Here is a 115,343-nt window from a genome sequence, read left to right on the forward strand (position 1 = left end):
GCAACATGATTTGCTGTATGGCCCATTCCCGGACTGGCTCCGGATGTCGTTTCTTCATTGCTCACTCGCTATCGCCCTCCAGGTTGTTGGATATCAGTGGATGCGACAACTAGCCTGACATAGAGGGCGAAGCAAAAAAAGTGACCCGGCCGCCGGGACGGACTCCCGGCTTGTCTCCACGGCAGTGCAAGCGTGTTGCGTCACCCGGCAACGCTCGGGCAGCACTGTCGTCGTTGCCGTTGACGTTTCTACGGTTGAAAAGTCAACGACAAGTTCAAAAGCAACTGCTGCTTCGCAGTGACGCCTTACCCCTGGTGACCCAACGCGATAGCCCTATCGTCATGACCAGGCCGGGTGTTCGCCCCGGCAGGCGAGTCACTTTTTTTGCTTCGCCAAAAAAAGTAACCAAAAAAAGGCGACCCCGACTGTGCCGCCCCGCTGCGCGGGGTTCCCGTGCCGTCGATGCCCGGAGCGGGGCGCGGCTAAACTCGCTACGCTGCGCTGCGCTCAAACAGACGCCGCACCTTTTCCCGCTCCGGGCATCGCCGACACGGCGGTACACAGACGGGGACCATAACTGCAACGGCCACTTCAAAAGCAACGGCAACTGCAACGGCCACGGCCACGGCCACTTCAACTGCAACGGCCACTTCAACGGCAGGGCCCGCGCCCCATCAATACCCCCCGCAAATATGCAACTCTTTTTTGAATCCTTTTCCAGGAACACGATCAAACCCCTGATCAGGTGACTGGAGACAACATTGGAGCAAGACCAACATCAACCACCCCCGCCCACCCCCGCCAGCCCGCAATACACGCTGGACCTGACCAAGCCGGATGGCCGCGCCATGACACTGTATGGCTGCGGCGGTCCGGTGCGGCTCGATGGCCCGGTGCCCAGCCCCTTTCCCGATCCGCTGCATGCCAATCCCCACCTGCGCTGGCATCCGATGCGCGGCGAGTGGATTACCTATGCAGCCTACCGGCAGGGCCGGACCTTCCTGCCGCCGCCGGAATACAACCCGCTTGCGGTCTGTGTCGATCCGGCCAATCCGACCGAGCTGCCGGCCGGCGACTATGCGATCGCGGTGTTTGAAAACCGCTTCCCGTCGCTGTCGCCGGAAGCCCATGACCCGCCCTCCGCGCTGGTCGAGACCGCGCCCGGCAATGGCCTGTGCGAGGTGGTGGTGTTCACCACCGACCCCAAGGCCTCGCTCGGCGCGCTGCCGCTGCCGCAGATCGAGCTGCTGCTGCAGGTCTGGGGCGACCGCACCAGCCGGGCCGCGGCGCGTGGCGATATCCAGTATGTGCTGCCATTCGAGAACCGCGGCGCGGAAGTGGGGGTGACGCTGCATCATCCGCATGGACAGATCTATGCCTACCCCTTCGTGCCGCCGGTGCCGGCGCGGATGCAGGCGATGCAGGAACAATTCCATGCCAGGCATGGCCGGGCGCTGCTGGCCGACATGGTGCAAAAGCACATGGCCGCCGGCGACAGCATGGTCTACCAGGGCCAGCATGCGGTGGCCTTCGTGCCGGCCTGCGCCCGCTATCCGTATGAAGTCTGGGTCAGCACCATTGAACCGGTGGCTTACTTCAGCGATCTGTCGGAGGCGCAGCGGGCCGATCTCGCGCGGGCGCTCAAGACCGTGCTGCTGAAATACGACGGCCTGTGGCAGCGGCCCTTTCCTTACCTGATGGCCTGGTACCAGGCGCCGACCGACGGCAAGCCGCATCCGGAAAGCATGCTGCATGCGACGTTCTCGCCGCCCTATCGCACCCGCGACCGCCTGAAGTACCTGGCCGGCACCGAACTCGGCGCCGGCATGTTCGCCATGGACGTGCTGCCGGAGGAGAAGGCGCGCGAGCTGCAGCAGGTCCGGGTTTCGCTAGATTGACGCAGGGAGCATCGATGCAAGAACGCAGTAAGGAAATACAGGAAAAACTGGCCGCCATGCGCGGCTGGCTGCAGCAAAGCGGCGCGGCCATGCTGCGCCTGCGCGGCACCGACTGGTTCGCCTGGGCCACCGCCGGCGGCTCCAACACGGTGCTGCTGGCGGCCGAAACCGGCGTGGCCGAGATCGCGGTCACGCCAGGCCATGCCTATGTGCTGACCGACGAGATCGAGGCGCAGCGGCTGCAGGACGAGGAAGTGCCGGCCGGCTGCTATGAGTGGCATGTCGCGCCCTGGGCTGAGCCGCAGGCCAGGCGCGCCTTCTGCGCCGAACTGGCCGCCGGCGGCACGGTGCTGTCGGACCGGCCCGCGGCCGGGGAACAGTCGCTGGAGCAGGACATGCTGCGCCAGCGCTATTGCCTGCTTGACAGCGAGATCGTGCGCTACCGGGAAGTCGGCTTGCTGGCGGCCCAGGCAATGACGGAAGTGATGCAGGCGGCGCGGCCCGGCTGGACCGAGTTTGCGCTCGCCGGCGCCGGCGCCGAGGCGATGTGGGCGCGCGGCCTGCACCCGACGCTGACGCTGGTGGCCAATGAACGCCGGCTGCCCATCTATCGCCATGCCACGCCCACCCGCGAAAAGCTGGGGCGGCGGGCGATGCTGGTGTTCTGCGCCCGGGGCTACGGGCTGTATGCCAACCTGACCCGCTTCGTGCATTTCGCCGGCGCGCCGGACCAGCCCGACTTCCCTGCGCTGCTGGAGATCGAAGCGGCGGGGCTTGCGGCCTGCCGGCCCGGCGTGCCGCTGTCGGATGTGTATGCGACGCTGGAGCAGGCCTATTGCCGGCACGGCTTTTCCGACGGCATCCGGCGCCATCACCAGGGCGGCATCTGCGGCTACCTGTCGCGCGAGCTGGTGGCAACGCCCGCCACCGATGCGCCGCTGGCGGCGAAGATGGCGGTGGCCTTCAATCCCAGCCTGCCCGGCATCAAGCTGGAAGACACCTTCCTGATCCACGACGACGGCCTGGAGAACCTGACCATGGACCCCGACTGGCCCACCGTGGAGCATGCCGGCCGCCAGCGCGCCCTACCCCTGCAGACGGAGGCATCATGAGCGAGACATCGACATTCTTCGCCGAAGGCGGCGTCCAGGTCTCGGCGCCGGGACGGGTCAACCTGCTGGGCGAGCACACCGACTACAACGACGGCTTCGTGCTGCCGGTGGCGATACCGCAGCGCACCCATGTGCAGGCCGCGCCCAGCCCCGACAGCCGCTTCCACGTCTATTCGAGCAACCTCGACGAGCATGCCGAATTCGAGGTCGACGGCGAGCTGCCCGACGGCTACGCCCGCTATGTCGCCGGCTGCGTGCACATCCTGCGCGACCATGGCGTGAAGGTGCCGCCGCTGTCGATGAAGGTGCATTCAGACGTGCCGATGGGCTCGGGCCTGTCGTCATCGGCCGCGCTCGAAGTGGCGGTGCTGCGAGCGCTGCGGCGCATCCTGGGCCTGGAACTGGACGACGTGCAGATCGCCCAGTATGCCCAGGCCGCCGAGATCCGCTATGCCGGCGTGCAGTGCGGCATCATGGACCAGATGGCCTCCAGCCTGGCCGACACCGGCCACATGCTGTTCCTGGATACCCGCACGCTGGACCGCAAGATCCTGCCGATGCCGGCCGACACCGAGCTGATCGTGATCGATTCCGGCGTGGCGCGCACCCTGGCCGGCTCCAAGTACAACGAGCGCTTCGCCGAATGCCGCGAGGCGGCGCGCCTCTTGGGCGTGCCGATGCTGCGCGACGTCACCGACGTGGATGCGCTGAGCCAGCTGCCGTCGACGCTGCAGAAGCGCGCCCGCCATGTGGTCACGGAAAACGCGCGGGTGCTGGCGGCGGTCGCCGAAGGCGTCGATGGCCCGACCTTTGGCCGCCTGATGAATGCCTCCCATGCCAGCCTGCGCGACGACTACGAGGTGTCGGTGCCGGCGCTCGATACGCTGTGCGACATGCTGCGCGCCGAGGAGGGCGTTCATGGCGCCCGCCTGACCGGCGCCGGCTTCGGCGGCGCCTGCGTGGCGCTGTGCAAACGCGGCCAGGCTGCCGGCATCGCCGAAGCCGTCACCACCCGCTACAACCAGGACCGCCTGCTGCAACTGGCAGGCGTGCTGCTGCCGGCCCCGGCCAGCCAGAATGGCGACAGCCAGCCGCAGCCCTTATTCGACTGATGGAAAGGAAAGACATGGCTGATGCATATCCGCGACCGCAACTGGTGCGGCCAGACTGGACCTCGCTGAACGGCAAGTGGCAATTCACCTTCGACAACGAGCAGCGCTACGACCTGCCGATGCGCCCGGTGCAGTGGACCAGCGAAATCCTGGTGCCCTACCCGCCCGAGTCGCAGGCCAGCGGCATAGGCGACCGCGGCTTCCACCTGGCCTGCTGGTACCAGCGCGAGTTCGACTGCATGCCGGGCGACGACCGGGTGCTGCTGCATTTCGGCGCGGTCGACTACAAGGCCACGGTCTGGGTCAATGGCCACCGGGTCGCGATCCATGAAGGCGGCCACTCGCCGTTTTCCGCCGACATCACCAGCGCGCTGAACGGGTCCGGCAAGCAGACCGTCACCGTCCATGCCGAGGATGATCCGCATGACCTCGCCAAGCCTCGCGGCAAGCAGGACTGGCAGCTCGAGGCCCATTCGATCTGGTATCCGCGCACCACCGGCATCTGGCAGACGGTGTGGATAGAGCGGGTGCCCAAGACCTATATCCAGAAGCTGCAGTGGACGCCGCATTTCGAAGGCTTCGAGATCGGCTGCGCGGTGTTCGTGCATGGCGACCCGGAGGACAACCTGTCGGTGGAAGTCGAGATCCGGCACGGCGAGAAGGTGCTGGCCTATGACCTCTACAAGGTGATCGGCAACGAGGCGCACCGCAAGATCGGCCTGTCCGACCCCGGCATCGACGATTCCCGCAACGAGCTGCTGTGGAGCCCCGAGCGCCCCACCCTGCTCGATGCCCGCATCACGCTGCGCCGCGACGGCCAGGTGCTGGATGAAGTGACCTCCTACACCGCGATGCGCTCGGTGGCGATCTCGCGCGACCGCTTCATGCTCAATGGCCGCCCCTACCACCTGCGGCTGGTGCTGGACCAGGGCTACTGGGACGACACCCTGATGACCGCGCCCGATGACGATGCCCTGAAGCGCGATGTCGAGCTGGCCAAGGAAATGGGCTTCAACGGCGTGCGCAAGCACCAGAAGATCGAAGACCCGCGCTACCTGTACTGGGCCGACAAGCTGGGCCTGATGGTGTGGGAGGAAATGCCCTCGGCCTACCGCTTCACTTCCAAGGCCATCACCCGCATGGTGCATGAATGGACCGAGGTGATCGAGCGCGACTACAGCCATCCCTGCATCGTGGTCTGGGTGCCGTTCAATGAATCGTGGGGCGTGCCCAACCTGATGTCGACCCAGTCGCATCGCAATGCGGTGGAGGCGCTGTATCACCTGACCCGCACGCTCGACACCACCCGGCCCGTGATCGGCAACGACGGCTGGGAAGCGGCGGCCACCGACATCATCGGCATCCATGATTACGATGCCGACCCGGAAAAGATCAAGGCCAGATATTCCGACAAGACCCAGGAACTGTTCGACCGCAGGCGTCCGGGCGGGCGCATCCTGACGCTGGACGGCTATCCGCACCGCGGCCAGCCCATCATGCTGACCGAGTTCGGCGGCATCGCCTTCGTCAAGCCGCAGCAGAACGAGGGCAACACCTGGGGCTATTCGGTCGCCAACGAGCAGAAGCAGTTCGCCACCAAGTACCGCAAGCTGCTGGAGGTGGTCAACACCACGGTGATGTTCTCGGGCTTCTGCTATACCCAGTTCACCGACACCTTCCAGGAAGCCAACGGCCTGCTGTATGCCGACCGCACGCCGAAGTTTCCGATCGAGCAGATCCATGCGGCCACCAAGTCGGCGCGCTATGGCTTCGACGGCCATCCGGTGCCGGCGGAGAAGGATGCCGACCAGGCCGAACTGGCCGGCAACTCGGAGTAAGGGGAAGGAAATCAGCAGGCCGGGAAGGCGGGCATGCCTTCCCGGAAACGCCCGGACGGCGCAGGCCGCCAGGCGTTTTTACGTTCCCACGTTTTCAGGCCAGCGTGGCCATGTCGATCACGAAGCGGTACTTCACGTCGCTCTTGAGCATGCGCTCATAGGCTTCGTTGATCTGGTCCATCCGTATCATCTCGATGTCCGACACGATGCCGTGCTCGGCGCAGAAGTCCAGCATTTCCTGCGTTTCGGCGATGCCGCCGATCAGCGAGCCAGCCAGGTGGCGGCGCTTCATGATCAGGTTGAACACCTGCGGCGACGGATGCGGCGTGGCCGGCGCGCCGACCAGGGTCATGGTGCCCTCGCGCTTGAGCAGCACCAGGAAGGCATCCAGGCTGTGCGGCGCCGCCACCGTGTTCAGGATGAAGTCGAAGCTGTTCTGGTGCCGGGCCATCGCTTCCGCATCCTTCGACACCACCACTTCATCGGCGCCGAGGCGCAGGCCATCCTCGCGCTTGTTGGGCGAGGTGGTGAACAGCACCACCTGCGCGCCCATCGCATGCGCCAGCTTGATGCCCATGTGGCCCAGGCCGCCCAAGCCAACCACGCCCACCTTCTGACCAGGCCCCACCTTCCAGTGGCGCAGCGGCGAATAGGTGGTGATGCCGGCGCACAGCAGCGGCGCGGCGGCCGCCGGGTCGAGCTTGTCGGGCACCCGCAGCACGAATTTTTCATGGACCACGATGCTGTCGGAATAGCCGCCATAGGTCATGCCGCCGGTGTGCATTTCCTCGCCGTTGTAGGTGCCGACGAATCCATTCTCGCAATACTGTTCCAGCCCGATGCCGCAGGCGTCGCAGCGCTGGCAGGAATCGACCATGCAGCCGACGCCGACGATGTCGTCGATTTTGTGGCGCGTCACATGGTTGCCGACCGCGACCACGCGGCCGACGATTTCATGGCCCGGCACCACCGGGTAGACGGTGTTGCCCCATTCATTGCGCACGGTATGCAGGTCGGAATGGCAGACGCCGCAGTACCGGATCTGGATCTGCACATCATGCGGACCGGGGTCGCGCCGCTGGAAGTCGAGGTGATGCAGCGCATCGTCGGCGCTGGTGGCGCCGTAGCCTTTGGATTGGAGCATGGTATGCCTTTCTGGGAAAAATCAGGATGGTGTCGTTCAATGCGACCGGCAGCAGGGAGGGAACCTCGCGTCTGAACCATCAATGGTTTGTAGATGCGTAAATTCAGCCAGCCACGCATATGCTGCCATGACGCCGTGGCTGATGTGACGGCTTGCCGCTCAAGCGACTTTTACACTGGAGTGAATCATGGACAAAACAATATTTCTATTAGCGACGGAGCGCTTGAGGCAATCTCGGGCGGAAACTTATCAAGCTTTGACGAGTACGTGAAACAAGAGAGACAGAAGAATAAGAAGGAAGTGTCTGATGCCCGCATAGACGATGATGAATTTGCTGCTGACTGCACAAGATCTTTTAAAGATTACCTAAAGGGTCGTTATCCAGACTTCATTTCTCTACCGGACGCGCAAGACCGGTGCGGGTGCCAGGGCTTGGGAGGATTCGTGAGTTGCCATTTCCGGCAAGATGCCAAGCCCGGCGAGGAACACTCCTCATTAACAAAGGAAATTGCAACGCCGTCGGAAACTGGTTATAGCGAATCCCAGGCCGTTTCTGATGTCAATAAGGACGCTGAACGCCACGGTCGCCCGGATGGCTTCCGGAAAGCGGCTGGAAAGCCGCTTTCCGGGTACGGCTCACAGCCATTGACAAACCCTCCCCGTCCTATCCTTTCAACCGTCCCAGCAGTTCCCGCGCAGCCTCTTCCGATGACGCCGGATTCTGCCCCGTGATCAGGTTTCCGTCGCTCACCACGTAGGACTGCCAGTCAGGCCCGCGGCTGTAGTTCGCGCCGCTTTCCTTCATCGCATCTTCCACCAGGAAGGGCACGATCTTGGTCAGCTGCACCGCCTCTTCCTCGCTATTGGTGAAGCCGGTCACCTTCTTGCCAGCCACCAGCGGCTTGCCGTCCGCGCCGCGCACGTTGCGCAGCGCCCCGGGCGCATGGCATACCAGCGCCACCTGCTTGCCGGCCTTGTGCATGGTTTCGATCACGCGGATGGAATCGGCATCCTGCGCCAGGTCCCACAGCGGCCCGTGGCCGCCGGGATAGAACACCGCGTCAAAGTCTTCCACTTTCACGCCGGACAGCGGCACAGTCGAGGCCAGCGCGCGCTGCGACTGCTCGTCGCCCTTGAAGCGGCGGGTAGCGTCGGTCTGGGCGTCGGGTTCGTCGCTCTTCGGGTCCAGCGGCGGCTGGCCGCCCTTGGGCGAGGCCAGCGTGATGTCGGCGCCGGCATCCTTGAACACGTAATACGGCGCGGCAAACTCCTCCAGCCAGAAGCCGGTTTTCTTGCCCGTGTCGCCGAGCTGGTCATGCGAGGTAAGCACCATCAGTATCTTCATGAAAACTCCGAAGTCGGCAGTATTGTGGGATTGTTTGGATTGCAATTGGGCCCGATGGTTCCATCCGCCCGTGCAAGCGCATGACGTCACTCGGGTATCATCGCCGTTTTCGCGCGTAGCGCCACCGAACCACGCAGGGAGCAATTCTTGGAACACCACACACCAGCCGCGAAGCGGATGGAAGCCGCACGGCGGATGGAAGCCGCACGGCGGCTGGCGCGCCGCATCGCCGGCTATTTCACTGACACGATCGCGCCCGGCGTCAGCCGCGCCGGGCGCGCGAAGTCCGCGGTTAAGGCGCTGGGTGCATCGGCCGCGATCGTTATCGTGCTGCTGTTTCTCTATACCCTGCTGCTGATCCCCTTCACGCCCGGCATCAGCGACATCCGCAAGGCCAAGGCCGACCAGCCCAGCGTGCTGATGTCGATCGACGGCAAGCGCATCGCCACCTTCCGCCGCAGCAACCGGGAATGGGTGCCGCTGGCGAAGATCTCGCCCAACGTGGTCAAGGCGCTGATCGCCACCGAGGACCGCCGCTTCTATGAACACCATGGCATCGACTTCAGGCGCACCGCGGCCAGCATGGCGCATACCCTCACCGGCGATACCCAGGGCGGGTCGACGCTGACCCAGCAGCTGGCGCGCAATCTGTATCCGGAAGAGATAGGCCGCAGCCGCTCGATCACGCGCAAGATCAAGGAAGTGATCACGGCGCTGAAGATCGAGCATGCCTATACCAAGGACGAGATCCTGGAAACCTATCTCAACACCGTGCCCTTCCTCTACAACGCCTTTGGCATCGAGATGGCGGCGCGCACCTATTTCGACAAATCCGCCGCCAAGCTCAATGTGCTGGAAAGCGCCACCCTGATCGGCATGTTGAAGGGCACCAGCTATTACAACCCGGTGACCAATCCGGAGCGGGCGCAGAAGCGCCGCAATGTGGTGCTGGCGCAGATGCACAAGGCCGGCCACCTGAGCGAGGCCAGCCTTGCCAGCATGAAGAAGCGGCCGATACGGCTGGACTTCGAGCGCCAGGACGAAGAGATGGGCCCGGCGCCGCATTTCGCCGAATACGTGCGGCGCTGGCTCATCGAATGGGCCGACAACAACGACTACAACATCTACCTCGACGGCCTGGTGGTGAGCACCACCATCGACAGCCGCCTGCAGGCGGCCGCCAACCAGGCGGTGGCGCGCCAGTTGTCCGGCCTGCAGGCGGTGGCCGACGTGGAATGGGGCGTGGCCTCGCCGCGCCTGCTGTCGTCGTCGATGTCGGCCTATGCCGGCATGCGGTCGCGGGTCGCGCCGTTCGGCTATTTCTGGAGCAGCCGCGACGAGGTGGTGAACGCCTTCGTGCGCGAGTCCGGCGCCTACCGCAATGCGGTCGAAGGCGGCGAGGCTGAAGCCGATGCGATGGCCAGGCTGCGCGCCGACAAGGCCTTCATGAACAAGCTGCGCGAGGACAAGACCCGGCTGCAGGCTGGCTTCATCGCGATGGACCCGGCCAGCGGCGAAGTGAGGGCCTGGGTCGGGAGCCGCGACTTCCAGACCGACCAGTACGACCATGTGGCGCGCGCCCAGCGCCAGCCGGGGTCGACCTTCAAGCCCTTCGTCTACGGCGCGGCGCTGGCGCAGGGCCTGACGCCGGAGACCGAGTTCATCGACCGCGCGGTGGAGATTCCGCTGGGCGGCAGCGCGGTGTGGCGGCCCAGCGACCTCAACCCGCCCAGCAACCAGCCGATGACGCTGCGCCAGGGCCTGATGTACTCGAAGAACACCATCACGGCACAGGTGATGCAGGAGGTGGGGCCGAAGCGGGTGGTGGACCTGGCGACCCGCATGGGCATCAACCAGAGCCGGCTGGAAGCGGTGCCGGCATTGGCGCTGGGCAGCAGCCCGGTCACCATGCTGGAAATGGCCACCGCCTATGGCGCCATCGCCAACGGCGGCGATTATCGTCAGCCGGTGGTGGTGACCCGCATCGCCGACCGCCGCGGCAAGGTGCTGGCCGAGTTCGAAGGCACGCAGCAGCGCGCGCTGCCGGCGCGGGTGGCGCATGAACTGGTGGACATGTTGCGCGCCGCAGTGAACCAGGGCACCGGCACGGCGATCCGCTCGCAGTTCGGCATCACCGCCGACGTGGCAGGCAAGACCGGCACCACGCAGAACAATACGGATGGCTGGTTCATGCTGATGCATCCGGCACTGGTGTCGGGCGCATGGGTGGGCTTCAACGATGCCCGCGTCACCATGCGCAGCAGCTACTGGGGCCAGGGTGCGCACAATGCGCTGTACCTGGTGGGCGACTTTTTCCGGCAGGCGCAGAACGGCCGGCTGGTGGACGTCAATGCGCGCTTCGCCGGCTTGTCGGCGCAAATGGCGCAGCCGGCTCCGGAGCAGGCACAGGGCCAGGAGAGAAACCCATTGGCCGTGCCGGAGGCGGAACCGTCCACGGAGACGCCAACGCCGGCGGAACCCGGCCAGGATGAACTGGAACGCATCATCGAGCAGGCGCGGGAAGCCGTGCGCGAGCCGGCACAGGCAACGCGCTGATAATCCGGCGCAGTCCGGCTTGGCGTGCAGCGCCCTGGCAGCGGCCTGTGCGTGCCACGCGCCCCTGCCCCGCACCGCCCGGCAATGATGCAGCCGCTCTTCAGGAGGCGGCCAAGCCGGCTCGTTCCAGCAGGCGCACGCAGCGCGCCCAGTTCATTCCCAGTTCCGGATCGTGCAGGCTGGTATTGAACAGCATGCTGCCTCGTTCAAGCCACTGCCTGGCATATGCCAGCGCATTCATGCCATCGATATCGGTCGCATCGGCGGCGGCGCCATGGGCAAGCAGGATGTCGACCACCCTGTCATGGCCTTCCCTGGCCGCGATGATCAGCGGCGTGCGCCGGCTTTCCGGACTGCGGCTTTCCAGCGGCACGCCCAGCGCGCACAAGTCCTTGACCGCATTCGCATGGCCCATCTGGGCGGCGAAACACAGCGCGTTGTTGCCGTGATGCCAATTCATGCCGGCATTGCATGCATACATGAGCAATTGCTCCTTCTTCATGGCCCGTGCCGCGCCATACATCGCCGGCAGTGCATGCCTGACATCGCGGGCAACCACATTCCTTACCACGATCGCTGCCCGCATGATGGTGTCGGCGTCGGTCTCGCCGCGATCGAAGGCCTCCAGCAGGTCGTCCACATATTTCCCGATCAGCTGCGCATTCGGCCGGGTCCGCATGCCATCGGCCATGCCGAGCAGACTGCCGGCCTGCGCCGGTGCGGCGCGCAATGCCGGCTGCGCCACGATGCCATTGTCCGTCACGGCGGCGGTGACCGTGGTGGTAGTGGTCGTCGTGACCGTGCTGGTCGTCGGAAAGCCGCCGGGAACGACATCGGGTTGAACACGATGGGCGGGAATGGTGGAATCCATGCATGACATCCTTGATGCGGGTTGGTCGAGGCCTATAAGGCTGCGGCGCGGCTTGATGAAACCGCCCGCAGTCTGTAACAGGCGCAAGAAGACGTTGCCTGAGGCAGACCGCCATCCCCGCATTGATTGCTGCAGCACAAACAGTAAGACAGGGCGAACACACGCAACGCAACCTCATGCAGCGCCGGGAAATCATGATGCGGCCCCTGCATCGGCCAACTGCGGCAACATGGTCACGCAGGCGGAAAAACCAGTAGCGCCGCGTCGCCACTTGCCCTTATAGTTGCACGCTGCTGATTTTTGACTGCAACATTTGTGTTTTTTGAAACTGAACGACGCCACTTTTTCCGCCCCCTGTCCGGCAAGCACCGTGAAGTCATCGTCGCCTGCGTACGTGCCCTGTACGAGCGGCTGCATGGCCCGAGTGCCGACTACGCACAGAACCTGAGCCGCGACGGCTTGCGCGACCTGCTGCTGCCGGTCGTGCGCGAGGCGCGCCGGCTGCCGGCGCCCGAGGAGGACAACGACGCCGAGCCTGCGCTGATTCCCGAGCATGCGGACGATGTCCAGGGCGCGGCCGCGGTGGTGCGCGCGCTGCAGCGCGATGGCTGGGTGGAAGCCTTCCCCGACCGCGCCGGCCTCGTCACCGCCTATCGCCTCACTCGTGCCGGCAAGCTGTTCGCCGAGGCCTTCTGGTCGGTCGAGCGGCGCAGCAGCCGCACCCGGCAGCGCAACGTGCGCAGCTGCCGCAATGCGCTGGACGCCACCCTGCGCAACCTCGATGCGCACGACCTCGTCGATGCCTGGGACTATGCCGAGAAGGTCATCAGCGACCTGTCAGAGGGCGTGGATTATTTCCAGGAGCTGGTGCGCCGGCTGATGCTGGAAGCGTCGCAGACGCCATGGGAAGGCTTCATGGACTTTCTCGACCGCTTCGAGAAGGAGTTCAAGAAGCAGCTCACCGCCGACAGCGTGGAACGGCACCGCCAGGCGATACGGGAAGCGATCGTGCAGCTGCATGCGCTGGAGCCGGCGCGCCGCGACATGCTGGAAAACCGGCTCAACGATGTGGCTCGTTGGGCCATGCAGGAGCGCAGCGGCGGCTCGACGCTGGACTGGATGCTGTTTCGCATCGAGGACATGGTGGAAGCGGCCTGCAACAGCCGGCATCCGGAGCTGATCAAGGCGATGAGCGTGTACATGCAGCGCGCCGCCGCCATCGTGCAGCAGGCCTTGCTGCTCAACGGCGGCCGCGGCCGCCGTGCCTGGAGCGACGCCATCAGCCGCGTGGCCGATGCCGGCGAAGGGCAGCAGGCGCTGCTGCTGCGGCTGGGCCAGGCCATGGCGCCGGCCGAGGTGCGCCTGCTGGACCCGTCGGCCTTCCGGCTGCGCGGCCCGTCGCAGCGGCGGCGCGCGCTGGCCGTCACCGCCCAGCCCAGGGTCAGCCGCGATGCCCGGCTGGCGGCCGCAATGCAGCGCGCCGAGGCAGACGCCTTCGCCCTGCCCAACGAAGACGTGTTGCGCCAGGTCGCTGCGGCGCTGGCCGCGCGGCGCGAGCCGATCAGGCTGTCGCAGCTGCCTGCCGCCAGCGCGGCCGACCTGCTGGCCAACATGCAGCTGGTCGAAGCCATCCGCAGCGGCCGCGGCCACGGCATGACGGCGACCCGGCTGGCGGCGCGCATGGAAAACGATTACTACAGCGGCGCGGATTACCGCATCGGACTGGATGAACCACATCGACTGAACGAACCGGGGAAGCAGCCATGAGCCTGACCGACGCGCTGATGGCGCAACTGGAGCCGCACAATGTGCCGCTGGAGCGTTTCCGCGACATCGTCGGGCGCATGTATGCCGCCGGCATCATGGTGCGCGACGAGGATGGCGTCGAGCAGCGGCTGTACGACGACATGCGCCGCATCGAGGCGCCGCTGGCCGAGTATTTCGGCCTGGCCGGCTTCACCCTGGTGCATGATGCGCAGAGCGCCTTCTTCCGGCTGTATGCGCCCGGCGCCGACATCCCGGGCATCGCCGATGGCAGCGATGCCGATGCGATGCCAGGCCTGCGCGCCCGGCTCTCGCCGGACTTCGTGGCGGCCGCGCTGGCGCTGCGCTTCCTGTACCAGCAGGGCCTGGCCGACGCCGGCGGCCGCCTGACCGACGACGGCGAAGTGCTGGCCCGCTTCGAGGAACTGGCCGCTACCCTGCAGACCCAGCTCAAGCGCCCTCTGCCGGCAGGCGCGGTGGAGCGTCAGCGCCTGCTGGGCGAACTGAAGCGGCACCGGCTGATCCGCCTGGCGCCGCTGTTCGTGATGGAAGACGAGGAAGCGCTGATCGCGATCCGCCCCACCATACTGGGCATCATCAGCGACGACATGCTGGCGCGCGCGCTGGAATCGGAAGAGCCGATTCCCGAAGCCGCCGAGGAAGAAGGAAACCCGCAATGAAACTGGACCGGCTGATCCTGGTGAACTGGGGCGCGCTGCGCAGCCAGGAATATGCGATGGGCGACATGACCCTGCTGACCGGCCCGACCGGCTCTGGCAAGTCGACCATGCTGGACGCGCTGCAGACCGTGATGACCGCGGTCTACCAGAACATCTTCAACTACAACCCGGGCCAGGATGAAACCACCCAGTCGGCGCGCAACGGCAAGACCAAGCGCACGCTGTGGTCGTATATCGTCGGCGCCGAGGACAACCTGTTTGCCCGTCCCGATGGCGCCCATGGCTATGTCGGCGCGGTGTTCCGTCCGAGCGAGGGCGAGGAAGGCCGCGAGTTCACAGCGCTGGTGGCGGCCTCGGCCCGGGTCGATGGCAGCGGCGGCAGGCGCCAGGCGGTGGCCGAGCGGCTGGCGCTTTTGATCATCGACGATGCGGCGCTGCGGCTGGAAGATCTGACCGCACGCGATGAAGGCGCGGAGGACGGCGATGGCGCGCTGCTGGTGGTGCCGGCCGAGCGCATCGAGGCGCACCTGTCTTCGCGCTTTCGCGGCGTGACGAGTTTTCGCGACAGCAAGCGCGAGTACCTGTGCCAGCTGTACGGCCGCTTTCGTGGCCAGAAGGCGGTGTCCTTTGCCGAAGCCGAAAGCGCGGCCCGCGCCTGGAGCCAGTCGATTGCGCACAAGCCCATCGGCAGCGTCGATGAACTGGTGCGGCGCCAGATCCTGGAGCTCGACGCCGGCCTGCTGGCGCAGCGCATCGCCCAGACCAGCCGCCTGATGCGCCAGGTCAACGAGCTGCGGCGCGAGGGCGAGCGGCTGTCCGCCAACGTGGAGCGCCTGGAACGGCTGGGCACGGCCGCGTCCGCGGCCGCCGGCGCGCATGAGGCGGCGGCCGCGGCCCAGCTGCTGGCGTCGTCGCTGGCGCTGCGCGACGACCAGCGCCAGATCGAACGCGCCAACGCTGCCATCGCCGGCCTGGAAGCCTCGATCGCGCAGGACAATGAAACCCTCTCCAGGCTGGAGCAGGAGCGCAGCGCGCGCGGCCGCAGCCTGACCCAGGTGCATGCGCAGATGATGGGCATACCGGCAGTGGAGCAGCAGCGCCGCATCCAGGGCCAGATCGATGAACTGAATGGCCGGGTGCGCACTGCCCTGTCGGCGCTGCGCCAGAACGCCGATGCCGCGCGCCGCCTGGAAACGGCGGCGCGGACCGTGGCCGGGATGCGTATACCGGCGCAGCAGGCTGAGCTGTCGCGCGCGGCGCAGGCAGTGAGCGAGGCGCTGGCCACGGCCGATGCGCGCGGCCTGGCCGCGCCACTGGAGGCCGTGAACCGCCTGGCCGCGCTGCCCGAGGCAGACGTGCTGCAGTCGCTGCTGCTGGCGCAGGAGCTCGATGGCATCGAGGCGGCGCTGGAACAGCTGTTCGCGGCGCTGGCCGGCGCCGACCACAGCTTCGTGGCGGGATTGCATGCCCAGATGGCGCAGCTGCGCGGCAGCGAGGCCGAAGCGCTGCGGCGCGAGCGCGATGCGCAGGCGCGCCGCGCCAACCTGGCCGAAGGCGGCGCCGACTATCCGGCCCATGTGCGCCATGCATTGAAGGAATTGCGCAGCGAACTGCCGGCCGCGCGGGCCCAGGTACTGTGCGACCTGGTCGAACCGCTTTCGCCGGAATGGCAGCCGGCCATCGAGGGCTATCTCGGCGGCGCCCGCTTCAACCTGGTCGTGGACCAGGAATGGGAAGCGCGCGCGATCACCTTCGTGCGCCAGAAAAAGCTGCGGCTGTCGGTGATCCAGGGCAGCCTGTGCCTGAAGAACCTGAAGACCGAGCGCACCCCGGCCGACTCCATCGTGCACGAGCTGCGCGCCGAGCATCCGGTCGCGCATGCCTATCTGCACGAGCAGTACGGCCCGGTGCTCAAGGTGGCCGATGTCGAAGCGCTGCGCCATGCGCCGCGCGGCCTGACACGCGACGGCAAGGGCAGCGGCGCGCGCACCATGTTCGTCTCCGACGCCGAGCAGCTGGTGCTGGGCCAGGAATCGCGGCGCCAGGCCAGGGCGCGGGCCGAAGAGGAGCATGCGGCCGCCGAGGAGGAGCTGCAGGCGCTGCGGGCCATGCTGCGCGAGCTGCAGGGCGCGCTGGCCTTGCTGGCGCAACTGCAGCGGCCCTCCTTCGCCGCCCGCGCGGATCTCGAGCATGCGGTGCGCGAGCTCGATGCGGCGCGCGCCGACCTCGGCCGGCTCGACCTGGCCGCGGCCGGCAAGCTGCAGGACGAGGCCGATGCGCTGGGCGAGGAAATCGCGCTGATCGAGCAGAAGAAGGCGGCCTGCAACAAGCAGATCGGCGGCCATGAACGGGCATTGCAGCAGCAGCAGGCAACGCTGGCGCGGATTGCCGCCGGCAGCGCCGAACGTGAACAGGCGGTGGAAGCCGACCGCGGCCGGCTGCGCGCGCTGTGCGCGGTCAATGCCAGCCTGTCGCTGGTGGCGCTGGAAGACCAGGTCGCGGCGCAGGTCGAGCGCGGCCGCCAGGGCCAGGCCGACGCGCAGGAAGACGTGGCGCGCCAGCGGGAACGGGCCTGGCAGCTCTACAGCGACGTGCGCGCCGCGCTCGGCGCCTATCATGCCCATGCCCGCGCCGACGAGCAGTTCGAGGTCCATTCAGGGCTGGACAGCCGCGACGGCGACTTCGGCCCGCTCTATGCGCAGATGATCGCGCTGCGCGACCAGACCCGCGCCCAGCTGCTGCGCCAGAAGGACATCGGCCTGGTGCGCAACCTGGAACAGCTGCGCACCGCCGAGCTGTCGTTCAACGATGTCTTCACCAAGCAGTTCTGCTACGAGATCAGGAATGGCGTCGATGCCGGCGTGCACACGCTGCGCACGCTGAACATGGAGCTGGAAAAGCTGCGCTTCGGCACCGACCGCTTCCGCATCGACTGGTCGGAATGGGTGCCCGAATACAAGGCCTACTACGACTTCTTCCGCGCCACCGCGGCGCTGTCGGACGGCGAGGAAACCGCCAGCCTGTTCGGCGATCCGCAGCTCACCGGCGAACAGCGCGAGGTGCGCGACCGGCTGCTGGGCCTGCTGCTGTCGGACGATGAAGAGCATGCGCTGCGCGAGCTGCAGCGGGTAGCCGACTTCCGCAATTACCGCCGCTATGAAATCTACAAGGAGTCAGACACAGGCTCCCGGGTCAGGCTGTCCGAATGGGGCACCGGCTCCGGCGGCCAGCTGGAGACGCCGGCCTACATCATCCATGCGGCGGTGGTCACCAACAAGCTGAAGCATTTCGAGAAAGGCCCCAGCCTGCGCCTCCTGGTCAATGACGAGTCCTTCTCCAAGATGGACGAGGTGCGGGCCCGCGACGTGCTGAAGTTCCTGCGCGAGAACCTCGGGATGCAATTGCTGTGCGCGATGCCGACCAAGCATGCCGGCGCGATCAAGCCGGAATTCTGCCGCGAGTGGAGCTTTTCCCGCACCGAGGCCGTGGGCAATGGCGAGGTTGGCTTCGTGTCGGAGGCGGACGAACGTCTGCTGCGCCCGGACCGGCTGCGTGAGCTGTGGGAATTGCGGCGCAGGCAGGTGCGCGAGCAGGCGAAGATTGCCTTCGAAGATGGGGAACGCGAGGCGGCTTGAGGCAGCCTGGCAATGGTGCCGGCACCGCTTGCATCGGCATGTCCCTCCCGCCCGACGTATCCGCCACCGGCGCTGATGCGCCCAACTTCTGATGTGCATCAGAAGTGCGGTACTGACTGGTTTCCTGTTCTTCTCCGCTCTACTAATTTGATCGATACACCACTGCGTAAAAGGCGCTCGCCATCGCTGCAAAGTGTCTCGAGCGCCCTACCCATGACGGTGCATCCCTTGCGAGCCTGCGCGGCAGGCGCCTGCAGAACTTCACGATGCAGAAACAGGAGAAGCAGTCATGGCATCCGCAATCATTTCGCGGCGCAGCTTTATCAAGGACGCGGCCCCTCTCGCCGCGGTCATTACCGTACCGCGTCTGGGGCTGGCGCACACCATAGGCATGCGGCTGGAATGGCAGGAATTCAAGCAATCGGAGCACTACGGCAATTTCATCAATGGAATACGCGCCATGCGAGCCAATAGCAAGCAGACCAACGCCGCGTCTTGGCGCTACTGGGTCAACGTGCATGTGAATTATTGTCCTCATGGCATCGCCTATTTCCTGGCCTGGCACCGGGGTTACCTCTTTCATTTCGAGCGCCAATTGCGCCTTGCCTCCGGCGACCCGCAGATGGTCTTACCATACTGGAATTACTACAAAGATCCACGCATACCGCCTGAATTTCTCGACTCGGCAGGCAACAATCCGCTGTACGTGCAGCGTGCTGGCACCAGTGTCTACAATGCGCTCGACCTGTCGCCGTTTGCCTCGACTGTTTACAACTTCCAGCGCGGCACCAGCAACGCTTTCGAGACCAGGATAGAGAGTGCGCCGCATAACCCGGTTCACAACCTTATTGGCAACCAGATGGCAACCATGCAGTCGCCGCTGGACCCGACCTTCTACCTGCACCATGCCAACATTGACAGGCTCTGGCATGCCTGGTCGCTGCCCAGCGGCAAAGGCACGCCCTACACCACCAATCCCTACTCTTCTAGCAGTAGCAACCCTTACTGGTCCGGCTCGTTCACCTATGCGCCCGGCTTGAGCCTGCCGCGCTATCAAGCCTATACGCCGAGCTGGCTTGGCACCAGCTCTTCCAACAACACCATGCCGAGTTCGCTGCCGCCGCAGGCGCAGGCGCAGGCCACGCCGTTGAAGCTTGTACAAGCGCAGATGGACAACATTCTGAACCGGCCGCCGGCGACACCGTTCGCCGCCACCGCAGGCCGCTAAATTGCCAACGGTCGCCTGTCGCTCGGTGGTGCCAGCGCAGTCGCCCTGGCCGAGACTTCGCTCAGTGCTCGCTTGCCCCTGCTCCAGGCCCAGCTGCAGCAACTGCGACAGGTCCTGGCCTCGGTGCAGACGCCTTCCGGGGACTATCGTTCGGTCATGGTTGTAGCCGACAATATCGTGCTGGCTGGGGCTGGCCAAGCTGGCGGTTACTACTACAACGTGTACCTGAACCTGCCCCAAAGCGGCGACGCAAGCGCCATCAGGCAACGCTTTTTCCTCGGCACGCTGGGCGCATTCGAACTGTCCGCGGCGGTTCACCATGGATCGGCAACGCTGTCGTATCCGGCCACCGCCGTGATGGCTGGCCTGGAGCCCGCCAAACTTGAAAATCTTACAGTTTCCCTGATACGGATGAATGGAGAGAATCCGCCCAAGGGGCCGGTGGGAACCATAGGCGAACTGCGAGTCGAACTGTCGTCGGATGCGCCGGTCAACTGAGGCGCTGCGCATGGCCCGCATGCTGATGGCGGCTGCCATCCTTGCATGCGGGCCGTGTGGCCCATGAAAGCCTTCCTGCATCCTGCACGGTCAAAGACAAACCACGATTGCCGGCCAGGATCCAGTCATGGCAATGACGTCGACACTTCCGTTTAGAGCCGCATCGGCCGGGTTTCGGGTTGCAGGTCAGGGCGAAGCGCCAGTGCGAACCGAACACAGTTGCATGGCGCTCAACGCATCGGAACATCCAGCGGACGCCGCAGCAATCCCCGCCTTATCGACCGGGCTCGTCGGCGCCGGCCCTTCGGGGCTCGGTACGGCTGATGTCTGGGCAGGCGCTGGACGGGGCGGGTCAGTCTCGGCAGGGGCCGCAGCGGCCGCTGTTGCGGCGTGAGGCGAAGGAGGCGGAAGAGCGAGGGGCGGGATTGGTGGCAATGGATCATCGAACGCATCCGTGGAAGGCATGGCCGCCGTCAAGGGCGATGGCAGCGGCGCAGGCGTTGCGTTCACCCGGCCTGCCTGCTGGTTGGCAGAAACGGCGGGCGCAGTCTCTTCGATGAATCGCATGCTCAACGCCAGGACGCCAAGGATTACCAGCGCCCACAGGCCCAGCAATGCCGCCCGCTCGTGCCAGCCTGTTCGGGTCGAGTGGCCCACTGGCGATGCGGCGTACCGGAAATTCTGCTGCGCGCTGGCTTCTTGTGAGAACCAAGGCGGGCCTTGATGATGCGGGGCTGGCTGAGGCGTCACCTTCAGGGGAATCCGGTAAGCCTCGGCCCCTGTCGGCGCTGCAGGCTGATCGATGCCTAACGCCTCGAACATTTTGCGCCTGTCGGCACTGTCGTCTGCAGGTCTTTTGATCATGGGAGCTTTAGAAAGGATTGAGGAGCAGCTGCTGTTATACGGCAAGCAGGCTTGGCGCCCGTTCCCTCCATATGTAATCCCACGACCGCGCTGCGCTCTTGACGCTTCTCAAACTACGACTTTGGGATCTGGTTTGGCAGGCTCGAAGCAATGCCGGAGGACAGCACCGCTTTGGCGCTGTCCTCCGGCGGGAGGCCACAGTGGTCCCTTGCGACTACAGGACGAAAGGCTGCCCGGCTTTACGGGATGCCGACGATTTCCTTGAACCGCTTGGCTGCGTACTGCCCTTTCAGCGTGTAAGTAGCCTGGGTTGGATGCACGCCGTCATTGGTAATCTGATAGATGCCCAGATTATTGGTAGTCATGTACTGCTTCAGGTAGTAGTACTGATCAATGACGGGGACGCCCTTTTCGGCGGCAACCTGCTTCATTGCATCGGCAAAACTGGCAGTCAGGGCGCCATCATGCGTAGGGTTGGGCGTTTCGAGAATGATGATTTTTCCTGCTGCCCGCGCGATATCGATCGCCTTCGCATAGTTCGCCTTGTACGAGGTGGTGGTCGTGGCGCGTTCGTAGGAATCGTTAATCCCGTAGTTCATGATGATGTACTTTGCGGTGGTCTGCGTGACGGCAGTCGCCCATGTCGGATGGACGCCGTCCCGGCCCTCAAGCAGTTCGATAATGGAGGCGCCGCCGACACCTTCGTTCTTGACCGCATAGTTGGCCGGCAGATTGGCATCGAGCACCATGGGCGGCGTCTGTGCCACCTGATACGACGTTCCGCCTATACCGCCCCAGACCGTCGAATCACCGAAGTAGTCGACTCGCACCGTGGTGGTCACGGGGCTGGTTGTCGTAGTTGTCGTGGTTGGCGCGGTCGTCGTCGTGGTCGTCGTCGTGGTTGGCGCCGTCGTTGTCGTTGTCGGCGTCGTGGTCGTCGTTGTCGGCGTCGTCGTTGTGGTGGTTGGTGTCGAGCTGGTGCTCGCGAATGAGGTGCTTATCTTCGACGAAATCTTCAGCGGCGGATCGGTCTCCGTGACAGAGTCGAGCGCAGTGGCAGATCCAAGATCGGCGCGCGGTGCCGTTACAGTCGCGTAAGTTGTGCCGCGATTAAATCCCACCGTCTTTACCCAGGTCCATGCCCAGGAACCGCCGCTGCCGGAATAGCGGTAAAGCTGTCCATTTTCGATCAGGTAGTTTGCACCTACGCCATTTTTCGGAAATCCAGTGCCGGCATTGCTATCGCTGTCAACATATACCCGGACCCAGCTCGGTGCGCTGGCATAAGGAACACTGTAGTAGACGTTGGTGGCGTCGAAGGTCACTTGTGTCATTGTCGACGGGTCGGATACCACGGCAGTGGTGGTAGCCATGGTCTTCGTGGCCAATGACCCGCTTGCCGCGGTAGTTCCTTCCGCATCGACTCCCGTCGAAGCTTGAACTGTACCGGCCGTAGTAGCCAAACCGCTTTGGCGAGCGGAATTAGCGGTGGCCGAATCGCCGGTCTGTCCACCACAGGAGATGAGAAAGATAGTCGAACAAGCCGCAAGGGAATTAATAATTTTCATATATAGAAAAGTGATCGAAGTCGCAATTAACATTAAGAAGAATGAATTGGCTCGACCACAAATCAGCAGAAAAGAATGCGACTGAATAACAATATTTTCAGCAGCAGTATTTCCTCGCGCCATTAATAGCGAGCCGCTGCTTTGGTCTGTATCTCTACAGTAAGTTCCCCAAATTCCTTTCCAACAGGAAAATATTTTTTTGAGCAATGACATCATGGCATCGTTAAAATGCAAAACAAGAATCGTTCTACTTATTGGCCAAACGGATTTTCTTTTCCTTATTTTTCCAAGGAGCGGAAAAACGTTTCCTTCATGAATCGATAAATCCATAAGTTTTGCCAAAAATCATTTTTAATAGGAAATACTATTTTGGTATCGGGGAAGCTCTCAGGCCAGCAAAAAAAAATTTTTGTTTTTGCTGGGCTTTTTTTAGCGAGGACCTTCCATCGGTTGGATCGATCCGTTCATCGCTACCGCATTGGCGCTAACTAATGTGGTTTAGCCAGCGAATTTGAGGATACTGATTTCGCTAATGCCGACGTAGTCGATTCACCAAGGCAGGGAAACATAGCGCTATTGAAATGCGCCGGCTGTTTTCATACCGTGCTTTTCCTGCACGATTTGATTGATCAATTGTGCAAATAAAGGGGTAAGGAGTTTGACACCGGCTGGAGACAGATGATGCGGGTCAAAATAATTGGGCCGGCCGGCGCTTTCAAACTGGCATTCAAGGTGGGGGCAAATGAGCAGCGACGGGTCGAGGATTCTAACGCCGGGACTCGACTTTGCAATCCTGTGCAAGGCGGATATCTGTTTGCCGTTGTCGGCCCGGTAGTTATTAATTGTATAAACGTCGGGTTTATTTTTATTGTTTTCTATCGCAGATATATACTCTTTTGGATCAAAGTATGCATTATTCGGAACAACCTGCATGATAAATACATCTTTAATCGAAGCGGGATGATGGACGACCTTGTCCACCGCGGCCTGGAGTCCTTGTTCGTTATCGAAATCCTTTTTCAGAAACGAAACTGAAATAATGCTGGTGATTTTGCGCTCGGCGCTTTGTTCCAGCATTCTGTTCAAGACCTTGTCGCTGCAAAACGCAGAAGTGCCGAAGTCGTGAAGATTGCAATTTCTGGTTGCAAGAAAGACACCAACATTGCGCGACTTGCCTATGGATGCAACCAGCTCATCCAGTTGGTCTGCATGCGAGTCGCCGACAATCAGCACATTTGTGTCGGAAACTACATCGTTGCGGGGACACATTTCCTGGCCGGGCCTCATCAGGCGCTGAAGTATGGGGCAACGGTAAGGCGAGCGCTGCAACTGTGCGCTGTACAGGGCCGCGAGCTTGGCCGGATAACGGTAGGCGGCTCCCTCGGTCAAACTGAATAAGAGCGCAACGCCTACGGTAAGCAGGCCGGAGACCGCCACCGAGCCCACCAGCTTCCGGTTGACCGGAAACAGCATGCTTTTACGGAAAGGCACCTCGATATAGCGATAGGAAAGAGACGCAAGGATAAAGGTCGCCGCCAGCGCCACCATGCCCTGCATGACGGACAATTGATGCCCCACCCAGATGCCCGCAAGGGAAATGACCGGCCAGTGCCACAGGTAAAGCGAATAGGACGTTTGCCCTATATAGCTTGCCAGGGGCTGATCGAGCATCACGTCCCTGCGCTGCCGCGCAGACAGCGCGGCCAGCACCCCGACCGTACCGCCGCATGCGAGGATTGCCTGCAAGCCGGGGAAGACGCTCCTTTGGTCGAACATGGCAATCGCGGCTGCAATGGCGAGCAGCCCGGCCAGCCGCAGCAACATGGCCGCCTTTTCCGACAGGGGGATATAAGCCATGCCCAGCAGCACTCCGGCGGCCAGCTCCCACACGCGGCTCGGCAGCCAATAGAACGCTGTCTTGGGCGACATTCCGGAGACCAGCAAGCCCCCAGCCAGCGAAGCGATGGCGCACAGCAGAAGTACCGGCAGAACCGCAGCCCTCTTCGCCCGGGCCAGCAGGATCAGAAGTCCATACAGGAGGTAGAACTGCTCTTCGATTGCAAGGCTCCACGTGTGCAGCAGGGGCTTGGTATGCGCATCGTCGAAGTAATCCCCCTGCAGCCAGAATACGATGTTCTGCAGGTAGAGCGGCTGGGCTGCGAGGCTTTCGCCATAGTTTTTCAGATACACCGGGTTCAGCACGAAGTAGGCGGCAACCGTGCTGGCAGCCAGCACCACAACATAGGCAGGCGCCAATCTCCTTATGCGCCTGATGTAAAACTGTCGAAGCGATATTTGGCCGGCCTGGAGGCGGAAGAAGTACATCCGGGTAATGATGAAGCCCGATATGACAAAAAATATATCCACCCCGATGAAGCCGCCGGGAACGGCATCGGGAAAGGCATGGAACAAGAGCACGGCGATCACCGCAATGGCCCTGAGTCCATCAACACCGTGCAGATGGTCCCGTGCAGCCTGTGACATATTGTGAGTCGGTCCGCTTAGCATCCTGATGTCTGAGTGCCGCAAGGTTTATGTGGGTTGAGCGGAAGCCGGTCTGGTTGTCCAGCACAGGTGCGCTCCGAATGGGTCGCAGTGCTACGGAAACTGGCAGCGGCGGCAATCCGAGTTCAAAGGTACGATGTTTGCCGGAAGCGAACTTAAGGTATATCAAACAACATTTCGCCCGGTGCCGGCGAGGCATACCGAACCATTTGAACCATTGCGCGGTCGCGCCGCCGCTCTCCCTGCCTGCAAGGGCAATACAGCAAGGAGATCATTGAGAGAACGCAATCGGCCGGTGTGTTGCCATGCTATTGGTGTGCACAAGCGCTGGCCGAGCGCCGACAGCCCGCCTTCAATAGGGAGACTGCATGCCTGCAAGCTTTTACGCATTCTTGACCCGCCGCTGCCTGCTAACAGCCGTTCTGGCTTCAGCCAACGCGATTGCAATGGCGCCGCGCCCGGCGCCGCCAATGGAGACTGGCTCCGACCAGGACAGGGTGGCTTACCGCCCATCGGCGGCCGACTTTCCCAATCCGGAGCGCGGTTTCTACCATCAGGTGGACTGCAATACATGGCCGCTAAGGCCCGCGCTTCTGCGCTCGTACCGGGAGGTACACAAAGACAGCCTGATCATGTGCGCCTTTTCGCTGGAGGACGCGCTCGATGCGCCGATCAGCCAAAAGAAGCTTGACCTCTTCTCCCAGCAAATGGATTTGGTGCGAGCTGCCGGATCGAAGGTGATACTGCGCTTTGTCTATAATTACAGCGACAACGCCCGCGATGCGCCGAAGCCGCGCATATTCCAGCACATGGAACAGCTCCAGCCTTATCTGGAACGTCACAGCGACGTGATAGCGGCAGTGCAGGCCGGGTTCATAGGAAGCTGGGGCGAATGGGGAAACAGCACCCATTACGGCAGCGACAAATTGACGACCGAGAACTGGAGTGACCGCAAGGACATCCTCTACAAGCTGCTTGAAGTACTGCCGGAAAACCGGATGGTGCAGGTTCGTACGCCTGAGTTCAAATACCGTATAGCCGGACAGAGGGACGCCGCGTTGCAGGAAACCGGCCGTTTGCAAGGATCCGGCGCGCGCATCGGCCATCATAACGACTGCTTCCTCGCCACGCCGGACGACGCGGGTACGTTCAAGCTGTTATCGCCAGCCAGCCGCTCTTATCTGCAGGAGGACACAGCAGCCGTGCCCATGGGCGGGGAAACCTGCAGGTACAACCCGCCACGCAGCGACTGCATAACCGCCATCGACGAAATGGCGCGTTTTCACTGGTCCTATCTCAATGCTGACTTCCATGAAGGCGTTCTTGCGAGCTGGAAGAGCCAAGGATGCCACCCACAGGTCAGGCAAAGGCTGGGATACCGTTTTGCCATGCTGAACGCGGTTTTCCAGCGTACAGGTTCGCCGGGAAGCATGCTGCGGCTTTTCATCACGCTGGAAAACACCGGCTGGGCAGCGCCTTTCAACCCGCGTGCGGCAGAGCTTGTGCTGCGTCCCGCAAGCGGCGGGCAGGAGCATCGCATTCCGCTGAACGTCGACCTGCGCTCATGGCTGCCGGGGCGCAGACTGGTGCTGCGCCAGGATGCCTCCCTGCCGGCCGACATGGCGCCAGGCGAGTATGCAATGCTGCTGCACTTTCCCGATCCGATGCCCTCGCTGCGGAGCCGGCCCGAGTATGCGATCCGGCTCGCCAATGAGGACACGTGGGAAGCCCATACCGGCTATAACCGCCTGGGCTACTCGGTGAAGATCGTCTCCGCTCCAGCCCGCCATTGAACGTTAAACCACCCGTCGCACGGGACGTTACGCATCAGGCTTTTTGTCCTATCGCCTGCTTGCCGCTGTACTGCACATTCCAGTAGTGGCCGTAACGGTAGCCGTAACCGTATTGCCGGTTACGCAGCGGCACACCGTTGAACAAAAATCCGTTGGCCGAAAGCCCGGCCTGGTTCAAGTGTTTCAACGACTCCGACACGTCGACTGCGGTGGTAATCCCGGCGCGGGTGAGCAGATAGATCGCAGACGCATGCATGCCCAGGATGACCGAATCCGACACCGCCAGTACCGGCGCGCTGTCGACCAGAATCACATCGTATTGCGTCTCGAGGGCGCTAAGCAGCGCTCCAAGTGCCGGCCGCATCAGCAACTCCGATGAGTCTTCCGGGAGGTTGCCTGTCGACAGGAAGTCCATATTGGGCAAAACGTCACGGTGCAGGACACTCTCTATGCGCTTGGCGCCGACAAGGACATCGGAAAGCCCAAGCTGGCGGCCAACCCCGAAGTAGCTGTGCAGATGGCCGTTACGCAGATCGCCGTCGATCAGAAGCACCCGCTTGCCCCCGGAGCCCATCAGGGAGGCCAGGTTAGCCGACACGAAGGATTTGCCGGTGCTGGCTGTGGGGCCGGTAATCAGCACGACCTTGCCCTGGGATTGGGACAGGGTGTATTGGAGCACCGTGCGGAAGCTGCGCAGGCTTTCGATGGCGACATCGGTTGGCGCGCTCCTTGCCAACAGCGGCATGCTCATGCTTCTCGGGTCGGCATTTGCCAGCAGTTCTGCCTGCGCCTTGCTGTGCGGGATGGCCGCGAACACGGGCACTCCCAGCATCTGCTCGATTTCCGCCGGATCGTCGATGGCCTTCTGCAACGACTTGCGCACGAATGCACCAAAGGTTCCCAGCAGCAGGCCCGCCATGATTGATATGCCGATGATGCGCACGCGATTTGGCGCCACTGGTTTTTCCGGCAGCAGCGGCATGTCCACCAGCCGCACGTTGCTGGTCTTGGCCACCGTTGTCAGCCGCAGCTGGCGCACGGTGTTCAGCAGGGCGGTATAGAGTTCGGTGTTGACCTTGACGTCGCGTGACAGCCGCACCAGTTCCTGCTCCACCTGGGGCAGCGTGCGAATGTGGCCAGCCAGCTTGCGGATCTCGCCGTTGACGTCGGCCAGCTGCGCATCCACGCCCTTGACAAACGGGTGCTCGGGCATGAAACGGGTCAGCAGCTCGATGCGCTTCTGCTCCAGTTCGATCTTGCGGGTCTTCAGCGCGGAAGACTGCTGCAGGCCGATCCTGGCTTCCTCGCCGAGGTCGATGGTGCTGTTCTGGTTGCGGAACTGGGAATAGCGCGCCTCGGCCAGGTCGAGCTGCTTCTTCATCTCGGGCAGCTGCTTTTCCAGAAACGCCAGCGCACTGTCGGCCTCCTGCGTCTTGCGCGCCGCGTTCTGAGCGATATAGGCGCGGGCGATCTCGCCAAGCAGGTTGCTTACGTCGGCCGGATCATTGCCTTCCAGCGAGGCGCGGATGATGCCGGACTGCTTGCCCTGTTCGGTGACGGACATGCGTTTCAGGATGCTGTCGATCAGCACCTGGCGCGACGCATGCTTGAGGATAAAGCGGGTGCCCGGCCAGGCGTTGACGCTCTCTACCAGAAGCTCGAAGCGGCCGTTCGGCAGCGTAATGGACAGCGGCTCGCCGATATATCCAGATGCGGCGAAGTTGCTCAAAGGCTCGTTGATCCGGAATTTCCCTTTCTGTTCCAGCGTCAGGCTGAACTCGCGATTGAGCAGGTCGTCCGGCACCGTCATCACCGCAACCTTGATCTTCTCCTTGGCCCATGCATAGCCATGGTCCCGCACCCAGCCGGGCGGCGGCACCATCTCGCCGTAGTTCGACAACCACCTGCCTATTACCGGCAGGTAGTCCGGCTCGCCACTAATGTCGAGGTGCAGCTTGTCGACCGCGCGCGATATCACCAGCCGGGACTGGAACAGCTCGATCTCCGCGCTGGCGCTCGTCTTCATGCTGAACATCGAGCCGCTCTCGCTCAGGAAGTTGCGCGACTCCTTGGGGTTTTCCTCTTCGACGTGGATGAGCACATTTGCTTCGTAGACCGGCTGCGTCAGCAGCGCGTAGCCAGTGCCGAGCAATATCACCACGACGGCAATGATGGCAATCAGCCAGCGCTGCTCGTACACGATATTGAGGTAGCTTGAGAGTTCAGACTCATCATTGCTCTTGGGAGGCGGCATGATGAATTGCTGCACCGGCAATGCGCCGGCCTGCTGCGTGGGTAGGAAATTTGCCATAGCTGCTCTTCAGGTCGTATTCAATGAAGCGCCGGGGTTGATATCCGGCGCATTTTCAAACAGGGAAGCACTGCAAGACAGGCCGCTCGCTACCGCACCGGCGTCATCGCGGTAACGGCCGAAGAAAGCGCGCCGGGGAAGATCTGGCTGATGGTGCGATGCCAGTTCGTCAGCGGCGTCGCGGCCACATAAACCAGGTCCTTCGGATCGAGCTCGAAGCTCTCGGCCATGGCCAGCGCGCCAGGCGCCTGGGCGTCGAGGCGATACACGACAGGTTCCGAGGCTGAGCGCCGCACCACATAAACCTGGCTGGCGTCGCCGGAAAGCGGATTGATGCCGCCTGCCTCGCCCAGGGCCTCGTTGAGGGAAAGCCTGCCGTTGTGCATGATCAGCGCACGCGGCGCCACCACTTCGCCGGAAACAAACACCTTGCTTTCATCGCGCGAACGGATTCGCAGCACGTCGCCGTTATGAAGCACGATGCTGGACGGATTGACGCCGCGCTGCACCAGTTGCGGCAAATCGATCGGGTAGCTTACGCCGTCGCGGACCAGGGTGATGCGGCTCTGGTCCGCGCTGGGCAGCATGCCTCCGGCGCGGTTGATGGCTTCCATAAGCGTCATCGTGATGTCATTGATCGGTTGCACGCCGGGCTGCTTGACCTCGCCGTCTATATAGACGCGCTTGCTGCGGAATGACTGGACCCGGATAGTGATGTTCGGGTCTCTTATATAGCGAGCCAGCCGCGAGGCCAGCATGGCGCGCGCGCCCTCTTCCGTCAGGCCGGTGACCTTAACCTTGCCGGCATAAGGGAACTGGATCAGGCCCTCATGATCGACGGTAAAACCGGCCGACGGCATTGCCATGGAAGGATTGGTGGGAGAACTCGCCGGCGGCGCCAGGCCATTGTTGAGCTCGGGATGGTCCCAGACCACGATGGAGAGGACATCGCCGCTTTCGATCGCATAGGGCGTCACCGGTTCGGTCAGACGGCTGATGTCCTGGTTATCCCGACTGCTGCGCGCGGCGCGTTCGGCCTGCAGAAGCTGCGGCGTGATTTCCTTGAATGCCGTCGTCGCCGCATCGGCTCCCGCTGACGTCGCCGCGGACGGCATGGCGCTGCCCGTGGACAGGCCCAGAGTTGGCACCATGGGTGAGCCGCAGGCGCCAACAACCAAGCCTATTCCTGCAATCGAGCAAATTTTGCAAGTCCAACCAAAAATTATTTTCATATCCCAGCCTCGGACAGGTTTGTCATTCATGCATGAATAAATCTAGGCTAGTGGACTGCCAGCACATTGACACAGGTCAGCAATCCAAACATCTTGTTTGGTATTCGCCCTTTTTCACTGCCTATGCAGGCACAAATATTGCATTCCATAAATCTGGTTGAAATACTTAAATTTTTAAACTAATCCCAGGGAACTCAACAATAAGGCGCAATATCCATGCACTTAATATTGATTCGTTTCATTAAAGATAGAAAAGTTCTTAACTTACAGTAATGCAACTTTCGGCGGAATATCGACTATGTCACGGTTTTATAAGGATATTTATTTTTAAAAGTTATCGAAAGTTACCGGAAAAGTTCCGTGTTTCCCAAAAAAAATAATCCCAAATTTTTTTGGTTAAAGGGTTGCATCGTTCGATTACCACACGTACTATTGCCCCCGGTTCAGTAAGAAAGTTTCTCCAAGTAAATAAGACCGCAGTGATACAGCATTTACTGCAGCCGCCTTAATCCAAAGCCTAGCGGCCTGTCCCATCCGGGTACGGTGATGTTTAACCGTGGAGGGGAGCCTTACGCCTTAATTTTGCCCGGTGGCATATCTGCAACGGACTTGCTCCGTCGCCGGATTGTCACGTCCCATGATTTTGGCGCGCCGTGAAAGCAATTGATAACGCCAGTTCAGCCTATGAAAACTGACACGCCTGCCCAGATTGTGCAACCGCCTGGTATCCAGGGCGGAGCCAGCACGTTCCGCTTGGCAGGCGCGACATCGTCACGGTCGCGCGGCCTGCCGGTGGGAAGCATGCATTACCTTGCGCGCATGGCGAGGCGACGCTAGCTCCGATCGCCCGCTTAATTAACGAAGGTCCGAAACGCCTTGTGCGCAAGGTGGGGGACTCCTGCATCCTTAAAACTTAATCAGCACTTTTAATCAATGAAAAAATTATCCAAGTCCAAGCTACGCCCTGCCCAAGTTTTCATACTGTCCGCCGGATGCTGCATGGTTTCCATGGCCATGGCGCAAATCGCCACGCCTACCGTCACCAGCGACGCCAGCAACGTCTATTACAAGATCCCGTATTCCGGCACTCCCAGCTTTGTCCGGGTGTTCGTCGACAATGACCACACGGCCTCGACCGGCTATCCGACCGGGGGCGCCGGATCGGGCTTCCTGATCGAGAACGGCAATCTGTACCGCTATGCGGGAAGCAACGGCAGCTGGGCTTGGACTTGGGTCAAAAAGGTGCCCTACACCGTGTCCAGCGGCAGCGCCACCATCAGCGTGCCGCGCGCCGACCTGAATCCTGCGGCCACCATCGATTCCGTGGCGCAAATCGCATCGCCTACCTACTCCTCGGCCAAAGTGTCGACCACTCTGTACGTGGCTGGCACCACGACGACCACCACGCCGACCACGACCACCACCCCTACCGCGCCAACGACCACCACGACAGCGCCGACAACTACCACTACTGCGCCGACAACCACCACCACCGCGCCGACAACCACCACCACCGCGCCGACGACAACCACCACCGCGCCGGTCTCTACCGCCGCCACCACCAATGTCAGTTACAGCTCCACCAGCGCGACCATCGCCAACCCGGAGCGCGGTTTCTATAACCAGGTCAACTGCACCGACACCGTGATGAGCCAGTCGCAGCTGACGAATTACCGCACTTCCAATAACCAGTCGCTGGTGATGTGCGCATTCCTGATGGCCGACTCGGTGAACTCGCCGCTGACCCAGTCAAAGCTCGACCTACTGCAGCGCCAGTTCGACACCGCGCGCGCCGCCGGCGTGAAGATGGTGCTGCGCTTCGCCTACAACTACAGCGACAACGCTACCGACGCGCCGCTGTCGATGATGATGACGCACATGGACCAGCTCAAGCCGGTTCTGGCGCGCAACAGCGACGTGCTGGCAGTGGTGCAGGCCGGCTTCATCGGAAGCTGGGGCGAGTGGGGCAACAGCCGCAACTACGGCACCGGCACGCTGACCAGCCAGCAACTGGCCGATCGCAAGACCATCCTGACCAAGCTGCTGGACATGGTTCCTGCCAATCGCTTCGTGCAGATCCGCACGCCGGACTTCAAGTACAAGCTGATCGGCACTAGCGCGCTCACCGCATCGGAAGCGTTCAACGGTAGCGCCAAGGCGCGTGTGGGACACCACAACGACTGCTTCCTGGCATCGGCCAACGACTGGGGCACCTACAACAACACGTCGGTCGATTATCCCTACCTGGCCGCTGAAACCACTTACCTGCCGATGGGCGGCGAGACTTGCAACTACAGCCCGCCACGCAGCGACTGCCCGACCGCAACCAGCGAGATGAGCCGTTTCCACTGGTCCTACCTGAACGCCGGCTTCAACGCCACGGTGCTCAACAACTGGCGCAGCCAGGGCTGCTACGAGCAGATCAACCAGAAGATGGGCTATCGCTTCGTGCTGAAGAACGCCAGCTTCTCCAACAGCGCCAAGCCGGGCGGCGGATTTGCCGTCAACCTGAGCCTGGTCAACGAAGGCTATGCGGCGGTGTACAACAGCCGTCCGGTGGAGCTGGTGCTGCGTAACAACAGCAGCGGAACGGTACATCGCGTGGCACTCAATGCAGATCCGCGCAAGTGGCTGCCAGGCCAGGCTATCAGCATCAATGAAACCGTGACGCTGCCGTCCGGCATGGAAAGCGGCAACTACAGCGTGCTGCTGGCCCTGCCCGATGCATCGGCCTCGATCAAGAGCCGCCCGGAGTATTCGATCCAGTTGGCCAACAGCAACACCTGGGAAGCCACCACCGGCTTCAACAAACTGAACCACACGGCCAGCATCGCACCGTAAGCACGGTTTGGCGCGGGTTCGGCCTGACTGGATAGTCAAGGCCGGATTCGCTCCAACGGCCGTCGCGGCTTCAGGACTGCGCCAGCAACCTGAAGCCTGCCTGCTCCGCCACGCTGCGCGCCGCCTTATCATGGGCATGCAGCACCAGATCCACGCTGGCCGCCTCCAACCCCAGGCGGCCAGGCAGGTCCGACAGGATCTGTTCCAGATAACCGCGCAGCCTGTCGTCCAGGCTGGCGCGGGCATGCCGGTAGATGTCATACAGCGCAATCACGCCGTCCGACTCCGCCGGCATTTTTTCATTCGCACCCGGCAGCGCCAGCTCGGCGCGCTTGCCTATCCATGCGCAAAACACCAGCTTGTCTTCGTGGACGATGGTGTAGACATGCTGCCTGCTTTCCAGCCGCTTCATCGCGTCATACTGGAACTCGTGATAGGTCTTGCGCCCGCCCGCCTCGTCATAGTGCAGCAGATCGTCGATCTGGTTCGCACGCAGCGCTGGCATGGAGCAAGCCCCGCTGGCCGCCTTTGGTACGCCGCGATAAATGCAGTACTTCCCTGCCGTCAGAGGCAGCGCGCCCGAAAGGGCCATGCGTGCTGATTTCTTGGCGCGCGCCAGCGCAAGTCGCGCGGCGGTCGTGGTCACGCCCAGGCGGCCCAGCCAGGCCGAGGCCAGCTTGGCCAGCCGGGCGCGGCGCTGCAGCCGCAACGTGTGCAATGTATTCAGGGCTGACAACTCCACTACCTCGTCGGTGTCCGTGGCGAGTTGGCTCTTGTAGCCGCCGCCGGGCGTGAGGTCGAAATTGCGACAGCCCTCCTTCGCCAGTTCCATGCACAACATGTAAGTGTGCAGCCGGCCCGGCGAATAGTCAGCGTAAAGCGGCGAATGCGTGATGCCGACCTGGACGCTATCCGGCCCGCGCAGGCCGACATTGACCGATACCACCGCATCGCCCACCTGCAGCAGGCTCACATGCAGCATGCCATCGGCCAATAGCCGACGGTAGAACGCCTTCTTCGACGGATCAACCCGAAACGGGGCGCAGTCGTACATGGCGGCTTGGCGAAAGTCGTATTGCCGGATGTATTCATCCAGGGCGGCACTGAGCTCGACCGCGTCGGTGACGACGCGAAATTGCACTTCGCCCAAGCGCTTGAGGCGATTGTAAAGATTGCGGTTGGTCTTGCCGTTGAAGGACTTGACGATGCGATCGGCGTCGGTGCGCATGTAAGGGCGCGGTTCGGGCGCCGAGAGGCTGCAGCGCAGCGCAGCCGGGGCGTCACGCAGCCCTTCCAGCGGCGTACCCGGCGCAAGGTGCTTCAGATGCAGGTGGCGGCGCGGATAGGCGGCGCGCAATGCCGCGAGCGTGGCGCCGATGAAGGCAGCCGACGATTCCGGAGTGGCAAGCCATACTTGGTACGCGGCCTGGTGCGCGCCGGCGCCGACGATCAGGTCGCCCCGCTCGGCCAGCGTCAGCGTCAGCAGGCCAAGGAGAACGCCGGCGCTCTCCGCCCACAGCAAAAGCGGCTTGCAGCTGGCGGAATAGTGACGGTACCAGGCGCCGACGTAGGCGGGCGACTGATAGCCAGTCGCCCATGGACAGAGCCCGTAAAGGGACTGCCATCGCTGCATGAAGTGCGCATCATCCAGCATGGCAAGCGCTTCGCTACCGGTACACATTTTTATTTCCATGCATTTCCCCTTCCAGTTTCTTTCGGGGCTCGTGCCGCTGTCATGCCAACTCAGGCGCCGAGGTCGGTGCGGCCAGGCTGCGGCCGCGCTGGCAGCCCCCGGCTGCGGACTTCTTCCACTGCGCTGATCGCCTCCAGATATTTGGCGATGACCAGCCCCTCATCGAATTCCCGCTCCACCTTGCGCCTTCCGCCTGCGCCCATGCGCTCCCGCTCGCTGGCTGGCAGCGCGGCCATCGCGAGCATCCGGCTCGCCAGATCGGCGGGGTCGCGGACGCGGCAAAGCATGCCGTTGACCCCGTCTTCCACTACATCGACGCAGCCGGCAACGTCGCTTGCGATGATGGGGCGCGCCATCGCGGCGGCTTCGAGCAGGGTCCGCGGTACGCCTTCCCGGTAAGACGGCAGCACCACGCAGTCGGCGGCCGCGACCTGCGAGCGCACGTCATCGACCGCGCCCAGGTACTCCAACAAGCCTTCCTCTTCCCACGCTGCGATTGCCCGCGCCGGCACCTGGTTGGGGTTGGCCTCCTGCATCGGCCCCAGCAACTGGAACCGCGCTTGCGGCAGCGTGCGGCGCACGATCCGGGCAGCTTCGGCAAACTCGACCACGCCCTTGTTGATCAGCATCCGCCCCACCAGCAGGAAGCACGGCGCTCCTGGGCGCGACGGCGCAGGCTGCACCGGGTAACGGCCAGCCGCGATGCCGGACCCCGGCAGCAAGTCCGCGACTTCCGCCGGCGCCAGGCCAGCGTCCAGGAACAGGCGCCTGTCCTGCGGATTCTGGAAGAACACCCGGAACGAGCGCCGCAACGCCGTTCGGTACAGCAACCGCGCCACCTTGGTCACCATGCCCTCATCGATGAAGGCCGCGCCCAGGCCGGCGATATTGTTGATCACCGGGACACCCAGCGCCCGTGCTGCCAGCGAGCCATACACATTGGGCTTGATGGTGTAGCCGAGATAGGCGACCGGCGCCTGCGACCGCAGCAGCGCCAGGTATCGCAGCAGCAGCGCCAAGTCCCGGCCTGGATGTGTGCCATTGCTGTCCATCGGTAGGTCGACGAATTCGCAGCCTGCCGCAACCAGCCGCGCGGCATACGGATCGGCAGGCGCCGCCACCACCACTCGATAACCACGCCTGATGATGGCGTCGATCAGGCCAGCCCGGAAGTTCCAGGCATTCCACGCGGTGTTGACCGACAGGACAACCGCTGGCCGGGTCATATTGCCTCCTTCAATGCGGCTGGCATCCCGCTGCCGGACAGGCGGCGTCCGAGCGCCAGGAAAGGCTTTTCCAGATGCAGGTAAAGCAATTTGGAGAAGATGAGGGTCATCACCAGGCCCAGCGCTGCCTTGCGCCAGCCATCGGCTAGCTGGCCTGCCACATGCAGCCAGAATGGATGCGCAAGATAGAAGCTGTAGGAGATGCCGCCCAGCCAGATCATGGGCTTCCAGTTCAGCCAGCGAAACACGATCCAGGAAGGATAGCGCACGGCCAGCCAGAACAGCGGAAACAGCGCAATGCCCTGCAGCGTATAGCGCAGCGTGACCTGAAACATGGGATTACGCCAGACCAGGGTCAGGAGCAGCAGCAGCAACGCGCCTGCGAAGGCCAGCTTGCCGACCATCGACGGCTCGGTGGTGGCGGGCGGCGGCGCATCAAGCACAGGATTGCGCCACACCGCCATGACGCAGCCGAACAGCAGGCTGTCGAACCGGGTGTCGGTAGCGTAATAAACATGCTGGTTCGTGACGCTTGCGTCCAGCACCAGCAGCAGGCGCCACAACAATGCCAGCATGCACGGCACAGCCAGCACGGAGGCCATGCGGCGTATCGGCATGCGGCGCGCAAGCAGGATGAAAAACACCGGAAAGAGCAGGTAGAAATGCTCTTCCACGGCCAGCGACCACATCACCGATGTGTACGGCACCAGGGACGCGTCGGAACCGCGCCCGATGATCAGGTAATTGGTGAGGTGCATGACCTGTCCGAGCAGCGCCCCGCCGTTCACGCCGGCCCCCTCCCCCGTGGCGAGCGCATACAGCAGCATGGCGGCCAGCATGAAGTACATTGGCGGGAAGATGCGGCAGGCCCGCCGGATGTAGAAACTGCGCAGGTCGATGCGACGCCCGACCTCGTATTCCTGTCGCAGCAGGGTGGTGATCAGGTAGCCGGACAGGAAAAAGAAGACGGTCACGCCCAGGCTGCTGGGTATGGGCACGTCCATCCACGCGTGGCTTGCAAACACCAGCAGCGCCGCCGCCGCGCGGATACCATCCAGCGAGGGGATATGGCGTATGGTAATCGCTGTCATTACTGGACCTCCAGTCCTGCGGCATTGTTGCCCGACGATTCAGATTGTGTGCCGCTGATGCTCCAGCCAGTCCTGGAACACCAGGACGTTCCACAAAGCATGCTGCCAGTTGCGCTGACCGCTCAGATGCTCGCGCCAGCGGCGAACGATGGGCTGCGGCTCGAAGTACCCTTCACGCCGCAGCCGCCCTTCCTCCAGCAGCGCGGAAGCCCATTCGCGCAGCGGACCGCGCAGCCATACGCCGATCGGCGCGCCAAAACCCATCTTCGGGCGCTCTATCAATGCGCTGGGCACATGCCGGTACAACACCTGCCGCAACGCCCACTTCGTGGCGCCGCCACGCAGCTTCATCGCGCCCGGCAGGCGCATGGCGAATTCCACTACCTGATGGTCCAGCAACGGCACGCGGGTTTCCAATGAGACGCTCATTGCCGCCCGATCCACTTTTGCCAGGATGTCATCGGGCAGGTAGTGGAGCATGTCCAGCGCCATCATGCGCTGCATGTCGCCGAATCCGTCCAGCCGCGCGGCCAGGTCCATCATCGATGGTCCGGGCTCATGGCCGCGCACCACGATGGCGCCCGGATCGCGCCAATGCGAGGTAAGGCCGAGATACAGGTCGTCGATGGTGCGGCTGTCGAGCACGCCGGCGCCCTTGTGCAGCTTGTCCCCCACGTTGGCCATCTGCAGCGCTGGCGGCAGCAGAGGCATGAACATGCTTGCCATCCGGTTCCAGGTGTCCGGCGACAGGCTGGTCAGCATGCGCGCCGCGAAACGGCGCACCGCGAGGGGACGCGCGCTCAGACGGCCCCACAGGCGTTCCGTCAAGCTATAGCGGTTGTAGCCACAGAACAGTTCATCGCCGGCATCGCCCGACAGCGACACCGTCACATGGCTACGCGCCAGTTGCGACACCAGGACGGTGGGAAGCTGCGAGGAATCCGCAAATGGTTCGCTATAGATTTCAGGCAAGCGCGGTATCACCGCCATTGCCTCGGCTGCCGTTACGTATAGCTCGGTATGGTCGGTGCCGAGGTGCGCCGCCACCGCCTTGGCATGCTTGGCCTCGTCATATTGGGCCTCGTGGAAACCGATCGAAAAGGTTTTTACCGAACGCGAGGACTGCGTCTGCATCAGCGCTACCACGGTAGACGAATCCACGCCGCCCGACAGGAAGGCCCCCAGCGGCACATCGGCCATCATCTGCCGCTTCACCGCCTGCGCCAGCAAGGACTCGAGCGCATCGACCGCCTGTTCCGGACTTCCCCCGAACGGCCGTTCCAATCCTGCGCGATAACGCTCCACGGCTGACCAGTAGACCGTCTCGCGTGCGATGCAATCGCGCAGGTTAATGCCGAGCATGCTGCCGGGAGGCAGCTTGGCCATGCCTTCGTAGATCGCATGGGGCGCGGCGATGTAGTTATGTCGCAGCAACTGGGTCAGCGCGCCGCGGTCTATGGCGCCTTCGAAGCGCGGATGACGCCGCAGCGCGGCCAAATCGGAACCGAACAGGAATACCCGCTCGCGGCCCCAGCCCTGCCAACCGTAGTACAGGGGTTTTTCCCCCAGCCTGTCGCGCGCCAGCGTAAGAACGCCATTGGCGCGGTCCCAGACGGCAAAGGCAAACATGCCCACCGCTCTTTCCACCGTTTCACGCACGCCCCAGGCATCGAAGCCGGCCAGCAGCGTTTCGGTGTCGGAATGGCCGCGCCATGCGGGGGCCAGGCCGCTTGCATGAAGTTCCTGGCGCAGGTCCAGGTGGTTATAGATTTCGCCATTGAACGCAATCATCCAGCGGCCGCTGGCCGATGGCATGGGCTGGTGCCCGGCTGGGGACAGGTCGACGATGGCCAACCGCCGGTGCCCCAGCGCGACCCTCGCCTCCGGGTCCAGCCAGTAGCCCGCGTCATCGGGTCCGCGCGCATGCATTGCATCCGTCATCCGCGCCAACGTGGCGTGGCAGGCGCCGGCATCGTGCCATCCGTCGCCACCTAGAAAACCAGCGAAGCCGCACACGATTACACCCCGCCGCGAATAACAGTGCCGTACAGCGTTTCGAAGCGCTCCTGCGCATGGCGCACGGTAAATTGCTCGCGCACTCGCTCGCTGGCGCGCCATCCGAGTGCGCGCCGCTCCTGGGGCGTCATCTCCAACAACCGGCGCAGGCCGGCGGCCAGCGCCACTGGGTCTTCCTTTGGCACCACGACGCCGGTATCGCCCACCAGCAGCGCAGTGTCGCCGACATCGGTGACGACGCACGGCACGCCGACTGCCATCGCTTCCCCCACAACGTTTGGAAAGCCTTCGTTGCGCGAGGAAAGGCAGAACAGGTTCATGGCAGCCAGGCAATTCGCCGCGTCGCTTCGCTCCCGCAACAGGGCGAAGCGGCCGGCATGGCTGGTGCGGGCAATCCAGCACTCCAGTTGCGCCCGCTCGGCATCGCTGCGGTAGCCCACCATCATGAAACGCAAGTTGGGATAGTCCGGCGCCAGGATGCCTGCCGCCTTCACGAAATTTTCCAGATCCTTGTCGAGGTCGAACCGACCCAGGTTGCCCACCACGACATGGGTGTCGTCGAAGCCGCACTGCATGCGCAGGGCCGCCGCCGCATCGGCCGCGGGCATACCCGACAGGTTGAAGCCATTGTGCACCACCACCATGCGCGCCCCGTCGTAGCCCCTGTCGACATGGGCGCGACGCGACGCATCGGCAACGCACACAATGGTATGCGGCACCCAGCTCGAGAGCCAGGCGCAAACCCGGCGCACCGCCGCGGTGGCGCGCGAGCCATGCGCGATGCCGGTCGTGCGTATGCCCCAGATCACATTGCGATTGCCCGACAGCCTTGCCGCAAGTCCGCCGACCAGGTCGGCGTGGTACATCCAGGTCTGCACGATGTCGGGCCGCGACTCGCGCATCATGCGCAGCAGTTGCAAAAAGCCGGAGATGGGCTCGCGCCGCAGGTTAAGCTGTCTGACCTGAATGCCGGCCTTGAGGAACGCCGGCAGCATGGCGCCGCCGGCCGTCAGCGTCACTACCTGATGTCGGTACTGGCCATGCATCGATCCCATGATGAGGCGCAGCAATGCCGTTTCGGCGCCGCCGGTGTCAAGGCCGGTAATGATATGCAGAACAGTAGGCATTTATTTTTCTTTCGGCCGAAGGGGGGCGGCCACAGTTGTTTGCAGATCGATCATGCATGCGGAAGCGCCTGTTGATGCTGAGATTGCTCAAAGTCGCGCATGGCCATGGACTGCATCCCGAACTCTCCACGCAGTCTTGCATAGTGCTGCAGCACGCCTTCCAGAAAGCGCAGGTTCTCGGCCTGGTTGACGCCGAAGTTATGAGGATGCCACCACAGGTGGAAGATGCCGTCGCTGCGCGCAGCTTCCGTCATCGAGTTCTGCAGCCGGCGCATGCGCAGGGCTTCAAGGCCCGCCAGCGTGCGCGACCATGGCCGCAGGAACAGGCTGGCCGGCACATTGACCAGGTCATTACCGAAGCTGCCCGTCTGCACGGTGGCCGAGTGCAGCGGCAACCACGCGTCGGCCAGACGCACCGCCCGTCCGGCGATGCCGCCAGGCGCTCGGTGGCCACTGCGGTACAGCCAGTGATCGGCGTTGCCGCGAACCACGCGTATGCCTAGTCTCGGCAGGCATTCAAGATAACGCGGATGGATCTGATTGCGCGGCATTACCAGGCTGCGAAGCTTGATGCCGAGATCCGCCGCGATGTCCGTGGCGCATGCCATATCGGCGGCAAACTGGTCCGGCGATGCGCCTTCTTCATTGCACAGGTAATGGCTATAGGTATGGCTCGCCAGTTCCTGGCCCGGCGTCTCTAGAATCCGCTCTATCAACGGCCGTGCAAAGAACAGCCGCGGGTGAGCCTGCGCCATGCTGCCATAGGCGTAGGCCGACAGCCGAGAGTTGCGGTAGGCCGGCATGACGACTGGCCTCAGCGACTGCCAGTGGCGATAGTCGCGGCACATGGCCATGCCCACCGTGGCCCAGCTTGCCCGCACGCCGTAACGGCGGAACAGCGCCAATATCGCCGGTACGGCCTGCCACTCGCCTTCGACATTAGCGCCGTAACTCTTGATATCGGCAATGTCGGCGACACCCCAGAACAATTCAAAATCGAGCGATATGGTAAATGCGGACAAAATCGTTTCTTATGCAATGGAACAAGGTCAGGAAGCTGGCATGGCAAACGCTCTGCGCTTTACCTTGTCGCGCTGCGACACTAGCGCGAAGGTAAGCAGCCAATAGGGAAAGTCAAACATGTTGTGCGTGAAGAACGTCATTGCGCAAAACAGCAGGATCAGCGCAGTATGTATCGTGCGGTCGTGGAAATAGCGGCCACGCAGCAGCAGCAGCAGCAGCCATAGCCACATGATCACGCCGGCCACGCCATATTCGGCGCCCAGCGCTACCAACTGGTTATGGGTGCCAACCGCGTGCGGCCACAAACGACTTTGGCCGCCGTCGGTCACGCCGGCGCCGAGCCCTGTAAGCGGGTTGGCGGCGAACGCTTCCCACCCTGATTGCAACACGGCGGCGCGTTCCATGGCGCTGTCATCATCGAGGCGCCCCTTGGAGAAAAACATCAGCCGGTGCTCGATGTTTTCGATCGCGCTTGAAAAGTCGCCGCGCTTGCTGATGTAGCTTTCCAGCCCGCCCATGGCCAGCGGCAGCACCACCACTGCCAGCGCCGTAATCGCGCTCACGGCTGGCAGCCGTCTACGCAGCATCAGGAACACCCAAAGCGCCAGCCAGGAAATCATGGCGGCACGGGTAAAAGTCACTAGCACCGCGATGCCTGCCAGAACGACAAGCGCGGTGTGGTAGCGCTTGCGCACTATCGGATAAGACAGCAAGAAGACAAGCAATATAACTTCGCCGGCGATGGTCGGATTGATGAAGGTGCCGGATGCCCTGCCCAGCACCGTGCCCGCGGTGTCAGGCGGATACAGCTGTCCTGGATAGAAGAAGTCGGCAATTACCAGGCTGGGAACCAGCACCGCCAGCAGCACGAAACTGCGTTCCCATCCGCTTTGGCGCATGTGGGTGAAGGCAAAGCCGAGAAAAAGGACCATGCCGATTGCTTGGAGCCGGAAGCTGACCAGCATCTCGCCGCGCGCGGTAAGGCTCCCCGCGTCGGTGATCAAGTGCATCAGGTTGAGCAGCAACAGCGCAAGTGCCCACAAGCCGAACGGAGAAGCCAGGTAGGACAGGAAAGCATGCAGCCGCGCCATCAGTATTGGAAACAGCAACAGCATGAAACCGATGTAGAAAAGCTTCGGCGGCATGCTCTTGTCCAGGCTACGGACGTATACCGGCAAATTCATGAAGATGCACACCAGGATCACCGACAGCGCCACGCTGGCCCAAGCCAGCAGCGCGCGCCTGGAATCGCGTGCAGCGCGGCTGGTGCGGTAGGAGCCGTAGCCTGTACCGACTTGCGCTTCGATCTGCATCATCGCCCTTGTCCTGTCCTAGTAAGCGCTGTCGCGGGCCGAGGCGGGGGCGGAAAGCGCCGGCCTGTCGACACCGAGCGGTTCGGAAAACAGCGACTCCCACATTCCTGCCACCCGCTCCATCGAAAACCGTTCGCGCGCTTCCACCGCACGCGCCGCGAATTGGGCGCGCTGGGCCCCGTCAGCCATTACCTGATTCAGCGCCTCCTCCAGCGCGCTGGAGTCGCCGACTGGGGCCAGCAGCCCGTCCACGCCATGGCGGATGATGTCGCGCGGACCAGTGTCACAGTCGACGCTAACGGCGGGCAGGCCGTGGGCCAGCGCTTCGGCGAGTGTGTTGGGAAAGCCCTCGAAGTGCGAGCTCATCACATACAAGTCGGCGCGTTCATACCAATGCCGCAGGTTGCCCACCACGCCCGGCAGGAAAACGCGTTCGGACAGGCCCCGCTCCGCAGCCTGGGCGCGCAGTGCCTCATGGTCTGGACCAGCACCCAGTATCACCAGGTCCCAATCAGGATTGCGTGGCGCAAGACGTGCGAACACATCAATCAGCAGCGGGAAATTCTTCTGGTAGGACAGCCTGCCAACGCCCAGCAGGATGCGGCGCCCGGGCTTGCACAGCGAGTCCGGCGGCAGCACCGGCTCCTGCAAGGGCAGCGGCCAGCCAGCAGCATTGGGTATGACCGGCGCCTGTTTCGCCGATGTGTTGCGCATGATCCATTTCCTGCATTCGGGCGTCAGGGCCGCCACTGCATGCAGGTCGCGATAATGCATGCGGCGCAGCATATCCCAGACACGGCCCACTGACACTTGGGCTGGATAGATATGTTCAGAGCCGACCGCGCAGAAGCGCGGCAGGCCGCGGCAGGCCAACGCAAGAACCACGTTGGCATTGGTCATCATTGCCAGCGCCGCATCGGGCTGGATGTCCCGGATCGCGGCGCGCAGCCGGCGGATGCGTGCCACGTTGCGAATTGCCGCCTCCACGATGCCCCGGCTGTCGCCGCTCAGGCCAAAACCGATGCGAGCCACCCTAGGGTCCAGTTCGTAGAAATCGCGCTCGATGGCTTCGACCGTGGCGATCGTCACTTGCCAGCCCTTCCTGGCCCAGTGATTGGCAAGATTGGCTGCCACGCGTTCGGCGCCTCCGGATTCGAGCGAATGCAGATAAATCAGCAGCTTCATATGCAAGTCCCCTATGTTTTATAGACATGCCGTGCATACCAGTACAGCATTGCGAACGACGCCAGGTACATCACGCCGGTCGCCAGCGCGATACCCTGCATGCCCAGCGCAGGCACCAGCATCAGGCTGGCGCCTGCCTTGATCAGCAGGTTGACAGCTGCACCGATGGCGACCGCGCGGTACAAGCCGCGCGACACCAGGCTCGACACCAGCACGAGCGCGGCGAAATAGAACGGCATCTGCACCGCGCCATAGCGCAGCACGCTGGCTACCGACTCGGTGTTGGCGGCGTCAAAGGCGCCGCGCTCGAATAGCAGCGCAACCGCCAGCGGCGCGAGCCACCAGACCATCACAGTGGCCAGGGCTCCCACGCACAGCATGATGCAAACCCAGCGGCTGGCGACCATGTGGATGTGTTGTGGCGTTTCATGCTGGGCGCGCGCAAACACCGGCAGGGTGGCGCGGCTGATCGCGGTGCCCCCCAGTCCGAGCAGCAGCGCCAGAACGCGGTTTGCGTAGCTGAGCGTGGACACCGCGCCAGTGCCGAGATGCACCGCGAACATCAGGTCGACAATGTCGATCAGGCTCATCACCGCATTCCCGGCCAGCATGATGGCGAAGCTTTGCCAGAACCAGCGCCAGCCAGGCGAGGTCAAGCCGATGCGCGGCTTGACAAGTTCGCCGCGCCTGAGCAGGGGCAGCGCCAGGCAGACCATGTGCAGCATGCAGCCGGCCACCGTGCCCCACACCAAGGGCAGGATGCCGCCGTCCCCGAGCATCACCGCAGTTGCAATGGCCAGCGCCGGCACGCCTTCCAGCAAGGTGTTGGCATGCAGGCCGGCGGCCAGCATCCACGCCGAAAACAGGCTGGCCAGAACGCCCAGCGGCATGAGCAGGGTCAGTCCCCTTGCGGCTTCGGCGGCATAGGCCGCGGTGCCAGGCGTCAGGCCCGCCCAGGGTGCGCGTATCAGTGCCGGCAGTAGCAGCGCGGCAGCCAGCCAAAGCAGCAAGCCCAGGCCCAGCGCGGCACCCAGCAACTCGGCGCGAAAGCGCGGCAACTCGCCGGGGTGCTCCTGTTGCAGGCGCGCCGCCAGCGGCACCAACACCATGGTCAGCACGCCGAACCAAAGCGCCAGCGGCCAGTTAACCAGGTTGAGCACGAACAGATAGCCGTCCACCTGCGCGCCGATGCCGTAACGGTAGGCCACCGCCATTTCCTTGGCGGCCCCGGAGAGCTTGCCGAGCATGACGAACAGCGTTACCCACGCCATGCCGCGCAATATGGCCGCATGGTCCGGATGAAAGCCCCGGATGCGGCTGTTCCAGGCGACAAACACGTTCAATTAGCGCTCCCCAGCAACTGCCGTTCGCGCTGCAGATACCATTGCATCGAGATCGACAGGCCTTCGTGGATACGATAACGGGGCGCATAGCCGAGCGCCTGCGCGGCGCGGCTGATGTCGGCCAGCGAATGCTGCACATCGCCGGCCCGCGGCGGCCGGTGCACCGGCGCGCGGTTGTACTGCAGACCCTGCTCGGCCAGCGCCGAACGCAGGCCCGCATACAACTCCAGCAGCGTGGTGGTGTCGCCTACGGCCACGTTGTAGACCTGGCCGCGCGCTGCCTCCGGCGCTAGCGCCGCCAGCAGGTTAGCCTGCACCGCGTTATCGACATGGCAGAAGTCGCGGCTTGTCATGCCGTCGCCGTTGATGGCGACTTCTTCGTCCCGTATCATGGCCGCGGCCCATTTTGGGATTACCGCGGCATAGGCGCCGTTCGGATCCTGGCGCTTGCCGAAGACATTGAAATACCGCAGGCCGGTGGCGCACATGCCGTAGCAGCGCGCGAACACGTCGGCATACAGTTCATTGACGTACTTGGTGACCGCATACGGCGAGAGCGGCTTGCCTATCCGGTCCTCTACCTTGGGCAGCCCTGGATGGTCGCCGTAAGTGGAACTGGAAGCGGCGTAGGTGAAGCTCGATACACCGGCATCACGGGCGGCCACCAGCATGTTGACGAAACCTCCGACATTGACCGCATTGCTGGTGATCGGGTCATCGATGGAACGCGGCACAGAGCCCAGCGCAGCCTGGTGCAGTACATGGTCGATGCCGCGCATGGCATGCGCGCAGGCTGCCGCATCGCGGATGTCGCCTTCGATGAAACGGAAGCGCGCCCATTGCGTGGCTTCCAGCGTGGACTTCACTTCCCGCAAGTTGAACGGATGGCCAGTGGAGAAATTATCCAGGCCAACCACGTTCTGGTCATGCGCCAGTAAGGTCTCCAGCAGGTTGGAGCCGATAAAGCCGGCGCAACCCGTCACCAGCCAGGTGTGCTGCCGCAGCCGCAGCCGCTGCCGCAGCGCGTCCGGCAGCATGGCGCCCGCTTCGCCTGTCCGCCCTTTCACAGCCGCATGTCCGATTCGTTCTTGGGCAGCATGTACTTGAGGTCGTACAGTACATGCATCGGCTTGCCATAGCTGTGCAGCTTCTCGCTGCCGATCGCACGGAACTCATCGTGCGCCACTGCCAGGATGATGGCGTCGTACTTTCCTTCCTGCAGCTCGCGCACCGGAGTCACGCCGTATTCATGCTGCGCGTCTTCCGGTATCACCCATGGGTCGTACACATCAATATTGACGTTGTAGCTTTTTAACTCGTTGATGATATCGGCCACCTTGGTGTTGCGCAGGTCTGGGCAGTTTTCCTTGAATGACAAACCCATGATCAGAATGGACGCATTCACCACTGGTATCTGCGACTTGAGCATCTTCTTGACCAGCTGGCCTACGACATAGCCTCCCATGTTGTCGTTGATGCGGCGTCCCGCCAGGATCACTTGCGGGTGGTAGCCCAGCGCCGCAGCCTTGTGCGTCAGGTAGTAGGGATCCACGCCTATGCAGTGGCCGCCGACCAGGCCGGGCCGGAAGCCCAGGAAGTTCCACTTGGTGCCAGCCGCTTGGAGCACTTCCTCAGTGTCTATGCCTATCTTCTTGAAGATAATCGCAAACTCGTTCATCAGCGCAATGTTCAGGTCGCGCTGGGTGTTCTCGATCACCTTGGCCGCCTCCGCCACCTTGACCGACGACGCCTTGTGGGTTCCGGCCGGGATAATGCTGGCATACAGCGCATTAACGAATTCGGCCGCCTCCGGGGTCGAGCCGGACGTGACTTTCATAATGCTGGTGAGCCGGTGGCTGCGATCGCCCGGATTGATGCGCTCGGGGCTGTAGCCAACGGTAAAGTCCTTGTTGAATTTCAGGCCGGAGGCGCGCTCGAGTACCGGCACTGCGAATTCCTCGGTGGCGCCGGGGTAGACAGTGGATTCGTACACCACCACGTCGCCGCGCTTCAAGACATTGCCTATGGTTTCAGATGCTCGTTCAATCGGCGTCAGGTCGGGCTGCTTGTGGCGGTCTATCGGGGTCGGCACGGTCACGATGTAGACCGAGGCGCGCACCAACTCCTGCGGCCGGGTAGTGAAAGTGAGTCGGCACGCCGCCGTGAGGTCGGCCTGGTCGATTTCCAGTGTCGTGTCGACGCCCTGCATCAGTTCGCTGACCCTGCGCTGGTTGATGTCGAAACCGATGGTTGGATACTGCTTGCCGAACTCGACGGCTAGCGGTAGGCCGACATAGCCCAGGCCAACTACGGCAATGACGGTTGAAGAGGAAACATTCATAGAGGACTCTCCCTGCTGCATGTTGATCAAACCTGGCCTTGGCCCGGCCGGCCCATATTCCGCTTGCTCATGCCACCACCCTGGTGCGCTCGGCGCGCAAGCCCAGCATCACGAAAACGTTCAGGCACCAGTGCCCTCGCACCAAGCGCGCATATACCGCCATGTAAATCAACAGTTGCAACATCACCAAGTTAAAGGCCACCCAAGATTTGCCGCCGAACAGGATGGCCGCAAAACTGGCGCTGCTGAGCCAGATCACGACGATGCCAGCCACAACAGCGTTGCCCTTCCAGCGCGGCAGCGTGCCAGCCGGCAGCCAGCGGCATACCAGCCGGCGGTACAGCAGCGTGTGCAGATGCAATCGGTCTGGTACGCCGGGACTGCTCTTGCGGACGATTTTTCGGCGATAGATGCTGTACAGCACCTCGATCACTGGATATGCGCAAATAGCCAGTACCTGCCAAGGCGACATGGTCGGATGACGGATCACCAGCAGTACCGCAGTCTCGGCCACCCAAAAGCCGGCCACATAGGCGCCGCCGTCGCCCATGAACAGTCGTCCAGTTGGGTAATTTACGGCCAGGAAGCCCAGCATGGTGCCAATGCCGGCTAGGATCAGCGTTACCATGAAGACGTCGTCGAACTGCCAGGCCAGAACCCCCATGCCACACAGCATGATGGTGACCGCACTTCCAGCCAGACCGTTGAAGCCATCGATAATATTTATTGCATTGGCAACCCCTGCCACGGCCACCGCGGTAATGATCAGGGCCAGCGGTCCGTATTGCAGCAGATGGTCGACGCCGTAGATATCGAGCCGAGGCAGGTAAGCGTCCAACAGCCATGCGGCCAGCAGCCCGCTGCCGAAGGTCGCCATCAGCCGCGCACGCACCGATACCCGCTTCGTCAGGTCTTCCGTCAGACCCATCAGGAAACATGGCATGCCAGCAACGAGCAGCAGCATCACGTCGCGGCTATGGTTTTCCATGGTAGGGGGCGGACGGTAGAACCATCCGAACAGCACGACCGCCGCCACGCCGGCGATGAGAGCGATGCCGCCCACACGCGGTACCGGGCGGCGGTGCATTTTCTGCACGCCAGCCATATCGATATCGAACGTGTATTTGCCATGCCAGCGTTCGGTCCACACGATCAGCAAGCTGACAAGAAAGCTGGTAACAGTCGGCACCCCAACCATCGCCCACATGTCGGATATAGGTATCATCGCGTCCCTCCATCGCCATATCGCCCGCAGTCGGCTGCCCTGTGCTGATTCTCGGCAAGGGCGTGAGCCCCGGCGTCCCTCTGAGACAAATTCATTGTTTGCTCCTGGCACACAAGCGTCGACCTGGATTTGCGGGTGGCTTGTGTGCAGGTCAAATTCTACGGACTCGCCGTTGGCACAATAAGTATGAAAATTCGATAGAACGCGCTTCAAACGCAATGCTCCTATCCATCCATAAGATCAAATGCATGACTTGCTTGCGAAAATTGCCTTTTGTTAATTAGAGTGAACGCTGTGAGCGATGTTCGTCAATCTTGACAAATGTTAAAGGTTTGCCCTTTGAGCTCTCGTATTCTGAGTTTCATGATCGAACTCGGCACTACGCCGGCATCGGCAAAAAGGTCGATCACATCCTTTGCCCGCCGGCTTTTGGCGGTTTTGGAAAAATGACTAATAAGCGCGGTCTGCCATTGCTTGTCCATGCGCGGGTGCATGTTCGGGTCACCGTCTTATTACTATTTAGCAGGCGATACGTCTAAATATGAAACTGGTAGAAACCAACACCGACATCCTTGCAGCGCGAGAACACCAGGATGCGCCAGCGGTACGCAGTTCGCCAGCGGTACGCAGTTCCCGTGCGTACGACAGCCGGCGCGCGAGGATTACATTGAAGCAGTGGCGCATGCTGCATGCAGTAATCGATTGCAACGGCTTCAGCGCCGCAGCCGAATACCTGCATGTCAGCCAGTCTGCCATCAGCTATACATTGGCCAAGATGCAGGAGCAATTGGGCATTGCGCTCCTGAAGGTGGAAGGCCGCAAGGCGCATGTGACGGAACAGGGCCGCGCCCTGATGGAATACTCGAGGGAGGTCATTCGCAGCGCGATCGAACTCGAGGTGCTGGCGGAAAAAATGCGCATGGGCTGGGAGCCGGAGTTGCGCCTGATGGTGGACCATGATTGTCCGCAGGATTTCCTGATGGCGGCGATACGCAGCTTCACCACCGGCGCACCGCACGTAAAGGTGAGCCTGCTGGAAGACAGTGGCCTGAAAGTCGAACAAGCCATTGCGCATAACACGGTCGATCTGGCAATTTGTGCCAACGTGCCGCCGGGCCTGATCGCCGACCGGCTGCTATCCGTGCAATATGCGATGGTCACCTGTTTCGACCATCCGTTGGCACAAGCCAATGTGCCGCCTTCGGAAGTGGAGCTGGACCGGCATACACGCATCGTCCTGAATGTCGGCGGAAGCGCAAAGCCGGCTTCCGCCGGCCGCAAAATAGATGCTTCCACCTGGCATGTCGGCAGCATCGACACCGCGCTGGCGGCCCTGGAAGCCGGCATGGGTTATGCGTGGCTGCCACTGAAACGGGTGGAGCGCTATCTGCGCGATGGGCGGTTATGCTTGCTGCCAACCCCAGCGCACTATCACAGCAGCAAGCACTTTTATATCGTGCATGCGCGTCAAGCCTCGCCCGGCGTCGGCGCCAGCACGCTTTCAGGTCTGCTGCATTCACACGCGGCCATACTTGGAGAAGCGGCCGGCATGCCAAGCCGCAGCATCGGCCCAGGCTAGATCCGCACCTGGAACGATGACGCAACTTGCCGAAGGCGCGGCGACCTAGCGTGCGACTGCCACTTTGCGTAAGCGCGTACAGGCAAGCCTGTGTCATGCATGGAGTACGGCCGAGCTTTTCCACGACGGATTAGAGGATAACCAAGGGCTGGGACAGCGAAGGTCATGGATAGCAAGGACAGATTAGCGTATAGACCCGATATCGACGGCCTGCGCGGGATTGCCGTGATCTCGGTTGTGCTGTTTCATCTGGAGAAAAAACTGGTCCCGGGCGGCTTTGCGGGAGTAGATATCTTTCTTGTCATTTCCGGATACCTGATAACGTTTCTGATCTACGGTCAAATCCGGAACGGGAGCTTCGGCTTTGCCGCCTTTTACCGGCGCCGCATCAACCGTATTATCCCCGCGCTGTTTGTCATGATTGCGGTTGTACTGGCATTCGGCCTGGCACTCCTCTCGCCGGCAGATCTGATGCGTTTGTTCAAGGGCGCCGTTGCTGCGGCTGCCGCGGTGTCCAACATCTACTTCTGGCGCGAATATGGCAATTACTTCAATGGCGGCGTCGATGAGGCTGCGCTGCTTCACACGTGGTCGCTCGGCGTCGAGGAACAGTTTTACATTATCTGGCCGATCCTTCTCCTGGCGCTTGCCCGCCTGCGCGCAACCGCGCTATTTATCGCAATCGTGCTGGGCCTGCTGGCTGCCGTGGCGGCATCGGAGCTTGGCGTACGCGTTGTCGCTTCTGCTTCCTATTACCTGCTACCTACCCGGTTCTTTGAACTGATGATCGGTGGCGCACTTGCAATTCTGATGTTCCACAAGGGCGCGCCATTCAGTTACCGTAATTCCACTGCATGCGGCCTGGCCGGCTTGGCCCTGATGTTCGGGAGTCTTTTCTTCCTCACCGAGACCGTCCCTTTTCCTGGCATCAATGCGCTTTATCCATGCGTAGGCACTGCCTTGCTCATCGCGTCCGGCGCGAATCCACGGACATGGACTGCGCGGGCGCTATCAGCCAAACCCATTGTGTTTATCGGTTTGATTTCGTATTCCCTCTATCTCTGGCACTGGCCCGTGATTGCTTATGCCAATTATCTGGGTGTACCCATCACCCTGATCAGCGGGATGCTGATCTTCGCGGGATCCATCGCGCTTGCGTGCTTGTCGTGGAAATTCGTTGAAATTCCATTCCGCCGTTCCGGCGCCGGAATGACATTTGCCAGGACCGCATGGAGGCGATATGCCATGCCGCTAGCCGTGCTGGCACTGGCATCGGTTGCCGTCATTGGAACCGGCGGGCTGCCAGGCCGGTTCGACGCGCGCGTGGTGGAGTATGAAAAGATTATCGCCACGGTGCCAGAGAAATTGCACCAGCAATGCCATTCCCCAACGTTCTTCTATCAACGCCCTCCGCACCCCTCCTGCGTCCTCGGCGCATCGTCCAAGCCGGCCGAAATGATTCTCATTGGGGATTCCTATGCGAACCATTTCACCGGCATGGTTGATGTGCTGGCAAAACAGCACAATGTGGCGGTAATGCACTACACGATGGATGGTTGCATGCCGCTCAAGGAACTGGCACTGGGGCCGAAAGCTTCCTATGCTGAAAAGTGCAGATTGAGGAACAAGCTGAATTACGACCTCATTGCGTCAGGCAATTACAAGTACGTCATCCTGGCCGCTTCCTGGCCGAACGATGGGACGGCCGCTTACTTCGCGCGACTTCACCAAGGGCTGAAGGATTCGATTTCCGCCATCCTTTCCGCCGGAGCAAAACCAATCATCATCCTGAACAATCAGGGCACGACGAATGCCAATTGCCCGATTCGACGGCTGCTGTTCGGCAGTGCTGACAGCTGCGACACGTTAGCTCAACCAAATGGCAGGCAACGTCTGATGTTTCAAGCCCTGAAGCGGGAATTCCCCACAACAAGCTATATAGATCCGAACAAGGCGATTTGCGATGGCGGGTACTGCCACGCAATGATAGGCAACGTCCCGCTGTACCGGGATAGCGGGCATCTGAATGATATGGGTTCGCGACTGATCGGCAAGATGCTTCTGGAGAAGGGAATACGCCTTATACAGGGCGATGCTTCACCCAGCGTCTTTGAGCCATCCCGTGCGGTAGCTGCCGATTAGGATTGGCCGGAAATGGCCTTAAACCGGGAGTACACGGGCCGCCCCGTCTCACTTGCGCCACCAGCGATCAAACCAGATTGCTACAGCGAGCAAAACTGCTGCGGCAATCAGGTAATCGATCAGGTCCAGGGTCATGCAGCGTCCTACCTATATGAAATGCAGTACCAGGCGCACAGTCCCGAGCGGCGACGATTATGAATAATTCTCAGCGATAAGCCCAGCCTCGCGCCACTAGCGGCGCAATTTGTTTCATTATCGCAACATATAATCACCGGTAATCTCTGCCGTCACCGCTGCATCGCCTCCCATACCTTCTGCAGCCGCTTGGCCGACACCGGCATCGGCGTCTTCAGCTCCTGCGCAAACAGCGACACCCGCAGCTCTTCCAGCAGCCAGCGGTATTCCTGCATCTTCGGGTCGCGCGCACCCTGCCCTTTCTGCGCCCGCTGCCACGGCGCGGCGGCCTGCTGCCATTCCGCCGTCAGCTTGGCGTCGCGCGCCGGGTCGGCCCGCAGCTTGTCCAGCCGCACGCCGATGGCTTTCAGGTAGCGCGGGAAATGGGCCAGTTGCGCGTAGTCGGTATCGACGATGAAGCGCTTGCCGACCAGGGCCTGCACCTGCGACTGGATATCCGCCACCGCCTGCGCATGCGCACGCGCGCCCTGCAGCTTCTTGGGCAGCGCATGGAATTCCGCCAGCACCTGCGCCGCCAGCCGGGCGATCTCGTTGACCAGCAGCCCCAGCCTGCCCTTGCCCTGGTCGCGCCGGGCGCTGAATTCCTCCGCATTCTTCGGCAGTGGCTCCTGCAGGCAGGCGCGGTCCAGGCCGGCCTCGATGATCTGGTCGCGCAACTCTTCCTGCGAGCCCAGCGCCATGTATTGCATGCCCATCTGCTGCAGGCCGGGGATGTTCTTTTCCAGGAACTTGATCTGCTCCTTCAGCTGCAGGGCGAACAGGCGGCGCAGGCCATTGCGGTGGATGCGCGCCGCCTCGGCCGGGTCGTCGAAGACTTCCAGGTCGCAGTGGCTGCCGCGGTCGACCAGTGCCGGAAAGCCGATCAGCTTTTGCCTGCCTTGCTGGATTTCCAGCAGCTCGGGCAATTCGCCAAACGACCAGGTGGTGAGATTGGTGTAGGCGCCAGGCGCGGCGGCAGCCGTTCCGGCATTGCTGCCCTTGACGTTGCCGACACTGCCTCTGCCCGCCGCCGGCCCCGGCGCATCGGCGATCACGGTCTGCTCGGCGATCTTCTGGAACTGCTCGCGCGCCTGGCCGCCGAACTCGGCCTGCAGCGCCGCCAGGTTGCGGCCCATGTCGAGCTGGCGGCCATGCTCGTCGATCACCTTGAAGTTCATGAAGTGATGCGCCGGCAGGGTCTCCAGCTTGAAGTCACCAACCCTGACCATCACGCCGGTCTGCTCGCGCACATCGGCAATCAGCGCGTCGAGCAGGCTGCCGCGGCCATGTATCTTGCGCTCCTCCACCCTGGCAACGAAACCGGCTGCATAGTCCGGTAGCGGCACGCAGTGGCGGCGCAGCTTCTGCGGCAGCGACTTCAACAGCAGATGTGCCTTGTCCTTCAGCATGCCCGGCACCAGCCATTCGGCCCGCTCGGCCGACACCTGGTTCAGCGCAAACAGCGGCACCGTCAGCGTCACCCCGTCGCGGGCGGCGCCTGGCTCGAAATGATAGGACAGGCCCATCTCCACGCCGGCCACCCGCATTACCTTCGGAAACAGCTCGGTGGTGACGCCGGCGGCTTCATGCCGCATCAGGTCTTCGCGGTTCAGGAACAGCAGCTTCGGATTGTCGGCGCTGGCCTGGCGATACCACTTTTCGAAGGCGGCGCCGTTATGGATGTCCTCCGGGACCAGCTCGTCGTAGAACGCGGCGATCAGCTCGTCGTCCACCAGAACATCCAGGCGGCGTGACTTGTGTTCCAGGTTCTCGATCTCCCGCACCAGCTTCTGGTTGTGGGCCAGGAACGGCGCGCGGGTATCGAAGTCGCCACCGACCAGCGCGTCGCGGATGAAGATCTCGCGCGCTTCGGCCGGGTTGATCGCGCCATAGCTGATGCGGCGCTGGCTATAGACCACCAGGCCGTACAGCGTGGCGCGCTCGGACGCCACCACCTGGGCGCCGCGCTTTTCCCAGCGCGGCTCGCCGTATGACTTCTTCAGCAGGTGGCCGCCGATGCGTTCCAGCCATTCCGGCTGGATCTGCGCGATCGTGCGGGCATACAGCCGGGTGGTGTCGACCAGTTCGGCCGCCACCATCCAGCGCCCGGCCTTCTTCTGCAGGTATGAGCCGGGCCAGATATGGAACTTGATGCCGCGCGCGCCGAGATAGAGGTTGTCCTCTTCCGACTTGAAGCCGATATTGCCCAACAGGCCCGTCAGCAGCGCCGAATGCAGCTGCTCATAGGTGGCCGGCGCATCGTTCAGGCGCCAGCCCTGCTCGCGCACCACGGTCAGCAGCTGGGTATGCACATCGCGCCATTCGCGCAGCCGCATCTGCGACAGGAAATTGGCGCGGCAGTTGTCCTGCAGCTGGCGGTTGGTCTTCTTGTGCTCGATCGCTTCGTCGAACCATTTCCAGATCTTCAGCCAGCTCAGGAACTCTGACTTGTCGTCGGCGAACTTGCGATGCGCCTGGTCGGCCGCTGCCTGCGCTTCCAGCGGCCGGTCGCGCGGGTCCTGCACCGACAGCGCCGAGGCGATGATCAGCATTTCATTCAGGCAGTCATGGTCGCGGCTGGCCAGGATCATGCGGCCCACCCGCGGGTCCAGCGGCAGCTTGGCCAGTTGCCGGCCCAGCGGCGTCAGGGCATTCGCATCGTCCACCGCGCCCAGTTCCTGCAGCAGCTGGTAGCCGTCGGCAATGGCGCGGCCCAGCGGCGGCTCGATGAAGGGGAAGCTTTCGACGTCGGCCAGCTTCAGCGACTTCATGCGCAGGATGACCGCGGCCAGCGACGAGCGCAGGATTTCCGGCTCGGTGAATTTCGGCCGCTGCAGGAAGTCCTGCTCGTCATACAGCCGGATGCACACGCCGGCGGCGACACGGCCGCAACGGCCGGCGCGCTGGTTGGCGGCCGACTGCGCGATCGGCTCGATCTGCAGCTGCTCGACCTTGTTGCGATAGCTGTAGCGCTTCACGCGCGCGGTGCCGGCGTCGACCACATAGCGTATGCCCGGCACCGTCAGCGATGTTTCGGCGACGTTGGTGGCCAGCACGATGCGGCGCGCATTGGTCGGCTTGAACACCCGCTCCTGCTCCTGCGCCGACAGCCGGGCAAACAGCGGCAGGATCTCGACATGCGGCGGATGATGCTTGCGCAGGGTTTCGGCCACGTCGCGGATCTCGCGCTCGCCCGGCAGGAACACCAGCACGTCGCCGGAACCGACGCCGCACAGCTCATCGACGGCATCGGCCACCGCGTCCATCAGGTCGCGCTTCTCGCGGCCCTTCTGCGCTGCGGTCGGCACCGCGCCCGGCTTGGCCGCGCCCTCGCCCGGCTCCACCGGCCGGTAGCGGATTTCCACCGGGTACATGCGGCCCGACACCTCGATCACCGGCGCCGGCTTGCCGTTGCGGCCGAAATGGCGCGCGAAGCGCTCGGCATCGATGGTGGCCGAGGTGATGATGATCTTCAGGTCCGGGCGGCGCGGCAGCAGCTGCTTCAGGTAGCCCAGCAGGAAATCGATGTTCAGGCTGCGCTCATGCGCCTCGTCGATGATGATGGTGTCGTACTGCTTGAGCAACGGGTCGGTCTGGGTTTCGGCCAGCAGGATGCCGTCGGTCATCAGCTTGACCCAGGCGCCCTTGGTCAGGTTGTCGTTGAATCGCACCTTGAAGCCGACATGCTCGCCCAGCGGCGAGCCCAGTTCCTGCGCGATGCGGCGCGCGGTCGAGGAAGCGGCGATGCGGCGCGGCTGGGTGTGGCCGATCAGGCCGCGCTCGCCGCGGCCCAGGGCCAGGCAGATCTTGGGCAGCTGGGTGGTCTTGCCGGAGCCGGTTTCGCCGCTGACGATGATCACCTGATGCGCCGCCAGCGCGGCTGTTATCTCGTCGCGCCGGCCCGAGACCGGCAGTTCTTCGGGAAAATGGATCGCGGGAAGCGGATTGCGCAGGGGTGGCTGCCGACGGCCGTTATCCTGTGGCTGCGGCGGCTGCGGCGCTTGCGGCGTCTGGGCCTGGGATTCTCTATGCATGGATTCTTGGAAAGGTTCAGGTGCAGACTGAGCGGACCGAATTATAATGCCGCTCATGGAAAATCCCGTTCAGTTCGTTGCCTGGCTGCGTTCCGTCGCGCCATATATTCATGCCTTTCGCGGTAAAACATTCGTGGTTGCCTTTCCGGGCGAGCTGGTCAAGGCCGGCGCGCTGCCGGTGCTGGCCCACGACCTGTCATTGCTGCATGCGCTGGGAATTCGCATTGTGGTGGTGCATGGCTCGCGGCCGCAGGTCGAGGAGCAACTGGCCTTGCGCAATGTCGAGGCCCGCTTCCACAAGGGCATCCGCATCACCGACACGGCGGCGCTGGAATGCGCCAAGGAGGCGGCCGGCGAACTGCGGCTGGACATCGAGGCGGCATTCAGCCAGGGCCTGCCCAACACGCCGATGGCGCATGCCGCCATCCGCATCATTTCCGGCAACTTCGTGACCGCCCGGCCGATCGGCATCATCGAAGGCGTCGACCTCGAACTGACCGGCGTGTCCCGGAAGATCGCATATGAGACCATCCAGCCGATTCTCAATGCCGGCGGCCTGGTATTGCTGTCGCCGCTGGGCTTTTCGCCCACCGGCGAGATTTTCAACCTGACCATGGAAGACGTCGCGGTCGCCGCGGCGATCGCGCTGCGCGCCGACAAGCTCATCTTCATCACCGAAACCCCGATGATGACCGACCTGACCGGCGCCGAGATCCACGAACTCTCCAGCCACCAGGCGCGCGCCATCATCGACAGCGGCGCCCTGCCGCCGGATTCGGCCTTCTATCTGAAACATGCGATGCAGGCCTGCACCGGCGGTGTGCCGCGCGCCCACGTCGTGTCGTTCTCCACCGACGGCTCGGCGCTGCTGGAACTGTTCACCCACGATGGCGTCGGCACCATGATCTCGTCGCAGAACCTGGAAAGCCTGCGCGACGCCAGCATCGACGACGTCGGCGGCATCCTGAAGCTGATCGAGCCGCTGGAAGCCGACGGCACCCTGGTCAAGCGCGGCCGCGAGCTGATCGAGCGGGAAATTGATTATTTTTCGGTGATCGAGCATGACGGGGTGATCTTCGGCTGCGCGGCGCTCTATCCTTTCCCCGAGGAACAGATGGCCGAAATGGCTTGCCTGACGGTCAATCCGGAAGTACAGGCGCAGGGCGATGGCGAACGCCTACTGAAGCACATGGAAAACCGGGCGCGGGCGGCTGGCGTGAAGAAACTGTTCGTGCTCACCACCCGCACCGCCCACTGGTTCATCAAGCGCGGCTTCGTGCCGGCCACGGTGGACGACTTGCCGGAAGACCGGCAGCACATGTACAACTGGCAACGCAAGTCGCTCGTGCTGATCAAGACGCTTTAAACGCTTTTTACTACCCTTTAAACGCGCGCATCCAGCCGCACTTATCCGCATCAACCAATTGGAGAATTCTTATGGCCCGCATGGTCCACTGCATCAAACTCAACAAGGAAGCCGAAGGCCTGGATTTCCCGCCCTACCCTGGCGAACTGGGCAAGCGGCTCTGGGAAAACGTGTCCAAGGAAGCCTGGGCCGCCTGGCTCAAGCACCAGACCATGCTGGTCAATGAAAACCGCCTGAACCTGGCCGACACACGGGCACGCAAATATCTGGCGGCGCAGATGGAGAAGCATTTCTTCGGCGAAGGCGCCGATGCGGCGCAGGGTTATGTGCCGCCCGCGGATTGAAATACCGCGTCGACTCGAAGCCGCCCATGGGCGGCTTTTTTTATGCTGTCCCCCGCTACCTGCATTAAATCCTAGCGGTTCCAACTCGATTTTGCATAACTTGTCAGATCGAACATGTCGCGGCTCGACCTTTTATTATTTATTTAAAAACGCTATCAGCGTCCGCTACTGGGCAGAAATGTCGTCACATTTCATGTAAAGGTTTATTAAGAAGACATATCATTGAGGCAGTTCAATCAACTCTGAAATGCCGGACATGCAGGGAGCAATTTTCGGGAAAATTTTTTGGTCCATAGTGTGCCAGTTTTGGCCTTAAAGCCTCTATGCATCAACTCTTTCCGGCAATATAGTCTTCAAATGAAAATTGTTTTTCTTATTACTTGCTTGGAAGTAGGCGGAGCTGAAAATCAGGTAGTTGATCTTGCCGACGCTCTATTTGTACGCGGCCATGAAATCTTGCTAATTTCGATTTCCGGAGAACCGGAAGTGCTCCCCATTCATTCCGGTGTAAGGGTTGAAGCCCTGCACACAACGAAATCGCCAGCCAACCTGCTCATTACCTATTTTCACGTATGCCGCCTGCTTCGCCGTTTCCGACCGGACGTGGTGCATAGCCATATGATTCATGCAAATCTCTTTGCGAGAATGTTGCGGTTAGCCGTGCCCATACCACGTTTGATCTGCACCGCGCACAGCATTAACGAAGGCGGTTGGGTACGCATGGGGATGTACCGATGGAGCGACCGAATGGCTGAAATCACCACCAACGTCAGTCAAGCAGCGGTCGAGCGTTACATTGCTTGCGCGGCAGTGCCGCGACACAAAGCGCTCGTATCCTATAACGGGATCGATTGCGACCGTTTTCGGTTCGATCCCGTGCGGCGAGCCAAGGTTCGAAATGATCTCGGTACGATTCCGAATACCAAGGTGTTTTTAGCTGCCGGCAATTTTAGTGATGCCAAAGATTATCCCAATTTGCTTAATGCGTTTTCAGCCGTGGCCGCGCGACGCGCCGATTGTGTGTTGTGGATTGCCGGGGTTGGACCGGAGTATGACCATATCCAAGCCTTGGCAGCCACCTCAGCCTGGCACGACCGGATCAAATTCCTTGGCCTTCGGCGCGACATGGATGCGCTGATGAGTGCAGCCGATGTCTTCGTCCTGTCGTCTGCATGGGAAGGTTTTCCGCTGGTAATTGGAGAAGCAATGGCATGCGAGCGCGTCGTTGTCGCCACTGAAGCTGGCGGGGTGCCGGAATGGCTTGGCAGTTGCGGCTACATCGTGCGGACTCGGGATAGTACAGCGCTCGCAAATGCGATGCTGCAGGCCGTTGAACTGGATGACGACGAACGACGCTCACAGGGATTAGTCGCACGGAAGCGTGTGAGAAAGCATTATTCGCTCAAATCAACTGTGCGGCGATGGGAACGCATCTATTGCGGAAATGTGAATGCGGGCAAAACGACCTAGGAATTGGCATAAGCAAGCCAGTGATTGGAGCCGTATCGGAGCACACTAGCTTTACGGCGAAAATTGCTCTCGAGGGTTCAATCATGCCCGGTCATTCATGTTGGTCCATTACACATAGAGGTGTGTCGCTCCCATTATGCCAAGCTTCGATCGGTGATATCGACCAAGGCAACATTGCAGTCATAAATCCTGACTTCGAATCAAGCCGTAGCCCCTATCCCCGACAAAGTTTGCTGCTAATTTTCCAATTAATCTCCGTTCGGGATAGGGCGAGGTATCGGAGAATTAGCGCTGTGCTCGCCATGGGCAAATGCCGCTTTTTGAGCGCAAGACAGTGAGCAATCACACTGGTCAGGCAGTCGACGACGAAATTAAAGCAAAAGCGGTAACGAGTTTGTTCCACCGGGAAATACCGCGCCATGCGAAACCCAACTGACTGCGCCGAGCGCGGTATTGTTGGCCAGCGCGGCATTGAACCCGATAAAGCACCGATCACCGACCTTGACCCGGCCACCCGCGGTAACGCTGCCGCGGAGGAAGCAATGATCGGTGATGACAGTCCGCTGGCGACGGTAACCCGACCAGCGGGTAAGCTTTTTAAAACACCAGTTTTTTGACGCCTTCGCTGGTTCCCAGCAGCGCCACGTCAGCACACCGCTGCGCAAACAAGCCCACCGTCACCACACCGACGATATTGTTGACGGTCGCTTCGAACTGGGCCGGATTGCTGATCTGCAAGCCAGTCACGTCCAGGATGTAGCAGCCGTTGTCGGTGACCAGAGGCTGGCCGTCCTTCATGCGCAGGGTCGGCTGGCCACCGAGCGCCGCCAGCTTGCGGCTGACGACGCGGTGCGACATCGGGATCACCTCCACCGGCAGCGGAAACCTGCCCAGGGTGTCGACCAGCTTGGAGCCGTCGGCGATGCAGATGAACTTGTCCGCCGCCGAGGTAACGATCTTCTCCCGCGTCAATGCCGCGCCGCCGCCCTTGATCATCGCGCCCTGGGCGTTGATCTCGTCCGCGCCGTCGATATAGACCGGCAGGGAATCCACTTCATTCAAATCGAACACGCGGATGCCATGCGAGCGCAGCCGGGCCGCCGTGGCTTCCGACGAGGCGACCGCACCGCGGATGCGGTCACGCACCTTGCCCAGTTCGTCAATGAAGAAATTGGCGGTGGAGCCGGTGCCGACGCCGATGATGGCGCCGTCTTCCACGTAATCGATGGCTGCGCGGGCAACTGCCTGCTTTTGTTCGTCCTGGGTCATGATGGTGAGAGCAAAAAGGTAAAAGCGGCATTTTACGCGCTTGGCCTTCAAGCGTCCTTCAGACGCCGGTCTCTTCCTCGCTGTTTTTCCGCGGATAGATGCGCAGCAGCACGATGCGCGGCCCGTTCATTTTCTTGACCACCACGTCAAACTGGGCAAACGCGATCTTCTGTCCTTCGCGCGGAATGTCGCCCAGCTTTTCCATCACCAGGCCGCCGACCGAGTCGGCCTCTTCCAGATCGACTTCCTCATTCTCCACGTCGATACCCAGCGCCCGCTCCAGCGTGAAAATCGGCAGGCTGCCCTTGCCCATCAGGGTGCCGTCGTCCAGCCGGGTCCAGTCGTTGTCGCTCTGGCGGAATTCATCGCGGATTTCGCCCACCAGCGCGCCCAGCAGATTGTCCAGCGTCAGGAAGCCAATCGGCTTGTGGCCCTTCTTGCCTACCACGGCGAAATGCGGCGCGCCCGTGCGGAAGCGGCGCATCAGTTCCACCGCCGGCATGCGCGGCGTCACATGCGACACCGGCCGCAGGAAGGGCGTCAGGTCGGTGATCTTGCGGCCGTCCTGCTCCGCCAGGAACAAATCCTTCAAGTGGATCACGCCCAGGACTTCGATGCCATCCTCGGCAAAATAGGGATAGCGGCTGTAGCGCGTGCGATAAACAGTGGCAAGGTTTTCAGCCAGCGAGAGGCCGCGGTGCAGAGCGGCAATTTCATGGATGGGGCGCATCAGGTCGGCCACGTCCAGGTCGCCGAAGTCGAGCGTCTGCGCCAGCACATTCCATTCATCGGCGCTGAATTTGCTGCTGTTGCGGCTGCTGCGCAGGATCAGCTTCAATTCTTCCGCCGAATAATGCGTGTCGTGGCCGCCGGAGGCGTTCAGGCCAGCCAGGCGCAGCACGCCGTTCGCGCTCGCATTCAACACCCAGATAATCGGATACATCGTCCAGTAAAAGCTGTACAGCGGCGTTGCGGCCCACAGGCCGATACGCTCGGGATAACGGATTGCCATCGATTTGGGCGCCAGCTCGCCGACCACGATATGCAGGAAGGAGATCAGGAAGAATGCGAAGAAGAAGGACACGCCGTGGATGATTTCCGGTGACGTCACGCCTGCCAGCGCGAACAGCGGCTCGAGCAACCGGGCGAAGGCGGGTTCGCCAACCCAGCCCAGGCCCAGCGAAGCCAGCGTGATGCCAAGCTGGCAGGCCGAAAGATAGGCATCGAGCTGGCCGTGCACCTTGGCCAGCATGCGGCCGCGCAAGCCATGGGTCCTGGCGATGGCGCGGATGCGGGTCTGCCGCAGCTTGACCAGGCCGAATTCGGCAGCCACGAAAAATCCGTTCAGTGCGACCAGGAACAGGGCAAGAATGACCAGCAAAAAGTTGTTCATACAAAAGTTGTTGTTAGCGAACGGGCATTATCAGCGAGATTGACCACTTGTGCTAACAACACCCATGCAGGCGCCAGCATGCCAGGCGGCTTGTCACAGCGGCAGGCAGATTACCAGGGTCAGGCCGATTCCCGGCGCGCTGACGATATCGAACTTGCCTCCCAGCGCCACGACCCGCTCGCTGATGCCAGCCAGGCCGAAGCTGCCGGCACGGCAACAGTCTTCCGGCTGCGCGCCCCTGCCATTGTCGGTGATGGTCATGTTGACTGCGCGGGCGGTGCTGCCCAGCGTGATCGTGACCTCGCTGGCGTTGGCATGGCGCAGCACATTGGTCAGGGCTTCCTGGACAATGCGAAACAGCGCGGTCGCCACGCGTTCGTCCAGGTCGGTCGCGCCAGTATTCCAGGCCAGGTGACAATGTATGCCGCTGCGGCGCTGGAACTGCCCGACCTGCCATTCGATCGCCGCATCCAGCCCCAGGTCGAGCACCGGCGGACGCAGGTCATTGATGATGTTGCGCACTGCCCTGATGGTGATATCGATCTGCGAAAGCGCCAGTCCGACACGCTCGCGCAGCCGGGCATGGCTGCCGACACGAAGATGCAGGCTGGTCACATCCAGCCGCAGCGCCAGCAGCGTCTGCCCCAGTTCATCATGGATTTCCCGGGCAATACGCTTGCGCTCCTGTTCCTTGATCGACTCCCGGTGCGCCGTCAGCTGGCGCAGCGCATGCTCCGAGCGCTTGCGCTGGCTGATATCCCGCCCTGTGCCGCGGTAGCCGGCAAACTGCCTTTCCTCGTCGTACACGGGTTCGCCATTGACACTCAGCCAGACCTGTTGGCCGTGGTTCAGCGTCAGCAGGTATTCGAAATTCTGAAATGGCTGGTGCGCCTCCACCAGCGCCCGGTGCGCGGCCAGATCTTCCGGATCGGCCGACTGCGCCACATCCCAGCGCGTGCGGCCGATGACCCTGGCCAGCATGCCTGGCGCTTCCTTGACCTTGCGTCCCGCCAGCAGGCTGAAACGGTAAGCGGTGTCCTGTTCCCAGTACCAGTCGGACGAGAGGTCTACCAGGCGCCGGAAACGGTCCTCGCTGCGGCTCAGGGCCAGCGCGATGTCGCGGCGCTCGGCGATATCCCGGTTCAGCATCGCATTGGCATGCGCCAGGTCCAGCGTGCGCCGGTTCAGTTTTCTCAGGTAGGCTGCGGCCGACAGGGTCGAAGCCAAGCCCAGCAGCAGCACCAGAAGTGAACCCGCATGATGTTCGGGAAGGAATTTGCGCGCGGCCCCGGCAGTGAGGCGCCAGGCGCTGCCGGCGATCTCGATATCCTCATGCAGCAACAGAGGCCGGGCGCCGAACAGCCTGGCCACATGCTCTTCGAGCCAGAAGACATCCGACGCCAGGCCGGCACTGCGGAAAACCTCCTCCGGCATCTGACCCGCAGCCAATGAATGTACGCTCAGCGTCAATCTTGAATTGCTTGCCCCCCTGGTCGATGCCAGTATCCGCGCAAACAGTTCATCGGCGAGAAACACGGCGGCGTTGTAGCCGGCCACGCGCATCGGCGCGGCGCCCTCCCCGCTGTCTTTCCCTGCATAGACGGGCAACAGCACCAGGAAGCCTTTCTTCATTCCCTTGTATTGCGGCAGTCCAAACAGCGCCGTCGCTGCGGGCAGGCCAAGCTGCACAGCCCGTCGCGCCGCCACGCTATGCACCTCCAGGAAGCTCGAATCCATGCCAAACACCACTTCGTTTCCGGCCAGCGGCTCAATGTATTCGATGACCCGGTATGTCGAGCGGTCGCCGGCACGGACCAGACTGCCATCCGGCGCCAGTTCGGTAATTTCAAATCCAGGAAAGCTCAGACGCATGCGCGCTTCGTACGCTGCCCGCTCCTGGGCCGGGACGATGCGTTGAAAACCCAGCGCGACGAGGTAAGGATGTGCCTGCAGCAAGGGTCGGGTATAGGTTCTGAACTGTTCGGCGCTGACCGTACCCATTGCGGCAAATAGATGATTCACACCATGCAGGGCCGCCATCGCCCCTTCGGTGCCGATGCGGATTGCGGTGAAGCGACGCTGTGCAAGGTCACGAAAGTGGAGCTCTTCCTGACGCGTTTCCAGCCGGCTCACCAGAAAAAAAAGCGCTCCGGTGGCGCACAAGCCGGCCACGAACACCGACAGCAGCACCATGCGCGCCGATAGCGGCGGCAAAGCGGACGTGCGACGCGATAGCGGCATGGGCCTCCCGGCTGGCGCAAGGGTGCTTCGTACGGAATCGGGGTAATTGGGTCGCCGAGCAAGCAGACGGCGGGAGCGGCAGGCGCCGGTCGAGGGGGATTCTATTTCAGCTCGGGGGCCGCCTCAACAGAATTGTCGAGCGGATTGCCGCTTTCATCGGCCCGGCGTGAAACAGGAATTGATTGAGAATCAAAAGGACGATCACCGCCTTTACGGACAAGGCGGTGAGGCCGGCGTGGCCTGCTGCGGCCACGCCGGAAAATGATCAGCCGCGCAGCGCCGAGGCCGCCCGTGCCAGCGCGGTGATGCGGTCCCAGTCGCCCGCGACCAGCGCCTCCTTGGGCGTGAGCCAGGAGCCGCCAACGCAAGCCACATTGCGGCAGGCCAGGAATTGCGGCGCATTGTCCTGCGACACGCCGCCGGTAGGGCAGAACATCACGTCGCCCAGCGGTCCGGCCAGCGCATTGAGCATGCCGACGCCGCCCGCCTGCATGGCCGGGAACAGTTTCAGCTGGCGAAAGCCGGCCTCGCGTGCGGCCATCACCTCGGATGGCGTCATCACGCCGGGCAACAGCGGCAGGCCGCTGGCCCTGGCGGCTTCGATCAGCGCCGGCGTCAGGCCGGGCGACACGCCAAATACGGCGCCTGCGTCGCGCGCCGCCGCGAATTCACGCGGCTGGGTCAGGGTGCCGACGCCGACGATGGCGTCGGGCACCTGTTCGGCCATCGCCCTGATGGCTGGCAGGCCATGGGCGGTGCGCAGGGTCACTTCCAGCACCCGGATGCCGCCCGCCACCAGCGCGCGCGCCAGCGGCACCGCATGGTTGATGTCGTCGATGGCGATGACGGGAATCACCGCCGAGGTGCGCATGATGTCAAGCACGGACAGGTTGGCCATTAGCCGATCTCCTTCTGGGTTGTCGCGTCGCCGCTGCCGGAGCGGACCAGCGTGTCTTCATCGCTGAATTCCTTGGATTCCTTCTCGCCGCCCGGCTGGTTGATTTCCGGGTCCACCCGCTTGATCAGCGGCGGCAGGCCGAAGGTGGCGGCGCCTTCCTCGGCGGTGGTGACGGCGTTGCGGAACATCGCAAACAGTTCGCGGCCATGGCCGACCTCGTTCGAGGCCAGGTCGGCCGACTCGCGTATGCGCGCATTCCACTCGTCCTCCGGCACCAGCGCCTGCAGCACGCCCTGCTCCGCATCGAGCAGGATCATGTCGCCGGTGCGCACCTTGCCCAGCGGACCGCCGGCCAGCACTTCCGGCGACACGTGGATCGCGGCCGGCACCTTGCCCGATGCGCCCGACATGCGGCCATCGGTGACCAGCGCCACATGGCGGCCGGCGTCCTGCAGCACGCCCAGCGCCGGCGTCAGGGAATGCAGTTCCGGCATGCCGTTGGCGCGCGGGCCCTGGAAACGCACCACGGCGACGAAGTCACGATCGAGCTTGCCATCGTTGAAGTCATGCAGGAAAGCTTCCTGCGAATCGAACACGATGGCCGGCGCCTTCACCACCCGGTACTGCGGCTTGACGGCAGACACCTTGATCACCGAGCGGCCCAGGTTGCCCGACATCAGGCGCAGGCCGCCATCGGCCGAAAACGGCGCGCTGGCCGGCCGCACCACATTCTCGTCGCCGCTCTGCGCCGGCGCCTCGCGCCAGGTCAGCTTGCCGTCGATCAGGAGCGGCTCGGCCGCATGCTTGCGCAGGCCCTGGCCGAGAATGGTCTTCACGTCCTCATGCAGCAGGCCGGCGTCCAGCAGTTCGCGGATCACGAAGCCGGTGCCGCCAGCGGCATGGAAATGGTTCACATCGGCTTCGCCATTGGGATAGATGCGAGCCAGCAGCGGCACCACGCCCGACAGCTCGCTGAAGTCGTTCCAGTCGATCACGATGCCGGCCGCGCGGGCGATCGCCACCAGATGCATGGTGTGATTGGTCGAGCCGCCGGTGGTCAGCAGCGCGACGATGGCATTGACGATGGCCTTCTCGTCGACCACATGGCCGACCGGCAGATATTCGCCGGACTGGTCGGTGATCTGCACCGCCCGCTGGGCCGCGGCCGCGGTCAGCGCATCGCGCAGCGGCGTGCCGGGCGTGATGAAGGCCGCGCCCGGCAGATGCAGGCCCATCACTTCCATCAGCATCTGGTTGCTGTTGGCGGTGCCGTAGAAGGTGCAGGTGCCGGCCGAATGGTAGGAGCGCGATTCGGCTTCCAGCAGTTCATCGCGTGACAGCTTGCCCTGGGCGTACAGCTGGCGGATGCGCGCCTTTTCCGAATTGGCCATGCCGGTGGTCATCGGTCCGCCGGGGATGAACACCGCCGGCAGATGGGAATAATGCAGCGCGCCGATCAAGAGGCCCGGCACGATCTTGTCGCAGATGCCGAGATAGACGGCGGCGTCGAACATGTTGTGCGACAGCGCGACTGCGGTCGCCATGGCGATGGTGTCGCGGGAAAACAGCGACAGCTCCATGCCCGGCTGGCCCTGGGTGACGCCGTCGCACATGGCGGGCGTGCCCCCGGCGAACTGGGCCACGCCGCCGACCTGGCGCACGGCTTCCTTGATTTTGGCCGGGAAATGCTCGAAGGGCTGGTGCGCCGACAGCATGTCGTTGTAAGAGGATACGATGGCCACCGACGGCTTTTTCTGCTCCTTCAGCACCAGCTTGTCATTGGCCGGGAAGGCAGCGAAGCCGTGGGCGAGATTGGTACAGCCGAGGGCGCCGCGCTGCACGCCCTGGCGCCGTGCCAGCTCCAGCCGGGTCAGGTAGGCGCTGCGGTACGGCCGGCTGCGCTCGATGATGCGTTCGGTGACGGACGCGACGACAGGATTGAGCGTCATGAAGGTTCCTCGCTAAAAATAATCGTGAAATTATACTACAAAATAGGGTCTCGGAATTTCCCCTGCAAGCCCGCTCTGCGCTTGATCTGGCGCAATGAAAAGAGTGGCTTTTCCTGCTTGCGCTCACAAGACTCATAGCGTAAGGTATGCTCTTCTTCGAACCCTGCGTAGCCAGTGCAATAACATGTAGTGAAATTACTTAAAGTTCCTATATACTTGACTGAATTTCATCTTTCATCCGTTCCCATGTCCGCTAACGACCTGCGCTCCTCACCTGCCTGGACCGCCTTGCAGCGCCATTTCCCCGACACCCGCGACTGGCGGCTGCGCGACCTGTTTGATGCCGACAGCCACCGTTTCCAGTCCTTTTCGGAACAGGCGGCCGGCGTCTTTCTCGACTATTCCAAGAACCTGGTGTCGCGCGACACCATGGACCTGCTGTGTGCCCTGGCGCGGGAGCGCGGCGTCGAGGCGCGGCGGGAAGCGATGTTCAACGGCGAGAAGATCAACCATACCGAGCAGCGCGCCGTGCTGCACACCCTCCTGCGCGCGCCCCGTGGCGAACCGCTGGTCATCGATGGACAGGACCTGGCCGCCGAGGTTCACCAGGTACTGGATCGGCTTGGACATTTCGCCGAGCGGGTGCGTTCCGGCGCCTGGACCGGCTACACCGGCCAGCCGATCACCGATGTCGTCAATATCGGCATCGGCGGCTCCTATCTCGGCCCGAAAATGGCGTGCCAGGCGCTGCGCAGCGTCAGCCACCCGCGCATTGCGATGCATTTCGTCTCGAATGTCGACGGCCACGACCTCGATGCGCTGCTGGCGCGGGTCAAGCCCGAGACCACGCTGTTCATCGTCGCCTCCAAGACCTTCACCACCCAGGAAACCATGATGAATGCGCAGTCGGCGCGCGCCTGGTTCCTGATGCACGGCGAGGAAAAACACCTGGCGCAGCATTTCGTCGCGGTGTCCACGAACACCAAGGCGGTGACCGAATTCGGCATCGATCCGGCCAACATGTTCGGCTTCTGGGACTGGGTCGGCGGCCGCTACTCGGTCTGGTCCGCGATCGGCCTGCCGCTGGCCATCGCCATCGGCGCCGATGGCTTCCGCGAATTCCTGTCCGGCGCCCACGGCATGGACCAGCATTTCCGCAGCGCCCCGCTGGAGCGCAACCTGCCGGCCATACTGGCGCTGGTGGGCATCTGGAACCGCAATTTCCTCGGCAGCACCTCGATCTCGATCGCGCCCTATCACCAGGACCTGGCCAGCTTCCCCGGCTACCTGGAGCAGCTGGAAATGGAAAGCAACGGCAAGGGCGTGGACCTGGACGGCGCGCCGGTCGCGGCCGCCACCTGCCCGGTGATCTGGGGCGACACCGGCACCAACGGCCAGCATGCCTACTTCCAGATGCTGCACCAGGGCACCGATCCGGTGCCGGTCGACTTCATCGCGGCGCTGCAGCCCTCGCATGCGCTGCCCGGCCACCAGGAAGCGCTGCTGGCCAATTGCTTCGCCCAGAGCGAGGCGCTGATGCGCGGCAAGACCGCCGATGAAGTGCGTGCCGAACTGCAGGCGCAGGGCATGGCCGGGGAACGTATCGAAGCGCTGGTGGCGCATCGCACCTTCCCCGGCAACCGACCCAGCAATACCTTGCTGCTGGATGCGCTGACGCCGGCCAGCCTGGGCGCGCTGATCGCGCTGTACGAGCACAAGGTATTCGTGCAGGGCGTGATCTGGGGCGTCAACAGCTTCGACCAGTGGGGCGTGGAACTGGGCAAGGTGCTGGCCAAGGCGATCCAGCATGAACTGAGCGGCGCCACCAACGTCGGGGCGCACGACGCCTCCACCAACGGCCTGATCGCACGCGCCCGCCAGGCGCTGCTGGCCCAACCTTCTACGGATGCATAGTCCATGGCAATGAGCGATTTCGATTTTGTCCTGTTCGGCGGCGGCGGCGACCTCGCCATGCGCAAGCTGATCCCTGCCCTGTACGCCTTGAGCCGCGGCAAGGGCTTTCCGCCGTCGGGCCGCGTGATCGCGGTCGGCCGCCACGAATGGCGCCGCGAGCAATACATCGAGGAGATCACGCGCCAGGCCAAGCCCCATATCGAAAAGGAGCGGCTGGACGAAGCCGCCTGGAAAGCCTTCTGCGAGCGGGTCGATTACGTCTCGCTCGACGCCACAGACGCCGGCACCTACGCCCCGCTGAAGGAGGCGCTGCGCGACGACGAGAAGCTGACCCGCGTCTATTACCTGGCCACCCCGCCCAGCCTGTTCGCCGCCATCTGCGGCAACCTGGCCGACGCCGGCCTGGCCACCCCGAATGCCCGCGTGGTGCTGGAAAAGCCGCTCGGCCGCGACCTGGAGAGCGCGCGCCAGATCAATGCCGATGTCGGCCGCGTGTTCGCCGAATCGCAGATCTTCCGCATCGACCATTACCTCGGCAAGGAAGCGGTGCAGAACCTGCTGGCGCTGCGCTTCGGCAATATCCTGTTCGAGCCGCTGTGGCGGCGCGAATGGATTTCCGACGTGCAGATCACCATCGCGGAGGAACTCGGCGTGGGCAACCGCATGGGCTATTACGAAACCTCGGGCGCGCTGCGCGACATGCTGCAGAACCATCTGCTGCAGCTGCTGTGCATCGTCGCGATGGAGCCGCCGGTCGACAGCACGCCCGACGCGGTGCGCGATGAAAAACTGAAGGTGCTGCGGGCGCTGCGCCGCTTCACGCCCAACACCCTGGTGCAGAACGTGGTGCGCGGCCAGTACAAGAGCGGCCATGTGCAGGGCGAGGCAGTGCCTGGCTACCGCAAGGAGCAGGACGCCAATCCCGGCTCCCGCACCGAGACCTTCGTCGCGGTCAAGGCCGAGATCGACACCTGGCGCTGGTCCGGCGTGCCCTTCTACCTGCGCACCGGCAAGCGCATGGCCGACTCGCTGGCCGAAATCGTGGTGCGCTTCAAATCGATCCCGCATTCCATCTTCAACCAGCCCATCAGCAGCTTCCAGCCGAACTCGCTGGTGATCCGGCTCCAGCCCGACGAAGGCCTGAGCCTGAACCTGATGGCCAAGACGCCAGGCGACGGCATGCGCCTGAAGCTGGTCGACCTGGAACTGGACTTCCGCGAAACCTTCAAGAAGCCGCGCATGGAAGCCTACGAGCGGCTGCTGATGGACGTGCTGCGCGGCCAGCTCACGCTGTTCATGCGCAGCGACGAACTGGAAGCGGCCTGGGAATGGGTCGAGCCCATCCTGCATTTCTGGGACCAGGAGGACAACGACCCGGTGTTCTACAGCGCCGGCTCCTGGGGGCCGGGCGCGGCCAGCGCGCTGATTGGCCGCGACGGCCTGCAGTGGCGCGAAGAAGCGCTGCCGGAGGACTGAGCGGCCATGCTGCTGGATGCCATCCGCAACCAGATGGATGCGTTGTCGAAGTCCGAGCGCAAGGTGGCGATGGCGGTGCTGGACAATCCGCAGCTGACCATCTCGGAAAACATCACCGCGCTGGCGCGCACCGCACAGGTGTCGGAGCCGACCGTGGTGCGCTTTTGCCGCGCGGTCGGCTGCGATGGCTGGCATGAATTCAAGCTCAAGCTGGCCCAGGGCCTGGCGCTGGCGCCCAGCGGCCGCGACGAGACGCCGCTGCAGGACGACCTGGCCGAAGACCTTGTCAGCAAGATCTGCGGCCGCTCGGTCAATACCCTGCTCGACCTGCGCAACACGCTGGACCCGCAGGCGGTGCAGCGCGCGCTCGACATCCTGGCGGCGGCGGCCAAGATCGAGTTCTACGGCCAGGGCAGCTCCGGCCTGGTGGCGGCCGACGCCCAGCACAAGTTCTTCCGTTCCGGCGTGCCCACGGTCGCCTATTCCGATCCGCATATCCATGCGATCTCGGCCGCGCTGCTGGAGGCCGGCGACGCGGTGGTGGCGATCTCGCAGCGCGGCGGCAGCACCGCGCTCCTGCACAGCGTGCAGCTGGCGCGCCGCGCCGGGGCCGACGTGATCGTGATCGCGCCGTCCGGCACGCCGCTGGCGGCGCTGGCCACCGTGCTGCTGCCGGTCGACCTGCCGGTCGACACCGACCCCTACCGCCCCATCACGGCGCGCCTGGCGCACCTGGTGGTGATCGACATCCTGGCCGTGGGCCTGGCGCTGCGGCGCGGGCCGGATTTCCGGCGCCGGATGGAGGCGGCGCAAAAGGCGCTGCAGCGCATCGACATACAGTTCGACTCCTACACGGAGGCGCCGGAGCCGCCCTAGCCGCCGTGACGTCCATAGCCGCCGGTGCGGCCGGCGATTACACTATGCCCGCCGACCACCGATTACCTTCTCACCGCGAACCCAACCATGAACCAACTCGAACAGCTCAAGCAATACACCACCATCGTTGCCGACACGGGCGACTTCCAGTCCATCGAGGCCTATTCGCCGCAAGACGCCACCACCAACCCGTCGCTGATCCTGAAGGCGGTGCAGAAGGATGAATACCGTCCGCTGCTGGAGCAGGCCGCACGCGACTTCAATGGCAAGGGAGCGGGCCACATCATCGACCAGCTGCTGGTGGCGTTCGGCCGGCGCATCCTCGATATCATTCCGGGCCGCGTCTCCACCGAGGTCGACGCCCGGCTGTCGTTCGACACCGAAGCCACCATCGCTAAGGGCCGCGAGCTGATCGCGCTGTACGAAGCCGCCGGCGTTTCGCGCGAGCGGGTGCTGATCAAGATCGCCTCCACGTGGGAAGGCATCCGCGCCGCCGAGGCGCTGGAGCGCGACGGCATCCGCTGCAACATGACGCTGCTGTTCTCGCTGCCGCAGGCGGTGGCCTGCGCCGACGCCGGCGCCCAGCTGATTTCTCCCTTCGTCGGCCGCATCTACGACTGGTACAAGAAATCCACCGGCCACGAATACAGCGGCGCCGACGATCCCGGCGTGCAGTCGGTGCAGCGCATCTACAACTACTACCGCAAGTTCGGCCACAAGACCGAAGTCATGGGCGCGAGCTTCCGCAACATCTCGCAGATCGTCGAGCTGGCCGGCTGCGACCTCCTGACCATCAGCCCGGAACTGCTGCAGAAGCTGGCCGACGGCACCGCGCCGGTGACCAGGAAGCTCAGCCCGGATGCGGCCCGCGACAGCGACCTGCAAAAGCTCAACCTGGATGAGAAGTCCTTCCGCTTCCAGCTCAATGAAGACGCGATGGCAACCGAGAAGCTGGCCGAAGGCATACGCCAGTTCTGCGCCGACGCGGTGAAGCTGGAAGGCCTGATCGCGGCGCTGTAAGCAAACACGGCGCCGCGACGGCGGCGCCATGAAAAACGGGCGGCCAGAAGGCCGCCCGTTTTTCATTCTGCAACAGGCCTCATGCCCGTTCGCGCACCCAGCCGGCCACGCCTTCCAGCGCCCGCGGCAAGCCGCTCGGGTCGGTGCCGCCGGCCTGCGCCATGTCGGGCCGGCCGCCGCCCTTGCCGCCCACCTGCTGGGCCACGAAGTTCACCAGCTCGCCGGCCTTGACCTTGCCGGTGGCATCGGGCGTCACGCCCGCGATCAGGCTGACCTTGCCGTCATTGACCGCCGCCAGCACGATGGCGGCCGACTTGAGCTTGTCCTTCAACTTGTCCATCGTGCTGCGCAGCGCGGCGACGTCGGCGCCGTCCAGCGTGGCCGCCAGCACTTTCAGGCCATTGATGTCAACCGCCTGGCCCACCAGCTCGTCGCCCTTGCTGGCCGCGGCCTTGGCCTTCATCGCGTTCAGTTCGCGTTCCAGGCTGCGCACCTGGTCCTGCACCTGCTGGATGCGGGCAGCCAGTTCGTCCGGCTGCGCCTTCAGCGCGGCAGCCGCCTCGCTGACCTGCGACGACAGCTTCTGCACCAGCGCCAGCGCGTTGTCGCCGGTGACGGCTTCCACGCGGCGGATGCCCGAGGCCACGCCGCCTTCGGAGACGATCTTGAACAGGCCGATGTCGCCGGTGCGGGTGACATGGGTGCCGCCGCACAGTTCGCGCGAGGAGCCTATGCCCAGCACCCGCACCTCATCGCCATACTTCTCGCCGAACAGCGCCATCGCGCCATGGGAAATGGCGTCGTCGTAGGGCATGTGCTTCGCTTCGGTCGCGTGGTTTTCCAGGATCTCGTGGTTGACGATGGCTTCGACGCGGCGGATCTCGTCCTGCGTCAGCGGCGCATTGTGGCTGAAGTCGAAGCGGGTCTTGTCGGCGTCGACCAGCGAGCCCTTCTGCGACACATGGCCGCCCAGCACCATGCGCAGCGCCTTGTGCATCAGGTGGGTGGCCGAGTGGTTGCGCATGGTCTGCGCGCGGTGGCGCGCATCCACCCTGGCGTCGAGCACATCGCCGACCGCCAGCGTGCCCGATTCCAGCACGCCATGGTGGCCATGCACGTCCGGCTGCAGCTTCTTCGTGTCCTGCACCCGGAACGCGCCGGCTTCCGATTCCAGCGTGCCGATGTCGCCGGCCTGGCCGCCGGACTCGGCGTAGAACGGCGTGCTGTCCAGCACCACGATCGCTTCCTGGCCAGCCTCGATCTTCTCCACCGCCGCGCCATTGACGTACAGCGCCAGCACCTCGCCTTCCTGCTGCAGGGTGTCGTAGCCGACGAAGCGGGTTTTCGGGCCGCTGTACTCGACCGAGGTCGCCATCTCGAACTTGCCGGCCGCGCGCGCGGTCGACTTCTGGTGCGCCATCGCGGCCTGGAAACCTTCTTCATCCAGCGTGACGTCGCGCTCGCGGCAGATGTCGGCGGTCAGGTCCAGCGGGAAGCCGTAGGTGTCGTACAGCGTGAAGGCGGTCTTGCCGTCCAGGTGGGCCGGGTCTTTCGCCAGCGCCGCTTCCAGGATCTTCATGCCGTTTTCCAGCGTCTCGCCGAAGCGCTCTTCCTCGACCTTCAGCGCCTGCTCGACGCGGGCGGCGGCTTCCTTCAGCTCCGGATAGGCATTGCCCATCTCCTGCACAAGGTCCGGCACCAGGCGGTGGAAGAACGGCTTGGTCTGGCCCAGCTTGTGGCCATGGCGCAGCGCGCGGCGGATGATACGGCGCAGCACATAGCCGCGGCCCTCGCTGGACGGAATCACGCCGTCGACGATCAGGAAGGCGCAGGCACGGATATGGTCGGCGATCACGCGCAGCGAATTGTTGGCCAGATCCGTGGTATTGGTTTCGCGGGCGGCGGCGGCGATCAGGCGGGCGAACAGGTCGATCTCATAGTTGCTGTGCACATGCTGCAGCACCGCGGCCAGGCGCTCCAGGCCCATGCCGGTATCGACGCAGGGCGCCGGCAGCGGCGTCAGCGTGGCCACGCCGTTGGCGTCGATCTGCCGGTCGAACTGCATGAACACGTTGTTCCAGATCTCGATATAGCGGTCGCCGTCCTGCTCCGGGCTGCCCGGCGGGCCGCCCCAGACGTCCGGGCCATGGTCGTAGAAGATCTCGGAGCACGGACCGCAGGGGCCGGTGTCGGCCATCTGCCAGAAATTGTCGGACGCATACGGCGCGCCCTTGTTGTCCCCGATGCGCACCACGCGCTCGGCCGGCAGGCCGATCACATTGACCCAGATGTCGAAGGCTTCGTCGTCGGTTTCATAGACGGTGGCCCACAGCTTTTCCGGCGGCAGGCCGTAGACCGTGGTCAGCAGCTCCCAGGCCCAGACCAGCGCGTCGCGCTTGAAGTAGTCGCCGAAGGACCAGTTGCCCAGCATCTCGAAGAAGGTATGGTGGCGCGCGGTGTAGCCGACGTTTTCCAGGTCATTGTGCTTGCCGCCGGCGCGCAGGCAGCGCTGCACCGAGGCGGCCCGCACGTAGTTGCGCTTGTCGGTGCCGAGGAACACGTCCTTGAACTGCACCATGCCGGAGTTGGTGAACAACAGCGTCGGGTCGTTGCCCGGCACCAGGCTGGACGAACGGACGACGGTGTGGCCTTTGGATTCGAAAAACTTGAGGAATTTATCGCGTATATCGGACGAGTTCATGGTCTGGGCGCAGTAGGGGCATATTGCAAACGGCTGATTATACGGGATACGGGATGGGCGGGAATTGGTAAGCGCCAGAGGCGGCCGTGGCTGGTAGCAAACGCATGGCGTAAGCAAGAGCAACACCGATTTCCACGCTGGAAACACGACTGACAATTATCTCCAGTTGACCAGATCGGTGTCACTAACCGAACCCTTCATCCCAACGGTATCGCTTGCGGCAACGATTCCAGAAGCTGCTTAGCGGAAATAATTGGTCCGACGGCTTAAAACGCAATGGCAGAACGCGAATCAGAAAATGGCCATCCTGCTGATGCGGGCAATACTGATTGAGACCATTACGCAGGTGCGAATGCAACTGTAGAAGTGCCTGCACTGCATTTGAAAACAATAGATGGCATTAAAGGAGCATCTGTGGACTCAAGAGAGCCGATCAACATAAATATGATTTACCACACCTGCACATCAATGATAAGAAATCGGCACCACCCAAACCCTGGATTTCCTGTACAACATTTTTAAATGATTCCATTACACGGTGAAGCCGGACATTGGCACGTGAAGCGCATACCAGGTTTTTCATTTTGCGAAAAACGATGTCAACACAAAGCGATACGCCAACCATAGAAGCATTTCTTTTTCGGATTCAGGTTCCAGCTGTGAGCAAGCGCCTGTTTGTGCGACCGAAAAATCCGCGCACCTCTCAAGTGGATTCCAGTTCAAAAGCTCGGACAGATTTCCTGGGTCAAAAACGTTTGGTTTTCGGGGCGCTTCCGCTTCCTCATGCGATGCTTTACTTTCAAAATAAAAATTTTCCATTGCCCGGCCTGGTGAAGGTGGGGTTGAGCTATTCATGGCGTTTCCTCCGTTAAATGCTATTCATTTAATGACCAACACAACAGAACCATCCTGACTTAATAACTGCCGTGGTTGAAAAATTTCTAATTGAGTCCCGTATGCATTGCTTGCGGTGGCTCTTCGCATTCCCAAAAATGCGATGGATTGGTTAACCGAATCCACAAGACTGTTCCACAAGAGGGAGCATTAAAATTGGCATGACAAAAACGCGTTTAACAAATTGCTGGTCAGTTTCTGCTAAAAAATGCATCGCGCATCGCAAAGAAGGTAAGGGCCTTGCCCCCAGTCTGAAATTATCTGCCCTGCTGCATTTTCTTTTCCCTTGCCCTACACTGCCAACCACCTTGAAAAACCGCAGGAGACAGTAAACATGACCCCGACCCCCAACAAGACCGCGCTCGGCCATATCCGCGTGCTGGACCTGACCCGCGTGCTGGCCGGTCCGTGGTGTGCCCAGAACCTGGCCGACCTCGGCGCGGACGTCATCAAGGTCGAGCGCCCCGGCGCCGGCGACGATACCCGGTCCTGGGGACCGCCCTACCTGAAGGATCAGGAAGGCCAGGACACCACCGAAGCCGCCTATTACCTCGCCGCCAACCGCGGCAAGCGCTCGATCACGCTGGATATTTCCAGTGCGGAAGGCCAGCAGATCGTGCGCGAACTGGTGCGGCATTGCGACGTGGTGCTGGAAAACTACAAGGTCGGGCAACTGAAGAAATACGGCCTGGACTATGACTCCCTGCGCGCGGTGAAGCCCGACCTGATCTTTTGCTCCGTGACCGGCTTCGGCCAGGACGGTCCTTATTCGCACCGGCCGGGCTATGACTTCATCATCCAGGGCATGGGCGGCTTCATGTCCATCACCGGCGAGCGCGACGACCTGCCCGGCGGCGGTCCGCAAAAGGCCGGCGTGGCGATCTCCGACCTGATGACCGGGATGTACGCCACCATTGCGGTAATGGCCGCCCTTACCCACCGCGACCGCACCGGCGAAGGCCAGGCGATCGACATGGCGCTGCTGGACGTGCAGGTGGCGATGATGGCCAACATGGCGACCAATTTCCTCTCTAGCGGCAATCCTCCGGTGCGCTGGGGCAATGCCCATCCGAACATCGTGCCCTACCAGACCTTCGCCACTGCCGACGGCCACATCATCGTTGCGGTGGGCAATGACGGCCAGTACCGCAAGTTCGTCGCCGCCGGCGGCCGGCCGGATCTCGCCGAGGATACACGCTTTGCGACCAACCCCGAGCGGGTGCGCAACCGCGACCTGCTGGTGCCGCTCCTGGCCCACATGGTGAAGCAGAGGACCAAGCAGGAATGGATCGACCTGCTGGAACAGGCCGGCGTGCCGTGCGGCCCGATCAACCGGCTCGATGAAGTGTTCGACAATCCGCAGGTGCAGGCGCGCGGCATGAAGGTGGCGCTGCCGCATCCGACCGCCGGCCAGGTGAACCTGGTCAGGAGCCCGATGAAGATGTCGGCCACGCCGCCGCGGCATGACGCGCCGCCGCCGCTGCTGGGCCAGCATACCGGCGAAGTGCTGTCGGAACTGCTGGGCCATAGCGAGGAGGAGATCGCGGCGCTGCGGGCAAAGGGCGTGCTCTGAGCAGCCGTCGGTCGCCGCCTGCGGCAATTGGCGGCGCCGCTTGCGCATTTCGTCGCAATGCGCTCGTAGCGGGCGGCGGGTTTCCGGAGAATGGCTTCATCGCCACCCCTTTCCGGAGAGCCGCCATGACTGCCATGTCCTACACACCCATTATCCTGATCCACCTGGGCACCGCCTTGGCCGCAGTGGCGGTCGGCGCCGCCATGTTCCTGCAGAAAAAGGGAACGCCGCTGCACCGGCTTGCCGGCCGGCTCTGGATACTGCTGATGGCCGTGACCGCGCTGGTCTCCTTCGGCATCCGCAGCCATGGGCATTTTTCCTGGATACACCTGCTCTCCCTGCTCACGCTCTACGTCATCGGGCAGGCGGTATGGTCGATCCGCAGCCGCGACATTGCCCGCCATCGCCGCCTGGTCACCGGGGCCTATGCCGGCCTGGTGGTCGCCGGCGTGTTTACGCTGCTGCCGGGGCGCCGCCTGGGCGACCTGGTCTGGAATGCACTTCACCTGGTGTAACGCATGGACCATTCGCCAACGGCAAAAACCTGGGACACACGGCTTTCGGCACATCTGCTGATCGTCACGGCATTCAACCTGCTGTGCGCCCTCGTGATCACCCATGTGCTGCACCGCGGCGGCGGCTTTCTTGACAACCTGGTGTTTTCGCTGTGCATCGGCACCCTGGCCTGGCTGCTGATCGACGGCGGCCGCGTGCTGCTGTGGGGCGACGGCAAGCCGCCCGGCCTGCCTTTTTCCATCCTCGCCCTGCTATCGCTGCCTGCGGCGCAGATGGGCGGCAGCCTGCTGGCGGCGTGGCTGCTGGGCATGGCCGACCACCCGGTGCTGCCCACCCGCTCCGGCCACGCAGCCCAGATCCTGCTGTTTTCCGTGCTGGCCGGCCTGAGCGCCACCTGGTTTTTCTGGAACCGGGGCAAGGTCGCCTACCTGCTGGCGCAGGCCGAAGCCGAGAAGGCCCGCGCGGCCGGCATCGAGCGGCAGGCCATGCAGGCGCAGCTGCAACTGCTGCAGGCCCAGATCGAGCCGCACATGCTGTTCAACACCCTGGCCAACCTGCAGGGCCTGATAGCCATCGACCCGCCGCGCGCCCAACTCCTGCTGGACCAGCTGATCGAATACCTGCGCGCCACCCTGGGCAGTTCCCGCCTCGCCACCACCACGCTGGCCCAGGAATTCCGGCTGATGCAGGCCTACCTGGGCCTCATGTCGGTGCGCATGGGCCAGCGCCTGGCTTATGCGCTGGACCTGCCCGCCGAACTGGCCGGGGTGGAAGTCGCGCCGATGCTGCTGCAGCCGCTGGTCGAAAACGCGATACACCACGGGCTGGAGCCCCGCATGGAAGGCGGCCGGATCGATGTCGGCGCAGCCCGGCATGGGGATCTGCTGGTGCTGACCGTGCGCGATACCGGCATGGGCCTGGCAGCGCAGGCCGCGCCGGGCAACGGCCTGGCGCTACGCAATGTGCGCGAACGCCTGGCGGCGCTGTATGGCGACGCCGCCAGCCTGACCCTGACGCCGAACCTGCCACGGGGCGCGATTGCCGAAATAAGGATGCCGCTACGATGACTGCTGTGCGTGCCCTGATCGCGGAAGACGAACCCGTGCTGGCCCAGGCCCTGGCCCACACCCTGCAGAGGCTGTGGCCGGAACTGGCCATCGAAGCCATCGTGCAGAATGGGGTGCAGGCAGTGGAAAAGGCGCTGGCATTGCAGCCCGACCTGCTGTTTCTCGATATCCGGATGCCGGGCATGAGCGGCCTGCAGGCGGCCGAGGCGCTGGCCGAGGACTGGCCCGATGGCCGCGCCTTCCCGTTGGTCGTGTTCGTCACCGCCTATGACGACTATGCGCTGCAGGCCTTCGAGCAGGCGGCCGCCGACTATGTGCAGAAACCGGTATCGGACGCCCGCCTGGCCAAGACCGTGGCGCGGCTGCAGGCGCGCCTGGCCGCGCCAGCCGCGGGCGATGCGGCGCTGGAACAGGTGCTGCGGCAATTGCGCGCGCTGGCGCCGCCCACCGCCGCGCAGCCGGCCGCCCGGCTGACCGTGATCCGGGCGGCGGTGGGCAACCAGGTTCGCATGATCCCGGTGCCGGACGTAATCTATTTCGAGGCCACCGACAAGTATGTGAACGTGGTCACCGCCGACAGCCAGTCTTTAATTCGCCTGTCGCTGCGCGAGCTGCTGGACCAGCTCGACCCGGCGCAGTTTTGGCAGATCCATCGCGGCACAGTGGTCAATATCGGCCAGGTCACGGCGGCGGTGCGCGACGAGGCCGGCCGGCTGCGGCTGTCGCTGCGCGGCCGGACCGAAACCCTGGCGGTCAGCCGGGTCTTTGCGCATTTATTCCGGCAAATGTAGCGCATGGCCTGCTCTGCTATGATCGACCGCTCCTTCCTGCGCCGGAGCCAGCATGCTGAAAAACCTGGGTGTCATCGCGACCGTCTTCGTGGTCGGCCTGCCTGCGATCGTCCTGCTCGCCGGCCAGATGAACCTGCTGGCAGGCCGCCGCCCGGATGACCTGGGCGTACGCGACGGCCTGCTCAAGCCGCCGGTGGCCCGCTCCTGGAATTCCGTGTCCAGCCAGGCCGAACGCCATGAACACACCGACTACCATCTGATCGCGCCGCTGCGCTACAGCGGCGACGCCGGTGCCGCGTTCGCCCGCCTTGAACAGGTGGTCGCCGCCATGCCCGGCGCCACCGTGGTGGAGCGCCAGCCAGGCTACTTGTATGCGCAGTTCCAGACCCGGATGCTCAAATTTGTCGACGATGTCGAATTCCTGCTCGACGCGCCGGCCGGGGTGATCCACATGCGGTCCGCTTCCCGCCTGGGTCGCAAGGATTTTGGCGCCAACCGGCAGCGCCTGGAAACCGTCAGGCAGCGCTTCGACGCCGCAGCGCCACGCTGAAGCGCCCTCTTCCTGTCCGGGCTGGCACGGCCTGCTACGGTAAAATGCCGCCATCCACAATTTGCACGTCTTTCATCCGACTCCATGAGCAACGAACCAAAAAGCACTACCGCGGCCGCTGCGCCGTCGAATTTCCTGCGCGCCATCATCGAGCATGACAATGCCGCCGGCCACTATGCCGGCCGCAAGGACGTCCAGGGCCAGCCGCTGCCCGCGGTCGTCACCCGCTTTCCGCCCGAGCCGAACGGCTATCTGCACATCGGCCATGCAAAGTCGATCTGCCTGAACTTCGGCCTGGCGCGCGACTATGCCGGCCGCTGCCACCTGCGCTTCGACGACACCAACCCGGCCAAGGAAGAACAGGAATATGTCGACACCATCATCGACAGCGTGCGCTGGCTGGGCTTCGACTGGAAGCAGGAAGACGGCGAGCACCTGTACTACGCCAGCGACTACTTCCCCATGCTCTACCGGATGGCTGAATACCTGATCACCGCCGGCCATGCCTATGTCGACAGCCAGAGCGCCGGGGAAATGGCCGCCAATCGCGGCAGCTTTTCCGAGCCGGGCAAGGATTCGCCCTTCCGCAACCGGCCGGCCGAGGAATCGCTGGACCTGTTCCGCCGCATGAAGGCCGGCGAGTTCAAGGATGGCGAGCATATCCTGCGCGCCAGGATAGACATGGCCTCGCCCAACATGAACATGCGCGATCCGGCGATCTACCGCATCCGCTATGCGCATCACCACCGTACCGGCGACGCCTGGTGCATCTACCCGATGTACGACTATGCGCACCCGATTTCGGACGCGCTGGAAAACATCACCCATTCGCTGTGCACCCTGGAATTCCAGGATCACCGGCCATTCTACGACTGGGTGCTGGAGCGCCTGGCCGAAGGCGGCTTCCTGCAGCGGCCGCTGCCGCACCAGTATGAATTCGCTCGTCTGAACCTGACTTATGCGATCACCAGCAAGCGCAAGCTGCTGCAACTAGTGGAAGAAAAGATCGTCGACGGCTGGGACGATCCGCGCATGCCCACCATCGTCGGCATCCGCCGCCGCGGCTACACGCCGGAGGCGGTGCAGCTGTTCTGCGAGCGCATCGGCGTGGCCAAGGCCGACAGCTGGATCGACATGAGCATCCTGGAAGGCGCGCTGCGCGACGACCTCGATCCCAAGGCGCCGCGGGCAACGGCGGTGCTCAATCCGCTCAGGCTCGTCATCGACAACTTCCCCGAAGGCGAGACCGTGGAATGCAGCGCCCCGGTGCATCCGCACGACCCGTCGCGCGGCGTGCGCACTTTTCCGATCAGCAGGGAACTGTGGATCGAGGCCGACGACTTCATGGAAACGCCCAGCAAGGGCTTCTTCCGGCTCTACCCCGGCAACAAGGTCAGGCTGCGCTATGGCTATGTGGTCGAATGCACCGGCTGCGACAAGGACGCCGAGGGCAATGTCATCGCGGTGCATTGCAATTACTATCCGGACAGCAAGAGCGGCACCGAGGGTTCGGCCAACTACAAGGTCAAGGGCAATATCCACTGGGTCAGCGTCGAGCATGCGCTGCAGGCCGAGGTGCGGCTCTATGACCGCCTGTTCTCCGAGCCGCAGCCGGACGCCGGCGGCAGGGACTTCAAGCAGGCGCTCAATCCGCAGGCCAAGACCGTGGTCAGCGCCTATCTGGAGCCAGGCCTGGCAGGCGCGCTGCCGGAACAGCGCTTCCAGTTTGAACGCCACGGCTATTTCGTGGCCGACCGGGTGGACTCGCAGCCAGGCAAGCCGGTGTTCAACCGGATCACCACCCTGAAGGACAGCTGGGGCGGCAAGGGCGCCTGACGATGCGCCCGGGATGCTTTCCGGGCGCATGGGCAGAAGGATGCCACCATCAACGCGAGACTGGCCGCGCCATGCGGCCAGCACGCGGAATCAGCTTGTTGCCTTGGGCAAGCTGCGGTGCGCATCGATCGAATGGATCACCAGCGTCAGCAACTCTGGGAAAACGGCAGCGGCAACCGCCTGCAGGCCCTGCAGGGAATCGGCCAACAAGACATCGCGCACGGCTTTTAGCGCAATCCGGTCTTTCCTTGACATGCCGGCCGCCAGCACCAGGCTGGAGAAGATGGTCTTGTCGAGCTTCTGCAGGTCCACGCCTTTCCAGTAGGGCAGCATCTTGTTCACTACTGCCCGGCCCTCGGCGGGCAACGGGCTGCCCAGCTTGCCTTGCAACGCATCCCATTTGCCGGGAATGGCATTGTCCCCTCGCGCGGCAAAGAAGGCGTCCAGCGTCGCATTGATGTCATTGTGTTTTTTCATCTGGTTCTTCAAGGCTGAAACCGGTTGCTGTTGCAATGCTTTCAGTTCCATGCCCTCGGGTTGCGACCGACGCTGCGCCTTCTGCGCTTTTCTTTTTTCCTTGTATGCACGGTCAGGTTTCTCCGTGCCTTCCCTGGATCTTTCTTTCTCCGCATGCCTGTGCTTGCGGCCATGGTTCGCGTCCTCAAGCGGCGGCGCCTCATACTGCATGCTGTGACGCAGCCTGCGCTTTTCCTTGCCCGATTTTTTTACTGCATCTTCCGTGGGAGTGGTGGGATTGCTCGCGCTGATGCCATGGCCGGTTCTCCTTGTCAAATCCGCTTCATTCCCTGTCGCGCCTGATTGCTGCCTCGGCTGCAGCGGCCGGAACGGACTATAGTCCCGGGGCTGCCCGGTCGATGTGCATTCGGCCACCGTGACCGAATGTGCAAGCTGTTGCTTATGCTGTCCCTTTAATTCCATAACCAGAGCGGAAGACGTCCCTTCGGTAACGCTGCGCGGCAACGACCGGCTGGTGACCGGGCTTGTGGGCAAGTCCACGGCCGCATGCAACTTCTGCGATGAGGCACTACTGCCTGTCCTTGACGATGGTGCGGTTACGTGGCCGTCATCGCCTGTCTGAACAGTAGCGGCCGAGTAGCCCGTAATCGACGGAACCGATGTTTTCAGATTGGTGCGTTTATCCGCATTTCTGGGAGAAAGAGGAACAATATATTCATCATTGTCAGTCCTGGCGCGCAGCTTATTGGCAAGCTCAAAACACAGGTTTTTCGTTGTATCAGCCGCCCTGTAGTCCTCCAGATTGGCCCCTTTCGCACTCATGCACAGTTCGATCAGCAGAGGCACTTCAGGTCCGATATAGTCGGCGAGCTGCTGAGAACGTTTTGCGATGATGACGCGTGCCTTCTGCAGATGCTGCATGTCATTCTCGCTCAGCACGGAACCGAGCGAATACGCCCTATCCCTGAAAAGTTCAATATCGATTTCGCCATGCTGGAAATCGGGAAGTTTTGCGAGCATCTGCCGTGCAAAGGTCAAGGCGTTTTTATACTGCATGATCTGCCCGGAAGGAGCGTCTCTTTCATCTGTCGCGACTGCGATCTCCTGCACCTTTTGCTCGTTTCCCATCCAGCGCCTTACGATGCTGCTCGCCTTCTGGATACAGGCCTGCTCGGCCTTCATGAGCGCCGCTACCGGTCCCAGCAGAGCCCCGGCTGTCGCCCTGGCGGCATCCGACTTCAAAAAGCTCTCAATCTGCGCACTTGCGTGTTCAGCCTCTTTCGTACCTGTCTGCCGCTGATACATTTCCTTTAAATGAAACGCCCATGCCTTGCGTTGCTCTTCATTGAGAGACTCCGGCTTTTCACGGGTCTTGAGCACAGGTGCCGAGTAAGGATGCTTGATTTTCAAGCCCCGGTCCGGGCGTTGCGATGACAGGAACTGATATAGCGCCCCCGCGCTGAGCGGGGAAGCAAGCGACATCTCCTTTGAAGGCGAACTCTTATCCATAAAACAGTCTCCAAGATTGAAAAGGCCAGCTAAGTGCCCGCAGTCTTCACCTCGGTTCCTTCAACGAAGGTCCTTGCTTCAATCACCAGTTTTATGCGGCAATCGAACATCTGTAATTAGCTGACCCTTTGCATGATCGACACCGCGAGCGTCTCTGCGCGGGCACAAACTTGCGGCCCGCCCCGCATGCATCGCCAGGGCCAGGCCACCTTACAATACGGTCCGCGCAACGCAGTCAATCTAGCGCCGACGCGCCGTTAGCGGCAATCGCATCGGCGATTTCTTCAAGGGAGGGATTTGCGGGCAGCGTCAGCGCTTCATATTGAAAACCGAACGTCGACTCCATATCCAGCATCAGGTCCACCAGATGCAGTGAATCGATGCCAAGGTCGCGCATCCGCGATGCCGGACCGGACGCATTCACATCAATGCCGAAGCGTTCCTGCAGGATGCATTTAATTTTATCGATCATATGTTCGTTCATGCTCATAAAGGTCTCCAATCAGGCAAGGCAGTGGATACAGCAACGTGGAAACGAAACCGGCCGATTGTGCTGTCATCGTTAATAACGCGCCCCCGAATACCCATTTCACCTCAGGCCGGGAGCCAATTATTAATGTGCAATGCGACCGCCGGCATGAGTAGGAAATGGCGCTGACTTGCACCATGCAGGCGCGAACCTTTCGCATGGAACTGCACAAATGTTGATGCCCGTTGAATCAGGTAGAGAAAAGATGCAGCCCAGATCGCACACCAAGCTGTCGGACCATGTTCGAACCCAAGCCCGACTGCGCGCCCGGCTGGGCGTGCCGGTTTGCCTGCTGATGCTGCTCGTCCTCTGGCACTGGGGCCCATCGTCGCCCAATATCGGGCCAGCCCAGATCGTTCCGGTGTTCGCCCTGCATCTGGTTTATAACCTTGGCCTGCTTCATGCAACGCGATCCGCGTCGCGCTGCGACCCACGCCATGTCGCCACGTTCACGGCGGTGATGGATCCGGTTCTTCTGTCGGCAGGCCTGATGCTGATGAATCAGATCGGCCAGATCTTTGCCTGCTTCTATCTGTTCACCATCCTGGGCTTTGGCTTTCGCATCGGCATAGTGGCGATGCATGTCTGTCAGCTGGCCTCGATCGTTGCGTTCAGCGTAATGGCTGTACTCAATCCGAGCTGGCATCCCCATCCGGTTGCCATCATCTCCATATTGCTGTTTCTTGCCATTGTCCCGCTCTATGCCAAGGCCTTGATCACCAGGCTGCACTCTGCCCGCCAGCATGCGGAATCGGAAAGCCTGGCCAAGACGCGCCTCCTGGCCACGGTCAGCCATGAGCTGCGCACGCCGCTGACCGGCATCGTCTCGTGCGCCCAATTGATGCAGGAGGAAAGCGATGATCCGCAGGTTTGCAAGCGTGCCGATACCATGCTGACCCTGTCCGCCGAACTGCTGGCCCAGATCAACGATTTGCTCGACTCGGCGAAATACGGCGCCGACACGCTGCGGCTGGCGCATCAGCCATTTTCCATGGCCGACGTTGCGGCGCATTTGCGTTGCACGCTAGGCCCGATTGCGCTTGCCAAAGCGATTTCGCTGCACATCACGGTCGATGAACGCATTCCTGCCCTGTTCATTGGCGATATGCCCATGCTCTGCCGGGCGCTGATGAACATCGGGGGCAATGCCGTCAAATTCACCGACGAGGGTGAGGTCAAGATCAAGTTCACCCTTCTTGGCTACCGCCCTGGCGCCTGCAACATCATGTGCAGTTGTGAGGACACCGGTATAGGTATCGATACAGCAATGCATCAAAAGATTTTCGAACCTTTTTTCCAGGCCTCCGGTGGCGCGAACCGGAAACACGGCGGGACCGGACTGGGCATGAGCATTGCCCGCGATATCGTCAGCCGCATGGGTGGCGAGATCCACGTCAGCAGCATGCCCGGCCGCGGCAGCGTATTCGAGTTCGCGATCTGGCTGGACACGGCAAACACGGCCGAAACCAGCGCCCCCAGGTCCGGCCCGGCAGGCATCGTCCGCAACAAATGCATACTGCTGGCGGATGACAATGCCACCAACCTGATGCTGACCTGCGCGCTTCTGGAGCGTGACGGCCACCATGTGATCACTGCTTCAAGCGGGCAGGAGGCGGTCCGCCTGCTGGCCAGGACGAAAATCGATCTGGCCTTCCTCGACTTCAACATGGGCGATATCGATGGCGCCGCTGCGCTTCAGATCTATCGTTTCGGCAAGCTGACCCCTGCGCCCGCCTATATCCTGACGGCTGACAATACCAGTGCCACCACCAGAAGGCTGATTGACTGCGGCGCAGCGGGGGTACTGCACAAGCCGATCAGCCTCGAAGCACTCCGCCATGCTGTGAGCCAGCAGTTTCCCGCGGATGCCGCGGGCGCAAGCACCTCGCAGGCAAGCCAGACAGGCTGGCTCGACAATACGGTCATCGCCAACCTGAAGGAATTGGACAGCAATGACGATTTCGTAGCCAGAGTCGTCAATACCGCGCTGGCGGATATCCGCTCGCTGTCGAATGACCTGAGCGCCGCCTTGAAGAAGCAGGATTTGCCATCGGTGCTCGACAAGGCCCATGCGATCAAGGGCATTGCCGTCAGCGTCGGCGCAGTGCGCCTTGCCGCGCTTGCCGCACGCTTGAGCCAGATGGAGCAGCCAGGCATTGAACGGGACCGCCTGGCGCTCATTGCTGAAATTGCCGAGGTCACCAGGCAGAGCATGCAGGCGCTGCGCGGCGTGGTTCAGTCTGCCGCCAACTGAAGCAGCGGCGCCGCGGCTTGCCGGCATGGCGCCTCGGTACCGTACTGCATGTGAATCAGCATATCCATCACGCGCAGTTCGGATGGCGTCAGTGCGAGGGCAAGGTCAACCCAGTCATCCACCACCTGCAGCAACTCCGCCAGATCGAGCGGAGACATTCGTTCCATTGCCCGCCGCACCGACAGCCGGGCGGCTCGCTGCCTGACATGGCGGGCAATATAGCGTTCCACTGCGGCCACGCCATCACCCTGCGCACAGACCTCGTCGACCAAGCCCATTTGATGCAGCTCCGGCGCGCTGTACACCTTACCCGATGTCATCATCCGCTGCGCCTGGCAAACAGGAACGCGGCGCAGCAACAGGCTCATCGCTCCGGTGCAGGGAAAGAGTCCGAACATAATTTCGGGAAAGCCAAAGCTGCTCTGCTCTTCGGCGATCAGGTAATCGGCCGCCAGCGCCGCCTCGAAACCGCCGCCCAGCGCCCGCCCCTGAACCAGGGAAACCGTGGTCAGTTCGGGATTGGCGCGCGCTCCCCATGCATGCATGACTTCAAGGCAGAGCCGGGAATAGTTGCGCAATCCATCGCGATCGCCGCTCGTGATGCAGGACCGGAACAGGCGCAGATCGCCGCCCAGGCTGAAATACTCGGGATGCGCAGAAAGCATGACGGCATAGTTGACCGCTTCAAGGCCGCCGCCGTCCCAGTGTGACGCGCCAGCCTGCAAAGCCTGGCCAACCGCCCGCAAGTCGTGCAGCAGGGGCAAGGAAAAATGGCGCCCCGCTTCCGGCCCGCTGTTCATGCTGACCCACAGTGTATTGGCGGCTTTGGTGTCGAATCGAAAATCGACATGAGGATGCGCGATCTGATCCAGCGGTGGAAATTTGAAGTCGAATGCACCCATATTGTTCACTCCCTTTATGTCATGTTAAGTACCCGACGCATTCGCGGACCGATTGGGTTCTTCCGGGTACCTGGAAAAAACCAGCGCGACGTTCGTCCCGCCAAATCCGCATGAAAGTGACATTGCTCTATTGATCGCGTGGCCGTGTAAAGATTTGTTAGTGAGATGGTTCAAGGCGCAGGCCGGATCAGGCTGGTCAAGAAACGCCGTGGCAGGCAGGATGCCCTCCGTAATGGCCAGCAAGGCAACCACGCTTTCCATTGCGCTGGCGGCCCCCAGCAGATGGCCATGCAGCGCCTTGGTCGAACTGACGGGCACCGACGCGCTGCCCGCACCAAACACCGACCGGATGGCACTGGCCTCGACGACATCGCCTCCCCTGGTACCGGTGGCGTGCGCATTCAGATAATCCACCTGCGACGGCTCCAGCCCCGCATCCGACAGCGCCTGACGCAGGGCCGCCTCCTGGCCTGTCGCATGTGGCACGGCCATATGATGACAATCGGACGCTATGCCATAGCCCTGCAGCCAAGCCAGGCAGCGCACGCCGCGCCGCCTGGCGTGCGTTGCCGACTCGAGCACGAGAAAGGCGGCACCCTCACCCAGCACCAGGCCGCTGCGCACGCTGCTGAACGGTTTGCAGGATTGCGCCACGTCGACAGCGTCCATCGGTGCCAATGCGCGCATGCCTTCGAAGCCACCCAGTATCGCAGCGCTCAATGGCGCCTCGGCGCCGCCGGCCAGCGCGATATCGATATGGCCGTCGCGGATCGCCCGCGCCGCTTCGCCGATGGCCGCCCCGGATGCGGCACAGGCGCTGCCATGGGTATGCACCGGCCCGGCAATGCCATGGCGTATCGACAGATACGCCGCGCCGCCGTTGTGCATGATGGCGATGATCGAAAACGGGTTGGTTGCCTGTTGCCCGTTGCAGAGTAATTGCCTGTAGTCGGCCTGAGCCCGGCTACTGCCGCCGTTGACGTTGCCGTAATAGAGGCCAGCCCGCGCGCCCAGGGCATCGAGCCGCTCCAGGCCGGCATCGGCCAGCGCATTCCGGCCGGCCAGGGCGGCGAGTTGCTGGCAGCGGTCCAGATACACCGCGTCGAGCCGCGAAAAGAATGGATCGGTCTCAAGATCAACCACACCCGCAGGATAGGCGCGTTGCAGCGGGGGCGCCTCTATCCGCCGGATCCCCGACTGCAGGGTTTTCAAAGACTCGGCCACTTCCGCCACCGTAACGCCAATCGGGCACAGGATGCCGATACCCGTGACCGCAACCATTTCCTTGTCTGTCATCGCATTCATCCTTCCATCAGGCAGATAAGAGACGCCGACAGCGGCGCCATTGCCGGATGCTGAGCAAGCGGCGGGAAACGGTCAATGAGTTTGACCAGACGCGGGCGGACACTGCACCTGGCAGATGACTAAAGCACGATGACCGGGCAGCGGCGCGTCATTTCGTTGCATCCGCTCCACAGCGGCAGCCGGCCCGGCACTCAGGCGGCAAGCGCCGCGGACGCCCTGGCGCGAAATGCCCTGGGGGACAAGCCGGTGCGCCGCTTGAAAAACCGGGTGAAATAGGCCGGATCGGCAAAGCCAAGCGCGTAGGACACCTGGCTTACCGACATCGAGGTGTAGACCAGATTGCGCCTGGCTTCCAGCACCAGGCGTTCATGCACCAGTTCCAGCGCCGACTGGCCGGCCGTCTTGCGGCACAGGGCATTCAGGTGCGCCGCCGTGATGCCAAGCCGGCCGGCATACCAGGCCACCGGATGCTGCCGGGCATACGCCGTCTCGATGAGTTTGCAGAATTCGGAGAAATGGCGGGCACCCCGGGTCGCCTGCAAAGCTTGCATGCCCGGTGGCGCTATCTGCCGCGCCAGCCAGGCGAGCAGCACGGCCAGCAATGACTCCAGGACCAGTTCGCGGTGCACTGCGACGCTGCGATACTCCCGGTCGATCGCGCTGAAATGCGCCTGCACGCCCGCTCCCTCCTCACTCGCCGGCAGCCTGTGCAGATGCGGCCGGCGCAGCGCCAGCAATGTCGCGCCGGCATCGCCGCCGCGGCGCTCCACCAGCGGATAGGCCAGGGTCAGCACATGTCCCTGCGCATTCTGCGCAAACCGGAAGCCGTGGATGCACATCTGCGGCACCAGCGCGACATGGCCGGCGCGCATGTCGAATTCGTCATCGTCGATCCGCATGCGCGCCTTCCCGGCTTTCAGGTACAGGATCTGGAACAGGCCATGATGCTGATGCGGCCGAATCTGCCAATTGTGCAAGACGCTGCGTTCGGCAATGGTCTCGCAGTGCACCATGTCAGGCGTCAGCCAGTGCTCGTGCTCGCCATACAGCTGGAACACAGGCACCGATGCATCTTGTTGCAGGACGGAGTGCGAAGGCGGATGAGCCATGAAAGAAACCGCAATCTGCGAAAAGTACAAATTTTAGCGGCAAAAATCCATTCCGCCGACGCCCTGCCAGAGCGATGATGGCGGATGCTGCCCTGAGCAGCCATCCGAAGGAGACAACCATGAAAACGCAGGTCGCCATTATCGGCGCCGGTCCATCCGGCCTGCTGCTCGGGCACTTGTTGCATCTGCAGGGTATTGAAACCGTGATCCTGGAAGCGAAGTCGCCAGACTACGTACTCGGCCGGATACGCGCCGGCGTCCTGGAACAGGGCACCGTCGACCTGCTGCGCGAAGCCGGCGTGGCCGCGCGCATGGACCGCGAGGGACAGGTGCATGAAGGCGTGGCATTTTCCTTTGCAGGGCGGCAGGAAAGAATCGACCTGAAGGCCTTGAGCGGCGGCAAGACCGTGATGGTCTACGGGCAGACCGAAGTGACGCGCGACCTGATGGCAGCCAGGCGCGCCGCCGGCGGCGTGTCGATCTATGAAGCGCAGGATGTTGCGCTGCACGATTTTTATGCGGAAAGGCCGTACGTCACCTTCGTCAAGGACGGCCAGACCATCAAGCTGGACTGCGACTACATCGCCGGCTGCGATGGCTTCCATGGCGTCTCCCGGCGCAGCGCGCCTGCCGACAAGATACGCACATTCGAGCGCGTCTATCCCTTTGGCTGGCTCGGCGTCCTGTCACGCACGCCGCCGGTGGCACACGAACTGATCTATGCCAACCATGAACGCGGCTTTGCGCTATGCAGCATGCGCTCCGAACAGCTGAGCCGCTACTATGTGCAGTGCAGCCTCGAAGACAGGGTCGAAGACTGGTCCGACCAGCGTTTCTGGGATGAGCTCAAGGCGCGCCTGCCGCAGGCAACCGCCGCTGCGCTGGTCACCGGCCCGTCGATTGAAAAAAGCATTGCCCCGCTGCGCAGCTTCGTTGCCGAGCCGATGCAATTCGGCCGCCTGTTCCTGGTGGGCGACGCCGCCCACATCGTGCCGCCAACCGGGGCCAAGGGCCTCAACCTGGCTGCCAGCGATGTCCACGCGCTTTATCACATCCTGCGCAAGACGCTGCTGCACGGACGCACCGATCTGGTTGCGCAATATTCCGGGATCTGCCTGCGTCGCATCTGGAAAGCCGAGCGGTTTTCCTGGTGGATGACGTCGGTGCTGCATCGGTTTTCCGACGATGGCTTCAGCCAGCGCATGCAACTCGCCGAACTCGACTACTACACCGGTTCCGAAGCAGGCCGCACGACGATTGCGGAAAACTATGTCGGCTTGCCCTATGAACTGATCGAATGACATGGCTGCTGCCGCGCCGTTCGCTCCTTTTCCACAGACAGTTCTGGCCTACGTCGAATCGATGCGCGTAATGCAGATGCCGGCATCGAAGAAGCAATGCAAAATAGTGCGTTTAACGCACATAAGTTTACTTATCGAACTTCACAGCCAGAATCCTTCCGTTATTCTTGATGTGCCCGGCAAAATCGGCATTGTCTGTTGTGACACCACGCCGCGCGCTGGCATACAGGCTTCATGCAGAACATAAAATTTTTTGAGGAGACAAGATGACATTGCGTACCGTAGTGCGATCCGCCCTGACGCTGGGCCTGTTCGGCCTGGCATCCTTTGCCGCCCAGGCCCAGGAAACCATCAAGGTCGGCGTGATCGCCGCCTTTTCCGGCCCGTTCGCGGATTACGGCAAGCAGATGGAAGGCGGCATCAAGGCCTACATGAAGCAGCACGGCGACACCGTCGCCGGCAAGAAAATCGAACTGGTCATCAAGGACACGACCGGCCCTTCGCCTGAAATCGCCAAGCGCCTGGCCCAGGAACTGGTAGTGCGCGACAAGGTGGACATACTGGCCGGCTTTGGCCTGACACCGGAAGCGCTGGCGGTCGCGCCGATCGCCGAGCAGGCAAAAAAGCCGATGATCGTGATGAATGCGGCCACCTCCATCATCACCACCAAATCCAATTACATCGCGCGCGTCTCGATGACGCTGCCGCAGATATCCGGCCCGATGGCGACCTGGGCCGTGAAGAACAATATCAAGCGGGTGGTCACTCTGGTTGCCGACTATGGCCCCGGCATCGACGCTGAAACCGCGTTCAAGACCAATCTGCTAGGCGGCGGCGGCCAGGTAATCGAATCGATACGCGTACCGCTGCGCAATCCGGAATTCGCGCCCTTCGTCCAGCGCATCAAGGATGCCAAGCCGGAGGCGGTCTTTGTTTTCGTTCCCGCGGGCGAACAGGGCGTGGCATTCATGAAGAGCTACCGCGAGCGCGGGCTGGCCGAAGCCGGCATCAGGGTCATCGCCACCGGCGACCTGACCGATGACCATGTGCTGCCGGCCATGGGCGACGCCACCCTGGGCGTGATCACGTCCTTCCACTACTCGGCGGCCCACGACTCCCCGGAAAACAAGACCTTCCTGAAAAACTTCGCCGCGGCCAATCCCAACGGCGGCCGCCCCAACTTCATGGCGGTTGCCGCTTATGACGGCATGCATGCGATCTACGAGGTGGCGCGCAAGCTCGATGGCAAGATCGATGGCGACCGTGCCATGGCGGTATTGAAGGGCATGAAAATTCCGAGCCCGCGCGGTCCGCTGACGATCGACGCGCAAACCCGGGACGCAGTGCAAACCGTCTACATCCGCAAGGTGGAGAAGGTCAACGGCGAACTGTATAACGTCGAATTCGACAAGTTCGAGAACATGAAGGACACCGGCAAGTAAGCTGCCCGCCTCCCCGTATCGCCAGCCCGTGCTGGCAACTGCATCAAACGCCGCTGCCAGCAATCAGCGGCGTTTTTTTTGGCTTCGGCAAATGGCCTGCAGCCTGGAACAAATGGCCGACCCAGCCAACTCAGTCAGTTAATGCTTGCCGCGCCTCTATCCCCGGCGGCTTGCAGGACATCCCACCGAGCCAGGCCGTTGCGCCATCCACTCATGCCAAACCACATTGACGCTCTTCTCCGCATTGCCTGCACCCACGCCGAACATGGCCAATTCGATACGGCGGCATCCACACTCCACGCGCTGCTGACTGTCGAGCCCGACAATGCGGCGGCAATGCAACTGCTGGGCCTGGTACAGGCAAGGCAGGGCGACCTGCGCAACGCAGCCCGTACATTGCGCCAGGCATGCCTTGCCGCACCGGACCATGGCCCCCTGCATGTGCACCTGGCCCGGGTGGAATGGGAGCTTGGCTTGCCGGCACAGGCCGCCGCCGCCTATCAGCGCGCCATCGCACTGGGTTGCGCAACGCCCGACATGCTGATCGACTGCGCGATTGCTCTCGAAAAGCTGGAGCGGCATGCCCAGGCACTCGACTTTTGCCAGAGGGCGCTGGTGGAGGCTCCCACGCATGCACGGGGCTGGCAAACACAGGCGAATCTGCTGCATGCAATGAAGCGGCTGGACGAGGCGCTGGCTTGCCACGACCGGGCGCTCGAACTGATGCCGGATGCGGTCGCATGGTCAGGAAAAGCCCTGACCCTCGATGCCCTGGCCCGGCTTGAGGAAGCGCTCGCCTGTCACGACCAGGCAGCGGCATGCTGTCCGGACGACCCTTCCATGCTTACCCACCGTGGCATCACGCTGGGAAAAATGAAAAGACTCGAGGAGGCGGTCGCATGCCATGCGCGGGCAACCGAACTGGCTCCGCGCCACGCCACGGCCTGGAGCAATCTTGGCGCCGGCTTGTGCAAGCTCGAGCGGATGGATGCCGCCATCGCCGCGCATGACAAGGCGGTTTCGCTCGCGCCTTCCTCGGCCGCCATCTGGCTGCAACGGGCGGCGGCGCTGCTTGTCGCCCAGCGGCAGGCGGAAGCACTGGCCAGCTGCAATGCCGCCATCAGGCTCGATGCCCACAGCGCCGAAGCCTGGCGGCACCGCGCTCTCGCGCTTGAGTCCCAAAGTCGCTACGAGGACGCACTGGAAAGCGCAGAGGAAGCCTGCGCTCTCGATATCGGCTGCCTGGAAGCAAGCTACACGAAGGCTGGCCTGCTGTGCCTGCTCGACCGCGATGCGGAAGCCGTTGCATGGCTGGCGCATGTGTATCGGCACCATCCAGGGAATGAAACACTACGATTTGCATTGGGATGGGCGCAGTTGAGGAATGGCGACTATGCGAACGGCTGGATCAACTACCAGGCCTATCGCAGCCTCAGCACGGCTCCGTGTCTGGCGGATGAACGCATCCCCCTCTGGTCGGGCGCGGAAAGCCTCGCGGGAAAACATGTGCTGGTGCATGCGGAGCAAGGCTACGGCGATGTCATTCAATTCTGCCGGCTCATCCCCAGGCTGGCCTCCATGAACTGCGTTGTCTACTTTCTGGTATATCCCGCACTGAAGCAATTGCTGTCCTGCCTGGACGGCTGCCAGGTGTTGACACAGAGCGACCCGCTACCTGCCTGCGACTATCGGATACCGCTGATGGCATTGCCGCAGTTCTTTCTGCAGAGCGAGCAGGATATACCACGCAAGGTCCCCTACCTGCGGGCCAAGGGTGACATGCCATCCAGGCCCCACCCTGTCCTCAGGATAGGCATTGCCTGCTCAGGCAATCCCGAATACGGCAGCAATCCCCAGCGCTCGGCGCCGCTGGCTGCGTTCGAACGTCTGCAACGTCATGGCGACCTGTTCATCCTGCAGAATGCACTGGAACCGGCTGATGCGGCCTGGCTGAAATCCCATCCATCGGTGCGATACCCCACCGCCGGATTCACCGACTTCGCCGATACCGCCAACCTGCTGGGCGCCATGGACCTGGTGATCAGCGTCGATACCTCCATTGCGCACCTGGCCGGCGCCCTTGGCAAACCGCTCTGGATATTGCTGCCTTATGCCAGCGAATGGCGCTGGAAAAGCGGGAGAAACACCAGCAGCCAGTGGTATCCCACTGCTCGCCTGTTCCGTCAGGCCAGGCAGGGCAACTGGGAGGAACTCTTTTGTCGGCTTGATCAGGAACTGCCGCGTTTTTCAACGGATACGCTGTACCTGCAACGGGGCGCCGCATGACGGCCGCATCCGCCATGCGGGCGCTAAAAGAGGCGGAAAGGCTGTTCGCAGCAGGCGAGCTCGATGCAAGCCATGACTTGCTTGCCCAGGTCCACCACGCTGATCCCGCTTATCCCTATGCCTTGTACTTGCGGGCCATGATGATGGCCGCCGCCGGTCACCGCCAGCAAGGCTGCGCATTGCTGGAAGAAGCATGCCGTCTCCGCCCGAAAAGCCGTGACATGCAAGCACTGCGTGCGCGAATCTATGCCGACCTGGGACGCGCTGAAGATGCGCTCGACATTCTCTCCAAGCTGGCTGAAGCCGGCAATATGAACGCTGCAATGGCGCTCGATCGCGGCACCCTGGCGCGGCGGCTGGGAAAGTTCAAGCTTGCGATGGAATCCTATGATGCCGCGCTGTCATTGGATCCAGGCCTCACGCATGCATGGAGCGGCAAGGCCAATCTGCTGCACGAGCATGGCTACTATGCTGAAGCGCTACGCTGCCATGATGAAGCGCTCGCCAGGGAACCCGACAGCGTGGAGGTCATTTGCAACCGCACGGCCACACTGAACCGGCTCGGACGATTGGAAGAAGCGTTTGCAGAGAGCAATCGCGCATTGGAACTCGCGCCAAATGATGCTGGCGCATGGACGACGCGCGGATGCACGCTGGTACAGATGGAAGATGCCAAGCAAGCCATGCGCTGCTTTGAGCAAGCTCTCCACATCGACTCCGGGCACCGTCCTGCGCATGCCAATCGCGCCTCGACACTTGCAGCACTGGGAAAGCATCAGGAAGCGCTCAAACTTTTAGAAGAAGCGATGAAGCTTGCACAGGCTTATCCATCCGAGCTGGCGACACTGCGCGCCAAGGAGGGCATGCTGAGGCTGATGCTGGGCGACTGGAGAGGATGGGAAGGTTATGAGCACCGGTTGGTGCACGACACCTTGCCCGCAGTGCACGATCTGCTGGCGCCGCGGTGGACGGGAAAGGAAGCGCTTGCCGGAAAAACCATCCTGATCTGGAGCGAGCAGGGTTACGGCGACACGATACAGTTCTGCCGTTATGCTGCCTGTCTCGCCGAACGCGGTGCCACGGTCCTGCTCGAAGTGCCTGCTCCCTTGCTCAATTTGTGCAGGCAGTTACCGGTCGCAAGCATTCGTGTGCGCGGCGAGACGCTCCCACCGCATGATTTCCAGATTTCGATGATGAGCATGCCGCTGGCTCTCGGTCCTCGCACCGCCATTCCGCTTCCGCATGCTTATTTGCGGGCACCGGATGAAAAAGTACAGAGATGGACAGCCCGCCTTGCACCACGAGGCAGGCGACCGCGTGTCGGCATCGTCTGTTCCGGCTCGCCACACAACAACGGCAACGCCACTCGCTCCATGCCACTGGCAGCCTTCGCTCCATTGACCGAACATGCTGAACTCATTGTCCTGCAGCCGGAATTGACGCTGGAAGACAGCAGCACATTACAAAACATGTCAGGCATCATGAAGGCAGAAGTCGACATCAACGACTTCACCGACGTCGCCGGCCTGATCGCCAACACCGATCTGGTGCTATCCGTGGATACTGCGATCGCGCACCTGACCGGTGCGCTCGGCCACCCGCTTTGGGTACTGCTGCCCTGGCAAGCAGAATGGCGCTGGATGACGGGCCGGCATGATACGCCCTGGTACAACAGTGCCCGCCTGTATCGCCAATCAAGCCGCGGTTGCTGGGACTCGGTCATTGCGGCAGTGGCACAGGCGATGGCCGAGGAATTTTGCTGAGTTCGCAGCAACGGCGGCCGGGCGTGGACGCGCTTATCCAGCGCCTCCGCCCGATCCATGCAACGAACCATCAAGTAGACTTCTGCACCACGCTTTTCATCGTGTCTGAAAATTCCTTCAGCACCGAACTGAAGGTATTGGCGCTGATGGTATAGGCAGACATCTGGTATTGCAGGTCGAACAGGTCGCCAATGCCTACACTGGTGCCTTGCTTGATAGAATTCAGAGCTGTTCGCAAGACTGTCTCGGCAGACGCAATTCCATCCCTTGCCGTTCCTGCCACTTCGCCCAGAGTTATATACTGTGCCATATCAATCCTTCCTTACTTGCTGTTTTTTGATTTAACCGGCTGCCCGCTCACGGCGGGCACATTCAAGGTCTGCAATACCTGCACTGCGGCCGTGACCGCCTGCACCGCTCCCTGCAGTTCCACGTACCTGCTTCGGCTATTCATCTGCCTTAACTCTCCCTGCAAGCGCTGTTGCAACTCATGCAGGTCGCCGATGAGCTTTCGTCGGAGGCTGCCATCGCGATCCGCCAGCAGCTTTTCCTCCAGATCCAGCATCACAACAGGCGCTCTCATGGTCACCTCGCAATCCTGATGCGCTGCGTCCCCTCGAACACCACTTCACCCTCCTTGATGGACATCAGCGTGTGCCCATCCACATTCCCTCCCTGGTTCACATGTTCCCCATTCTCGGTAACGATAAAAGGTATGGCACCTCCCACGATGATTTGCACGCCCACTGGCGGCTTGGGAACGAACCGTGTAATCGTGGCCCTCACCGGCAACACGTTGCCGTAGTCCTTGCTGAATGCCAGGATCAACTCTTCCCAGCGCCGTATCTCGTCCAGGCTCAATTTGCCGGCCAGCCTGAGTTCATCGCCCTCACGTTTGACAAGCAGGCGCTCGGACAGGCCGGCCGCGGCAATCCTTTCTTTCAGCTTGCCGCGCAATTGCTCCGGAAGCAGAAGATTTGCCTTCACTTCCTGAACCCCCGGCACTCTTTCCTTGACCAGGGCGCGGATACTTTCCATGGCCTCGCCCGAGCTTGCCGCTCCTGACAGCACAACAACACCATGCGTGGCACTGTCAACTTTCAGATAGGCATTCAAGTCCTCTCCATCCAGCGTCGTTCTGGTATCCCGCAGGACATTCTCGTCCACAGCGACTTTCACTTCCACGGCAGGCGCCGCGGCCGCCATTGCATTGATCAGCCTCGTGTACTCCGAATTGGTCGCAACATAGCCATGCACTTGCCAGCCAGATCCCCGCTTTTGCAGCGTCAATGACGAACCGCCAAAGTCAGCGAGCGTCTTCACCGCTGCCGCAGGAGGCTGCTCGATATCTGCCTTGCTCTCAACCACGGCCGGCATTGCCTTCACCGCTTGCCTTGTTCCAATGCTGTACCAGCCCACAGCGCCAAGACCGCTGACGCCTGCGATAAGCAGGACAGCGAGCAGCCACCTGTGGAACTGCTTGGCCTCGCGCGGGAACACTTGCGTTACCGTCGCTTCCTTGACATCCTCCGATTTCGCATGAACGGCTTCCGGGTCGGACGAGGCATCCGTGGGTTCTTCTTCCTCCGGGGATCCTTCCGTCACTGCGCGCTGCGCGCGGCTAGCGGGCATGACCGACTCAGGCTCAGGCCAGGGCGCATCTGCATGATCCACCGTAATGATCACGCTGCCCAATTCGACTGGCAGGCCCAATACCAGTTCCTGCTCAGCCTCGATTTCATCGCCGTATGCATTACGCACGACGCCATCGCAAGGCGCCATCAGTACCGTCGCTCCATCGAAGCGGAGGATGGCATGGCGCTCAGCCACGTTTCGCCCGGCCAGCATCACCGTGCAGTCATCTCCGCTTCCAAGCAGATATTCGCCAGGCCCAAGCGTGAGGCAACTGTCCATCTGGGCGCCATACAGCACCCTGAGTTCTATCACGCTTTCCTGTTCGAACTCGCCATCGAACGCAAAGTCTGTATCACCTAATAGAGCGTTCAAGATATGCTTTCAAACAGATACCGCAAGTTACAATAGAAACGTCTCAATTCATCGCCCTGCCATGACTACTTACTCCGAAATATCCAACGATGTTCTGCTGATGCGTCCGCACCAGGCGGTCGATCATGCGGCTGCACTCGACATTCAGGAGCGGATCAATATCCTGTCAGATACCAGGATCGATGCCCTCGTGCTCGACCTTAGCCAAGCGGCGCATGCATGCTCCAGCCTGTTGGAAGTCATACTTGACCTCGTCAACCGACCCGCCCCGATACAGGTCATGGTTATCGGAGCCAGCCAGCAATTCCAAAGCCTCATGCAACTGTGCGGCGTGCACGCACTTGTCAGCGAATATCCAACTGTCGAAAAAGCCCAGGATGCGCTGAAGCGCAGCAGGTACAGCGAATCCGAGCAACGTCTCGAGTTTGATGACGATAATGCGCTCAATGAAAGCGCATCCCTGCCGGACGACGATGATGACGAGGACTGGCATGCTTCCGATGATGATGATTGAAGCATGCCGAGGCGGAATAGATTGCATGGTCATAGCTCGATCTTGGCCAACGGTTGAATATTGACCTCGGCCGTCAATTCCTGATAAGAGAGCACCGGCAGCTCATACAGCTCCTGCTCGATCATCTTGCGCATGTAGCGCCTGATATCCATGGACGTCAACAGGACAGGACGCGAGGCTGCCATCGTTACATCGCCAACCGTGGCTTTGATTTTGTCGAGGAGCCTGCGTGATACGGACGGGTCAAGCGCAAGATAGGAACCCCCTGACGTCTGCCTGATTGCTCCGCGCACCGTATCCTCAACAGAAGGCGCCAGCAGATAAGCAGGCAGGATATTCTGGCCGCTGGAGTACTTGTGGCTGATGTGCCTTTTCAAGGCAACCCGCACATACTCCGTAAGCAGGACAGAATCTTTTTCCTTCTGGCCCCATTCAATAAGCGCTTCCATTACAGCCCGAATATTGCGTATCGAAATTTCCTCGCTTACCAACCGCTGAAAAATTTCGGCAATTTTATGAATCGGCAGTACGCGCTGAACCTCCTTGGCCAGTTCCGGGAACTCTGATTCGACCTCGGTAATCACGAGCCGCGCTTCCAAGAGCACACTCGGTGCCGCGATGCGGGCTGAAGCAAGGTCGGAAGACACCGCGCGCCGGACCGATATCCTGAACAACTTATCGAGCATGCATCTTTCCTCCTCCTTTCTGATGATGGTGGAAGAGTTTGAAATGAATCTGCAGGGCATCGCCAAGATGGGCAGCTTTAATGTTCCTCATGTCAACGGAAAAGCATTGATCAATGAACTGCTGGACATCATCGAATCCGGCAACGGCCAGCCCGCACAGTTTGAAAAGATGCTGAACCGCCTGGGGCTTGCGGACAATGCATCGGCGTCCATTGTGACGCTGCAGGGCGTCATCGGGATACTGCGCACCATGCCAGACCGCGCTTATCCGAGCTTGCGCGCCCTCACCCAGTTGAGGGAGGCGGCACAAACGGTGCTGGAAGCCGCGATCCTGCGCGAAGAGGAAGCCACGAGCTGAACCGGGATGGATTGGATACAGCAGACGATCAGGGAGTTTGGCATATCCAGAGGCCTGGGCGAACTGGCGTTCGAGTTCGACAGTATTCTGGAACTGCAACTGGAAAGCGGGGAACTGCTTGGATTTTGTTATATCCCGGAACTGCCGCTGCATGAAATGCTGGTCTACGCCAGCGCGCCCCTGCAGTTTGACCCGCTAGGTCAGTTCGAAGCGGCATTGCGTCTTGCGAACGGCCGTTCCAGCCCTTACGGCCAGGCGCAAACCGGGATACAGGAAGAACGCCTGGTGATGGCAATGCACCTGCCCGCGCGCGCCTTTGATTTGCCGCTATTGGACCAGACAGTCAACAGCTTGCTGGAAATGCAGTACAAGGCCGCGGCCGCCTGAGCGTCAGGGAGACCGCCAACACAAGCGTCCCGCGACTACGCGCTGAGGCACCCATGTCCGGTCCTGCGGCAGTGGTCGAAGGTCCCCATCCGAAAAGGCGCCCAGGCTTCCAACCGCATCCGGCATCAGCGTCAATGCGCTTGAAAGTCATTCCGCCGTTCAAACCACCTTTACCTGCAACCTGCCCAGCCCTGCGATCTCGCCGACCATGGTCTGGCCAGGCATGACAGCGCCCACGCCTTCCGGCGTACCGGTAAAGATCAGATCGCCCGGCTGCAGCTCGAACAGGGTCGACAGGTTGGCGATGGTTTCCGGCACCGACCAGATCAGGTGGGTCAGGTCGCTGGTCTGCCTGACTGCGCCATCGACGGTGAGGCTGATGGCGCCGCTATCGATGACTCCGGTTTGGGCAACCGGATGCACCGGGCCGACTGGCGCTGAAAAATCGAAGGCCTTGCCGATTTCCCATGGCCGCCCGGCTTCGCGCATGCGCATCTGCAGGTCGCGCCGGGTCATGTCCAGGCCGACGGCATAACCGTAGATGTGATTGTTGGCGTCTTCCACCGCGATATCCTTGCCGCCCTTGCCTATTGCCACCACCAGCTCGATTTCATAATGGAAGTTGGCAGTCTGCGATGGATAGGGAATCGTCGCAGCCTCGCCATCGGCCACCGGAACGATGGAAGCGTCATCGTTGGGCTTGCAGAAGAAGAATGGCGGTTCGCGGTCGGGATCGAAGCCCATCTCGCGTGCGTGGGCAGCGTAGTTGCGTCCGACGCAATAGACGCGACGCACCGGGAAGCTGGCCGCTTCTCCAGCAACCGGGAGGCCGACGATGGCTTGTGGGGGAATAACGTAATTGCTCATGATGGCCTGTGAAAAACGGTGACGGGTGAGGGACCGGCGGCGTGCCGCCTAGTCCGCGAATTCTTCGCGCAGTATGCCCAGCGCTTCGTGGATGGGACGGTCCGAATAGCTGAACAGCACTGCGCCCTCTTCCGTGGACAGGGACAGGGAAGCCCATGACGGCACCACGAAGACGTCCTGCGGCTCGAACTGGAAAGTCTGGTCGCCGACCTGGGCGCTGCCACGGCCTTCGGTGACGCAGTAGACGGTGCCGTCGGTCGAACGATGCGGCTTGCCCCTGAACCCCCTGGGCAGAAGCTGCATGCAGGTGCCGATGGTGGGCATGGCCCAGCCGCCGGTGGTGGGATTGATGTATTTCATCTTGATGCCGTGCCAGGCGTCGATTTCGCTGTTGCGCTCCAGCGCATGCAATGCCTCCCGCGTGCGGCTGTAGGGATAGCTGAAGATCGGCGAGGTCAGGCCGGTATTGACGCGGCGCACCGGCGCCATGTTCGCGCCGTAGCGGGCATAGCTGCTGCCTTCCGGATGGCGCACGGTCTGCGACTTGCTGACATCGTCGTTTTCGGCGAAACCGGCGTCGAAGAAGCGCACGGTCGGGATATCGAGGCCGTCGAGCCACACCACCGGCTCGGTGACGCCGTCCACGCCTTCATTGCCATGGTCATGCCAGCGCCACGACGGGGTGATGATGAAGTCGCCCGGATGCATGGTGGTGCGTTCGCCTTCCACCGTGGTGTAGGCGCCCTTGCCGTCGATGACGAAACGCAGCGCCGACTGCACATGCCGGTGCGACGGCGCCACCTCGCCGGGCAGGATCAGCTGCAGGCCTGCGTACAGCGACTGGGTGATTGCCGACTGCCCCGGAAGGCCGGGGTTTTCCAGTATCAGCACCCGGCGCACCGCTTCCTCGGCGGTGATCAGCTCGCCCGACTGCATCAGGAAAGGCTTGACCTCGCGGTAACGCCACAATGCCGGCACGCAAGCGGTGGTGGGGGTTTTGGGCACCAGCGCATGCAGCACTTCCCACAACGGCGTCATGTGATGCGGCCGGATCGACTCGTACAGCGCCCTGCGCGCAGGATTATCCTTGGACTGGTCCATGTTGTCTCCTCATCGGGAATGGCGGGATGATGGCAAAAGGCTTCTATCATGTAAATCTATGAAACTGCATAATCAACATTATGATTCGCAATAAAGGAGCAAGCCATGGCCCGGTTCGACATGGAACTGCTGGCGGTATTCGAGGAGATCTACAGCAGCGGCAGCATCACGCGCGCGGCTGAAAACCTGGGCATGGCGCAACCCACGGCAAGCATCGCTCTTTCCAGGCTGCGCCGCCATTTCGGCGACCCGCTATTCATCCGGACGCCGCGCGGCATGGAGCCGACGCCGCATGCGCTGGAGATCCTGGCGGACGTCCGCGCCGCCACCGCGGCGCTGCACAGCGCGTTGCGCCACAAGAAGGAATTCGCGCCGGAAAACAGCGAGCGCGAGTTCAAGATCTGCATGACTGATATCAGCGAGATCGTGCTGCTGCCCAGATTGCTGAATCACTTGAAACAGGCGGCGCCGGCGATCCGCATCGATGCCACCACGATTTCACCGGATACGCCAATGCAGCTGGCAAGCGGCGAAGTCGACCTGGCGGTGGGCTTCATGCCGCACCTGGAAGCGGGGTTTTACCAGCAGAAGCTGTTCGACCAGAACTTCGTCTGCCTGCTGGCAGCCGACCATCCGCGCATCACGGACGCGTTGACGCGCAAGGCTTTCCTGAATGAAGGCCATGTGCTGATCAAGAGTTCCGGCACCGGGCATTCCATCGTGGAGAAGAGCCTGCATGCGAAAGGCATCCAGCGCAGCATTGTGCTGAAGGTGCCAAGTTTCCTGGGCGTGGCCAGGATCGTCGCGCAAACGGAGTGCATCGCCACCGTGCCGCAGCGCTTTGGCAGCGCCATGGTGCAGCAGGAAAACGTCAAGATGCTGCCGGCGCCGGTGAAGCTGCCCGATTTCTCGGTGAAGCAGCACTGGCATGAGCGCTTCCATGCCGACCCGGCCAACCAGTGGCTGAGGAAGGTGGTGGCGCAACTGTTCCTGGATTAGGCCACCGCCACCAGCCGGTCCAGCCTCTCGCCATCGGCCAGCAGGCTTTCGCTGCTGCCTTGATGCACGATGCGGCCGCGGTCCAGCACGACGGCCTGCCGGGTGATCGACAGCGCCAGCCGCGCATGCTGCTCGACCACGATCACCGACAGGCCTTCCTCGCTGATGAGCTTGCGGATGACCCGCATCAATTCCTGGACGATGATGGGCGCCAGGCCCTCCATCGGCTCGTCCAGCAACAGCAGCTGCGGATTGGTCATCAGCGCGCGGGCAATGGCCAGCATCTGCTGCTCGCCGCCGGAGAGCTGGTTGCCCATGTTGCCGCGCCGCTCCTGCAGCCGCGGAAAGATGTCGTAGATGCGTTTCAGGTTCCACGGTCCCGGGCGGGCAACCACCGTCAGATGCTCTTCCACAGTCAGCGAGGGAAACATGTGGCGCTCCTGCGGCACCCAGCCCAAACCCGCCTGTGCGCGGCGGTGGGTGGGGACGCGGCCGATGTCGGCGCCGCGCCAGCGGATCGTGCCGGCATGCAGCTGGGTCAGCCCCATCAGCGTAGTCAGGAGCGTGGTCTTGCCCACGCCATTGCGGCCCAGAAGCGCCAGGCTGTCGCCTTCCTGCATCGCCAGGCTGACGTCTTCCAGCACCACCGATTCGCCGTAGCCGGCACTCACCCTGTCCAGCGCCAGCAGCTCAGCCATGCTCCGCCTCCCCCAGATAGACTTCCTTCACGCGCTGGTCGGCGGCAATCTGCTGTGGCGTGCCTTCGCACAGTACCCTGCCGCCCACCAGCACCGTGATGCGCTCGGCAAACTTGAATACCAGGCCCATGTCATGCTCGATGAACAGCACCGTGACGTCGCGCGGCAGCCCTGCGATGACTTCGAACAGTTCTGCGCTTTCCGCCGACGGTATGCCCGCCGCCGGCTCGTCCAGCAGCAATACCCTGGGACGGGTTGCCAGCGCCAGCGCAATTTCCACCAGCCGCTGCTTGCCATAAGGCAGGCTGCGGCTGACGACATCGGCGTCGCGCTCCAGCTTCAGTCCAGCCAGCAGCGCCATGGCTTCGTCGGCCTGGGCGCGCTGCCGCGCCACCGTCTGGTACCAGACGCGATGGCGGCCGTCGCGCTCGCAGAGCGCCAGCATCACCGACTCCAGCACGGTCAGGCCGGCGAACAGGGTGTTGATCTGGAAGGTGCGGGTCATGCCGCGCTTGACGCGGACATGCTGCGGCAGGCCGGTGATGTCTTCGTCGCCGAGGAAGACCTGGCCCGAGGTTGGCGCGAAACCGCCTGTGAGCAGGTTGATGAAGGTGGTCTTGCCGGCGCCGTTGGGTCCGATCAGCGCATGCCGCGCGCCGGGGGCGAAGTTCAGGCTGATGTCGCTGTTGGCGTTGAACGCGCCCCATTGCTTGGACAGGCCCTGGGTGCGCAATGCGATGCCGCTCATGGCCGTGCTCCGTTGCGATTCTTCTTCAGCAGGGGCCCTGCCAGGCGCTCCAGCCCGCCCAGGATGCCGCCGCGGGCAAACAGCACGATCACGATCAGCAAGAGGCCGATCCAGAACTGCCAGTAAGCCGGGTTCAGGCCGGCGATGTAGTCCTGCGCCAGCATGAAGACAATGGCCCCGACCAGCGCGCCATACAGCCGGCCGGTGCCGCCCAGCACCAGGATGATCAGCAGTTCGGCGGAACGGGCGAAGCCCAGCGAGTCCAGGCCGACGAACTGGGTGGTCTGCGCCAGCAGCGCGCCGGCCACGCCAGCGACGGCGGCGCCAACGGTGAAGATCGCAGTCAGGCGCTTATTGACATCGGCGCCAATGGCCGGCATCCGCCTTCCGCCTTCCCGTATGCCCTTCAGCGAAAGGCCGAACGGCGAATTGACCAGGCGGCGCAACACCACGAACAGCAGGAACAGCACCGCGAAGCTGTAGATGAAGGCGGTCTTGCCGGCCAGGTCGAACTCGAACACGCCGAGCAGCTTGCCGACCATCATGCCGGAAAGTCCGTCAACACCGCCCGTGAGGAAGGCCGCCTTGTTGGCTGCTTCGAACAGCATCAGGCCGATGCCCAGCGTGACCATCAGGCGGGTCAGGTCCTGGCCGCGCACGATCAGGAAACTCACCAGATAACCCGCCAGGGCCGAGACGGCGGCGGCGGCGAACAGGCCGCTGATGGGCTCGCCCCAGCCATGCACCGCCAGCAGGCCGGCGGTGTAGGCCCCCAGCCCGAAGAAGGCCGCATGGCCGAGCGAGACGATGCCGGCATATCCCAGGATCAGGTCGAGCGACATCGCGAACAGGCCGACGATCATGATCTGGCTCACCAGCACCAGGTAACCCGGCGCCAGGAAGTAGGCCACTGCCGGCAGCAGCCAGAACAGGATCTCCAGCGGCTTCCAGCGGCCGTCGGCCAGGCCGTGGCTGACGGCGGGCGCCGGGCTCATGAGCGCCTCCCTATCAGGCCGTTGGGGAACAGCAGCAGCAGGATCACCATCAGCGCATAGATCACGAAGGCGCCGATGTCGGGCACGTAATACTTGCCCGCCACGTCGAAGATGCCCAGCACGATGGCCGCCAGCAGCGGTCCCTTGATGGTGCCGGCGCCGCCCACGGCCACCACCAGCAGGAAATACACCATGTACTTGATCGGGAAGGTCGGATCCAGTCCCAGCACGTCAATGCCCAGAGCGCCACCCAGGCCGGCCAGGCCGGAGCCCAGCGCGAAAGTGAGCGAGAACACGCGGCTGACATTGATGCCCAGGCCGGCCGAGGCCTGCTGGTTGTCGACCGAGGCGCGGATCTGCGCGCCGAAACGGGTGCGTTCGATCAGCCAGCCCAGCGCCAGCGTGACCAGCACCACCACGCCGATCAGGAACAGCCGGTAGCTGCCCACATCCAGGCCGGCGATATTGACCTGGCCACGCAGCCAGTCCGGCAGCTGCACCGGCTGCTGCGACGGCCCGAACAGATAGGTTGCGCCGGCCACCGACATGAAGGTCAGGCCGATGGAAAACAGCACCTGGTCCAGGTGGCTGGCCTTGTACAGCCGGCGGTACAGCGTGCGTTCGAGGACGAAGCCGACCGCGGCGCTGGCGGCGAAGGCCAGCGGCAGGGTCAGCAGGAAAGGCATGCCTAGGCGCGACAGCAGGGTCACGCAGACGAAGCCGCCCAGCATCGCAAAGGCGCCGTGGGCCAGGTTGACAAAGTTCATCAGTCCCATCGTCACCGACAGGCCGACGCTGATCAGAAACAGCAGGCTGCCGTAGGCAACGCCGTCGAACAGCACGCCGATCAGATTGCCCATGCCCGGCCCCTGTTGCGCCCGGCCGCCCGGGCCGCCGAGCCGGGTATGGCGCGCCTCCTCATTGCCAGCATGATGTCTCGCTCCAGTCTCTTTATCGTTATTGATCTTGGAAACGCGGCCCGTCAGGCCGCGGGTACAGCACCGGGCGATTGCCCCGTTCTACTGCGTGCCGCCGGCATCTGCGCTGGCATCCATCTCGCGGAACACTTCCTGCGCCGTCGCAAAGGCCGAATTGGCCGCAGGCACGCCGCAGTAGATTGCGGCCTGCAGCAGCGCTTCCTTGATCTCGTCGCGGGTCACGCCGTTGTTCGAGGCCGCGCGCAGGTGCAGTTTCAGCTCCTCTTCCCGGTTCAGCGCGACCATCATGCAGATGGTCATCAGGCTGCGGGTATGGCGCGGCAGGCCGGGACGGGTCCATATCTCGCCCCAGGCATAGCGGGTGATCATGTCCTGGAATTCCGAGGTCAGTTCGGTCCTCTTCGCCTGGGCGCGGTCGACATGGGCATCGCCCAGCACTGCGCGCCGCACCGCCATGCCGGCGGCGTGGCGTTCCTTGTCATCCATGGCTTGCTCCTCGTTCGATGGCTGACAGGCTGTCAGGCGGACAGGAAGTCGACCAGCGCGGTGGTGAACTGTTCCGGCTGCTCCCAGTTCGACAGGTGGGCGGCATCCAGTTCGACATAGCGGGCGCCGGGTATCGTGTCTGCGGCGGCGCGGCCGTCGGCCGGCGGCGTGGCCAGGTCATGGCTGCCGGAGATCACCAGCGTGGGCACGCGGATGGCGGCGATCTCGCTGCGCTGGTCCATGTCGCGCACCGCCGCGCAATTGGCGGCATAGCCCTCCGGATCGGTGGCCAGCAGCATGCCGCGCACGATGCAGACCTGCTGCGGCTCGCGCTGCTGGAAGCCGGGCGTGAACCAGCGGTCGATCACGGCGCCGGTAATGGCGTCCATGCCTTCGGCGCGGACCTTGTCGATGCGGGTATTCCATACGTCGGGCGTGCCGATCTTGGCGGCGGTATTGCACAACGCCAGGCGATCGATGCGCTCGCCATGGTGGGTGCCCAGCCACATGCCTATCATGCCGCCCATGGACAGGCCGCAGAAATGCGCGCGCTGTATGCCGAGCTGGTCCATCAGGGCCAGCACATCGCCGCCGAGCTGGGCGATGGTGTAAGGCCCGGCCGACACATCGGACTTGCCGTGGCCCCGGCAATCGTGCCGCAGCACCCGGAAGCGCTGCAGCAGCGCCGGCATCTGCGGCGCCCACATCTCCAGGCTGGTGCCCAGCGAATTGGACAGCACCAGCACCGGTGCGCCTTCCTTGCCCTCGATCTCGTAATGCAGCTTCACGCCGTTATGGCTGATGGAACCCATGCTTCATTCTCCTGCGTGTGTTGTGTCGGTTGCGTTGATGTTGTCGGTTGCGCGTGGCGGCCGGCTGCGTGCATGACTGGCCAGCACGCGGTCGACGAAGGCGCCAGCCTCGCCGGTGTAATTGGCCGGATCGAACAGCCGGTCCAGCTCTTCGGGCGACAGGTGCCGGCTGAGTTCGGCATCCCCGCCGATCACCTCGCGCAGATGCCTTTGCCCGGCCGCGGCGCGGGCGCTTGCCTGCTCCACCAGCTTGTGAGCGGCCATGCGGCCTATGCGGGCGCCCAGCGCCAGCATCACCGCTTCGCCCATGATCAGGCCGTGGGTAACGTCGACATTGGTCCGCATGCGCTGCGCATCGACCACCAGGCCGGCCGCCACGTCGCGCATCTGGCGCAGCGCGCCTGAAGTGAGCAGCGCGATGTCAGGCAGCGTGTCCCATTCGGCCTGCCAGCCGCCCAGCGCCCGCTCATGCTCCTGCACCATGCCGGACAGCATGGTCGACACCAGGCCAGGCACCCGCACCGCGGCGCTGAGCGCCACCGCGCAGCCGACCGGATTGCGCTTGTGGGGCATGGTGGACGAGCCGCCGCGGCCGGGCGCGGAAGGCTCGGCAAGCTCGGCCACGTCGGTCTGCATCATCAGCGACAGGTCGCGCGCCAGCTTGCCCAGCGTGCCGGTGATCAGCCCCATGACGGTGGCGGCTTCGGCAATCCGGTCGCGCTGGGTATGCCAGGGCAGGTCGGGCAATGACAGGTTGAGCTGCTGCGCCAGCGTGGCGGCCACCGCCAGTCCGTGGCCGCCCAGGCTGGCCAGCGTGCCGGCGGCGCCGCCGAACTGCAGCGCCAGCGCGCGGCCGCGCAGTTCCTGCAGACGCTGCCGGTGGCGCAGCACGGCATCCAGAGAGCCGGCCAGCTTCAGGCCCAGGCTGGTGGGCAGCGCATGCTGCATCCAGGTGCGCCCGATCATGATGGTGTCGCGGTGTTGACGGGCCAGCACGGCCAGCGCATCCGCCAGCGAGGACAGGTCCGCATCCAGCAGGTCCAGCGCGTCGCGCAGCTGCAGAACCAGGCCGGTGTCGATCGCGTCCTGGCTGGTCGCGCCCCAGTGCACATACTTGCCGGCTTCCTCGTCCTGCTGAAGCACCACCGCCGTCAGCTGCTTGACCAGCGGTATGGCCAGGTTGCCGGCCGCCGCGGCGGCATGCGCCAGCCCCGGCAGGTCCAGCCCCGACGCATCGCAGCAGGCGACGATGGCAGCCACCGCCGCCTCCGGAATTACGCCATGCGCCGCTTCGGCCCGTGCCAGCGCGGCTTCGAAATCGAGCATGCGCTGCACCGCCTGGACGTCGGAGAACACATGCAGCATCTCGCCGCTGGCTGACATCGGGCCGGTCAGCGTGAAGGCCGTTTCAGCGCCCTGCTCAGACATCGAGGAACACGGTTTCCGGACGGCCGCCCGGGCCTTCCTGCAACACGATGTCGAACTGGTAGCTGCCGGCCTGGCCCGAAGGCGAAGGTTGCGCGATCAGCGTGGCGCGGCGCTCGGCCGGCACCGCGTTGAGCAGCGCGTCCCCGGCATGGCCTGCGCCATCCGGAAAATAAATACGGGTCACCAGATGCTTCAGCAGTCCGCGCGCAAAGACAGTCACCGCGATATGCGGCGCCTGCATGCTGTCGCCCGGACCGGGCACTGCGCCCGGCAGGATGGTGGAAAAACGAAAGTGGCCGGTGGCGTCGGTCGGCGCCCGGCCGAAGCCGCGAAAGCCCGATGCCGCGCCAGGCTGGCCGGCGCCGGCATAGTTGCCCTGGGCGTCGGCCTGCCACAGTTCGACCAGCGCGTCGGTCACGGGCGCGCCATTGCCGTCGTACACCCGGCCTTCGATGCCGATGCGCTGGCCCGGCACGCCGGGGCCGGCCATCTCGGTGGTTTTCAGCCAGTCGGTCCCGATATGCAGATAGGGACCGATGGTCTGCGAGGAAGACATTTGCAGGCTCATCTCATTTCTCCATCGGGGTGGCGTCGCGGCCGCGCAGGATGATGTCGAAGCGGTAGCCCAGCGCGTATTCCGGATTGGTGGTTTCCCAGTCGAAGGTGGAGACCAGCCGGTTGCGGGCGCGCTCGTCGGGGATGCTGGTAAACATCGGATCGTATGGCAGCAGCGGGTCGCCGGGGAAATACATCTGCGTTACCAGGCGCTGCGCGAAGGCATTGCCGAACAGCGAGAAATGGATGTGCGCCGGCCGCCATGCATTGAAATGGTTGCGCCACGGGTAGGCGCCCGGCTTGATGGTCAGGAACTGGTAGCGTCCATGCTCATCGGTCATGGTGCGGCCGCCGCCGGTGAAGTTGGGGTCGATCGGCGCATCATGGTTGTCATTCTTGTGGGGATAGCGGCCGGCCGCATTGGCCTGCCAGATCTCCACCAGCGAATGCTTCACCGGCCGGCCGTTTTCATCCAGCACGCGGCCGCTGACGACGATGCGCTCGCCGATCGGGTCGCCGGCATGCTGGTGCGTCAGGTCGTTGTCGCCGGCCTTCATCTCCTCATGGCCAAACACCGGGCCGCTCACTTCGGTCAGCGTCTGCGGCAGGATGATCAGCGGCTTGCTCGGCGCGCGCTTGACCGTCGAACCATACGGCGGATACAGATAGTCCGGCTGCGTGCCGTGAAACGGCCGCCGGTACTGTGCCTGATTGGCCATGAGGTTTCTCCGCTAGTACTTAGACGCGCTCGATGACCATCGCAATGCCCTGCCCCACGCCGATGCACATGGTGCACAGCGCAAAGCGGCCGCCGGTGCGGTGCAGCTGGTACATCGCGGTGGTGACCAGGCGCGCGCCGCTCATGCCCAGCGGATGGCCCAGCGCGATTGCGCCGCCATAGGGATTGACGCGCGGGTCATTGTCGGCCACGCCCAGTTCGCGCAGCACGGCAAGTCCTTGCGCGGCGAAGGCTTCATTGAGCTCGATGATGTCCATCTGGTCTATCGTCATGCCCAGTTGCGCCAGCAGCTTCTTGGTGGCGGGCGCCGGGCCGATGCCCATCACCCGCGGCGCGACGCCGGCGGTGGCCATGCCGACGATGCGGGCCCGCGGCGTCAGGCCATGGCGGCTGGCGGTGGCTTCATTGGCCAGGATCAGCGCGCAGGCGCCGTCGTTGACGCCGGAAGCATTGCCGGCGGTGACGGTGCCATCCGGGCGCACCACGCCTTTCAGCTTGGCAAGCGCCTCGATGCTGGTGGCGCGCGGATGCTCGTCCTGCTCGACCGTGATCGGCTCGCCCTTCTTCGGACGGATCACGACCGGCGTGATCTCTTCGGCCAGCGAGCCGTTCTTCTGCGCGGCAGCCGCCTTGTTCTGGCTGGCCACGGCGAAGGCATCCTGGTCTTCGCGGCTGATCTTGTAGTCGGTGGCGACGTTTTCGGCGGTCTCGGGCATCGAATCGACGCCGTACTGCGCCTTCATCAGCGGATTGACGAAGCGCCAGCCTATGGTGGTGTCAAAGATGTTGGCGCTGCGCGAGAAGGCGCTGTCGGCCTTGCCCATCACGAAGGGCGCGCGCGTCATGGACTCGACGCCGCCGGCGATCATCAGGCTGGTCTCGCCGGACTTGATGGCGCGGGCTGCGGTGCCCACGGCGTCCATGCCGGAGCCGCACAGGCGGTTGATGGTGGCGCCGCCGATTTCCTGCGGCAGGCCTGCCAGCAGCAGCGCCATGCGCGCCACATTGCGGTTGTCCTCGCCGGCCTGGTTGGCGCAGCCGTAGATCACATCCTGCACCGCGGTCCAATCCACGTTGGGATTGCGCTCCATCAGGGCGCGCAGCGGAATGGCGCCAAGGTCGTCGGCGCGTACATCCTTCAGGGCGCCGCCGTAACGGCCGATGGGGGTACGGATGGCGTCGCAGATAAAGGCTTCAATCATGGTGTTGTCTCTTTGTGGTTGTGTATTCAGGCGGCGCGCAGCAGGGGCACGCCGGTCAGTTGCTGCAATTCCTCGAAGCTGATGTCGGACAGGATTTCCCGGACCGCGAGGCCATCGGGAGTCACGTCCAGCACCGCCAGGTCGGTATAGATGCGCGAGACGCAGCCTATGCCTGTCAGCGGATAAGTGCAATGGGCCACCACCTTGCTTTCGCCGCCCTTGGTCAGGTGCTCCATCATCACGTAGACCTGCTTGGCGCCGAGCGCCAGGTCCATCGCGCCGCCGACCGCGGGAATCGCATCCGGCGCGCCGGTATGCCAGTTGGCAAGGTCGCCCGTGGCCGACACCTGGAAGGCGCCGAGCACGCAGACGTCGAGATGGCCTCCGCGCATCATGGCGAACGAGTCGGCATGGTGGAAATAGCAGCCGCCGGTCAGTAACGTCACTGGCTGCTTGCCGGCATTGATCAGGTCTTCATCTTCCTCGCCGGGCGCCGGCGCCGGGCCCATGCCGAGCAGGCCGTTCTCGCTGTGCAGGAAAATCTCGCGGTCCTGCGGCAAGTGGTTGGCCACCAGGGTCGGCAGGCCGATACCCAGATTGACATACGCGCCTTCATGGATGTCGCGCGCAACCCGCGCCGCCATCTCGTTTCTGCTCAGGCGTTTCATGCGGCCTCCTGTTTCACCACGCGTTGCACGAAGATGCCGGGTGTGACGATGTTCTCCGGGTCCAGCTCGCCCAGTTCGACGATCTCGGACACCTGGGCGATCGCGCACTTGGCGGCCATGGCCATGATGGGCCCGAAATTGCGGGCGGTCTTGCGGTAGACCAGGTTGCCCCAGCGGTCGCCGCGCAGCGCCTTGATCAGCGCGAAGTCGGCATGGATAGGCGACTCCAGCACATAGTGGCGGCCGTTGATGAGCCGGGTTTCCTTGCCTTCGGCCAGCAGCGTGCCGTAGCCGGTTGGTGTAAAGAAGCCGCCGATGCCGGCGCCGGCGGCGCGGATGCGCTCGGCCAGGTTGCCCTGGGGCGTCAGTTCCAGTTCGATCTCGCCGGCGCGGTAGAGTCCGTCGAACACATGGGAATCCACCTGACGCGGAAAGGAACAGATGATTTTCCGCACCTGCCGTGCCTTGAGGAGCGCCGCCAGGCCGGTGTCGCCGTTGCCGGCATTGTTGTTGACGATGGTGAGATCGCGCGCGCCCTGGGCTATCAGGGCATCGATCAGCGCGGCAGGCATGCCGGCGTTGCCGAAGCCGCCAATCATCACGGTGGCGCCGTCATGAATATCGGCAACGGCCTCTTCCAGCGACGGAATAATTTTGTTGATCACGGGACACTCTTTCTGCGAGACAGGAACGAATGGTGATGGAAAGTTAAATCAGTTACGGAACACGGCAACAACATATTTCACATTCCTTAACAACAATCGTAACGGTTAATCAGGGAACGTAAAATCCGGACCTTGCTATTCTGTAACGATTAACCTCAAGTGGCCATACTTGATCCATCACTTCGGTGCTAACATCGAATTTGTTCGATAAACGAACAAATGTTTGGTAATAGAACGCTCGCTGAGTTTTTCATACGACAATAGCAATCGTCAAGGCGGCACGCCGAATAGTGTGCGGTGGCCGAACAACTTAAAACCATTCTTTCATCAGGGCGAGGACCAACATGCAAGCACTATCGGAGCCTAATGTCGTGGAAAACCCGGCATTTCAGTCGGACAAGTTAATGACCATCGCGCAGGAAATCGAGGCAATGACTGACCCCAGTTTCATGACCTCGCTGGCGCGGGGCCTGGCGGTGGTGCGCGCTTTCAGCGACCAGCGACGCAGCCTGACCATTGCCCAGATCAGCCATCGAACGGGCATTCCACGTGCCGCCGTGCGGCGCTGCCTGTACACCCTGAAGCGGCTTGGCTATGCCGACTCGGAAGCGAACAACTTCTTCCTGAAGCCCAAGATCCTGTCCCTCGGCTATTCCTACCTTTCCTCGACGCCGCTGACCGTATCCGCACAGCCCTGCCTGAACAACATCAGCCGTTCTCTCAATGAATCCTGCTCGCTGGCGGTGATCGACAACGATGAAGTGCTGTACGTGGCGCGTTCGGCCACGTCGCGGGTGATGTCGATTGCGCTCAACACCGGCAGCCGGCTGCCCGCCTACTGCACGTCGCTGGGTCGTGTGCTTCTGGCCAGCATGTCGGAGGACGCGCAGCGCGAGTATTTCGAAACGGCGAAATTGCGGGCCTATACCGAGCGCACCGTGGTGTCGGCGGCGCGGCTGCGGGAAATCCTGAGCGAGGTGCGGGTGTCGGGCTACGCGGTGGTAGAAGAGGAACTTGAAGTGGGCCTGCGCTCGATCGCGGTGCCGGTGCGCGGCGCCTCGGGCGTGGTGCATGCGGCGCTGAACGTGGGGGCGCAGGCAACCAGGGTGTCGACGCGGCAGATGGAGGAGGAGTTCTTGCCGGTGCTGAGAAGGGGGGCGCA

The 115,343-nt window shown here is 62.8% G+C and carries 90 protein-coding genes (1 of these 90 running past the window's edge); 39 read left to right on the forward strand and 51 right to left on the reverse strand.

Features of this window, described 5'->3' with window-relative positions; translation table 11 throughout:
* The first annotated feature begins 761 nt into the window (after positions 1-761).
* From galT to IGW04_RS08590, 4 genes are read left to right on the forward strand one after another with little or no spacing between them, the layout of a single operon-like run.
* Positions 762-1,898, forward strand: a complete 1,137-nt coding sequence (gene galT, locus IGW04_RS08575; protein ID WP_228526948.1) for a galactose-1-phosphate uridylyltransferase — start codon at positions 762-764, stop codon at positions 1,896-1,898.
* 14 nt (positions 1,899-1,912) lie between these two features.
* Positions 1,913-3,010, forward strand: a complete 1,098-nt coding sequence (locus IGW04_RS08580; RefSeq protein ID WP_194712654.1) for a M24 family metallopeptidase — start codon at positions 1,913-1,915, stop codon at positions 3,008-3,010.
* Positions 3,007-4,122 (forward strand): galactokinase, encoded by a 1,116-nt coding sequence (gene galK, locus IGW04_RS08585; RefSeq protein WP_194712655.1) that lies wholly within the window; start codon positions 3,007-3,009, stop codon positions 4,120-4,122. The genes IGW04_RS08580 and galK overlap by 4 nt, the downstream gene beginning before the upstream one ends.
* 14 nt (positions 4,123-4,136) lie before the next feature.
* On the forward strand, positions 4,137-5,960 hold the full coding sequence (locus tag IGW04_RS08590; RefSeq protein ID WP_194712656.1) for a glycoside hydrolase family 2 protein: 1,824 nt from the start codon (positions 4,137-4,139) through the stop codon (positions 5,958-5,960).
* 94 nt (positions 5,961-6,054) lie between these two features.
* On the opposite strand, the gene IGW04_RS08595 is transcribed toward IGW04_RS08590, so the two are convergent.
* Positions 6,055-7,104 (reverse strand): NAD(P)-dependent alcohol dehydrogenase, encoded by a 1,050-nt coding sequence (locus IGW04_RS08595; protein WP_194712657.1) that lies wholly within the window; start codon positions 7,102-7,104, stop codon positions 6,055-6,057.
* A 93-nt stretch (positions 7,105-7,197) separates the two neighbouring features.
* On the opposite strand from IGW04_RS08595, the gene IGW04_RS08600 reads away from it, so the two are divergent.
* A complete protein-coding gene (locus IGW04_RS08600; protein WP_194712658.1) occupies positions 7,198-7,836 on the forward strand; it encodes a hypothetical protein in 639 nt (212 codons plus the stop codon).
* Here the strand turns inward: IGW04_RS08600 and IGW04_RS08605 are convergent.
* Positions 7,769-8,449 (reverse strand): type 1 glutamine amidotransferase domain-containing protein, encoded by a 681-nt coding sequence (locus tag IGW04_RS08605; protein ID WP_194712659.1) that lies wholly within the window; start codon positions 8,447-8,449, stop codon positions 7,769-7,771. The two genes, IGW04_RS08600 and IGW04_RS08605, sit on opposite strands and share 68 nt — an antisense overlap.
* A gap of 195 nt (positions 8,450-8,644) precedes the next feature.
* On the opposite strand from IGW04_RS08605, the gene IGW04_RS08610 reads away from it, so the two are divergent.
* Positions 8,645-11,005, forward strand: coding sequence for a penicillin-binding protein 1A (locus IGW04_RS08610; RefSeq protein WP_194712771.1), 2,361 nt, complete (start codon positions 8,645-8,647; stop codon positions 11,003-11,005).
* Between the two features lie 100 nt (positions 11,006-11,105).
* Here IGW04_RS08610 and IGW04_RS08615 read toward each other — a convergent pair whose 3' ends face one another.
* Positions 11,106-11,876: an ankyrin repeat domain-containing protein gene (locus IGW04_RS08615; protein ID WP_194712660.1), complete on the reverse strand. Its 771-nt coding sequence runs from the start codon at positions 11,874-11,876 to the stop codon at positions 11,106-11,108.
* Positions 11,877-12,191: 315 nt separating this feature from the next.
* On the opposite strand from IGW04_RS08615, the gene IGW04_RS08620 reads away from it, so the two are divergent.
* The 5 genes from IGW04_RS08620 (at position 12,192) to IGW04_RS08640 (ending at position 19,681) form a co-directional block, all read left to right on the forward strand.
* Entirely contained in the window at positions 12,192-13,643 is a 1,452-nt protein-coding gene (locus IGW04_RS08620) for a Wadjet anti-phage system protein JetA family protein (protein ID WP_194712661.1), read from the forward strand.
* On the forward strand, positions 13,640-14,320 hold the full coding sequence (locus IGW04_RS08625; protein WP_194712662.1) for a DUF4194 domain-containing protein: 681 nt from the start codon (positions 13,640-13,642) through the stop codon (positions 14,318-14,320). The genes IGW04_RS08620 and IGW04_RS08625 overlap by 4 nt, the downstream gene beginning before the upstream one ends.
* The gene (locus IGW04_RS08630; protein WP_194712663.1) at positions 14,317-17,955 is read left to right on the forward strand and encodes an ATP-binding protein; all 3,639 of its coding nucleotides are present in this window, start codon (positions 14,317-14,319) and stop codon (positions 17,953-17,955) included. The genes IGW04_RS08625 and IGW04_RS08630 overlap by 4 nt, the downstream gene beginning before the upstream one ends.
* A gap of 289 nt (positions 17,956-18,244) precedes the next feature.
* A complete protein-coding gene (locus tag IGW04_RS08635; protein WP_194712664.1) occupies positions 18,245-19,183 on the forward strand; it encodes a tyrosinase family protein in 939 nt (312 codons plus the stop codon).
* 72 nt (positions 19,184-19,255) lie between these two features.
* On the forward strand, positions 19,256-19,681 hold the full coding sequence (locus tag IGW04_RS08640) for a hypothetical protein (RefSeq protein WP_194712665.1): 426 nt from the start codon (positions 19,256-19,258) through the stop codon (positions 19,679-19,681).
* Between the two features lie 1,103 nt (positions 19,682-20,784).
* Here the strand turns inward: IGW04_RS08640 and IGW04_RS08645 are convergent.
* Positions 20,785-22,443 (reverse strand): SGNH/GDSL hydrolase family protein, encoded by a 1,659-nt coding sequence (locus tag IGW04_RS08645; RefSeq protein WP_194712666.1) that lies wholly within the window; start codon positions 22,441-22,443, stop codon positions 20,785-20,787.
* A 243-nt stretch (positions 22,444-22,686) separates the two neighbouring features.
* Positions 22,687-24,597: an acyltransferase family protein gene (locus IGW04_RS08650; protein ID WP_194712667.1), complete on the reverse strand. Its 1,911-nt coding sequence runs from the start codon at positions 24,595-24,597 to the stop codon at positions 22,687-22,689.
* A gap of 389 nt (positions 24,598-24,986) precedes the next feature.
* Here IGW04_RS08650 and IGW04_RS08655 point away from each other — a divergent pair, with 389 nt between their 5' ends.
* Entirely contained in the window at positions 24,987-26,411 is a 1,425-nt protein-coding gene (locus IGW04_RS08655) for a DUF4832 domain-containing protein (protein ID WP_194712668.1), read from the forward strand.
* A gap of 34 nt (positions 26,412-26,445) precedes the next feature.
* Here IGW04_RS08655 and IGW04_RS08660 read toward each other — a convergent pair whose 3' ends face one another.
* A complete protein-coding gene (locus IGW04_RS08660) occupies positions 26,446-28,722 on the reverse strand; it encodes a polysaccharide biosynthesis tyrosine autokinase (RefSeq protein WP_194712669.1) in 2,277 nt (758 codons plus the stop codon).
* A gap of 89 nt (positions 28,723-28,811) precedes the next feature.
* Entirely contained in the window at positions 28,812-29,873 is a 1,062-nt protein-coding gene (locus IGW04_RS08665; RefSeq protein ID WP_194712670.1) for a polysaccharide biosynthesis/export family protein, read from the reverse strand.
* Positions 29,874-30,953: 1,080 nt separating this feature from the next.
* Between IGW04_RS08665 and IGW04_RS08670 the strand changes: the two genes are divergently transcribed.
* Positions 30,954-32,795: a DUF4832 domain-containing protein gene (locus tag IGW04_RS08670; protein ID WP_228526950.1), complete on the forward strand. Its 1,842-nt coding sequence runs from the start codon at positions 30,954-30,956 to the stop codon at positions 32,793-32,795.
* 70 nt (positions 32,796-32,865) lie between these two features.
* Here the strand turns inward: IGW04_RS08670 and IGW04_RS08675 are convergent, their stop codons facing one another.
* The 13 genes from IGW04_RS08675 to IGW04_RS08735 all read right to left on the reverse strand — a co-directional run bounded on the left by IGW04_RS08675 (position 32,866) and on the right by IGW04_RS08735 (position 48,860).
* Positions 32,866-34,476, reverse strand: coding sequence for a GNAT family N-acetyltransferase (locus IGW04_RS08675; RefSeq protein WP_194712671.1), 1,611 nt, complete (start codon positions 34,474-34,476; stop codon positions 32,866-32,868).
* 62 nt (positions 34,477-34,538) lie between these two features.
* A complete protein-coding gene (locus tag IGW04_RS08680; RefSeq protein WP_194712672.1) occupies positions 34,539-35,714 on the reverse strand; it encodes a glycosyltransferase family 4 protein in 1,176 nt (391 codons plus the stop codon).
* Positions 35,711-36,805, reverse strand: coding sequence for an acyltransferase family protein (locus IGW04_RS08685; RefSeq protein ID WP_194712673.1), 1,095 nt, complete (start codon positions 36,803-36,805; stop codon positions 35,711-35,713). Before IGW04_RS08685 ends, IGW04_RS08680 begins: the two co-directional genes overlap by 4 nt.
* A gap of 39 nt (positions 36,806-36,844) precedes the next feature.
* The gene (gene asnB, locus IGW04_RS08690) at positions 36,845-38,821 is read right to left on the reverse strand and encodes an asparagine synthase (glutamine-hydrolyzing) (protein WP_323744834.1); all 1,977 of its coding nucleotides are present in this window, start codon (positions 38,819-38,821) and stop codon (positions 36,845-36,847) included.
* Between the two features lie 2 nt (positions 38,822-38,823).
* Positions 38,824-39,948, reverse strand: a complete 1,125-nt coding sequence (locus tag IGW04_RS08695; RefSeq protein WP_194712675.1) for a glycosyltransferase — start codon at positions 39,946-39,948, stop codon at positions 38,824-38,826.
* Between the two features lie 50 nt (positions 39,949-39,998).
* On the reverse strand, positions 39,999-40,970 hold the full coding sequence (locus tag IGW04_RS08700) for a polysaccharide deacetylase family protein (protein ID WP_194712676.1): 972 nt from the start codon (positions 40,968-40,970) through the stop codon (positions 39,999-40,001).
* A 27-nt stretch (positions 40,971-40,997) separates the two neighbouring features.
* Complete coding sequence (locus IGW04_RS08705; RefSeq protein ID WP_194712677.1) at positions 40,998-42,287, reverse strand: O-antigen ligase family protein; 1,290 nt, start codon at positions 42,285-42,287, stop codon at positions 40,998-41,000.
* Positions 42,288-42,302: 15 nt separating this feature from the next.
* A complete protein-coding gene (locus IGW04_RS08710; RefSeq protein ID WP_194712678.1) occupies positions 42,303-43,469 on the reverse strand; it encodes a glycosyltransferase family 4 protein in 1,167 nt (388 codons plus the stop codon).
* Positions 43,470-43,480: 11 nt separating this feature from the next.
* Positions 43,481-44,806 (reverse strand): murein biosynthesis integral membrane protein MurJ, encoded by a 1,326-nt coding sequence (gene murJ / locus IGW04_RS08715; protein ID WP_323744837.1) that lies wholly within the window; start codon positions 44,804-44,806, stop codon positions 43,481-43,483.
* 2 nt (positions 44,807-44,808) lie between these two features.
* Complete coding sequence (locus tag IGW04_RS08720; protein WP_194712773.1) at positions 44,809-45,849, reverse strand: SDR family oxidoreductase; 1,041 nt, start codon at positions 45,847-45,849, stop codon at positions 44,809-44,811.
* A 26-nt stretch (positions 45,850-45,875) separates the two neighbouring features.
* On the reverse strand, positions 45,876-47,153 hold the full coding sequence (gene tviB, locus IGW04_RS08725; RefSeq protein ID WP_194712680.1) for a Vi polysaccharide biosynthesis UDP-N-acetylglucosamine C-6 dehydrogenase TviB: 1,278 nt from the start codon (positions 47,151-47,153) through the stop codon (positions 45,876-45,878).
* Positions 47,154-47,220: 67 nt separating this feature from the next.
* On the reverse strand, positions 47,221-48,378 hold the full coding sequence (locus IGW04_RS08730; RefSeq protein WP_228526952.1) for an MraY family glycosyltransferase: 1,158 nt from the start codon (positions 48,376-48,378) through the stop codon (positions 47,221-47,223).
* Positions 48,379-48,686: 308 nt separating this feature from the next.
* Entirely contained in the window at positions 48,687-48,860 is a 174-nt protein-coding gene (locus IGW04_RS08735; protein WP_194712682.1) for a hypothetical protein, read from the reverse strand.
* A gap of 59 nt (positions 48,861-48,919) precedes the next feature.
* Here IGW04_RS08735 and IGW04_RS08740 point away from each other — a divergent pair, with 59 nt between their 5' ends.
* Together IGW04_RS08740 and IGW04_RS08745 are read left to right on the forward strand one after the other, a co-directional pair.
* A complete protein-coding gene (locus tag IGW04_RS08740) occupies positions 48,920-49,957 on the forward strand; it encodes a LysR family transcriptional regulator (RefSeq protein ID WP_267253687.1) in 1,038 nt (345 codons plus the stop codon).
* A 165-nt stretch (positions 49,958-50,122) separates the two neighbouring features.
* The gene (locus IGW04_RS08745) at positions 50,123-52,099 is read left to right on the forward strand and encodes an acyltransferase family protein (RefSeq protein ID WP_194712684.1); all 1,977 of its coding nucleotides are present in this window, start codon (positions 50,123-50,125) and stop codon (positions 52,097-52,099) included.
* Between the two features lie 287 nt (positions 52,100-52,386).
* Here the strand turns inward: IGW04_RS08745 and hrpA are convergent, their stop codons facing one another.
* The gene (gene hrpA, locus IGW04_RS08750; protein ID WP_194712685.1) at positions 52,387-56,307 is read right to left on the reverse strand and encodes an ATP-dependent RNA helicase HrpA; all 3,921 of its coding nucleotides are present in this window, start codon (positions 56,305-56,307) and stop codon (positions 52,387-52,389) included.
* Positions 56,308-56,362: 55 nt separating this feature from the next.
* On the opposite strand from hrpA, the gene argA reads away from it, so the two are divergent.
* The 4 genes from argA to IGW04_RS25650 all read left to right on the forward strand — a co-directional run bounded on the left by argA (position 56,363) and on the right by IGW04_RS25650 (position 60,104).
* Positions 56,363-57,673, forward strand: coding sequence for an amino-acid N-acetyltransferase (gene argA, locus IGW04_RS08755; protein WP_194712686.1), 1,311 nt, complete (start codon positions 56,363-56,365; stop codon positions 57,671-57,673).
* Positions 57,674-57,744: 71 nt separating this feature from the next.
* The gene (locus IGW04_RS08760; RefSeq protein ID WP_194712687.1) at positions 57,745-58,017 is read left to right on the forward strand and encodes an oxidative damage protection protein; all 273 of its coding nucleotides are present in this window, start codon (positions 57,745-57,747) and stop codon (positions 58,015-58,017) included.
* 357 nt (positions 58,018-58,374) lie between these two features.
* Complete coding sequence (locus tag IGW04_RS08765; RefSeq protein ID WP_194712688.1) at positions 58,375-59,487, forward strand: glycosyltransferase; 1,113 nt, start codon at positions 58,375-58,377, stop codon at positions 59,485-59,487.
* 419 nt (positions 59,488-59,906) lie between these two features.
* The gene (locus IGW04_RS25650) at positions 59,907-60,104 is read left to right on the forward strand and encodes a hypothetical protein (protein WP_228526953.1); all 198 of its coding nucleotides are present in this window, start codon (positions 59,907-59,909) and stop codon (positions 60,102-60,104) included.
* Here the strand turns inward: IGW04_RS25650 and rpiA are convergent.
* From rpiA to edd, 5 genes are all read right to left on the reverse strand, one after another.
* Complete coding sequence (rpiA, locus tag IGW04_RS08775; protein ID WP_194712690.1) at positions 60,085-60,756, reverse strand: ribose-5-phosphate isomerase RpiA; 672 nt, start codon at positions 60,754-60,756, stop codon at positions 60,085-60,087. The two genes, IGW04_RS25650 and rpiA, sit on opposite strands and share 20 nt — an antisense overlap.
* Positions 60,757-60,814: 58 nt before the next feature.
* Complete coding sequence (locus IGW04_RS08780; protein WP_194712691.1) at positions 60,815-62,149, reverse strand: hemolysin family protein; 1,335 nt, start codon at positions 62,147-62,149, stop codon at positions 60,815-60,817.
* Positions 62,150-62,242: 93 nt separating this feature from the next.
* The gene (locus IGW04_RS08785; protein WP_194712692.1) at positions 62,243-64,390 is read right to left on the reverse strand and encodes a sensor histidine kinase; all 2,148 of its coding nucleotides are present in this window, start codon (positions 64,388-64,390) and stop codon (positions 62,243-62,245) included.
* Between the two features lie 265 nt (positions 64,391-64,655).
* Positions 64,656-65,288: a bifunctional 4-hydroxy-2-oxoglutarate aldolase/2-dehydro-3-deoxy-phosphogluconate aldolase gene (gene eda / locus IGW04_RS08790; protein WP_194712693.1), complete on the reverse strand. Its 633-nt coding sequence runs from the start codon at positions 65,286-65,288 to the stop codon at positions 64,656-64,658.
* Complete coding sequence (gene edd / locus IGW04_RS08795; RefSeq protein WP_194712694.1) at positions 65,288-67,237, reverse strand: phosphogluconate dehydratase; 1,950 nt, start codon at positions 67,235-67,237, stop codon at positions 65,288-65,290. The genes eda and edd overlap by 1 nt, the downstream gene beginning before the upstream one ends.
* Before the next feature lie 246 nt (positions 67,238-67,483).
* Here edd and pgi point away from each other — a divergent pair, with 246 nt between their 5' ends.
* The 4 genes from pgi (at position 67,484) to tal (ending at position 72,523) form a co-directional block, all read left to right on the forward strand.
* The gene (gene pgi, locus IGW04_RS08800; RefSeq protein ID WP_194712695.1) at positions 67,484-69,151 is read left to right on the forward strand and encodes a glucose-6-phosphate isomerase; all 1,668 of its coding nucleotides are present in this window, start codon (positions 67,484-67,486) and stop codon (positions 69,149-69,151) included.
* A gap of 3 nt (positions 69,152-69,154) precedes the next feature.
* Positions 69,155-70,627 carry a glucose-6-phosphate dehydrogenase gene (gene zwf / locus IGW04_RS08805; protein WP_194712696.1) on the forward strand — a complete coding sequence of 491 codons (1,473 nt, stop codon included), beginning with the start codon at positions 69,155-69,157 and terminating at the stop codon, positions 70,625-70,627.
* Positions 70,628-70,633: 6 nt separating this feature from the next.
* On the forward strand, positions 70,634-71,503 hold the full coding sequence (locus IGW04_RS08810) for an SIS domain-containing protein (protein WP_194712697.1): 870 nt from the start codon (positions 70,634-70,636) through the stop codon (positions 71,501-71,503).
* 87 nt (positions 71,504-71,590) lie between these two features.
* Positions 71,591-72,523 carry a transaldolase gene (gene tal, locus IGW04_RS08815; RefSeq protein ID WP_194712698.1) on the forward strand — a complete coding sequence of 311 codons (933 nt, stop codon included), beginning with the start codon at positions 71,591-71,593 and terminating at the stop codon, positions 72,521-72,523.
* 79 nt (positions 72,524-72,602) lie between these two features.
* Here the strand turns inward: tal and alaS are convergent, their stop codons facing one another.
* Together alaS and IGW04_RS08825 are read right to left on the reverse strand one after the other, a co-directional pair.
* Positions 72,603-75,224 carry an alanine--tRNA ligase gene (gene alaS / locus IGW04_RS08820; protein WP_194712699.1) on the reverse strand — a complete coding sequence of 874 codons (2,622 nt, stop codon included), beginning with the start codon at positions 75,222-75,224 and terminating at the stop codon, positions 72,603-72,605.
* Between the two features lie 579 nt (positions 75,225-75,803).
* Positions 75,804-76,079, reverse strand: a complete 276-nt coding sequence (locus IGW04_RS08825; protein WP_194712700.1) for a hypothetical protein — start codon at positions 76,077-76,079, stop codon at positions 75,804-75,806.
* Positions 76,080-76,452: 373 nt separating this feature from the next.
* On the opposite strand from IGW04_RS08825, the gene IGW04_RS08830 reads away from it, so the two are divergent.
* The 6 genes from IGW04_RS08830 (at position 76,453) to IGW04_RS08855 (ending at position 82,451) form a co-directional block, all read left to right on the forward strand.
* Positions 76,453-77,691, forward strand: coding sequence for a CaiB/BaiF CoA transferase family protein (locus IGW04_RS08830; protein ID WP_194712701.1), 1,239 nt, complete (start codon positions 76,453-76,455; stop codon positions 77,689-77,691).
* Positions 77,692-77,816: 125 nt separating this feature from the next.
* Positions 77,817-78,206 carry a DUF2306 domain-containing protein gene (locus tag IGW04_RS08835; protein WP_194712702.1) on the forward strand — a complete coding sequence of 130 codons (390 nt, stop codon included), beginning with the start codon at positions 77,817-77,819 and terminating at the stop codon, positions 78,204-78,206.
* A 3-nt stretch (positions 78,207-78,209) separates the two neighbouring features.
* Entirely contained in the window at positions 78,210-79,274 is a 1,065-nt protein-coding gene (locus IGW04_RS08840; protein ID WP_194712703.1) for a sensor histidine kinase, read from the forward strand.
* Positions 79,271-80,065, forward strand: coding sequence for a LytR/AlgR family response regulator transcription factor (locus IGW04_RS08845; RefSeq protein ID WP_194712704.1), 795 nt, complete (start codon positions 79,271-79,273; stop codon positions 80,063-80,065). The genes IGW04_RS08840 and IGW04_RS08845 overlap by 4 nt, the downstream gene beginning before the upstream one ends.
* A 52-nt stretch (positions 80,066-80,117) precedes the next feature.
* Positions 80,118-80,615, forward strand: coding sequence for a DUF1499 domain-containing protein (locus IGW04_RS08850; RefSeq protein WP_194712705.1), 498 nt, complete (start codon positions 80,118-80,120; stop codon positions 80,613-80,615).
* 84 nt (positions 80,616-80,699) lie between these two features.
* Complete coding sequence (locus tag IGW04_RS08855) at positions 80,700-82,451, forward strand: glutamine--tRNA ligase/YqeY domain fusion protein (RefSeq protein WP_194712706.1); 1,752 nt, start codon at positions 80,700-80,702, stop codon at positions 82,449-82,451.
* Positions 82,452-82,541: 90 nt separating this feature from the next.
* Here the strand turns inward: IGW04_RS08855 and IGW04_RS08860 are convergent, their stop codons facing one another.
* Complete coding sequence (locus tag IGW04_RS08860; protein WP_194712707.1) at positions 82,542-84,338, reverse strand: hypothetical protein; 1,797 nt, start codon at positions 84,336-84,338, stop codon at positions 82,542-82,544.
* 334 nt (positions 84,339-84,672) lie between these two features.
* On the reverse strand, positions 84,673-84,927 hold the full coding sequence (locus IGW04_RS08865) for an acyl carrier protein (protein WP_194712708.1): 255 nt from the start codon (positions 84,925-84,927) through the stop codon (positions 84,673-84,675).
* Positions 84,928-85,171: 244 nt separating this feature from the next.
* Here IGW04_RS08865 and IGW04_RS08870 point away from each other — a divergent pair, with 244 nt between their 5' ends.
* Positions 85,172-87,220 carry an ATP-binding protein gene (locus IGW04_RS08870; protein WP_194712709.1) on the forward strand — a complete coding sequence of 683 codons (2,049 nt, stop codon included), beginning with the start codon at positions 85,172-85,174 and terminating at the stop codon, positions 87,218-87,220.
* On the opposite strand, the gene IGW04_RS08875 is transcribed toward IGW04_RS08870, so the two are convergent.
* The 3 genes from IGW04_RS08875 to IGW04_RS08885 form a co-directional block, all read right to left on the reverse strand.
* On the reverse strand, positions 87,202-88,122 hold the full coding sequence (locus IGW04_RS08875; protein WP_194712710.1) for a crotonase/enoyl-CoA hydratase family protein: 921 nt from the start codon (positions 88,120-88,122) through the stop codon (positions 87,202-87,204). The genes IGW04_RS08870 and IGW04_RS08875 overlap by 19 nt on opposite strands.
* A gap of 24 nt (positions 88,123-88,146) precedes the next feature.
* Positions 88,147-89,418: a beta-ketoacyl-[acyl-carrier-protein] synthase family protein gene (locus IGW04_RS08880; RefSeq protein ID WP_194712711.1), complete on the reverse strand. Its 1,272-nt coding sequence runs from the start codon at positions 89,416-89,418 to the stop codon at positions 88,147-88,149.
* A 200-nt stretch (positions 89,419-89,618) separates the two neighbouring features.
* Positions 89,619-90,491: a helix-turn-helix domain-containing protein gene (locus tag IGW04_RS08885; RefSeq protein WP_323744835.1), complete on the reverse strand. Its 873-nt coding sequence runs from the start codon at positions 90,489-90,491 to the stop codon at positions 89,619-89,621.
* A 164-nt stretch (positions 90,492-90,655) separates the two neighbouring features.
* Between IGW04_RS08885 and pobA the strand changes: the two genes are divergently transcribed.
* From pobA to IGW04_RS08905, 4 genes are all read left to right on the forward strand, one after another.
* A complete protein-coding gene (pobA, locus tag IGW04_RS08890) occupies positions 90,656-91,837 on the forward strand; it encodes a 4-hydroxybenzoate 3-monooxygenase (RefSeq protein ID WP_194712713.1) in 1,182 nt (393 codons plus the stop codon).
* Between the two features lie 266 nt (positions 91,838-92,103).
* Positions 92,104-93,279 (forward strand): ABC transporter substrate-binding protein, encoded by a 1,176-nt coding sequence (locus IGW04_RS08895; protein WP_194712714.1) that lies wholly within the window; start codon positions 92,104-92,106, stop codon positions 93,277-93,279.
* A gap of 213 nt (positions 93,280-93,492) precedes the next feature.
* A complete protein-coding gene (locus IGW04_RS08900; protein ID WP_194712715.1) occupies positions 93,493-95,565 on the forward strand; it encodes a tetratricopeptide repeat protein in 2,073 nt (690 codons plus the stop codon).
* Complete coding sequence (locus tag IGW04_RS08905; protein WP_194712716.1) at positions 95,562-97,328, forward strand: tetratricopeptide repeat protein; 1,767 nt, start codon at positions 95,562-95,564, stop codon at positions 97,326-97,328. Before IGW04_RS08900 ends, IGW04_RS08905 begins: the two co-directional genes overlap by 4 nt.
* A 70-nt stretch (positions 97,329-97,398) precedes the next feature.
* Here the strand turns inward: IGW04_RS08905 and IGW04_RS08910 are convergent, their stop codons facing one another.
* Genes IGW04_RS08910 through sctD form a run of 3 tightly spaced genes read right to left on the reverse strand, consistent with a single transcriptional unit; the run spans position 97,399 to position 99,335 of the window.
* The gene (locus tag IGW04_RS08910; protein ID WP_194712717.1) at positions 97,399-97,638 is read right to left on the reverse strand and encodes an EscF/YscF/HrpA family type III secretion system needle major subunit; all 240 of its coding nucleotides are present in this window, start codon (positions 97,636-97,638) and stop codon (positions 97,399-97,401) included.
* Between the two features lie 12 nt (positions 97,639-97,650).
* Positions 97,651-97,893 carry a hypothetical protein gene (locus IGW04_RS08915; RefSeq protein ID WP_194712718.1) on the reverse strand — a complete coding sequence of 81 codons (243 nt, stop codon included), beginning with the start codon at positions 97,891-97,893 and terminating at the stop codon, positions 97,651-97,653.
* 20 nt (positions 97,894-97,913) lie between these two features.
* Positions 97,914-99,335: a type III secretion system inner membrane ring subunit SctD gene (gene sctD / locus IGW04_RS08920; RefSeq protein ID WP_194712719.1), complete on the reverse strand. Its 1,422-nt coding sequence runs from the start codon at positions 99,333-99,335 to the stop codon at positions 97,914-97,916.
* A gap of 61 nt (positions 99,336-99,396) precedes the next feature.
* Here sctD and IGW04_RS08925 point away from each other — a divergent pair, with 61 nt between their 5' ends.
* The gene (locus IGW04_RS08925) at positions 99,397-99,849 is read left to right on the forward strand and encodes an STAS domain-containing protein (RefSeq protein ID WP_194712720.1); all 453 of its coding nucleotides are present in this window, start codon (positions 99,397-99,399) and stop codon (positions 99,847-99,849) included.
* Between the two features lie 29 nt (positions 99,850-99,878).
* Here IGW04_RS08925 and IGW04_RS08930 read toward each other — a convergent pair whose 3' ends face one another.
* Entirely contained in the window at positions 99,879-100,535 is a 657-nt protein-coding gene (locus tag IGW04_RS08930) for an FHIPEP family type III secretion protein (RefSeq protein ID WP_323744836.1), read from the reverse strand.
* Between IGW04_RS08930 and IGW04_RS08935 the strand changes: the two genes are divergently transcribed.
* Together IGW04_RS08935 and IGW04_RS08940 are read left to right on the forward strand one after the other, a co-directional pair.
* Positions 100,534-100,893 (forward strand): TyeA family type III secretion system gatekeeper subunit, encoded by a 360-nt coding sequence (locus IGW04_RS08935; RefSeq protein WP_228526954.1) that lies wholly within the window; start codon positions 100,534-100,536, stop codon positions 100,891-100,893. The genes IGW04_RS08930 and IGW04_RS08935 overlap by 2 nt on opposite strands.
* Positions 100,894-100,899: 6 nt before the next feature.
* On the forward strand, positions 100,900-101,280 hold the full coding sequence (locus IGW04_RS08940; protein WP_194712722.1) for a type III secretion system chaperone family protein: 381 nt from the start codon (positions 100,900-100,902) through the stop codon (positions 101,278-101,280).
* Positions 101,281-101,439: 159 nt separating this feature from the next.
* Here the strand turns inward: IGW04_RS08940 and IGW04_RS08945 are convergent, their stop codons facing one another.
* Both IGW04_RS08945 and gtdA read right to left on the reverse strand, forming a co-directional pair.
* On the reverse strand, positions 101,440-102,147 hold the full coding sequence (locus IGW04_RS08945; RefSeq protein ID WP_194712723.1) for a fumarylacetoacetate hydrolase family protein: 708 nt from the start codon (positions 102,145-102,147) through the stop codon (positions 101,440-101,442).
* Between the two features lie 48 nt (positions 102,148-102,195).
* Positions 102,196-103,248 (reverse strand): gentisate 1,2-dioxygenase, encoded by a 1,053-nt coding sequence (gene gtdA, locus IGW04_RS08950; protein ID WP_194712724.1) that lies wholly within the window; start codon positions 103,246-103,248, stop codon positions 102,196-102,198.
* 105 nt (positions 103,249-103,353) lie between these two features.
* Here gtdA and IGW04_RS08955 point away from each other — a divergent pair, with 105 nt between their 5' ends.
* Positions 103,354-104,247, forward strand: a complete 894-nt coding sequence (locus tag IGW04_RS08955) for a LysR family transcriptional regulator (protein ID WP_194712725.1) — start codon at positions 103,354-103,356, stop codon at positions 104,245-104,247.
* Here the strand turns inward: IGW04_RS08955 and IGW04_RS08960 are convergent.
* The 12 genes from IGW04_RS08960 to IGW04_RS09015 all read right to left on the reverse strand — a co-directional run bounded on the left by IGW04_RS08960 (position 104,244) and on the right by IGW04_RS09015 (position 114,181).
* On the reverse strand, positions 104,244-104,945 hold the full coding sequence (locus IGW04_RS08960; protein WP_194712726.1) for an ABC transporter ATP-binding protein: 702 nt from the start codon (positions 104,943-104,945) through the stop codon (positions 104,244-104,246). The genes IGW04_RS08955 and IGW04_RS08960 overlap by 4 nt on opposite strands.
* Positions 104,938-105,693 carry an ABC transporter ATP-binding protein gene (locus IGW04_RS08965; RefSeq protein ID WP_194712727.1) on the reverse strand — a complete coding sequence of 252 codons (756 nt, stop codon included), beginning with the start codon at positions 105,691-105,693 and terminating at the stop codon, positions 104,938-104,940. The genes IGW04_RS08960 and IGW04_RS08965 overlap by 8 nt, the downstream gene beginning before the upstream one ends.
* The gene (locus tag IGW04_RS08970; protein ID WP_194712728.1) at positions 105,690-106,688 is read right to left on the reverse strand and encodes a branched-chain amino acid ABC transporter permease; all 999 of its coding nucleotides are present in this window, start codon (positions 106,686-106,688) and stop codon (positions 105,690-105,692) included. The genes IGW04_RS08965 and IGW04_RS08970 overlap by 4 nt, the downstream gene beginning before the upstream one ends.
* Positions 106,685-107,548 (reverse strand): branched-chain amino acid ABC transporter permease, encoded by an 864-nt coding sequence (locus tag IGW04_RS08975; RefSeq protein WP_194712729.1) that lies wholly within the window; start codon positions 107,546-107,548, stop codon positions 106,685-106,687. The genes IGW04_RS08970 and IGW04_RS08975 overlap by 4 nt, the downstream gene beginning before the upstream one ends.
* A 159-nt stretch (positions 107,549-107,707) precedes the next feature.
* A complete protein-coding gene (gene pcaC, locus IGW04_RS08980; protein WP_194712730.1) occupies positions 107,708-108,112 on the reverse strand; it encodes a 4-carboxymuconolactone decarboxylase in 405 nt (134 codons plus the stop codon).
* A gap of 32 nt (positions 108,113-108,144) precedes the next feature.
* Positions 108,145-108,924: a 3-oxoadipate enol-lactonase gene (gene pcaD / locus IGW04_RS08985; RefSeq protein WP_194712731.1), complete on the reverse strand. Its 780-nt coding sequence runs from the start codon at positions 108,922-108,924 to the stop codon at positions 108,145-108,147.
* Between the two features lie 3 nt (positions 108,925-108,927).
* Positions 108,928-110,352 (reverse strand): 3-carboxy-cis,cis-muconate cycloisomerase, encoded by a 1,425-nt coding sequence (locus IGW04_RS08990; protein ID WP_194712732.1) that lies wholly within the window; start codon positions 110,350-110,352, stop codon positions 108,928-108,930.
* The gene (pcaG, locus tag IGW04_RS08995; protein WP_194712733.1) at positions 110,345-110,920 is read right to left on the reverse strand and encodes a protocatechuate 3,4-dioxygenase subunit alpha; all 576 of its coding nucleotides are present in this window, start codon (positions 110,918-110,920) and stop codon (positions 110,345-110,347) included. Before pcaG ends, IGW04_RS08990 begins: the two co-directional genes overlap by 8 nt.
* Before the next feature lies 1 nt (position 110,921).
* Positions 110,922-111,626 (reverse strand): protocatechuate 3,4-dioxygenase subunit beta, encoded by a 705-nt coding sequence (pcaH, locus tag IGW04_RS09000; protein WP_194712734.1) that lies wholly within the window; start codon positions 111,624-111,626, stop codon positions 110,922-110,924.
* Positions 111,627-111,645: 19 nt separating this feature from the next.
* Positions 111,646-112,848 (reverse strand): 3-oxoadipyl-CoA thiolase, encoded by a 1,203-nt coding sequence (gene pcaF, locus IGW04_RS09005; RefSeq protein ID WP_194712735.1) that lies wholly within the window; start codon positions 112,846-112,848, stop codon positions 111,646-111,648.
* A gap of 26 nt (positions 112,849-112,874) precedes the next feature.
* Positions 112,875-113,516 (reverse strand): CoA transferase subunit B, encoded by a 642-nt coding sequence (locus IGW04_RS09010; protein ID WP_194712736.1) that lies wholly within the window; start codon positions 113,514-113,516, stop codon positions 112,875-112,877.
* Entirely contained in the window at positions 113,513-114,181 is a 669-nt protein-coding gene (locus IGW04_RS09015; protein ID WP_194712737.1) for a 3-oxoacid CoA-transferase subunit A, read from the reverse strand. Before IGW04_RS09015 ends, IGW04_RS09010 begins: the two co-directional genes overlap by 4 nt.
* A 404-nt stretch (positions 114,182-114,585) precedes the next feature.
* On the opposite strand from IGW04_RS09015, the gene IGW04_RS09020 reads away from it, so the two are divergent.
* On the forward strand, positions 114,586-115,343 hold the 5' portion of the coding sequence (locus IGW04_RS09020) for an IclR family transcriptional regulator domain-containing protein (RefSeq protein WP_194712775.1). It continues 25 nt past the right edge of the window; only the first 758 of its 783 coding nucleotides appear in the window; the start codon lies at positions 114,586-114,588; the stop codon falls past the right edge of the window.

Origin of the sequence: Noviherbaspirillum soli (assembly GCF_015352955.1) — a bacterium.
GTDB lineage: Bacteria > Pseudomonadota > Gammaproteobacteria > Burkholderiales > Burkholderiaceae_D > Noviherbaspirillum_A > Noviherbaspirillum_A soli.

Bases quoted from the DNA above. Each gene is read 5' to 3' on its own strand.
- IGW04_RS08580 (WP_194712654.1), top strand. From the start codon at position 1,913: ATGCAAGAACGCAGTAAGGAAATACAGGAAAAACTGGCCGCCATGCGC.
- galK (WP_194712655.1), top strand. From the start codon at position 3,007: ATGAGCGAGACATCGACATTCTTCGCCGAAGGCGGCGTCCAGGTCTCG.
- IGW04_RS08590 (WP_194712656.1), top strand. From the start codon at position 4,137: ATGGCTGATGCATATCCGCGACCGCAACTGGTGCGGCCAGACTGGACC.
- IGW04_RS08595 (WP_194712657.1), bottom strand. From the start codon at position 7,104: ATGCTCCAATCCAAAGGCTACGGCGCCACCAGCGCCGACGATGCGCTG.
- IGW04_RS08600 (WP_194712658.1), top strand. From the start codon at position 7,198: ATGCGTAAATTCAGCCAGCCACGCATATGCTGCCATGACGCCGTGGCT.
- IGW04_RS08605 (WP_194712659.1), bottom strand. From the start codon at position 8,449: ATGAAGATACTGATGGTGCTTACCTCGCATGACCAGCTCGGCGACACG.
- IGW04_RS08610 (WP_194712771.1), top strand. From the start codon at position 8,645: ATGGAAGCCGCACGGCGGCTGGCGCGCCGCATCGCCGGCTATTTCACT.
- IGW04_RS08615 (WP_194712660.1), bottom strand. From the start codon at position 11,876: ATGGATTCCACCATTCCCGCCCATCGTGTTCAACCCGATGTCGTTCCC.
- IGW04_RS08625 (WP_194712662.1), top strand. From the start codon at position 13,640: ATGAGCCTGACCGACGCGCTGATGGCGCAACTGGAGCCGCACAATGTG.
- IGW04_RS08630 (WP_194712663.1), top strand. From the start codon at position 14,317: ATGAAACTGGACCGGCTGATCCTGGTGAACTGGGGCGCGCTGCGCAGC.
- IGW04_RS08635 (WP_194712664.1), top strand. From the start codon at position 18,245: ATGGCATCCGCAATCATTTCGCGGCGCAGCTTTATCAAGGACGCGGCC.
- IGW04_RS08645 (WP_194712666.1), bottom strand. From the start codon at position 22,443: ATGGATTTATCGATTCATGAAGGAAACGTTTTTCCGCTCCTTGGAAAA.
- IGW04_RS08650 (WP_194712667.1), bottom strand. From the start codon at position 24,597: ATGTCACAGGCTGCACGGGACCATCTGCACGGTGTTGATGGACTCAGG.
- IGW04_RS08655 (WP_194712668.1), top strand. From the start codon at position 24,987: ATGCCTGCAAGCTTTTACGCATTCTTGACCCGCCGCTGCCTGCTAACA.
- IGW04_RS08660 (WP_194712669.1), bottom strand. From the start codon at position 28,722: ATGGCAAATTTCCTACCCACGCAGCAGGCCGGCGCATTGCCGGTGCAG.
- IGW04_RS08665 (WP_194712670.1), bottom strand. From the start codon at position 29,873: ATGGTGCCAACTCTGGGCCTGTCCACGGGCAGCGCCATGCCGTCCGCG.
- IGW04_RS08670 (WP_228526950.1), top strand. From the start codon at position 30,954: ATGGTTTCCATGGCCATGGCGCAAATCGCCACGCCTACCGTCACCAGC.
- IGW04_RS08675 (WP_194712671.1), bottom strand. From the start codon at position 34,476: ATGTGTACCGGTAGCGAAGCGCTTGCCATGCTGGATGATGCGCACTTC.
- IGW04_RS08680 (WP_194712672.1), bottom strand. From the start codon at position 35,714: ATGACCCGGCCAGCGGTTGTCCTGTCGGTCAACACCGCGTGGAATGCC.
- IGW04_RS08685 (WP_194712673.1), bottom strand. From the start codon at position 36,805: ATGACAGCGATTACCATACGCCATATCCCCTCGCTGGATGGTATCCGC.
- IGW04_RS08695 (WP_194712675.1), bottom strand. From the start codon at position 39,948: ATGCCTACTGTTCTGCATATCATTACCGGCCTTGACACCGGCGGCGCC.
- IGW04_RS08705 (WP_194712677.1), bottom strand. From the start codon at position 42,287: ATGATGCAGATCGAAGCGCAAGTCGGTACAGGCTACGGCTCCTACCGC.
- IGW04_RS08710 (WP_194712678.1), bottom strand. From the start codon at position 43,469: ATGAAGCTGCTGATTTATCTGCATTCGCTCGAATCCGGAGGCGCCGAA.
- IGW04_RS08720 (WP_194712773.1), bottom strand. From the start codon at position 45,849: ATGCTGCCGGACGCGCTGCGGCAGCGGCTGCGGCTGCGGCAGCACACC.
- tviB (WP_194712680.1), bottom strand. From the start codon at position 47,153: ATGAATGTTTCCTCTTCAACCGTCATTGCCGTAGTTGGCCTGGGCTAT.
- IGW04_RS08730 (WP_228526952.1), bottom strand. From the start codon at position 48,378: ATGATACCTATATCCGACATGTGGGCGATGGTTGGGGTGCCGACTGTT.
- IGW04_RS08735 (WP_194712682.1), bottom strand. From the start codon at position 48,860: ATGGACAAGCAATGGCAGACCGCGCTTATTAGTCATTTTTCCAAAACC.
- IGW04_RS08740 (WP_267253687.1), top strand. From the start codon at position 48,920: ATGAAACTGGTAGAAACCAACACCGACATCCTTGCAGCGCGAGAACAC.
- IGW04_RS08745 (WP_194712684.1), top strand. From the start codon at position 50,123: ATGGATAGCAAGGACAGATTAGCGTATAGACCCGATATCGACGGCCTG.
- hrpA (WP_194712685.1), bottom strand. From the start codon at position 56,307: ATGCATAGAGAATCCCAGGCCCAGACGCCGCAAGCGCCGCAGCCGCCG.
- argA (WP_194712686.1), top strand. From the start codon at position 56,363: ATGGAAAATCCCGTTCAGTTCGTTGCCTGGCTGCGTTCCGTCGCGCCA.
- IGW04_RS08760 (WP_194712687.1), top strand. From the start codon at position 57,745: ATGGCCCGCATGGTCCACTGCATCAAACTCAACAAGGAAGCCGAAGGC.
- IGW04_RS08765 (WP_194712688.1), top strand. From the start codon at position 58,375: ATGAAAATTGTTTTTCTTATTACTTGCTTGGAAGTAGGCGGAGCTGAA.
- IGW04_RS25650 (WP_228526953.1), top strand. From the start codon at position 59,907: ATGCGAAACCCAACTGACTGCGCCGAGCGCGGTATTGTTGGCCAGCGC.
- rpiA (WP_194712690.1), bottom strand. From the start codon at position 60,756: ATGACCCAGGACGAACAAAAGCAGGCAGTTGCCCGCGCAGCCATCGAT.
- IGW04_RS08780 (WP_194712691.1), bottom strand. From the start codon at position 62,149: ATGAACAACTTTTTGCTGGTCATTCTTGCCCTGTTCCTGGTCGCACTG.
- IGW04_RS08785 (WP_194712692.1), bottom strand. From the start codon at position 64,390: ATGCCGCTATCGCGTCGCACGTCCGCTTTGCCGCCGCTATCGGCGCGC.
- eda (WP_194712693.1), bottom strand. From the start codon at position 65,288: ATGGCCAACCTGTCCGTGCTTGACATCATGCGCACCTCGGCGGTGATT.
- edd (WP_194712694.1), bottom strand. From the start codon at position 67,237: ATGACGCTCAATCCTGTCGTCGCGTCCGTCACCGAACGCATCATCGAG.
- pgi (WP_194712695.1), top strand. From the start codon at position 67,484: ATGTCCGCTAACGACCTGCGCTCCTCACCTGCCTGGACCGCCTTGCAG.
- zwf (WP_194712696.1), top strand. From the start codon at position 69,155: ATGGCAATGAGCGATTTCGATTTTGTCCTGTTCGGCGGCGGCGGCGAC.
- IGW04_RS08810 (WP_194712697.1), top strand. From the start codon at position 70,634: ATGCTGCTGGATGCCATCCGCAACCAGATGGATGCGTTGTCGAAGTCC.
- tal (WP_194712698.1), top strand. From the start codon at position 71,591: ATGAACCAACTCGAACAGCTCAAGCAATACACCACCATCGTTGCCGAC.
- alaS (WP_194712699.1), bottom strand. From the start codon at position 75,224: ATGAACTCGTCCGATATACGCGATAAATTCCTCAAGTTTTTCGAATCC.
- IGW04_RS08825 (WP_194712700.1), bottom strand. From the start codon at position 76,079: ATGAATAGCTCAACCCCACCTTCACCAGGCCGGGCAATGGAAAATTTT.
- IGW04_RS08830 (WP_194712701.1), top strand. From the start codon at position 76,453: ATGACCCCGACCCCCAACAAGACCGCGCTCGGCCATATCCGCGTGCTG.
- IGW04_RS08835 (WP_194712702.1), top strand. From the start codon at position 77,817: ATGACTGCCATGTCCTACACACCCATTATCCTGATCCACCTGGGCACC.
- IGW04_RS08840 (WP_194712703.1), top strand. From the start codon at position 78,210: ATGGACCATTCGCCAACGGCAAAAACCTGGGACACACGGCTTTCGGCA.
- IGW04_RS08845 (WP_194712704.1), top strand. From the start codon at position 79,271: ATGACTGCTGTGCGTGCCCTGATCGCGGAAGACGAACCCGTGCTGGCC.
- IGW04_RS08850 (WP_194712705.1), top strand. From the start codon at position 80,118: ATGCTGAAAAACCTGGGTGTCATCGCGACCGTCTTCGTGGTCGGCCTG.
- IGW04_RS08855 (WP_194712706.1), top strand. From the start codon at position 80,700: ATGAGCAACGAACCAAAAAGCACTACCGCGGCCGCTGCGCCGTCGAAT.
- IGW04_RS08865 (WP_194712708.1), bottom strand. From the start codon at position 84,927: ATGAGCATGAACGAACATATGATCGATAAAATTAAATGCATCCTGCAG.
- IGW04_RS08870 (WP_194712709.1), top strand. From the start codon at position 85,172: ATGCAGCCCAGATCGCACACCAAGCTGTCGGACCATGTTCGAACCCAA.
- IGW04_RS08875 (WP_194712710.1), bottom strand. From the start codon at position 88,122: ATGGGTGCATTCGACTTCAAATTTCCACCGCTGGATCAGATCGCGCAT.
- IGW04_RS08880 (WP_194712711.1), bottom strand. From the start codon at position 89,418: ATGACAGACAAGGAAATGGTTGCGGTCACGGGTATCGGCATCCTGTGC.
- pobA (WP_194712713.1), top strand. From the start codon at position 90,656: ATGAAAACGCAGGTCGCCATTATCGGCGCCGGTCCATCCGGCCTGCTG.
- IGW04_RS08895 (WP_194712714.1), top strand. From the start codon at position 92,104: ATGACATTGCGTACCGTAGTGCGATCCGCCCTGACGCTGGGCCTGTTC.
- IGW04_RS08900 (WP_194712715.1), top strand. From the start codon at position 93,493: ATGCCAAACCACATTGACGCTCTTCTCCGCATTGCCTGCACCCACGCC.
- IGW04_RS08905 (WP_194712716.1), top strand. From the start codon at position 95,562: ATGACGGCCGCATCCGCCATGCGGGCGCTAAAAGAGGCGGAAAGGCTG.
- IGW04_RS08910 (WP_194712717.1), bottom strand. From the start codon at position 97,638: ATGGCACAGTATATAACTCTGGGCGAAGTGGCAGGAACGGCAAGGGAT.
- IGW04_RS08915 (WP_194712718.1), bottom strand. From the start codon at position 97,893: ATGCTGGATCTGGAGGAAAAGCTGCTGGCGGATCGCGATGGCAGCCTC.
- IGW04_RS08925 (WP_194712720.1), top strand. From the start codon at position 99,397: ATGACTACTTACTCCGAAATATCCAACGATGTTCTGCTGATGCGTCCG.
- IGW04_RS08935 (WP_228526954.1), top strand. From the start codon at position 100,534: ATGCATCTTTCCTCCTCCTTTCTGATGATGGTGGAAGAGTTTGAAATG.
- IGW04_RS08930 (WP_323744836.1), bottom strand. From the start codon at position 100,535: ATGCTCGATAAGTTGTTCAGGATATCGGTCCGGCGCGCGGTGTCTTCC.
- IGW04_RS08940 (WP_194712722.1), top strand. From the start codon at position 100,900: ATGGATTGGATACAGCAGACGATCAGGGAGTTTGGCATATCCAGAGGC.
- IGW04_RS08945 (WP_194712723.1), bottom strand. From the start codon at position 102,147: ATGAGCAATTACGTTATTCCCCCACAAGCCATCGTCGGCCTCCCGGTT.
- gtdA (WP_194712724.1), bottom strand. From the start codon at position 103,248: ATGGACCAGTCCAAGGATAATCCTGCGCGCAGGGCGCTGTACGAGTCG.
- IGW04_RS08955 (WP_194712725.1), top strand. From the start codon at position 103,354: ATGGCCCGGTTCGACATGGAACTGCTGGCGGTATTCGAGGAGATCTAC.
- IGW04_RS08960 (WP_194712726.1), bottom strand. From the start codon at position 104,945: ATGGCTGAGCTGCTGGCGCTGGACAGGGTGAGTGCCGGCTACGGCGAA.
- IGW04_RS08965 (WP_194712727.1), bottom strand. From the start codon at position 105,693: ATGAGCGGCATCGCATTGCGCACCCAGGGCCTGTCCAAGCAATGGGGC.
- IGW04_RS08970 (WP_194712728.1), bottom strand. From the start codon at position 106,688: ATGAGCCCGGCGCCCGCCGTCAGCCACGGCCTGGCCGACGGCCGCTGG.
- IGW04_RS08975 (WP_194712729.1), bottom strand. From the start codon at position 107,548: ATGGGCAATCTGATCGGCGTGCTGTTCGACGGCGTTGCCTACGGCAGC.
- pcaC (WP_194712730.1), bottom strand. From the start codon at position 108,112: ATGGATGACAAGGAACGCCACGCCGCCGGCATGGCGGTGCGGCGCGCA.
- pcaD (WP_194712731.1), bottom strand. From the start codon at position 108,924: ATGGGTTCCATCAGCCATAACGGCGTGAAGCTGCATTACGAGATCGAG.
- IGW04_RS08990 (WP_194712732.1), bottom strand. From the start codon at position 110,352: ATGTCTGAGCAGGGCGCTGAAACGGCCTTCACGCTGACCGGCCCGATG.
- pcaG (WP_194712733.1), bottom strand. From the start codon at position 110,920: ATGAGCCTGCAAATGTCTTCCTCGCAGACCATCGGTCCCTATCTGCAT.
- pcaH (WP_194712734.1), bottom strand. From the start codon at position 111,626: ATGGCCAATCAGGCACAGTACCGGCGGCCGTTTCACGGCACGCAGCCG.
- pcaF (WP_194712735.1), bottom strand. From the start codon at position 112,848: ATGATTGAAGCCTTTATCTGCGACGCCATCCGTACCCCCATCGGCCGT.
- IGW04_RS09010 (WP_194712736.1), bottom strand. From the start codon at position 113,516: ATGAAACGCCTGAGCAGAAACGAGATGGCGGCGCGGGTTGCGCGCGAC.